102 protein-coding genes and 8 pseudogenes (2 of these 110 running past the window's edge) are annotated in these 115,343 nt (G+C 45.1%); 40 read left to right on the top strand and 70 right to left on the bottom strand.

What is annotated here, in order from left to right; genetic code table 11:
• Together skT53_RS03635 and skT53_RS03630 are read right to left on the bottom strand one after the other, a co-directional pair.
• Window positions 1-905, bottom strand: the 5' portion of a protein-coding gene (locus tag skT53_RS03635; RefSeq protein WP_200759812.1) for a C40 family peptidase. It extends 184 nt beyond the left edge of the window; only the first 905 of its 1,089 coding nucleotides appear in the window; its start codon is at window positions 903-905; its stop codon lies off the left edge, out of view.
• Window positions 906-1,147: 242 nt separating this feature from the next.
• A complete protein-coding gene (locus skT53_RS03630) occupies window positions 1,148-1,360 on the bottom strand; it encodes a hypothetical protein (protein WP_200759811.1) in 213 nt (70 codons plus the stop codon).
• A 212-nt stretch (window positions 1,361-1,572) separates the two neighbouring features.
• Between skT53_RS03630 and miaB the strand changes: the two genes are divergently transcribed.
• The 15 genes and pseudogenes from miaB (at window position 1,573) to glnA (skT53_RS03555) (ending at window position 18,664) form a co-directional block, all read left to right on the top strand.
• Complete coding sequence (miaB, locus tag skT53_RS03625; RefSeq protein ID WP_200759810.1) at window positions 1,573-3,036, top strand: tRNA (N6-isopentenyl adenosine(37)-C2)-methylthiotransferase MiaB; 1,464 nt, start codon at window positions 1,573-1,575, stop codon at window positions 3,034-3,036.
• A 95-nt stretch (window positions 3,037-3,131) separates the two neighbouring features.
• Window positions 3,132-5,735 carry a DNA mismatch repair protein MutS gene (mutS, locus tag skT53_RS03620; protein ID WP_200759809.1) on the top strand — a complete coding sequence of 868 codons (2,604 nt, stop codon included), beginning with the start codon at window positions 3,132-3,134 and terminating at the stop codon, window positions 5,733-5,735.
• Between the two features lie 6 nt (window positions 5,736-5,741).
• Complete coding sequence (mutL, locus tag skT53_RS03615; RefSeq protein ID WP_200759808.1) at window positions 5,742-7,709, top strand: DNA mismatch repair endonuclease MutL; 1,968 nt, start codon at window positions 5,742-5,744, stop codon at window positions 7,707-7,709.
• 1 nt (window position 7,710) lies between these two features.
• Entirely contained in the window at window positions 7,711-8,502 is a 792-nt protein-coding gene (locus tag skT53_RS03610) for a class I SAM-dependent methyltransferase (protein WP_200759807.1), read from the top strand.
• Window positions 8,502-9,488 carry a tRNA (adenosine(37)-N6)-dimethylallyltransferase MiaA gene (gene miaA / locus skT53_RS03605; RefSeq protein ID WP_200759806.1) on the top strand — a complete coding sequence of 329 codons (987 nt, stop codon included), beginning with the start codon at window positions 8,502-8,504 and terminating at the stop codon, window positions 9,486-9,488. Before skT53_RS03610 ends, miaA begins: the two co-directional genes overlap by 1 nt.
• Entirely contained in the window at window positions 9,485-9,715 is a 231-nt protein-coding gene (gene hfq / locus skT53_RS03600; protein ID WP_200759805.1) for an RNA chaperone Hfq, read from the top strand. The genes miaA and hfq overlap by 4 nt, the downstream gene beginning before the upstream one ends.
• A gap of 149 nt (window positions 9,716-9,864) precedes the next feature.
• The gene (locus tag skT53_RS03595; protein WP_200759804.1) at window positions 9,865-10,080 is read left to right on the top strand and encodes a ferredoxin; all 216 of its coding nucleotides are present in this window, start codon (window positions 9,865-9,867) and stop codon (window positions 10,078-10,080) included.
• 136 nt (window positions 10,081-10,216) lie between these two features.
• Window positions 10,217-11,209, top strand: coding sequence for a stage V sporulation protein K (gene spoVK, locus skT53_RS03590; protein WP_404828934.1), 993 nt, complete (start codon window positions 10,217-10,219; stop codon window positions 11,207-11,209).
• A complete protein-coding gene (locus tag skT53_RS03585; RefSeq protein WP_200759803.1) occupies window positions 11,206-11,814 on the top strand; it encodes a GTPase in 609 nt (202 codons plus the stop codon). The genes spoVK and skT53_RS03585 overlap by 4 nt, the downstream gene beginning before the upstream one ends.
• On the top strand, window positions 11,795-12,376 hold the full coding sequence (locus tag skT53_RS03580; RefSeq protein ID WP_200759802.1) for a hypothetical protein: 582 nt from the start codon (window positions 11,795-11,797) through the stop codon (window positions 12,374-12,376). The genes skT53_RS03585 and skT53_RS03580 overlap by 20 nt, the downstream gene beginning before the upstream one ends.
• A gap of 326 nt (window positions 12,377-12,702) precedes the next feature.
• Window positions 12,703-14,013 (top strand): GTPase HflX, encoded by a 1,311-nt coding sequence (hflX, locus tag skT53_RS03575; protein ID WP_200759801.1) that lies wholly within the window; start codon window positions 12,703-12,705, stop codon window positions 14,011-14,013.
• The gene (locus tag skT53_RS03570) at window positions 14,013-15,272 is read left to right on the top strand and encodes a methionine gamma-lyase family protein (RefSeq protein WP_200760856.1); all 1,260 of its coding nucleotides are present in this window, start codon (window positions 14,013-14,015) and stop codon (window positions 15,270-15,272) included. Before hflX ends, skT53_RS03570 begins: the two co-directional genes overlap by 1 nt.
• 110 nt (window positions 15,273-15,382) lie before the next feature.
• Window positions 15,383-16,693, top strand: coding sequence for a type I glutamate--ammonia ligase (gene glnA, locus skT53_RS03565; RefSeq protein ID WP_200759800.1), 1,311 nt, complete (start codon window positions 15,383-15,385; stop codon window positions 16,691-16,693).
• 129 nt (window positions 16,694-16,822) lie between these two features.
• On the top strand, window positions 16,823-17,233 hold the full coding sequence (locus skT53_RS03560; protein WP_200759799.1) for a MerR family transcriptional regulator: 411 nt from the start codon (window positions 16,823-16,825) through the stop codon (window positions 17,231-17,233).
• A 92-nt stretch (window positions 17,234-17,325) separates the two neighbouring features.
• A pseudogene (gene glnA, locus skT53_RS03555) lies at window positions 17,326-18,664 on the top strand (type I glutamate--ammonia ligase).
• A 79-nt stretch (window positions 18,665-18,743) separates the two neighbouring features.
• Here glnA (skT53_RS03555) and lexA read toward each other — a convergent pair.
• Entirely contained in the window at window positions 18,744-19,388 is a 645-nt protein-coding gene (lexA, locus tag skT53_RS03550; protein WP_200759798.1) for a transcriptional repressor LexA, read from the bottom strand.
• A gap of 176 nt (window positions 19,389-19,564) precedes the next feature.
• Between lexA and skT53_RS03545 the strand changes: the two genes are divergently transcribed.
• On the top strand, window positions 19,565-19,906 hold the full coding sequence (locus skT53_RS03545; RefSeq protein ID WP_200759797.1) for a LysM peptidoglycan-binding domain-containing protein: 342 nt from the start codon (window positions 19,565-19,567) through the stop codon (window positions 19,904-19,906).
• A gap of 12 nt (window positions 19,907-19,918) precedes the next feature.
• Here skT53_RS03545 and skT53_RS03540 read toward each other — a convergent pair whose 3' ends face one another.
• On the bottom strand, window positions 19,919-20,386 hold the full coding sequence (locus skT53_RS03540; protein WP_200759796.1) for a DUF456 domain-containing protein: 468 nt from the start codon (window positions 20,384-20,386) through the stop codon (window positions 19,919-19,921).
• A gap of 467 nt (window positions 20,387-20,853) precedes the next feature.
• Between skT53_RS03540 and skT53_RS03535 the strand changes: the two genes are divergently transcribed.
• The 5 genes from skT53_RS03535 to efeB all read left to right on the top strand — a co-directional run bounded on the left by skT53_RS03535 (window position 20,854) and on the right by efeB (window position 25,286).
• The gene (locus tag skT53_RS03535) at window positions 20,854-21,369 is read left to right on the top strand and encodes a MogA/MoaB family molybdenum cofactor biosynthesis protein (RefSeq protein WP_200759795.1); all 516 of its coding nucleotides are present in this window, start codon (window positions 20,854-20,856) and stop codon (window positions 21,367-21,369) included.
• Between the two features lie 94 nt (window positions 21,370-21,463).
• A complete protein-coding gene (locus skT53_RS03530; protein WP_200759794.1) occupies window positions 21,464-21,736 on the top strand; it encodes an HU family DNA-binding protein in 273 nt (90 codons plus the stop codon).
• Window positions 21,737-21,955: 219 nt separating this feature from the next.
• Window positions 21,956-22,570: a LysE/ArgO family amino acid transporter gene (locus skT53_RS03525; protein WP_200759793.1), complete on the top strand. Its 615-nt coding sequence runs from the start codon at window positions 21,956-21,958 to the stop codon at window positions 22,568-22,570.
• 172 nt (window positions 22,571-22,742) lie between these two features.
• Complete coding sequence (gene efeO / locus skT53_RS03520) at window positions 22,743-23,969, top strand: iron uptake system protein EfeO (protein WP_200759792.1); 1,227 nt, start codon at window positions 22,743-22,745, stop codon at window positions 23,967-23,969.
• 63 nt (window positions 23,970-24,032) lie between these two features.
• The gene (efeB, locus tag skT53_RS03515; RefSeq protein WP_200759791.1) at window positions 24,033-25,286 is read left to right on the top strand and encodes an iron uptake transporter deferrochelatase/peroxidase subunit; all 1,254 of its coding nucleotides are present in this window, start codon (window positions 24,033-24,035) and stop codon (window positions 25,284-25,286) included.
• Between the two features lie 204 nt (window positions 25,287-25,490).
• On the opposite strand, the pseudogene skT53_RS19095 reads toward efeB, so the two are convergent.
• From skT53_RS19095 to skT53_RS03500, 3 genes and pseudogenes are all read right to left on the bottom strand, one after another.
• Window positions 25,491-25,637, bottom strand: a pseudogene (locus skT53_RS19095) (CocE/NonD family hydrolase C-terminal non-catalytic domain-containing protein); the annotation flags it as partial.
• A 350-nt stretch (window positions 25,638-25,987) separates the two neighbouring features.
• Window positions 25,988-26,191: a universal stress protein gene (locus skT53_RS03505; protein ID WP_226375323.1), complete on the bottom strand. Its 204-nt coding sequence runs from the start codon at window positions 26,189-26,191 to the stop codon at window positions 25,988-25,990.
• A 111-nt stretch (window positions 26,192-26,302) separates the two neighbouring features.
• Window positions 26,303-27,370 carry a YeiH family protein gene (locus skT53_RS03500; protein WP_200759789.1) on the bottom strand — a complete coding sequence of 356 codons (1,068 nt, stop codon included), beginning with the start codon at window positions 27,368-27,370 and terminating at the stop codon, window positions 26,303-26,305.
• Between the two features lie 139 nt (window positions 27,371-27,509).
• On the opposite strand from skT53_RS03500, the gene skT53_RS03495 reads away from it, so the two are divergent.
• The 3 genes and pseudogenes from skT53_RS03495 to skT53_RS03490 form a co-directional block, all read left to right on the top strand.
• The gene (locus skT53_RS03495; protein ID WP_200759788.1) at window positions 27,510-28,421 is read left to right on the top strand and encodes a LysR family transcriptional regulator; all 912 of its coding nucleotides are present in this window, start codon (window positions 27,510-27,512) and stop codon (window positions 28,419-28,421) included.
• A 164-nt stretch (window positions 28,422-28,585) separates the two neighbouring features.
• Window positions 28,586-28,711: a hypothetical protein gene (locus skT53_RS18800; protein ID WP_264175997.1), complete on the top strand. Its 126-nt coding sequence runs from the start codon at window positions 28,586-28,588 to the stop codon at window positions 28,709-28,711.
• A gap of 302 nt (window positions 28,712-29,013) precedes the next feature.
• Window positions 29,014-30,183, top strand: a pseudogene (locus skT53_RS03490) (transposase); the annotation flags it as partial.
• Window positions 30,184-30,280: 97 nt separating this feature from the next.
• Here skT53_RS03490 and skT53_RS03485 read toward each other — a convergent pair.
• The 7 genes from skT53_RS03485 to skT53_RS03455 form a co-directional block, all read right to left on the bottom strand.
• Window positions 30,281-31,684, bottom strand: a complete 1,404-nt coding sequence (locus tag skT53_RS03485; protein WP_226375322.1) for a phenylacetate--CoA ligase family protein — start codon at window positions 31,682-31,684, stop codon at window positions 30,281-30,283.
• Between the two features lie 14 nt (window positions 31,685-31,698).
• Complete coding sequence (locus tag skT53_RS03480; protein WP_200759787.1) at window positions 31,699-31,815, bottom strand: SDR family oxidoreductase; 117 nt, start codon at window positions 31,813-31,815, stop codon at window positions 31,699-31,701.
• Window positions 31,816-31,842: 27 nt separating this feature from the next.
• On the bottom strand, window positions 31,843-32,247 hold the full coding sequence (locus skT53_RS03475) for a cobalamin B12-binding domain-containing protein (RefSeq protein ID WP_200759786.1): 405 nt from the start codon (window positions 32,245-32,247) through the stop codon (window positions 31,843-31,845).
• A 21-nt stretch (window positions 32,248-32,268) separates the two neighbouring features.
• Window positions 32,269-33,975 carry an acyl-CoA mutase large subunit family protein gene (locus tag skT53_RS03470; protein WP_200759785.1) on the bottom strand — a complete coding sequence of 569 codons (1,707 nt, stop codon included), beginning with the start codon at window positions 33,973-33,975 and terminating at the stop codon, window positions 32,269-32,271.
• 19 nt (window positions 33,976-33,994) lie between these two features.
• The gene (gene meaB / locus skT53_RS03465; RefSeq protein WP_200759784.1) at window positions 33,995-34,939 is read right to left on the bottom strand and encodes a methylmalonyl Co-A mutase-associated GTPase MeaB; all 945 of its coding nucleotides are present in this window, start codon (window positions 34,937-34,939) and stop codon (window positions 33,995-33,997) included.
• Complete coding sequence (locus skT53_RS03460) at window positions 34,932-35,657, bottom strand: FadR/GntR family transcriptional regulator (protein ID WP_200759783.1); 726 nt, start codon at window positions 35,655-35,657, stop codon at window positions 34,932-34,934. Before skT53_RS03460 ends, meaB begins: the two co-directional genes overlap by 8 nt.
• A 301-nt stretch (window positions 35,658-35,958) precedes the next feature.
• The gene (locus skT53_RS03455) at window positions 35,959-37,254 is read right to left on the bottom strand and encodes an MFS transporter (RefSeq protein WP_200759782.1); all 1,296 of its coding nucleotides are present in this window, start codon (window positions 37,252-37,254) and stop codon (window positions 35,959-35,961) included.
• A 589-nt stretch (window positions 37,255-37,843) separates the two neighbouring features.
• Here skT53_RS03455 and skT53_RS03450 point away from each other — a divergent pair.
• Entirely contained in the window at window positions 37,844-38,260 is a 417-nt protein-coding gene (locus tag skT53_RS03450; protein WP_200759781.1) for a GlcG/HbpS family heme-binding protein, read from the top strand.
• Between the two features lie 323 nt (window positions 38,261-38,583).
• On the opposite strand, the pseudogene skT53_RS03445 reads toward skT53_RS03450, so the two are convergent.
• From skT53_RS03445 to skT53_RS03410, 8 genes and pseudogenes are all read right to left on the bottom strand, one after another.
• A pseudogene (locus tag skT53_RS03445) lies at window positions 38,584-40,165 on the bottom strand (SagB family peptide dehydrogenase).
• 22 nt (window positions 40,166-40,187) lie between these two features.
• Window positions 40,188-42,131, bottom strand: coding sequence for a TOMM precursor leader peptide-binding protein (locus tag skT53_RS03440; RefSeq protein WP_200759780.1), 1,944 nt, complete (start codon window positions 42,129-42,131; stop codon window positions 40,188-40,190).
• Window positions 42,128-44,065, bottom strand: coding sequence for a putative thiazole-containing bacteriocin maturation protein (locus tag skT53_RS03435; protein ID WP_200759779.1), 1,938 nt, complete (start codon window positions 44,063-44,065; stop codon window positions 42,128-42,130). Before skT53_RS03435 ends, skT53_RS03440 begins: the two co-directional genes overlap by 4 nt.
• 173 nt (window positions 44,066-44,238) lie before the next feature.
• Window positions 44,239-44,478, bottom strand: coding sequence for a heterocycloanthracin/sonorensin family bacteriocin (locus skT53_RS19090; RefSeq protein WP_200759778.1), 240 nt, complete (start codon window positions 44,476-44,478; stop codon window positions 44,239-44,241).
• 580 nt (window positions 44,479-45,058) lie between these two features.
• Window positions 45,059-46,333 (bottom strand): IS1380 family transposase, encoded by a 1,275-nt coding sequence (locus tag skT53_RS03425; RefSeq protein ID WP_200759777.1) that lies wholly within the window; start codon window positions 46,331-46,333, stop codon window positions 45,059-45,061.
• 149 nt (window positions 46,334-46,482) lie between these two features.
• Window positions 46,483-47,292 carry a methyl-accepting chemotaxis protein gene (locus tag skT53_RS03420; RefSeq protein ID WP_200759776.1) on the bottom strand — a complete coding sequence of 270 codons (810 nt, stop codon included), beginning with the start codon at window positions 47,290-47,292 and terminating at the stop codon, window positions 46,483-46,485.
• A gap of 24 nt (window positions 47,293-47,316) precedes the next feature.
• A complete protein-coding gene (locus skT53_RS03415; RefSeq protein WP_200759775.1) occupies window positions 47,317-48,543 on the bottom strand; it encodes an MFS transporter in 1,227 nt (408 codons plus the stop codon).
• 60 nt (window positions 48,544-48,603) lie between these two features.
• Entirely contained in the window at window positions 48,604-49,866 is a 1,263-nt protein-coding gene (locus tag skT53_RS03410; RefSeq protein ID WP_200759774.1) for an FAD-dependent oxidoreductase, read from the bottom strand.
• A 134-nt stretch (window positions 49,867-50,000) separates the two neighbouring features.
• Between skT53_RS03410 and skT53_RS03405 the strand changes: the two genes are divergently transcribed.
• A complete protein-coding gene (locus skT53_RS03405) occupies window positions 50,001-50,921 on the top strand; it encodes a LysR family transcriptional regulator (protein ID WP_200759773.1) in 921 nt (306 codons plus the stop codon).
• Window positions 50,922-51,147: 226 nt separating this feature from the next.
• Here skT53_RS03405 and skT53_RS03400 read toward each other — a convergent pair whose 3' ends face one another.
• The 4 genes from skT53_RS03400 to skT53_RS03385 all read right to left on the bottom strand — a co-directional run bounded on the left by skT53_RS03400 (window position 51,148) and on the right by skT53_RS03385 (window position 54,642).
• The gene (locus skT53_RS03400) at window positions 51,148-51,822 is read right to left on the bottom strand and encodes a L,D-transpeptidase family protein (protein ID WP_200759772.1); all 675 of its coding nucleotides are present in this window, start codon (window positions 51,820-51,822) and stop codon (window positions 51,148-51,150) included.
• 290 nt (window positions 51,823-52,112) lie between these two features.
• Window positions 52,113-52,832, bottom strand: a complete 720-nt coding sequence (locus tag skT53_RS03395) for a YebC/PmpR family DNA-binding transcriptional regulator (protein WP_200760853.1) — start codon at window positions 52,830-52,832, stop codon at window positions 52,113-52,115.
• A gap of 126 nt (window positions 52,833-52,958) precedes the next feature.
• On the bottom strand, window positions 52,959-53,753 hold the full coding sequence (locus skT53_RS03390) for an arginase family protein (RefSeq protein ID WP_200759771.1): 795 nt from the start codon (window positions 53,751-53,753) through the stop codon (window positions 52,959-52,961).
• 22 nt (window positions 53,754-53,775) lie between these two features.
• Entirely contained in the window at window positions 53,776-54,642 is an 867-nt protein-coding gene (locus skT53_RS03385; protein ID WP_200759770.1) for an ROK family protein, read from the bottom strand.
• Window positions 54,643-54,724: 82 nt separating this feature from the next.
• Here skT53_RS03385 and skT53_RS18395 point away from each other — a divergent pair, with 82 nt between their 5' ends.
• Both skT53_RS18395 and skT53_RS18790 read left to right on the top strand, forming a co-directional pair.
• A complete protein-coding gene (locus tag skT53_RS18395) occupies window positions 54,725-55,036 on the top strand; it encodes a glycoside hydrolase family protein (protein WP_226375321.1) in 312 nt (103 codons plus the stop codon).
• Window positions 55,037-55,089: 53 nt separating this feature from the next.
• Complete coding sequence (locus tag skT53_RS18790; RefSeq protein WP_264175995.1) at window positions 55,090-55,191, top strand: hypothetical protein; 102 nt, start codon at window positions 55,090-55,092, stop codon at window positions 55,189-55,191.
• 50 nt (window positions 55,192-55,241) lie between these two features.
• Here the strand turns inward: skT53_RS18790 and manA are convergent, their stop codons facing one another.
• The 7 genes from manA to skT53_RS03345 form a co-directional block, all read right to left on the bottom strand.
• A complete protein-coding gene (gene manA / locus skT53_RS03375) occupies window positions 55,242-56,213 on the bottom strand; it encodes a mannose-6-phosphate isomerase, class I (protein WP_200759769.1) in 972 nt (323 codons plus the stop codon).
• Between the two features lie 71 nt (window positions 56,214-56,284).
• The gene (locus skT53_RS03370) at window positions 56,285-57,706 is read right to left on the bottom strand and encodes a phosphomannomutase/phosphoglucomutase (protein ID WP_200759768.1); all 1,422 of its coding nucleotides are present in this window, start codon (window positions 57,704-57,706) and stop codon (window positions 56,285-56,287) included.
• A complete protein-coding gene (locus tag skT53_RS03365; protein ID WP_200759767.1) occupies window positions 57,648-58,811 on the bottom strand; it encodes a glycosyl transferase in 1,164 nt (387 codons plus the stop codon). The genes skT53_RS03370 and skT53_RS03365 overlap by 59 nt, the downstream gene beginning before the upstream one ends.
• Window positions 58,792-59,991, bottom strand: coding sequence for a glycosyltransferase family 4 protein (locus tag skT53_RS03360; RefSeq protein ID WP_200759766.1), 1,200 nt, complete (start codon window positions 59,989-59,991; stop codon window positions 58,792-58,794). Before skT53_RS03360 ends, skT53_RS03365 begins: the two co-directional genes overlap by 20 nt.
• Entirely contained in the window at window positions 59,988-61,031 is a 1,044-nt protein-coding gene (locus skT53_RS03355; RefSeq protein WP_200759765.1) for a nucleotidyltransferase family protein, read from the bottom strand. The genes skT53_RS03360 and skT53_RS03355 overlap by 4 nt, the downstream gene beginning before the upstream one ends.
• A gap of 1,030 nt (window positions 61,032-62,061) precedes the next feature.
• The gene (locus skT53_RS03350) at window positions 62,062-62,817 is read right to left on the bottom strand and encodes a hypothetical protein (protein WP_200759764.1); all 756 of its coding nucleotides are present in this window, start codon (window positions 62,815-62,817) and stop codon (window positions 62,062-62,064) included.
• Window positions 62,818-63,001: 184 nt separating this feature from the next.
• Window positions 63,002-63,256, bottom strand: a complete 255-nt coding sequence (locus skT53_RS03345; protein WP_200759763.1) for a DUF6429 family protein — start codon at window positions 63,254-63,256, stop codon at window positions 63,002-63,004.
• 277 nt (window positions 63,257-63,533) lie between these two features.
• Here skT53_RS03345 and skT53_RS03340 point away from each other — a divergent pair, with 277 nt between their 5' ends.
• Window positions 63,534-63,929, top strand: coding sequence for a nucleotidyltransferase substrate binding protein (locus skT53_RS03340; protein WP_226375320.1), 396 nt, complete (start codon window positions 63,534-63,536; stop codon window positions 63,927-63,929).
• Window positions 63,926-64,234: a nucleotidyltransferase family protein gene (locus tag skT53_RS03335; protein ID WP_200759761.1), complete on the top strand. Its 309-nt coding sequence runs from the start codon at window positions 63,926-63,928 to the stop codon at window positions 64,232-64,234. The genes skT53_RS03340 and skT53_RS03335 overlap by 4 nt, the downstream gene beginning before the upstream one ends.
• A 44-nt stretch (window positions 64,235-64,278) precedes the next feature.
• On the opposite strand, the gene skT53_RS03330 is transcribed toward skT53_RS03335, so the two are convergent.
• The 3 genes from skT53_RS03330 to skT53_RS03320 form a co-directional block, all read right to left on the bottom strand.
• Window positions 64,279-64,572 carry a hypothetical protein gene (locus tag skT53_RS03330; RefSeq protein WP_200759760.1) on the bottom strand — a complete coding sequence of 98 codons (294 nt, stop codon included), beginning with the start codon at window positions 64,570-64,572 and terminating at the stop codon, window positions 64,279-64,281.
• 95 nt (window positions 64,573-64,667) lie between these two features.
• Window positions 64,668-65,186: a hypothetical protein gene (locus tag skT53_RS03325; protein WP_200759759.1), complete on the bottom strand. Its 519-nt coding sequence runs from the start codon at window positions 65,184-65,186 to the stop codon at window positions 64,668-64,670.
• Window positions 65,187-65,646: 460 nt separating this feature from the next.
• Entirely contained in the window at window positions 65,647-65,802 is a 156-nt protein-coding gene (locus skT53_RS03320; protein WP_200759758.1) for a hypothetical protein, read from the bottom strand.
• Window positions 65,803-65,928: 126 nt separating this feature from the next.
• Here skT53_RS03320 and skT53_RS03315 point away from each other — a divergent pair, with 126 nt between their 5' ends.
• Window positions 65,929-66,225, top strand: a complete 297-nt coding sequence (locus tag skT53_RS03315) for a PadR family transcriptional regulator (protein WP_226375319.1) — start codon at window positions 65,929-65,931, stop codon at window positions 66,223-66,225.
• Between the two features lie 33 nt (window positions 66,226-66,258).
• Complete coding sequence (gene chrA, locus skT53_RS03310) at window positions 66,259-67,494, top strand: chromate efflux transporter (protein ID WP_200759756.1); 1,236 nt, start codon at window positions 66,259-66,261, stop codon at window positions 67,492-67,494.
• Window positions 67,495-68,447: 953 nt separating this feature from the next.
• Here the strand turns inward: chrA and skT53_RS03305 are convergent.
• From skT53_RS03305 to skT53_RS03285, 5 genes and pseudogenes are all read right to left on the bottom strand, one after another.
• Window positions 68,448-68,795, bottom strand: a pseudogene (locus skT53_RS03305) (DUF1259 domain-containing protein); the annotation flags it as partial.
• 487 nt (window positions 68,796-69,282) lie between these two features.
• Complete coding sequence (istB, locus tag skT53_RS03300; protein ID WP_200759755.1) at window positions 69,283-70,056, bottom strand: IS21-like element helper ATPase IstB; 774 nt, start codon at window positions 70,054-70,056, stop codon at window positions 69,283-69,285.
• On the bottom strand, window positions 70,053-71,276 hold the full coding sequence (istA, locus tag skT53_RS03295) for an IS21 family transposase (protein WP_200759754.1): 1,224 nt from the start codon (window positions 71,274-71,276) through the stop codon (window positions 70,053-70,055). The genes istB and istA overlap by 4 nt, the downstream gene beginning before the upstream one ends.
• Before the next feature lie 134 nt (window positions 71,277-71,410).
• A complete protein-coding gene (locus skT53_RS03290) occupies window positions 71,411-73,147 on the bottom strand; it encodes a recombinase family protein (protein ID WP_226375318.1) in 1,737 nt (578 codons plus the stop codon).
• Window positions 73,148-73,218: 71 nt separating this feature from the next.
• Window positions 73,219-73,365, bottom strand: a complete 147-nt coding sequence (locus skT53_RS03285; RefSeq protein ID WP_200759752.1) for a conjugal transfer protein — start codon at window positions 73,363-73,365, stop codon at window positions 73,219-73,221.
• A gap of 732 nt (window positions 73,366-74,097) precedes the next feature.
• On the opposite strand from skT53_RS03285, the gene skT53_RS03280 reads away from it, so the two are divergent.
• The 4 genes from skT53_RS03280 to skT53_RS03265 are packed head-to-tail and all read left to right on the top strand — an operon-like array spanning window position 74,098 to window position 80,376.
• Window positions 74,098-75,342, top strand: a complete 1,245-nt coding sequence (locus skT53_RS03280; RefSeq protein ID WP_200759751.1) for an ABC-three component system protein — start codon at window positions 74,098-74,100, stop codon at window positions 75,340-75,342.
• A complete protein-coding gene (locus skT53_RS03275) occupies window positions 75,326-75,823 on the top strand; it encodes a three component ABC system middle component (protein ID WP_085170976.1) in 498 nt (165 codons plus the stop codon). The genes skT53_RS03280 and skT53_RS03275 overlap by 17 nt, the downstream gene beginning before the upstream one ends.
• Window positions 75,824-75,825: 2 nt before the next feature.
• Window positions 75,826-77,799, top strand: a complete 1,974-nt coding sequence (locus skT53_RS03270; protein ID WP_200759750.1) for a DUF3732 domain-containing protein — start codon at window positions 75,826-75,828, stop codon at window positions 77,797-77,799.
• A 30-nt stretch (window positions 77,800-77,829) separates the two neighbouring features.
• Entirely contained in the window at window positions 77,830-80,376 is a 2,547-nt protein-coding gene (locus skT53_RS03265; RefSeq protein ID WP_200759749.1) for a tetratricopeptide repeat protein, read from the top strand.
• A gap of 231 nt (window positions 80,377-80,607) precedes the next feature.
• Here the strand turns inward: skT53_RS03265 and skT53_RS03260 are convergent, their stop codons facing one another.
• Window positions 80,608-81,684 (bottom strand): C40 family peptidase, encoded by a 1,077-nt coding sequence (locus tag skT53_RS03260; RefSeq protein ID WP_200759748.1) that lies wholly within the window; start codon window positions 81,682-81,684, stop codon window positions 80,608-80,610.
• Between the two features lie 5 nt (window positions 81,685-81,689).
• Window positions 81,690-81,776, bottom strand: a pseudogene (locus tag skT53_RS03255) (ParA family protein); the annotation flags it as partial.
• Between the two features lie 184 nt (window positions 81,777-81,960).
• Between skT53_RS03255 and skT53_RS03250 the strand changes: the two are divergent.
• The gene (locus skT53_RS03250; RefSeq protein WP_200759747.1) at window positions 81,961-82,896 is read left to right on the top strand and encodes a transposase; all 936 of its coding nucleotides are present in this window, start codon (window positions 81,961-81,963) and stop codon (window positions 82,894-82,896) included.
• A gap of 229 nt (window positions 82,897-83,125) precedes the next feature.
• Here the strand turns inward: skT53_RS03250 and skT53_RS03245 are convergent, their stop codons facing one another.
• The 6 genes and pseudogenes from skT53_RS03245 to skT53_RS18385 all read right to left on the bottom strand — a co-directional run bounded on the left by skT53_RS03245 (window position 83,126) and on the right by skT53_RS18385 (window position 88,317).
• Complete coding sequence (locus tag skT53_RS03245) at window positions 83,126-83,590, bottom strand: putative iron-sulfur cluster-binding metallochaperone (RefSeq protein ID WP_079913975.1); 465 nt, start codon at window positions 83,588-83,590, stop codon at window positions 83,126-83,128.
• 266 nt (window positions 83,591-83,856) lie between these two features.
• On the bottom strand, window positions 83,857-85,209 hold the full coding sequence (gene rlmD, locus skT53_RS03240) for a 23S rRNA (uracil(1939)-C(5))-methyltransferase RlmD (protein ID WP_318978590.1): 1,353 nt from the start codon (window positions 85,207-85,209) through the stop codon (window positions 83,857-83,859).
• A gap of 325 nt (window positions 85,210-85,534) precedes the next feature.
• The gene (locus skT53_RS03235) at window positions 85,535-86,392 is read right to left on the bottom strand and encodes a fumarylacetoacetate hydrolase family protein (RefSeq protein WP_200759745.1); all 858 of its coding nucleotides are present in this window, start codon (window positions 86,390-86,392) and stop codon (window positions 85,535-85,537) included.
• A 639-nt stretch (window positions 86,393-87,031) separates the two neighbouring features.
• Window positions 87,032-87,679: pseudogene (locus skT53_RS03230) on the bottom strand (zinc-binding dehydrogenase); the annotation flags it as partial.
• 274 nt (window positions 87,680-87,953) lie between these two features.
• Window positions 87,954-88,043 carry a hypothetical protein gene (locus tag skT53_RS19085; RefSeq protein WP_404828950.1) on the bottom strand — a complete coding sequence of 30 codons (90 nt, stop codon included), beginning with the start codon at window positions 88,041-88,043 and terminating at the stop codon, window positions 87,954-87,956.
• A gap of 31 nt (window positions 88,044-88,074) precedes the next feature.
• Entirely contained in the window at window positions 88,075-88,317 is a 243-nt protein-coding gene (locus skT53_RS18385; protein ID WP_264176010.1) for a YitT family protein, read from the bottom strand.
• A gap of 157 nt (window positions 88,318-88,474) precedes the next feature.
• On the opposite strand from skT53_RS18385, the gene skT53_RS03215 reads away from it, so the two are divergent.
• Both skT53_RS03215 and skT53_RS03210 read left to right on the top strand, forming a co-directional pair.
• A complete protein-coding gene (locus skT53_RS03215) occupies window positions 88,475-90,757 on the top strand; it encodes a DEAD/DEAH box helicase (protein WP_318978589.1) in 2,283 nt (760 codons plus the stop codon).
• Window positions 90,747-91,997 (top strand): ribonuclease H-like domain-containing protein, encoded by a 1,251-nt coding sequence (locus tag skT53_RS03210; protein ID WP_200759743.1) that lies wholly within the window; start codon window positions 90,747-90,749, stop codon window positions 91,995-91,997. Before skT53_RS03215 ends, skT53_RS03210 begins: the two co-directional genes overlap by 11 nt.
• A gap of 73 nt (window positions 91,998-92,070) precedes the next feature.
• Here skT53_RS03210 and skT53_RS03205 read toward each other — a convergent pair.
• From skT53_RS03205 to skT53_RS03150, 12 genes and pseudogenes are all read right to left on the bottom strand, one after another.
• Window positions 92,071-92,731 (bottom strand): annotated as a pseudogene (locus tag skT53_RS03205) (NAD(P)H-dependent flavin oxidoreductase); the annotation flags it as partial.
• Between the two features lie 87 nt (window positions 92,732-92,818).
• Window positions 92,819-93,310 carry a flavin reductase family protein gene (locus tag skT53_RS03200; protein WP_200759742.1) on the bottom strand — a complete coding sequence of 164 codons (492 nt, stop codon included), beginning with the start codon at window positions 93,308-93,310 and terminating at the stop codon, window positions 92,819-92,821.
• A gap of 27 nt (window positions 93,311-93,337) precedes the next feature.
• The gene (locus skT53_RS03195; RefSeq protein ID WP_200759741.1) at window positions 93,338-93,898 is read right to left on the bottom strand and encodes an NADPH-dependent FMN reductase; all 561 of its coding nucleotides are present in this window, start codon (window positions 93,896-93,898) and stop codon (window positions 93,338-93,340) included.
• A gap of 31 nt (window positions 93,899-93,929) precedes the next feature.
• Window positions 93,930-95,084: an LLM class flavin-dependent oxidoreductase gene (locus skT53_RS03190; protein ID WP_200759740.1), complete on the bottom strand. Its 1,155-nt coding sequence runs from the start codon at window positions 95,082-95,084 to the stop codon at window positions 93,930-93,932.
• Window positions 95,085-95,110: 26 nt separating this feature from the next.
• Window positions 95,111-96,634, bottom strand: a complete 1,524-nt coding sequence (locus skT53_RS03185) for an aldehyde dehydrogenase (protein ID WP_200759739.1) — start codon at window positions 96,632-96,634, stop codon at window positions 95,111-95,113.
• A gap of 258 nt (window positions 96,635-96,892) precedes the next feature.
• Window positions 96,893-97,555: a GntR family transcriptional regulator gene (locus skT53_RS03180; protein WP_200759738.1), complete on the bottom strand. Its 663-nt coding sequence runs from the start codon at window positions 97,553-97,555 to the stop codon at window positions 96,893-96,895.
• Window positions 97,556-97,757: 202 nt separating this feature from the next.
• Window positions 97,758-99,152: a hypothetical protein gene (locus skT53_RS03175; RefSeq protein ID WP_200759737.1), complete on the bottom strand. Its 1,395-nt coding sequence runs from the start codon at window positions 99,150-99,152 to the stop codon at window positions 97,758-97,760.
• Between the two features lie 50 nt (window positions 99,153-99,202).
• Window positions 99,203-100,360 (bottom strand): rod shape-determining protein RodA, encoded by a 1,158-nt coding sequence (gene rodA / locus skT53_RS03170; RefSeq protein ID WP_200759736.1) that lies wholly within the window; start codon window positions 100,358-100,360, stop codon window positions 99,203-99,205.
• 118 nt (window positions 100,361-100,478) lie between these two features.
• Entirely contained in the window at window positions 100,479-101,828 is a 1,350-nt protein-coding gene (locus tag skT53_RS03165) for an LCP family protein (RefSeq protein ID WP_200759735.1), read from the bottom strand.
• 9 nt (window positions 101,829-101,837) lie between these two features.
• Window positions 101,838-102,569, bottom strand: coding sequence for a YkvA family protein (locus tag skT53_RS03160; RefSeq protein ID WP_200759734.1), 732 nt, complete (start codon window positions 102,567-102,569; stop codon window positions 101,838-101,840).
• 204 nt (window positions 102,570-102,773) lie between these two features.
• A complete protein-coding gene (locus tag skT53_RS03155; protein ID WP_200759733.1) occupies window positions 102,774-104,687 on the bottom strand; it encodes a DUF2334 domain-containing protein in 1,914 nt (637 codons plus the stop codon).
• Between the two features lie 131 nt (window positions 104,688-104,818).
• The gene (locus skT53_RS03150; RefSeq protein WP_200759732.1) at window positions 104,819-105,367 is read right to left on the bottom strand and encodes a DUF1003 domain-containing protein; all 549 of its coding nucleotides are present in this window, start codon (window positions 105,365-105,367) and stop codon (window positions 104,819-104,821) included.
• 350 nt (window positions 105,368-105,717) lie between these two features.
• On the opposite strand from skT53_RS03150, the gene skT53_RS03145 reads away from it, so the two are divergent.
• Window positions 105,718-106,323 (top strand): manganese efflux pump, encoded by a 606-nt coding sequence (locus tag skT53_RS03145; protein WP_200759731.1) that lies wholly within the window; start codon window positions 105,718-105,720, stop codon window positions 106,321-106,323.
• On the opposite strand, the gene tatC is transcribed toward skT53_RS03145, so the two are convergent.
• The 9 genes from tatC to skT53_RS03100 all read right to left on the bottom strand — a co-directional run.
• A complete protein-coding gene (gene tatC, locus skT53_RS03140) occupies window positions 106,285-107,040 on the bottom strand; it encodes a twin-arginine translocase subunit TatC (protein WP_200759730.1) in 756 nt (251 codons plus the stop codon). The two genes, skT53_RS03145 and tatC, sit on opposite strands and share 39 nt — an antisense overlap.
• Window positions 107,041-107,126: 86 nt before the next feature.
• Entirely contained in the window at window positions 107,127-107,828 is a 702-nt protein-coding gene (locus skT53_RS03135; protein ID WP_200759729.1) for an N-acetylmuramoyl-L-alanine amidase family protein, read from the bottom strand.
• Between the two features lie 195 nt (window positions 107,829-108,023).
• On the bottom strand, window positions 108,024-108,668 hold the full coding sequence (locus skT53_RS03130; RefSeq protein ID WP_200759728.1) for a GntR family transcriptional regulator: 645 nt from the start codon (window positions 108,666-108,668) through the stop codon (window positions 108,024-108,026).
• Between the two features lie 204 nt (window positions 108,669-108,872).
• Window positions 108,873-109,643, bottom strand: a complete 771-nt coding sequence (locus skT53_RS03125) for an enoyl-CoA hydratase/isomerase family protein (RefSeq protein WP_200759727.1) — start codon at window positions 109,641-109,643, stop codon at window positions 108,873-108,875.
• 5 nt (window positions 109,644-109,648) lie between these two features.
• Complete coding sequence (locus skT53_RS03120) at window positions 109,649-111,388, bottom strand: FAD-binding protein (RefSeq protein WP_200759726.1); 1,740 nt, start codon at window positions 111,386-111,388, stop codon at window positions 109,649-109,651.
• A gap of 42 nt (window positions 111,389-111,430) precedes the next feature.
• Complete coding sequence (locus skT53_RS03115; protein ID WP_200759725.1) at window positions 111,431-112,990, bottom strand: acyl CoA:acetate/3-ketoacid CoA transferase; 1,560 nt, start codon at window positions 112,988-112,990, stop codon at window positions 111,431-111,433.
• A gap of 17 nt (window positions 112,991-113,007) precedes the next feature.
• The gene (locus tag skT53_RS03110; RefSeq protein WP_200759724.1) at window positions 113,008-113,649 is read right to left on the bottom strand and encodes a 4-carboxy-4-hydroxy-2-oxoadipate aldolase/oxaloacetate decarboxylase; all 642 of its coding nucleotides are present in this window, start codon (window positions 113,647-113,649) and stop codon (window positions 113,008-113,010) included.
• A gap of 33 nt (window positions 113,650-113,682) precedes the next feature.
• Window positions 113,683-114,828, bottom strand: coding sequence for an acyl-CoA dehydrogenase family protein (locus skT53_RS03105; RefSeq protein WP_200759723.1), 1,146 nt, complete (start codon window positions 114,826-114,828; stop codon window positions 113,683-113,685).
• Between the two features lie 47 nt (window positions 114,829-114,875).
• Window positions 114,876-115,343 carry the end of an aldehyde dehydrogenase family protein gene (locus skT53_RS03100; RefSeq protein ID WP_200759722.1) on the bottom strand. 996 nt of this gene lie beyond the right edge of the window, so 468 of the gene's 1,464 nt are visible here — the last part of the coding sequence; its start codon lies beyond the right edge, outside the window; the stop codon is at window positions 114,876-114,878.

Here is a 115,343-nt window from a genome sequence, read left to right as displayed (position 1 = left end):
ATAATATTTCGCAGATAAACATTCTTTAGAATTATTAGTTTCGTTTCTGCATCCGTATTTGTCCAGACGGAATTTCCGTTGTTCGTTGGAGATTGAGCAGGTGCAGGTGAGGTCGGTGCCGACGGTGTCGGCATCGTGATCGGTTTTTGCGGCGGCAATACGTATGACTGCGGGATCACCGGTGGCTGCGCCGTATGACCAGCTATATTTGCGCCAGGCGTCCAAGCATTATCCGGCAATACCCGTCTAGCCATAAAGAAATTTGAGCCCCACCAATAGCGGAAGTCGTTCACAATGCCTATGGCAGTCGGGTTACCGTCGCCTCGCGTGCCAATTACGGCTGGTTGTCCATTCATCATTCCCATATAAATGGCAACATGACTAATATATTTATTACCGTTCGAATCCTTTGCCCACCAAGTCAAAATGTCTCCTGGACGCAGGTTTTCCGTTCCCTGCAAGCTCCATTTCCCATTTGTCTGAACTGGTTTTACCCCGTTAATTTGGGTGCCTACTGTGTTGTAGTTTCTGGCCGCTCCCGTTATATTAAAACCGAAGTCTCCGAATACCAGTCTCGTGAAAGCCGAACAATCAACAATCCCTTTTTGCTGATAGGAATTGGTGCCATGACCATACACCATATAGCCGTTGTTCATGTACCAGATCGCGCGTTCCACAATTTGATCAGCCAAACTGCCTTTTATGTTTTGATTTAAATTTTCGTATTGTTGTACCTTTACCAATTCATTATTCACATAGTCGTTGTAATACGTATTGTACTTCGTAATTGCCTGCTGGGTGGTTAAAACTGTGTCGGTGGACGCGAAGGCCGAATTTGAAGTTAGTACAATGCCTCCAAGCATCATGGAACCAAGTAAGAAGATAGGCATTTTACGGTTTTTCATGCAGTTACCCGCCCGTAATCTTTCCCATATGTAGTTACCATAAGAATGTTATTGTCTACCAGTGTTTTGGCATATACCTACCATAGCATTGGAAAATTCCCATTTCATTACTAAAATATTGGTAATTCCCATTAAAGGAAGATTGCCAAATTGGCATCCAGCTTTTTGTAACATGAAAAACTCTAGGCCATTCACCTCGAGTTGTCAAAAAGTGCGTATTCATTTGTGCACAAAATGGTGTATTAATCGGCATCGGTTGGTTCAATCTCATGATCGGCAAGTTCATCGTTAGCAAGAGCCCCGTCTTGATTGGATTCGGTTTGCCGATTTTCAAGCTGCCATGCTTCTTTGTTGCCAAAATAAGCGTTTGTTAGTTCTTCCGACAGTTCTGTCTCTTGCGTTTCTCCTCCGGCTATCCGGTTCCATATTCCTTTTAACGGATTGTTTTCACGCATAGGACATTCCCCCGCAGATGGATTTTGATTTAGGTTAGTATGAACATTTCGATTCCGGATTATTGAAAGAGGAATAAAGTATTTGATTCCGCGCTTTTTTGTGTGTTATAATTCATCTTAAATCCCCGTGTATACGGGGCTTTTTTCTGCTAAGAACGATCGGGAATCTTGATATAAACTACAATCGAAAATCGATGGAAAGGAGTGCCACAATGAGCGATCTTTTACAAATCGAAGATTTGACGCAAGAGTCAGGGGATACGCACCGTCCGACCCTTGTTGAACGGGAAAGTGTCGATTACCGTGCGATTGCCAAACATGTAGGTCGAATCGGAGAAGGAAAAAAATATTTGATTAAAACGTATGGCTGCCAAATGAACGAACATGATTCGGAAATCATGGCAGGCATGTTGGAAGAAATGGGCTATCAGCCGACTTCCGTGAATGAAGAGGCCGATTTTATCCTGTTTAATACATGTGCCGTACGGGAGAATGCGGAGGATAAAGTATTTGGGGAAATCGGACGTCTGAAACCGTTAAAAAACCGTAATCCGGAATTGATCTTGGGCCTTTGTGGCTGCATGGCGCAGGAAGAACCGGTTCAGCAGCTGGTGGCCAAAACGTATCCTCATATCGATATCGTGTTCGGCACCCATAATATTCACCAATTGCCGGAATTGGTGGAGCAAGCCCGCAATTCGCAGGAAACGATATTTGAAGTATGGGAAAAAGCGGGGGATGTGGTCGAAAATCTGCCCAAGCTTAGAAAAGATGGGATTCGTGCCTGGGTAAACATCCAGTATGGATGTAACAAGTATTGTACCTATTGCATCGTTCCTTATACGCGTGGACGCGAACGCAGCCGTCTAATGGAAGATGTTGTTGAGGAAGTCAAACAGTTGGCGGCGGACGGGTATAAAGAAATTACGCTTTTGGGGCAAAACGTTAACGATTACGGACTCGATCTGAAAGCGTATGATTTTGCCGATCTGTTGGCGGCTGTAAATAAGGTGGAGGGCATTGAACGGATCCGTTTTACCACTTCAAATCCATGGAATTTCAGTGATAAACTGATACAGACAATTGCCTCCTGCGAAAAAGTGGTCAACCATATTCACCTGCCGGTTCAGTCGGGCGACAATACGATTTTGCGCCGTATGAACAGAGGATATACTCGCGAGTATTATCTCGATCTGGTTGCCAGAATTCGCCGTGCAATACCGGACGTGTCCTTGACAACTGACATTATTGTCGGATTTCCAGGAGAAACGGAAGAACAGTTTCGCGAAACTTTATCGCTGGTTGAACAAGTCCGCTTTGACGGTGCGTATACGTTTATTTATTCACCGCGCAAAGGAACTCCGGCCATTCGTTTCCGCGAACAGGTTTCGGAGGAAGATAAGAAGCGTCGTTTGCAGGAATTGATCGAATTGCAAAACGGTATTACCAGAGAATTCAGCGAATCGATGAAAAATCAAACGTTTGATGTGCTGGTAGAAGGGGAATCGAAAACAAACTCGGATGTTTTGCAAGGCCGTACGACCACGAACAAGATCGTGCTGTTCCGTGGGCCCAAAGAGTTGATCGGTCGAATCGTCAAGATTCACGTTACGGAAGCGCAAACCTGGTATCTGCGCGGTGAACTTGTTTCCACACAGCACGAATTGGCTGTCTGATCCAATTTTAGTAAGAGTGAAGAGCATGAGCGATCATGCTCTTTTCTACTTTTTTCATGCTATAATAGGGTCAAGTTGCTGGTTTGGAGGATACGATGGCACGCTATACACCGATGATTGAACAATATCTCGCCGTTAAACAGCAGGCGAAAGACGCTTTGCTGTTTTTCCGGTTGGGAGATTTTTATGAAATGTTTTTTGAAGATGCAATCACAGCGGCGAAAGAACTGGAAATTACGTTGACAGGGCGTGATGGAGGCGCAGAGGAGAGAATTCCAATGTGCGGTGTCCCTCACCATTCTTCTGAGATGTATATCCAACGCCTGATCGAAAAAGGGTATAAAGTAGCCATATGTGAGCAGGTGGAGGATCCCAGTCAGGCGAAAGGAATCGTCAGACGTGAAATTGTCCGAATTGTGACTCCTGGCACCATCATGGACAGCAAGAACGTCCAGGATAAACTTAATAATTATATTGCTGCATTGGTCTTGCGAGAAGAGCAAATCGGTCTTGCCTTCTGCGATATTACCACCGGAGAACTGTTTGTTAACCATTGTCAGGTCGAATCGGTTTGGGATGAATTACAGCAATTTCAGCCAGTTGAACTTGTTGTTCCGGATGGGGAGGAGTATGCCGAACTGGTTGAGTCAATTCAAAACCAAACCCGTTGTCTGGTCACACGGAATGAATCTGTCTATTCAGACACAAAAGCGGCTGAATTTTTGCTGAAACGCTTTGAGTTGATATCTTTGGAATCGATCGGTCTGTCGGAAAAGAAAGCGCCTGTAACGGCAGCAGTCTTTTTGATCTCTTATTTGGAAGCGACACAGAAACGCAGCCTTTCGCATCTAAAGAAACCGGTTTTATTGTCGGGAGAAACACATTTGGTGATCGATTCGTTTTCCCGCCGAAACCTGGAATTGACAGAAACGATCCGCGAAAAAAGCAGGCACGGATCACTCTTGTGGCTGTTGGATCGGACGGTTACCGCAATGGGTGGTCGCCTCTTGAAAAAATGGATTGAACGTCCTCTGGCAGTCCGCACGCAAATCGAAGAAAGGCTGCAGGCGGTAGAGGAATTGGTTAACGAATTGCTTGTTCGTGAAGATATTCGGCAGATGCTGCAAAACGTTTACGATTTGGAACGTTTGATGGGACGGGTAGCGTATGGATCGGCGAACGGACGGGATCTTTTGGCGATCTCCGATTCTTTGGCCATTTTACCTGAACTGCGCCGCCGACTTCTGGGGTGCCAAAGCGAACTGCTGCAAAGGATTGGGGAACAGATTCGGGAAATGAATGAGACGGTCGATTTGGTCCGGTCTGCTATCGTTGATGAACCGCCTGTTGGACTTCGTGACGGAGGCTTAATTCGTGAAGGATTCGATGAATATCTGGATCGCCTGAAATCAGCCAGCCGGGAAGGCAAACAATGGATTGCCCAACTGGAACAGCAGGAGAGGGAAAAAACGGGAATCAAATCTCTGAAGGTCGGTTTCAACAAAGTATTCGGGTACTATTTGGAAGTAACAAAAGCGAATACGCATCTGGTGCCCGACTATTTTGAACGGAAACAGACTCTGGCCAACGGGGAACGTTACGTAACGCCCGATTTGAAGGAAAAAGAAGCCCTCATTCTGGAAGCGGAAGACAAAATGACCGAATTGGAATACGAGCTGTTCATTCAACTGCGCGATCGAGTCGCGGCAGAACTCCCCGATATCCAACTGGCGGCAGAAGCGATTGCGCAGATTGACTCGCTGCAATCTTTGGCGACAGTAGCAGTCGAACGACGATTTACGAAACCGGTGATTACCGAATCGGACCGCCTTGTCATTGTAGAAGGCAGACACCCTGTCGTAGAAGCGGTTTTAAAACGGGATACGTTCGTACCAAACGACACCGAACTGGATTGTAAAAACAACCAGATTGCTCTTATTACCGGTCCTAATATGGCCGGTAAAAGCACATACATGCGACAGGTTGCCCTACTCGTCATCATGGCCCAGATAGGTTCTTTCGTATCTGCCGCTCGGGCGGAGGTAGGGATTGTTGACCGCGTTTTTACAAGAATTGGGGCATCGGACGATTTAGCAGGCGGACACAGCACATTTATGGTGGAAATGGTGGAACTGGCGAATATTTTGCATTATGCTACCCGCAAAAGTCTTATTATTTTGGATGAAATCGGACGTGGGACAAGCACATTTGACGGAATTTCGATTGCACAAGCGGTAGTTGAATTTTTGCACCAATCACCGACTGCTGGTGCGAAAACGCTGTTTGCCACTCACTATCATGAACTGACAGAACTGGCTGATCGTCTGCCAGGCGTCAACAACTATTCGACTTTAGTGGAGGAAAAAGGGGATTCGATCATTTTCCTGCACAAAATTGTCAGTCAGCCGGCCGACCGCAGTTATGGCATACAAGTGGCCAAACTGGCAGGGCTCCCGCCTCAAGTATTGCAAAGAGCAAATGAAATTTTACACGTTCTGGAAAACCTGTCTGATGCAAAGCAGCAGGTTGCAATAGAACCGGAACTATCATCGGAATCGGCAACGTCACAATTGTCGCTGTTTGATGAACAATCCCATCCGCTTGTTGAGGAAATTAAATCGATTGACTTGATGAACCTGACACCGATTGAAGCGTTAACGACCTTACATCGACTGCAGAAAATGGTCGGGAAGGGATGACTGTAAATGGCTAAAATTCAGGTGATGAGCGATTTGCTGGCGAACAAAATTGCAGCCGGTGAAGTTGTCGAGCGGCCAGCGTCTGTCGTCAAAGAGCTGCTGGAAAATTCACTGGATGCGGGCGCCACTGAGATATTGATCGAATTGCAGCAGGCAGGACTGGAAATGATCCGGGTCGCCGACAATGGTTCCGGTATCGATTCTTCTGATGTGCCGCTTGCATTTGAACGCCACGCTACTTCCAAAATCTTGGACGACAAAGATTTATTTCGCATTCAGACATTAGGGTTTCGCGGTGAAGCACTGCCGTCCATTGCGGCCGTTTCCCGCCTGCAAATCAAGACAAGAACCTCCACGGAGCAGGCTGGCACATGTTTGCATGTGGAGGCGGGGCGCATCACCGATTCAACAGTTTCGGCTGCCAAGCAGGGAACCGAAATCTCCGTACAGGATTTGTTTTTTAACACGCCTGCCCGATTGAAATATCTTAAATCGATGCAGACCGAACTGGGGCACGTGGTCGATTTTGTAGAAAAAATGGCATTGGCCCGACCCGAGGTGGCGTTTCGTTTGTATCACAATGACCGCTTGCTGCTGCAAACACCGGGGGATGGAGTGATTTTACATGCGGCGGCTGCCGTTTACGGACGGGAACTTGTCAAACAGATGGCATCTGTCGCCTGGGAGAATTACGACTATCGGATCACAGGACTGGCCGGATTTCCTGAGTTAAATCGAGCAAACCGGAACCACTGTACGTTTTTTGTGAATGGACGTTACATCAAAAGTTACCTCCTGTTTCAGGCGGTAGTCAATGCGTATCATACACTGTTACCGATCAACCGGTATCCGGTCTGCATCTTGCATATACAGTTGGACCCTTCACTGGTCGATGTAAACGTACATCCGACAAAACTGGAAGTCCGATTTTCAGAAGAAAAGGATCTGTCGATATCTGTTCAACAGGCAATTCGATCCGCTTTAGAACAACATTCTTTAGTTCCAAAGGCGGTTGCCAAACAGATTGCTTCAGAACGGCAACCACAGACGCAACAAACACCGCTGCCACAAACATCGCTGCCTCAAACACAGCCGGAGCAGCCTGCGTTCGGTTCGAAACAACGGATGCGTCAACCAAGTCTCAAGTTTGATTATCCGGCCCGTGTGAACGGTGGTTCCAGCGATCCGAAGGCAGCTAGAGAAGCGGCAATCCATTTGTATCAGACAACACATACCGATCAACAGACTGCCAAGAATCAGATACACGGTGAAAATCAGTCAACAGTCGAACCGTCTGCACCATTCTCGGCGGAAGCAACTGCCGCGGCAAAACATCTGCCGGACGGAACGGATGAAAGCGTTATGGAAGAAGCAGCCGAAGCGAAGGAAGCTCCCGCAATCCGTTTTCGACCGATTGCACAGGCGCTTGGCATGTATGTGATTGCGGAAAGTGTGGAAGGACTTTATATAATTGACCAGCATGCGGCACATGAAAAAGTGTTGTATGAGAAATTTCGAAACAGGTTGCGGGAGAAACAGATTCACCCGCTCCCTTTGCTCGTTCCTTTAACATTGGAACTGTCTTCGTCAGAAAGTGAAAAGCTGGTCAGTCAAATGAGCATACTGTCCGAACTTTGCATAGAGGTGGAACAGTTCGGCCGCGGGTCGTTCCTGATCCGGTCTGTTCCCGATATATGGGATGGTTTGGACACACAGCGATTGACTGCCGAACTGATTGACGAATTATTGATGGAGCAAGTCAAAGATCCTCGCGCCCTGATTGAAGACAAAATCATTATGAAAGCATGCAAATCGGCGATTAAAGCAAACAGATGGCTTTCCATGCAGGAAATGAATGCGCTCTGTGAGCAGCTTGCCAAATTGGAAAATCCGTATACGTGTCCGCATGGCCGTCCGATCATCATCCATATGAGCACATACGACTTGGAAAAACAGTTTAAGCGAGTGATGTGACTTGACCGACTCCCTTTTGGTGACAACGGCACCTAACCCGTCTGAAATGTTTGTGCAAACGGCTGTCCGCTTGGCTGATGAACTGAAGGCGCCATTCGTACCGAGGAAAGGCACGGTGCGCCGGATGGCGCAAACACAAGGAGTCTCTTTGGTGCTGGTGGTCAGTCATCGGTTGACCCTGCATATCGGTGATCAGGAACTGTTTTTTCACCCTTCGATGGCAAATGTTCGGGTAAAACGGATGCTGGCTGGAGAAACCGATTATTTGATCGAAAAATCGGGTTTGCAACCAGGCGATACAGTCATTGATTGCACATTGGGGATGGGGGCGGATGCGATCGTTTTTTCCCACGCGGCGGGTGAAAACGGCCGGGTGATTGGTCTCGAAAAAAGTAAAATATTGGCTATCCTGGTACGAGAAGGGCTTCATGACTGGATACCCGATTTTCCGGAAATGAAGGAAGCCATGCAGCGAATTGAAGTGGTCCAGACGGATCATTTATCCTTTTTACGTAAGATGCCCGATCGGTCTGCAGATGTGGTATACTTCGATCCGATGTTTCGGTCCACGGTTGAGAAATCGACCGCATTTGATACGGTCAGAATGCTGTCAGACGCCGCCCCCCTGTCCATCGAAACGATTCAGGAAGCGAAGCGGGTGGCCAGCAAATCAGTGGTTCTGAAAGAAAGAGCTGGTGGCGGTGAATTCTTACGTTTAGGGTTCCCTGCTGCAACTCGTCGTTCCAGCACATTTACCTATTCGGTTATACGGATCGAAGAGGAGGAATCCTGATGAATGACAACTGTGGACTGGTTGTGATTGCCGGTCCCACCGCCGTTGGAAAAAGTAAATTGAGTGTCGAATTGGCGATTGCGTTTGATGGTGAAATCGTTTCGGCCGATTCGATGCAAATCTACCGGGGGATGGACATTGGCACGGCCAAGATCACGCCTGAGGAAAAGAAAGGGATCCCGCACTGGGGGATCGATATCATTGACCCGGATACCCCGTTTTCCGTTTCCGATTACCGCGATTTGGCTGACGGTTGGCTGAGAGGCATTTGGCAACGCGGCCGTCTTCCTTTTCTGGTGGGCGGAACCGGTTTATACATAAGAGCTGTTACGGAAGAATATGATTTCAGTACATTTTCAGGGGATGCTGCTTTTCGGGAAAAAATGGAGCAAATGGCTCGCCGTGAAGGACCGGAAGCGCTCCACAGACAACTGGCTTTTGTCGATCCGGCAACTGCCAGTCGGCTGCATCCGAATGATATCCGCCGTGTGATTCGTGCCTTGGAAATTTACGAATTTACCGGGAAACGATTGTCGGAGTCGAAACAAAGCCACGGGGATACAAGATTTCCTGTTCTAAAAATCGGACTGACTTCTGAAAACCGGGAATTGCTCTACGACCGGATTAATCGGCGTGTCGACCTCATGATCGAACAAGGGCTCTTGGAAGAAGTAAGCGGTTTATTGAGGAGGGGAGCCCACAAGGATTTGATTTCCATGCAGGGAATCGGTTATAAAGAAATTATAGAGTACTTGGAACAGCGTCTTACGCTGCAGGAAGCGGTCGAACGAATCAAGCAAGGTTCCCGGCGATACGCCAAACGGCAGTTATCATGGTTTCGGCGCGATCCGGAAATCCACTGGTTTGCGATTGATACGATTCCCTGGGATCAGTTGTACAACGCTTGTTTCAAACTGGTGAAGGAATTTCGGCAGCAAGTCTCGAATACAGTTGTAATAAAAGAGGATGGGGGAACCGCAAAGTGAACAAACCGCAAATCAATATTCAAGATACGTTTTTGAACCAGATTCGTAAAGAAAACATTCCGGTTACCATTTATTTAGTGAATGGGTTTCAAATCCGCGGCTCCGTAAAAGCGTTCGACAATTTTACAGTGATTGTAGAGTCGGAGGGGAAGCAGCAGTTGGTATACAAACATGCGATTTCCACGTTCACACCAATGCGAAACGTCAACTTTAACATGGAAGCGTAATGTGAGTATAGACAGATTGTGTTTCGTCAATTCTAAGGCAGTACATATCTGTTCCAAATCTTTTAAAATATGAAATCAAAACGGTTGATTGTTTATGACAAATGGATTATACTTTCAGGCATAAAGGGTCGAAGGAGTGAATTTTTTTTATGGCTAAAACGTATGTCGATAAAGACACTTGTATCGCATGTGGCGCCTGCTACTCTACTGCTCCGGACGTGTATGATTCGGATGATGAAGGTTACGCATTTGTGAAATTGCCGGGTGGCACAGAGGGATTTGTTGACATCCCAGAAGAATTTTTGCAAGATGCGATGGACGCTCGGGACGGTTGCCCGACCGAATCTGTCAAGTGGGAAGACTGATTTGAATTTATTATTTAAAATTTGCATCGAAACCCTGCAGGATCTATTCTTGCAGGGTTTTTATTTTTTGGGGCGTTCACCTATTGTGCAATCGCTGCGTATGATAAAGCAATCTTTCAAAGCGAGGTGACAGATTTTGAACAGGAGCGGTGCCACACCGCCCGCCTACCGCGACCTAGATGAGATTCTCGAGCAATTTCGAGCAGGGCAAATTGCACTGAATGACGCATTGCGACGCCTCTACTCTGGTGAGAAACCAACGATAGCACGCCAACTGACTCGATCCAATGTTCAGCAGGATATGGCCAGGTTTCAAACGGTCTTACAAGAATTGGAAAATATGATCGGTTTGCGTCAGGTAAAAGATCTCGTTAAAGAGATTTTTGCATTGATACAAATCCAGCAACGACGGCAGGTTGCCAAATTAGCGGCTGAGCCGGTTGTACTCCATATGATTTTTAAAGGAAATCCGGGAACGGGCAAAACGACAGTGGCTCGCATACTGGCCCGTCTGCTTCGCGAACTTGGGTTTTTATCAAAAGGCCATTTAATTGAAGTAGAACGTGCGGATTTGGTGGGAGAATACATCGGTCATACAGCCCAAAAAACGAGAGAACAGGTAAAAAAAGCGTTAGGCGGGGTTCTCTTCATCGACGAAGCTTATAGTTTGGCACGCGGTGGAGAAAAGGATTTTGGCAAAGAAGCGATTGATACGCTGGTAAAGGCGATGGAGGATCACAAAAACGATTTTGTGCTGATCCTGGCTGGGTACGAGTATGAAATGGATCTGTTTTTGCGAACCAACCCGGGGTTGCCATCTCGTTTTCCCATCACTGTTACATTTGATGATTACGAAGAAGCGGAATTGATTCAAATCGCTCGCCAGATGCTTCGCAAGCGGGAGTATCGGTTATCCCCGGATGCCGAGCATAAACTCCGGAATTATTTGCGAAGGTTTCTCAGCCAATCAGGCGGGAATTTTGCAAACGCCAGATTTGTCCGCAATACCATTGAGCGAGCGATTCGTTTGCAGGCTGTCAGGCTGTTGGATGTGAAAAACCCGACAAGAGAGGATTTAATGCTGATTCTGGCAGAAGATCTTCTGTTTGAAGAGGGGGGACAGCTATGAAAAATTGCCTGGTGTTAGGACGAACCAACGTGGGGAAGACAATGTTCTGTGTAAATTTCGCAGAATTTCTGGGTTTGCACCGTTTGGAAGTCTATTTTCAATTGCCGGACGGCACAACCCGTCAACGCAAGTACGATTTGATGTCTGCCCGTCATGAGTTATCCGGTTTGGGTCAGCATAAAACCAAATCATTACAATCGATTCAATTGGACTTGCCAAAAGGAAAAGGAACGCGAAAATTTACACTGACCGACTCAACCGGTCTGTCGGATGGAATTCATCCAGATCCGGAACTGCGCAATGCAATGGCACAAACGTTGGCGGAACTGCACTCGGCTGATTGCGTATTGCACCTCGTGGATCCCAATGAAATTGCAAAAGCAGGCAGCTTTCATCGCTTAGGGGAATTGGACTTGCAAATTGCAGAATTGGGCGGTTTTAAAGAAGGGTATGTGATGATAGCCAACAAAATGGATCTGCCAGAGGCGGAAAAAGGACTCTCGATCCTTCGGAAAGAGTTGGGCAACAAAAAAATCATTCCGGTTTCCGCTCTTTACCGGAAAGGGTTTTCCGAGGTGAAGGAATATGTATGGCGACTGGTCTGAGTGGACGATTGAGTTGGTTGGGATCGTGCTGACCGGTATCGCGATCAAATTTATGGATGATTACCTCGATTTAGAATATGACCAATGTATTGGTCGAAAAACGGCAGCGAGCAAGCTGGGAAGAGCAGTCCTCCCATACGGATTGCTGATGTTGGCAATTGGCGTTTTCATTGCAAGGGAAGTTGGCCTTGTGCTCTTTCTGGCTAGTTATGCAATCGGAATGGGACATGATCTGTTGGAGAAAATGCCGACTAAATTGCCAGGCTGGGCAGAAGGCCTGATTGCGTTGGCGATCGGACTTGTGTTGGCCGGTCCGCTGTTGACTCTGTGGGGGATTTTGATTATTGCAACGATTCAATTTTTGGATGATTTGATGGACATCTATAAAGATATGCAAACCGGCCAGCGCAATACGGCAGTTCGTTTTGGCGGTGTGGAAACGACACTGTTGACTCTGATCTGTTTGATTTTTGCCTTGCTGCTTAGTGCCGAACATTCCATTCTGGTCCTGGTGGCAACTCCTGTCGTTCATATGATACATGACATAATTGGGGGAGATTAAAACGAACTCGTTTGCCTGGATATTGATATCCGTGTTGCTTTGTATATTAATCGGTTACGGGATTGGCAGACGGCAGGGAATGGTCTCCGGATTTCTCCGCGGCCAAGCGGCTTCCCGCATTCAATTACGACGTGACAGTCTACAGGCCGGCAAATGCATAATCTGTGACCGTCAAGACCACTCCGTTTAATTTTTGTGATCAGTGACGATAGGTTCCTTTTTAAGAGGATTCCCTCCAACCCGGCTGCGGTCAATGGGGGGATCCTGACATTACAGTGCTCATCCTTACCGGATATGCTACAATAATGCGAGATGGAGGCGAACGGATGATAGATCTTGGCCGTGACCGTGAAAAAGCAATATTGGTCGGACTGCATACAGATCGGACAGATACCCGCATTTGGAAGTTGGCATTTGAGGAATTGACCGGATTGGTCGAAACTGCAGGAGCACGCGTGGTTGCCTCGCTTGTGCAGAACCGTTCCGAAGCTGACCCGGCTACTTACATAGGGAAAGGTAAACTGCAAGAATTAACCGCATTAGCGGAAGAATTGGAAGCGGACATAATCGTATTTGACAGTGAACTGACGCCTGTACACGTTCGTAATCTGGAAAACTGTCTCCCCTGCAAAGTATTGGATCGGACCCAAATTATTCTTGATATTTTTGCCGAACGGGCGAAGACAAAAGAAGGAAAACTGCAAGTTGAACTGGCGCAATTAAGCTATCTGATGCCTCGTTTAAGCGGAAAAGGGAAAGCGATGTCAAGATTGGGAGGAGGCATCGGCACGCGCGGGCCCGGCGAAACAAAATTGGAAATCGATCGTCGCAGAATACGTGGCAAAATAGCGGATTTAAAAACAGAACTGCGGGAGGTACGTCTGCACCGCAGTACGCAGCGGCAAAGAAGAAAAAAACAACAGGTACCTGTTATTGCGTTAGTTGGATATACAAATGCAGGAAAAAGCACGATCCTGCATGCACTGACCGAACGTTTCGGTGCAGGCTCGCAAACGACGGCGGAAGGTCAAAATCGATTATTTGACACATTGGACCCGACTGCCAGAAAAATCGGTCTGCCGCAGGGAGGGACTGTAATTGTCACCGATACGGTGGGCTTTATTCAACAATTGCCGCATCATCTGATCGATTCGTTTCGGGCCACGTTAGAGGAGACGAACGAAGCGGATGTGCTTCTTCATATTGTAGATGCCAGCCATCCTGCACATGACATACAAATGGACACTGTATATCAAGTTTTAAATGAATTGCATGTGTTGGACAAGCCCATCATCACCGTTTTTAATAAAATGGACTATTTGAACGGAGAATTTCTGCCGGATGATCCCAAAGCATTGTATACAGTCAAAATGTCCGCTTTAAACGGCAATGGACTGCCACAGTTGATGCAAGCGATAGACAGCTGCATCAACACAAAGTCGCAGCACATGTCTGTGATTTTGCCATATGATGAAGGTTCGCTCACATCTGCTTTGCACGAACGGTGCAAAGTGTATCAGCAGCGTTTTTTGGAAAACGGCATTTATTTGGATTTGGACGCAGTTCCTGAATTGGCTAAACAGTTGGAGCGTTTTCAAGTGAATCCGGAGATTTTGGAAAAGGAGAACAAGGTGTGATGAAACGGTTTGCAACAGATCAGGAATTATTGGATTTGGCAGATGAAGTGAAACAACAACTGCGGCCTGTGATTGATCGAATTGAAAAAGTGGTATTGCAAAATCAAGCCAAAGTGCTGGCTGCTTTTCAATCGTCTCAGGTGAGTGATTTTCATTTTGCTTCTTCCTCCGGCTACGGTTATAACGATCGAGGCCGCGAGATCATTGAGCAGGTTTATGCAGACGCATTTGGCGGAGAAGCGGCGCTGGTACGTCCGCATATCGTCTCTGGAACCCATGCGCTGGCCACTGTTCTGTTTGGCTTGCTGCGTCCCGGTGACGAATTGCTTTACATAACAGGTTCTCCCTACGATACCCTGCAGGAAGTGATTGGGCTGGCAGGTGATGCAGGAAACGGGTCTTTACGTGACTTCGGCATCACATTCGATTCTGTCCCGTTACGGGAAAATCGGGTTGACTGGCAGCAAGTAGCTGCCAAAATAAAACCTGAGACCAAATTGATCGGCATTCAACGTTCATCCGGATACGCCTGGCGGTCTTCTTTCTCTGTCGATGAGATTGCGGAAATGGTGCGTTATGTTAAAAATATCAAGCCCGATGTAATTGTAATGGTCGATAACTGTTACGGGGAATTTGCCGAACAGAAAGAACCGACAGAGGTTGGAGCCGATATCATTGTAGGCTCCTTAATCAAAAATCCGGGCGGCGGATTAGCACCTTCCGGCGGCTATATTGTCGGACGAAAATCATACGTCGATTTGGCAGCTGCCCGCTTAACAGCTCCAGGAATTGGGGCCGAACAAGGAGCCATGCTGGGGACAAATCGTTCCATTTTGCAGGGCTTCTTTCTTGCTCCGCATGTTGTGGGGGAATCACTGAAAGGAGCTGCATTCGCGGCAGCCTGTTTCGAAAAAGTCGGACTCCTCACATCCCCTGCATGGCATGAGCGGCGAACAGACATTATACAGGCGATTCAATTCGGGTCAAAAGAACGATTGATTGCTTTTTGCGAAGCGATACAGGCTGCGGCGCCGGTCGATTCACATGTGAAACCGGAACCTTGGGATATGCCTGGCTATCAGGACCAGGTGATTATGGCGGCTGGAGCTTTTATACAAGGTTCATCCATCGAATTGTCGGCTGACGGGCCAATTCGAGAACCTTATATCGCTTTTATGCAAGGGGGACTTACGTTCGAGCATGTACAGCTCGCCGTTCTGAATGTATTACAAAACTTACGTTTGCAAAAGTTAATTTGAAATTTTAAGTGTAAACTTCTCTCACATTCGTTGACAACAATAATACCGTTAAATATAATAAAAACAGTTTACACTTACTTAGATAGAGCAATGGGGAGGAACCGGGATTTATGGACCAATCAACAATCAAAAAGCTGGTAGCTGAAAACGGTGTTGAATTTATTATTCTCCAATTTGTCGACGTAATAGGTAACCTGAAGCATTTGGAACTTCCGATCAGCCAATTGGAGAAGGTTTTGGAAGGCGAAGTCATGTTCGATGGATCTTCCATTACAGGTTTTACTTCGATCGAAAACTCCGATATGTATTTGAAGCCTGACATTTCTACGTTTGCAGTACTGCCCTGGAGCGAAGGTAAAGAAGCTCGTTTCATTTGTGACGTTTACACAGGAGATCACAAACCGTTTGAAGGAGATCCTCGTTCCTGCTTAAAGCGTGCTCTGGAGAAAGCAGAGGCGCTTGGATACAGCGGTTTAAATGTAGGTCCCGAACCGGAATTTTTCTTGTTCCCGTTAGATGAAAACGGCAATCCGGTTTTTACCCCGCATGATGAAATTGGGTATTTTGATGTCAGCGCCAAAGACCGAGGTCAAAAAGCTCGCCAAGACATCACGCGTACGTTGAACGCAATGGGATACGAAGTAGAGGCGCTTCACCACGAAGTGGCGATTGGACAGCATGAAGTCGATTTTAAATATGGCGACGCACTCGTAACAGCTGACCGAATTGTAACTTTTAAATGGGTTGTAAAAGAAGTGGCAGCCAAACACGGTTTTTATGCATCCTTTATGGCGAAGCCGGTTGCCCGTATTAACGGTTCCGGAATGCACGTGAATCAATCGTTGTTCACTGCAAGCGGAAATGCGTTCTACGATGCAAATGATGAATTGGGCCTTTCCAGTGATGCTCGTCATTATATTGCAGGTATTCTCAAGCACGCAAGAGCGTTTGCTGCTGTAACCAATCCGACGGTCAACTCTTATAAGCGTCTCGTACCCGGTTATGAAGCGCCTTGCTATATCGCTTGGTCTTGTTCGAACCGTTCGGCGTTGATTCGGATTCCGGCTGCAAGAAAGGCGGCAACCCGAATCGAAGTTCGTTGCCCGGATCCGACGACAAATCCGTACCTCGCTCTGGCACTCATGCTTGTATCCGGTTTGGATGGTATCGAAAACAAACTTCCGCTTGTAGCTGAAACGAAAGAAAATATCTATCATATGTCAGACAGCATTCGTGCGGAAAAAGGAATTGACGCACTGCCGGCCGATCTGAATGAGGCGCTCAACTGTTTGGAACAGGATGAAGTTCTCAAGAGTGCATTGGGAAGACACCTGTATGACGCCTATGTTTCAACAAAAAGAGAAGAATGGGATGAGTACCGTTTGGAAGTGCATCCTTGGGAAGTAAAACGGTATAACTAATAAAAACGTCGATTCCCTGACTCCAAATGTCAGGGAATTTTTTTGTGTAATCTACTTTCACATAATTTGACAACTTTTTCTTGTTGCGAATATAATAAAATTATCAATAGGGTAGAGGAGGGGTATCAGATGAGCGATGAACTGCGCCGCAATTTGGCTCTTTTTCCGATTGGGATTGTTCAAAAGCTGACCGAATTGACCCCGCGCCAAATCCGCTATTATGAACAGCACGAATTGATAAAACCGACACGGACGGAAGGGAACCAACGGTTGTTTTCCTTTAACGACGTAGAACGTCTATTGGAGATTAAAAAATTGATCGACCAGGGGATCAACATGGCCGGTGTCAAGAAAATGTTGGGTGAAACAGAGAAATTTTCCGAGTTGCCCGTAACCGAAGAAGCGAAACAGGAAGCACAAAAAGTTAAGGAGCTAACGGACCAGGAACTGCACGATCTGTTAAAACAGGAATTAATGTTAGGCAGGCATGGTATGTCCAGTTCCTTAATCCGGGGAGAGTTATCTAGATTTTTCCACTGAATATTTCCTAAACAACATTTATACTGTAAATGTAATACGCGGCATCCAGGTGCCGCGAGTACATAAAAAATTAACTGAAGGGGGATTTGGCAATGAGTCGCCAGTACACTCAAGCTGACATTATCCGTATGGCGAAGGAGGAAAACGTTCGTTACATACGTTTGCAATTCACCGATTTGCTGGGCGTTATTAAGAATGTCGAAGTGCCAGTTTCTCAATTGGAGAAAGTGCTTGACAACAAAATGATGTTTGATGGTTCATCTATTGAAGGTTTTGTCCGAATTGAAGAATCGGATATGTATTTGTATCCCGATCTTGGCACATGGTTGATTTTTCCATGGGAGACGGAGCACGGGAAAGTAGCGCGTCTGATTTGCGACATTTATATGCCAGATGGCACACCGTTTGAAGGAGATCCCCGGGGTACTCTGAAAAAAGTGTTGGCAGAGGCGAAAGAAATGGGATTTACCTCAATGAACGTGGGTCCTGAACCGGAGTTTTTCTTGTTCAAGCTGGATGAGCAAGGCGAACCCTTAATGGAAGTGAACGATAAGGGCGGTTATTTTGATTTGGCTCCTCTCGATTTGGGAGAAAACTGCCGTCGGGAAATTGTATTGACACTCGAAGCAATGGGATTTGAAATCGAAGCGTCGCACCATGAAGTGGCAATCGGGCAGCACGAAATCGATTTTAAATATGCGGATGCCGTTACAGCAGCAGACAATATTATGACGTTCAAACTTGTCGTGAAGACAATCGCTCGTAAATATGGACTGCATGCGACATTTATGCCGAAGCCTATTTTTGGTATTAACGGCTCCGGCATGCACTGTCATCAATCGTTGTTCAAGGGAAAAGAGAATGCGTTTTATGATGAGAGCGATGAACTGGGTCTGTCGAAAGTGGCAAAAAAACTATTTGGCAGGCATCCTGGCTCATGCTCGTGGATTTGCAGCTATCACCAATCCGACAGTAAACTCATACAAACGGTTGGTGCCTGGCTATGAAGCGCCTTGTTATGTTGCCTGGTCAGCCAAAAACCGTTCTCCGCTGGTTCGAATTCCTGCATCTCGGGGATTGTCAACCCGAATCGAATTGCGTAACCCTGACCCAGCCTGCAATCCGTATCTGGCACTTGCGGTCATGTTAAAAGCGGGACTGGATGGAATTAAGAATAATCTTCCATTATCGGAACCGGTGAATCGCAACATTTACATTATGAATGAAGCAGAAAGGGAAAAGGTCGGCATTCGTTCGCTGCCCGCATCTCTCAAGGAAGCCCTAGATGAATTGCTGGCTGATGAAGTGATTCGTTCGGCCTTGGGGGAACACACGGTTACGCATTTTGTGGAAGCAAAATTAATCGAATGGGATATGTTCCGAACAACTGTACATGATTGGGAACGGGATCAATATTTGACGACTTATTAATAAGCAGACTTATTAATAAGTTGTAGAAAAGCGATTTGACTATGAGAAAAGCCACTCCTGCAATGGAGTGGCTTTTGACTTAAAATACATATCGGAAAACGCCAATCACTTTTCCGAGAATGGTTACATGCTTATACAGAAGCGGCTGCATAGAGGAATTTTCAGGCTGCAGTCGTATATGATCTGCTTCCTTAAAGAAACGTTTTACGGTTGCTTCGTCATCCTCCGTCATCGCCACGATAATTTCACCATTTCTTGCTGTTTGTTGCTTGCGGACAATGACAAGATCTCCGTCATGAATACCTGCTTCAATCATCGATTCTCCGTCAATTCTTAACACATACACATCAGCATCTCCAACAAATGAAGCAGGCAGCGGAAAGTAATCTTCCACATTCTCAATAGCGGTAATCGGGCTGCCGGCGGTCACTTTGCCGATAATAGGCGCCATCACTGTATTGGTGTTAATAGGAACAACATTTGCTTGCGGGGAACCAGCTGTTTCAACCGTTTCGGAATCCAGAATTTCAATCGCTCGCGGCTTGACCGGGTCTCTGCGGATTAAACCTTTCTGTTCCAATCTTGCCAAATGCCCATGTACCGTTGAACTGGAAGCCAGTCCGACCGCATCGCCGATTTCCCGAACAGAAGGGGGGTACCCTTTCTTCTTGACTTCCCCCTTAATGAATTCCAGGATTTGTTTTTGGCGTTTGGATATTTTCATTTCGAAAACTCTCCTTATGTGTACTAGAAATCAAATCGAATCATAGACTATTCCTAAAAGAAGTATATCATAAGCTGGTAAAAAATACAAACATTAGTTCGATTTTTGTCTTGACAGGAACATTAGTTCGTATTATGATTCAAACAGGAACAAACGTTCGTAAAGGAGAGTCGGAAATGTTTGCAACTTATAATTATTCCGCATGGCGCAGGGAACAATCGCAGAGTGGAGAAGTGAAAACAAATCGATTCAGCAAGAATGTCATGATGTTGTTTATAACGTCTTGTGTAGTTTTGTTTGCTGCCATTGGCTTAAATCTTGTCTGGGACAAGCAGGCTTATGGGAGCCAGTTCGATTCGGTGGTGGTTGTGCAACCGGGCGACACGCTTTGGTCGATTGCAAAAACTTATTATCCCGATCAAGATGTTCAGGAAGTTGTGTTTCAAATTCGAAAACATAACGGGTTACAGAACACTCAACTCCCGGTTGGTTTAACATTGCGTTTACCTCAGATGTAACGTGCCAAATCATCAGAATTTAACAGCGAAAACGATCATTTGAATCATTATGATCATTAATTTAGTAAAAGTTCCAATTATGAATCCCAGGAAAACGGCAATTCCAACTCGGGTAATTTCCCTTGCTTTTCTGGCAGCGACAAGTTGGCCAATCATCGCCCCTGCTACAGGTCCAATCAAAATTCCAAACGGGCCTGCTACAAGGGGGCCTACGAGGGTACCGATTATGGATCCCCAAACAGCCCATTTTGAGCCGCCTGCCCGTTTGATTCCAAGCACACTGGACAGCCAATCAACAGTAAAATTCAGAGCGGTTAAAATCACCTGAACAACCCAAAACCATAGCGGAAAATGTGACCATCCCTCCATCAGTCCATAAATGACCATCCCAGCAAGAACGAATAGTGCGCCCGGCAATATTGGGTAAATTGTAAACAAAACACCGGCCAGAAAGAATATAATGGCGATAGCTAAACCCACACGGATTCCTCCTCGTTTACGTGTATACCTAAAATAAACGTGGTATATGTAGTATAATGAATGTACCATACATCACGATTACTTTCGTTAGTCGCGTGAGTGGGGAATTGTTTGTAAAACGGTTTCGCGGTTCTCGCTTGTTATTTTCTGTTATTTTCCCCATCGTCTGTTTATCGTTGTACAAGTCTATTCCTTTTTTCAAAAATACGACACTCGGTCCAGTTTGTATGCACAGATCCATATGAATCGAAAGGTCTGACCTTTACTTTGGAAGATCAGGTCATAAGTCAAACTAACCAGTATACGCTCCCTTATAGTCAAGGCATTACCCTCAATTTTGCAACAGCCATCCAGCTTGGTTGATTTTAATGGTTATGCCAAAAAAGAATATGGAACTGTAGATACAGTTCTGTCATTCCAAGATTTTCACTAAATTAACATCCTAAGAAGACAAGGGGGAAGTATAGATGTCAACAGAACAGCATAGGAAAGAGGCTCCAAAAATAGTTTCCTGTATGGTAATTACGGTGAGCGATACGCGCACAAAGGAAACTGACACCAGCGGTCAACTGATCATGCAATTGTTACAAGAAAATGGGTATCGGGTAGAAGACTACCGCATTGTGAAAGATGAATACGAGATGATCCGGAAATTGATTGCGGAAGGAGCAGAATCTCCGAACATAGAAGCGATTCTGTTGAACGGAGGGACAGGAATTACCGATCGGGATACGACATATAAAGCTGTTGACTCCATGCTCGAAAAAAAGATGCCTGGTTTCGGAGAGATTTTCCGCTACCTAAGTTTTACTGAAGACATTGGACCAGCAGCCATTCTCAGTCGAGCAATTGCAGGCGTCTGTAAAGGTACTGCTGTTTTTTCCATGCCAGGTTCCAGCGGTGCCGTTAAACTGGCAATGACTCGCATCATTGTGCCTGAACTGGGGCATGTCATGAGAGAGATCTATAAAGACAAGAAGTAAGATTTTTTTCCTCAATCCCCCTGTCAGTAAAAGGATTTTGTCAGGTTGTATCGAATAAGATCAATGAATGGATCATACAAAGGGGGAATATCAGATGAACAAAGGAGATTTGATTGCTACTGTTGCGGAAAATACATCCTTGAAGAAAGCGGATGCGGAGAAAGCGGTCAATGCAATTCTGGATTCAATCAGCGAAGCCATGCAAAACGGCGAGAAAGTGCAATTGATCGGATTTGGCACGTTTGAAACAAGACAGCGGGCGGCCCGATCAGGACGTAACCCACAGACAGGAAAGGAAATTTCAATTCCTGCGTCACAAGTACCGACTTTCAAGCCGGGAGCAGGTCTGAAAGATCTGGTTAAATAACGGATAAATCTTGGTACATAACGGCACCTCCGGCAATGGGAAACAACCATGACGGAGGTGCTTTTTTTACGGCATTTATTTTACATAATGTAATTATGGTAAATAATATGATGGTATACTTACTTTCTATGATCTTCCGTATCTTACTTTTTGATATGGTATCCTATTTTCTATTCTTGTTATATGTGAATGATTTCAATGATCTAATGGAGGATGGCGATGTTTCAAGCAGTAGTGCATGGTTTCATACTAGCGTTCGGCCTGATTTTACCACTGGGTGTGCAAAATGTGTTTATCTTTAATCAGGGCGCGTTGCAGAAACGGTTTGTACACGCTTTGCCTGCAGTAATTACCGCGTCAGTTTGTGACACTTTGTTAATCAGTTTGGCGGTATTAGGTGTATCCGCTCTAGTGCTGGGCAACTTTTGGGTGAAAACGGTGTTGCTGATTAGTGGGATCCTATTTTTGTCATACATGGGGTGGACGACATGGAACAGCAAAGCACCGCAGGATCTATCAAACAGCAAAACGATTTTTAAGCCGAAAAAACAGATTGCATTTGCGGCTTCTGTGTCTCTTTTAAACCCGCACGCGATTTTGGATACGATCGGGGTAATCGGAACCAGTTCTTTAGCTTACTCCGGTTCGCAGAAAATTATATTTGCTGTATCCTGTTCGGTGGTCTCTTGGATGTGGTTTGCGGGGTTAGCTGCTATCGGCAGGATCGTCGGGCAGGTTGATCGAAGCGGTCGATTCATTTTGATTTTGAACAAAGTTTCCGCCCTGGTTATTTGGGGAGCGGCCATTTATATGTTCCTGTTCTTGATTTCGTAACAACAACCGGCTACCCGATAAGGGTGGCCGGTTTGTTGTTTAATAGGGAGAACTGTGATCCTATGTTCATACAGTCTGAAAGAATCAGATTTAGGTACTATGGAAACTTTTTTCCGGAAAACGCTTGACGATTCGTAGGTAATCAAATAATATTTCTTCGTATATAGTGATAATGATTATCAATATCATATTAATCAAGTGGTATAGGGAGGAATATATAGTGCGAAAATTAACCACGATGGTAGCGTTGACTATCATTACAAGTTCCGCCTTAACAGGGTGTGGTACGACATCCAATCCAGAAGAAAAGAGCGTCAAAAGTGTGGCATCTTCATCGAGCGAAACGGCAGCATCATCTCAGGTCAAAGAGGGCGCGGAGAAATTGTTGTCTCTTACATCGGAATTTCGGAAAAACCTGGATGCCGGGGATGCTGGCAAAATAAAAGATTTGGGCTCAAAACTGAAAGAGACCTGGTCTGCGTTTGAAGAACAAGTCAGACCGGATTATCCGGCCCAATATACTTCAGTGGAACAATACCTGGAACCGTTAATCGCCGGTTCATCGAAAAGTCCATACGATAAAGAGGTGCTGTCTAAACTGAATGACAGCCTGATATTAGCAATAAATGATTTGTTAAATGCGGTTACTAATCATGAGATTGCGAAAAAAGCGGATAATCCGCAACTCCAAGCGGCCATTGATGAATATCGAAAATATGTAGTTCAGCAAAGCCAATCTCTTGTTGATGAAACAACATCGTTTGTAAAGGCGATACATGAGGGGGACATGGAGCAGGCAAAACGTCTTTATGGTTCGTCGCGGGTATTTTATGAGCGGATTGAACCGATAGCGGAAAGCTTTGGAGATCTAGATGCGAAGATTGATGCAAGAGAAAACGACGTAGAAAAAGAAGAATGGACCGGATTTCACGAAATTGAAAAGGCTCTATGGATGGATCATTCATTAAAAGGACAGGACAAATATGCCAATCAACTATTGGAGGATGTCAAAGCACTTCATCAGAAACTGGAAACCGTTTCGTTAAAACCGGCGCAAGTCATCTCAGGTGCCGTAGAACTGCTCAATGAAGCCGGAACGTCTAAAGTAACTGGTGAAGAAGAACGGTATTCCCATATAGATCTCGTTGATTTGTATGCCAATGTAGAAGGCTCCAAAGCTGCCTACAACACTTTTAAAACGATTATAGAACAAAAGGATCCGGAATTGGTGAAAAAAATTGACGAACGATTTGCGGTTTTGGATAAAACTCTGATTTCGTTCCGTCAAGGAGATAGCTTTGTCTCCTACACGAATTTGAAACAGGAAGACACGAAGAACATTGGTCAAGAGATTGACAGTACAGCGGAATCCCTTTCTCAAGCAGCTAAGATTCTTTAACAAGCAGAGAAGATTCTTTAATAAGTTTTTTAAAGAAAACTTGTCAAACAGGAGGGCATTATCATGGGGAAACTTGATCAGCCCATTTCACGAAGAGAGATGTTCAAAATGGCGGCTGCAACAGGTTTCGGGGCTGCGTTGGGGCTCAGCGGTATGAGGTTGTTCTCCTCGCTGGAAACGGCAAGCATGACGCGATCAGAGAATCAATTTGGCAGAACAAACAAAGTGTATTCTTTTTACGGTTCACACCAAGCCGGCATTGACACACCGGCACAGGGTCATATGGTGTTTGCCGCTTTTGATGTCACGGCGGAGAGTCGAAAGGAATTACAGGATCTGTTGCGTACGTGGTCCGAAGCAGCTGCGCGAATGTGCGCCGGGAAGCAAGTAGGAGATCACTTAACAAATCGCAAATTACCTCCAGAGGACACGGGAGAATCTGTAGGACTGTTCCCATCGGGTCTGTCTATTACGATCGGATTCGGTCCTACCTTATTTAATCGAGACGGTATGGATCGGTTTGGTTTAGCGGAACGGTATCCGACTGGGTTGGCAGAGATTCCGGCTATGCCAGGAGACGCCCTTCAACCAGAACGCTCCGGTGGTGATATATGCATCCAAGCCTGCGCTGATGACCCGCAGATTGCTTTTTACGCCGTTCGTAATTTGGTACGTGTTTCGCGAGGAGTTGCTGCGGTGCGTTGGCTGCAGCAGGGGTTTCTCAGTACACCGCAGAATCAAAAAGGAGTAGCGGAAACACCGCGAAATCTATTTGGCTTTAAGGATGGAACAGCGAATATCGACACGGGTAACTCGCAGTTGATGAATCAGTTTGTTTGGGTAAACGGATCGGATCAACCAGCATGGATGCAGGGCGGCACATATTTAGTGGCACGTCGAATCCGGATGCTGATTGAAGTATGGGACCGCTCTTCTCTTGATGAGCAGGAAAGTACATTCGGCCGAACAAAGTTGAGTGGCGCCGGATTTGGAATGAAAAATGAATTCGATCCGGTTAACCCCAATTTTCTGCCCGAAAACTCTCACGTTCGACTGGCCCATGTCGAAGGAACGAAAATTTTGCGTCGGGGATATTCATACGTCGATGGAATTGATCCGAAAACTGGCCAACTTGATGCAGGACTTTTCTTTATCAGCTTTCAACGGAATATTTCTGAACAATTTATCCCTTTATTGCGTCGTTTGGCTGCACATGATGCTCTAAACGAGTATACACTTCACACAAGCAGCGCAGTTTTTGCATGTCCGCCTGGAGTAAGAGAGGATGGCTATATAGGAGAAACCTTATTTGTTTAATTGAAGATGGTTTGAGCTGGGGGCTTTCGTTTCTCACGCCCCCTTCTTAACAAAGCAAGGCCAAATCCGGTGACTTTGTAACAAGAGGTGTTTTTACTCTGCGGTTGTGAGGAAAGGCCATTTAGATCGAAACTTTTGTTACAAATTGGCAATAGGTTCTTTTTTGAGTTGTATATTGAGTCCGATAATATATATTATGTTAACTTAAATTGTTCGAGCGAACAGGTTTATAGCTCTTCCGTCTGGATAAACATCTACTAACTTCACCGTGAAGTCGGTATCGTCAGATGTAGAAGATGCGTAGATAACCGCTTCAACAGGCCCTGTCACTTCCACATCTTGTTCTAATGTTTTGGTTGAATAAAATCAGAACCATGTTCGCCAACAATGGTGTGAACGTCTCTCAGAAAGTACAAAAAGACGCCGGTTCCGAAAAGATCCTATTGCCTACCTACAAAAGCTTGAAGATAAAGTTTGTACGTTAATTGGTCTGTTGTAGTTTTTTTTACTTAAAGATTCGACAGGAACTGATTCCTGCATATCGTGTGCTTTACCTTGAGGAATGCCCTCGGCAATATCAATAAGTACAACATCGCCTATTTTTTTAATAAAGTTAAGTGTGCAAGTGTAGGCCCAACATTCCCAGCACCAACGATAGTGATTTTTGGGCGTTTCATAAATCACATCTCCCTTTTTACATTTTATTTCCTGACAACAAGGACGTGAATATGAGAACGGTGCAAAACACCGTGTGCAACGCTGCCTAATAAGGCACGATCTACAATGCCTCTCTCATGACTCCTCACGATGATCAAATCTGCCTGCTCTTCTTTGGCAACCTCACAGATTGAAATGCTCGGATGACCCGTTCGATGCAAGAATTGAACACGATTGCTTCCGGCCAAGCATCTAAAAATTCCCTGTCATCCGCACCGTTCGGAGTATTCCGAACCGTCAGTGGCAAATAAAATTCTTTTCATTTATAACCACACTCTCATTCGTTGTACAAAATCCAATTACATGGCAACAAACGTTAAGAGGGAAAGAATGATTGACGTAATCGACATTGCAATAAGCGGTCGCAATGCCTTCGTACGAAGATCTTTCAAGCTTACATTCAACCCGAGTCCCACCATCGCCATGGTTAAAACAAATGTTGTAAAATTCGCTACATCGTCCATCACAGTCTTCGAAACGTACAGATGCTTGCCAAGAACATAGCTTCCAAAGAAACTCATTACAATAAACCCAATCAAGAACCAAGGGAACTCGATTTTTGTGTCAGATTGAACCTTCCCGCTTCGTTTCATCCAATACATAAGGATAAAGCTGAGTGGAACAAGCAGGAAGACCCGCCCTAATTTGGCCAATAAGCCAATTGCCAGAGCGTCTTGACCAGCAGGAGCCGCCGCTAATGCAACGTGCGCTATCTCATGTAAGCTTACACCCGACCAGATGCCGTATTGAATGCCCGTTAAGTCTATGAAAGGTCTTAAAATGGTATATGCGATGGCGAATACAGTACCTACCAAAGCAATAATCCCGGCTCCAATTGCTGTGTCCTCATCTTTAGCCTTTAGAATGGGAGATACCGCCGCGATGGCAGCCGCCCCGCAAACCCCTGTACCGATTCCAAGAAGAAGGGATAAGGAAGAATCAGCTTTTAACCATTTAGCCAATAAAACCGTTAGGAAAATGGAGAAAACAATCGTTCCGACATCATGTACAAGCAAACCCAGTCCCTGATGAAAAACAATGTCAATATTGAGCTTCAACCCAAACAAGATAATGGCAAGCCGCAATAATTTTTTTGCTGAAAATTGAATCCCGGGACGTATGGGTTCTGGATATCCCCATATTTGACGATACACAACCGCAATGATGATCGCGGAGGCGAGTTGACCGATATGGTCAAAACCTGGTACCTTTGCTAATCCATAACCCATTAAAGCAATGACAAACGTAAAAGCAATTCCGCCCATCCATAACCCAAAAGACGAAGCTTTGTTGAACTTGTTTATTTCATCCTTTGAAATTCTGGCTTCATCTGTCAACGGCACGTTTTTTTTTACTTGAGTCGCCATTTCGCCACCCCCGTTATTGTTTACAGTTCCCATCATAATGCGGATCTATTAATAAGTAAAATAAATCATTATAATAATAATAATAAGTAAATAGGTATAATAAATATACGAATTATCTGTAATTACGGAGGGAGTCATATTGGATCAATCGTTGCTTGTTTTTGTTACCGTAGCAGAAAAGGAAAACTTCACACGTGCCGCAGAAGAATTGCACATGACCCAACCTGCAGTCAGCCAATACATTCAAACACTTGAACGAATGGTTGGGGCGAAACTTTTGGAACGAAGCAATAAATATGTACGATTAAACAAAGCAGGAGAAATCGTTTACCATCACGCAAAAGAAATATTGGGACTCTATACCCGAATGCAATGCCTGGTGGATGATTTATTGCACACGGCTAGTGGTAATTTGTCGATTGGGGCGAGTTATACATATGGTGAATATGTACTTCCCCATATCATTGCACACCTGCGCGAGCAGTATCCATTGATAAAGCCTACGATTACCATTGGCAATACAAGAGAAATTGCGAAACTGGTCGCCAGCCATCAATTGGATATTGGAATTGTTGAAGGCGACTTTAAACATGAGAAGCTGTATATTGAATCATTTGCAGAGGATCATATGTTTGTCATTATCTCCGCCAATCATCGATATGCGAATCGAAAGGAATTACGAATATCCGAATTATGTGAAGAAACATGGATTGTCCGTGAAGAAGGTTCGGGGACACGAGAGGCAACTGAAAAAATGTTTGCCAAATTCCAGTTTCAGCCGCATAGCATCATGGAATTTGGCAGTACTCAGATCATTAAAGAATCTGTAGAAGCGGGGTTAGGTATAACTCTGCTTTCACACTGGGCTGTTCGAAAAGAAATCTCACTAGGCACATTGAAAGCCCTAAAAATAAATGGAATTCCCGTTTCCCGCAAATTTTCGTTAATCATGCAAGCAACGCAATTTCATACGAAAGCCACGGAGGTGTTTTTGGATATATTGCGCAAGAATGAAGCCTTACCTGATTTGATACGACTATCACGAGAATAAGGTTGGATCGTTAGTTCCATTATCCTTCCGACAACAGATCCTATCATTTCCAGCTTCAAGGAGCATGCTGAAAACGATGTTGATTCGCCGGTTTATACTCCCCCCATAAGACCCCAGACAAACTCTAAACTATACATAGAGGCGGATTAAAAGGGGGTTTTATTATGCCAAGAAGAAAACGGTCTGCTGAAGAAAAGATGGCGATTGTAGTGAAAGGAATGACTCCGGACGCCAACATCTCGGAAATCTGTCGCGGTCATGGGATTACACAAACTCTCTGTTACCGTTGAGAGAAGCATTTCTACAAGGCGGTTTCTCAGTATTAGCAACAGGCCCTTCCAATCGTGAGCAACAGCCGGAAAAGGGGCTTGAGGAAGCAAAGATACTACTTGGAGAAAAGGAAATGCAAATTGAGATTCTCAGAAAAAAGAGGAATTGGGGCCGAAAGTAAGCACCCGAGAACTCATTCAGGTTCTTGATCTAGAAGTCCGGTGAAAAAGTCTCATAAACCAATAGGTAACTGCATCGTACACATCAAGACCATATTCTTCGCCAACTAAACGAAGTCGTCGACCGAGTCCGAACCGTCCCTCCCTCCCTTCCGGATCGAACGACCTTGGTAAAAACCCGTAAGCTGTGGCGAAAGCATGGGATTTTCGAGTGAATGATGATCCATGTTGTCGATCAGTGCATTGCGGCTGGCTTGGTAAAACCGGACGTCCACGCAGGGGTGGACGGATCGCAGGTACGAGCCAACGCATCCGTTCACAGCCTGCAGGAAATCACATTGGCCCCGGTGCATTCCATTGAGGAGTACTTGTCAGAATTAGCTCGTCAGGATCAAGACGAAATGCCTGTGGACCCGAAAAAGGAGGATTCCGATCCCCCTCCGTCGTCCTCCGTAAGGTCCGCTTCAGAGACGACACGCTTACAAGAAGAGGCTGTCCATGAAGACTTTCACGGCAAGAAGTTTTCCAATGCGACACACCGAAGCGTAACCGATCCGGACGCCCGGTTATACAAGAAGAGCAAAGGGCAGGAAGCCTATTTGCGTTATTTGGTACACAACGTCACCGATGTGACTTCCGGCGTCATTTTGTCAACGCAGGCAAGTCTTGCGGCGGGCACGGCGGAACGGGAGATCAGCCTTCAGCAGCTTGCAGCCCTTCGTTTTCAACACCCGACAATTCGGATTCGCACCGTATCCGCCGACAAAGCATACGGAACTCCGGAATACCTTGGCACATTATTTTCACAGGGTCTGGTTCCGCTCGTTTCGCTTCGGAATCTGGAACTGGAACCGATCCCAACCTGGAAGAGACAAACCCATGAGGCGGAAAAACAGCGAAAGAGAGCGGCCAAAGTACAAGAAGTTCTGGTCAAAAACAAAGCCAAACGAATCCAACTCGAGGGCAAGTATCGGCAGATCCAGAAAAGGCGTACTCGTTGTGAACATGCCTTTGCGGAAGCGAAAACCGTACACAGGCTGGATCGAGCACGGAGCAGAGGTCTGGAAAGTATGCAAGAACAGACGCTGCTGACCGCAATTGTTCAAAATCTGAAAAGGTTATGCCGGTTTAAGAAAAAACGACCTCGGACCCGGATTTTGGCATGCCAAAATCCGGAATCCGTGACCAGGGAAGAAACTCTAACCTCTGCAATTTCCAGGTTTTTTTCGACTATTTTTTCGTTCATAAGGCCATGCCACATGGTAAACCGGCCCAACTGGCCGATTTTGCCAGTTGATGAGCACGGCGGGTAAAGAGGATCGGTTCCTTGGTTTCAATATCAGAGCGGCAAAAATCCCCACATTTTTCAGTTCATTACGGAGTAGATCAATTCGTTGATTATGATTACCGCTAACTTCTGAAATCACGGTTATCGATCACTCTCTTTGCTTTGAATTGTGTTCTTTCCAGCGTTCCTAACGGAAGAAGTTTTATTTTAAAGTTAACGCCCGTTTCCCGCTTCAAATCTCGGCTAATTTGAACCTCCAGTTCCCCATCTGCTCTTGTACCAAGAGTTTCACATTGAACGGTAACTTCATCCATGATGTTCTCGCGGGTTACTACCAGCCTGAACTCTTCACCAAGCCCATCAATACTTCTCACTATATTCTCTACCAGACTCGCGTAAACGTTGACCCCTCGAACTGTGATCATATCGTCAATCCGTCCATAGATTCCCTTGGGAAGACGGGGATATACCCGTCCACACGGGCACGGTTCATCGGTCCAAGTCGTAAGATCGCCGGACCAGAAACGGATTACCGGTTGTGATGTTCTTTCAAGCGGCGTATACACCGGTACCCCTTCACCGCCATAGGGAACCCGCTGTTTAGTATCTTTGTCCACCACTTCCGTGTAGACCACATCCAGCCATAAATGCACCCCCGTGCGATGCTCGCATTCGGTGTTGCTCATCCATGGCGTTGCTTCAGCCATTGTTCCGGAGTCGATACAGATGCAACCATAGGTTTTTTCAATCCTCCTTTTGGTTGACCGGACTCCTGCACCAGGTTCACCGGAAAAGAACATTATCCTAAAGCCGAATTCTTTCGGATCCACACCTTGTTCTTTCGCTTTTTCAGCTAAATACAAAGAATATGACGGGGTTCCGTAAAAAACCGTAGGTTTCACTTCTTTTAACCAAGACACCGCTTTCTCCGTTTGCCCGGTCTGGCCGGCCCCGAACGGAAACGTTTTCGCTCCCAATCTTTCCGCGCCAATCAGTGCCCCCCAACTTCCAATATACAGACTGAGGGGGGAAGCTATAAACACAAGATCGCTTGGTCTCATGCCAAAGCTCCACATGATTCTTGCGTGCTGATGAGCAATCCGCTCCCAATCGTCTTTCCCGAATGAAAATACGGTTGGTTTTCCTGTTGTTCCCGATGTTCCATGAATACGATGCACTTCTGAATATGGAACACACACATTGGAGCCAAACGGCGGATTTTCTTCAAGATCCTGACGAATATCCGCTTTCGTAGTGATAGGCACTTGCTCAAAGTCTTTCAGACTTTTAATATCGTGAGGATGAAGACCAATCTTATTCCATTTTCTTTGATAGAAAGGGGAATGATTGTAGGCATGTTCCATGACCTTTTGAACTTTGAACAATATGATTTCATCCAGTTCTTCCCTTGAAGCTGTTTCAATGTCCTTATACCAATACTTTTCATTCAAGTCTGGAATATACTCTTTATCATATTTGGGCGGCCATTGATGCAGTAACTTATTTTTAACTGATGTTTCAATCACACGTATTCCCTCCCTTAATTAACGAGTCCGCTGTCTATACTAGGGACTGTTCCATTGATATAACTCGCTTCATCGGAAGCAAGGAACAGGTAAGCAGCGGCCATATCTTCCGATTTACCCAATTTTGGCAACGGTGTTTTGGTCTTTCAGAGGTTGAGTCAAGCAATGATTTTTCCTACTTCTTTTCTTATAAAATTAGCAATATCCCCTATTCTCGTTTCAGGCCCGAAGATTTCAGCTATACCGGCCGCTTTAAGAGCCGGAAAATCCTCTTCCGGTATAACTCCGCCCATCAGAACCAGCACATCATCCATTCCTTTTTCCCTCAGAAGCTGAACCACCTTGGGGCCCAGTGTTAAGTGATTGCCTCCGAGCGTACTCAAGCCTACAACATCGGCACCTTCCTGAATCGCTGCATTCACAATTTGTTCCGGAAACTGATTTCCCAGAAATACGACTTCCATTCCTTCATCCCGCAGCATTCTTGATACCACAAGAGCTCCGCGCCAATGAATATCCAATCCCAATTTTGTCATAATCACTTTAATCTTTTTATCTCCCATATTGGCTCCTCCTCGAATGAATCAAGCTAATGGAAACTGCCACAAGCCAAATTCCTGACGAAATACTTCTTCAATTTCACCCAAAGTAGCGTATGCTGCTACAGCTTCTTTGATATATGGCATCAGGTTTATGTCCTCATGGCACTTCTGTCGAATCATGTTCAACGTCTGCTCCACTTTCGTGTTATCTCTTCTTTCACGCAGTTTTCTCAGCTTTTCTTTTTGCTTTCTTTCTGCATCCTCCGGATAGCGAAATACATTGACTTGGGTTTTGTTCCCTTCAGTTGGGAAATAGTTGAGGCCAACGATTTTGCGCTGACCGCTCTCGATATCCTGCTGCGTTTGATATGCAAAGTCAGCAATTTCGCGGTGCAGCCAACCGCTTTCCACACATGACACCAATCCTCCTTTGGATTCAATAAGCGCAATATATTCACGGATTCTATTGGCTATTTCCTTCGTCAAGCTTTCTATATAATAAGATCCGGCGAGGGGATCTACAGTATTAGTCACATTCGTTTCAACCTGCAGGATTTGTTGTGTTCTGATGGAAATTAGGGCGGATTCTTCCGTTGGAGCCGAATAGGCCTCATCATACGAGTCTATATGCAAAGACTGTGCCCCACCAAGCACTGCGGCAAGTCCCTGGATCGCCGAACGGGCGATGTTATTCAGAGGTTCCACTTTAGTAAGCGTGATACCCGCTGTCTGAACGTGAAAGCGCATTAGCTGTGACTTAGCATGTTTCGCATGGAACCGGTCTCGCATGATCTCCTGGTAAACCAGACGAGACGCCCGGCATTTCGCGATTTCTTCAAAAAAATCATTAAACAAGTTCCAGAAGAATGATAACCTCTTGGCAAAATCATCAATTTTGTTGCCTCTTCTGATCAGTTCTTCCGATGTCGCAATGGCATTGGCCAATGCGACCGCCACTTCCTGCACGGCAGTAGTTCCTGCTTCACGCAAGTTATAACCGTTGTAACTGACAGGATTCCATCTCGGCAGGTTTTTACTTGCGTACTCGATCGCGTCGCACTGCAAACGGAAACAAGCTCTGGGGGGAAGCACTTCCAAGGAGCTCCCGATCGTCGTTTCCATCAAAAAATCGTTCTGATTGGTACCGGACAATTTTTCTAGAGGAATACCCCGTTTTTCCGCCATGACAACAAACATGGCCATAATCACTACGGTGGTACTGGGCAAATGGGTAACAATGTTGGAAGAGACTTCGTCAACAGGGATACCATCATACAAAGCTTCCACATCTTCCAAAGAATCGATCGCTACACCTGCGGCTCCCACGTGCCCTTCTGCTTCCGGATCATCGGAATCATAACCGCGGATGGTGGGAAGATCCAATACGACACTTGTTCCCGTAGCACCGTTTTTCAGTAGAAATTTAAAGCGGTCATTGGTATCTTCCGGTGTACCATAACCCGCGATTTGCCGAACAGTGAACAATCGTCCTCGATACATATTAGGATAAATGCCGCGTACATACGGCGATTCACCTGAAAAGCCCAGATCGCTTAAGTAATCCAAGTCCTTTATATCATCCGGGGTATACAGCAATTTAATCGGAATTCCCGAGTCGGAGTAATATTCTTTTTCCGCTTCATTGTTTTTTACCGTCTCTTGCTCCCAACGTTTCTTTTCTGATTCGATTTGACGAATAGCTTCCGAATCAAACATTTGTGTTCGCGGTTTCGTATTATTGCTGGACATACTTTCTCCTCCCCATCTCCTAGTTGGCGCTTATAATTCCGTCCACAATTTCCTGTGCCACGGTAAAAGGGTCTAATTGTCCGTCACGGACAAAAGCAATTCGTTGTCCGATGTCTTTTTTCGATTCGACATACTGTTTCACTTTGGACGAAAATAACTCTTCAATCATGCTGTACAATCGTTTCGTATTCCGTTCTTGTCGTTTTTTATCCCATAATTCTGAATAATGAAGATATGCTTTGTGATGGTCAATTTCTTCCATCAATTCTTTGATTCCCACCTTTTGTGTGGCAATGGTTTGCAGCACAGGCGGTTGCCACCCAACCTTTTCCAGTTCTCGAATCATCATCTTCAGATCCCTTACGCTTTCATCAGCTCCGGGGCGATCCGCCTGGTTGATCACATAGAGATCGGCAACTTCCATAATTCCAGCCTTCATTGTTTGCAACGTATCACCTAAACCCGGTACATTTACGAGAACCACCGTATCGGAGATGTCCAATATGTCGTGCTCCACTTGACCTACACCGACCGTTTCCACAACAATGATGTCTTTTCCGAAAGCATCCATCAACAGCACAATGTCGGCGGTGGATGCTGCAATTCCACCTAAACTTCCTCTTGTAGCTAGGCTTTTAATAAAAACATTGGGTAATTTGGATAATTCCTGCATTCTGATCCGGTCTCCAAGCAGCGCTCCTCCACTGAAGGGACTGGAGGGATCCACACAAATCACCCCTATCTTCAATCCCTGATCAGCCCAACCACTGCACAAGTTCCCCACCAGAGTACTCTTCCCTGCACCGGGAGGTCCCGTAATCCCTACAACGTGTGTGTTTCCCTTCTTTACTGCACTGTGTTTCAATACCTCATAGCCGATAGCAGTCCCATTTTCGACTTCTTTTAGCAGCCTGCCTAACGCAACCGGATCTCCTTGATTAAATAACTCAATCAGTTTATTCATGCTTCCCTCCTACAAATTTGGGCTGCAATCCCAATTCATGTTGGGCATAATTCAAATGATCCAGCACAGCTTTTTCCGCCCGAACCGGTTGTTTCTGCTCGATGGCTTGGAATATTTCCCAATGCTGATTCTGAAAACGCTTTAATGTTTCGTTAGAAGCAGACAGCAGGCTTCTGGTTTCCCTGATCTGTTCCTCCAATAAACCGGAAATCATCTCCATGAGCATAACCAAAATCTTATTTTTGGAAGCCTCCACAATCCAACGGTGGAAATAAAAATCCGATTCAATCTCCATTTCCTGATTTACATAAAGGTCGTCTAACTTGATTAAATAACGTTTCAAAACGGACAAATCGTGGTCTGTTCTGTTCAATGCTGCCAAACGAACGGAATACATTTCGATCACCGTCCGCACTTCAAATAACTCAATCGTATCGATTCCCCTGGATAAAGCAACCAAAGACATAATGTTCTTCAAGTTTTCGGGATCCGCTTGTTTGATGATGGTGCCTTCTCCGGTTTTTGCTTCAATGATACCAAGAACATCCAAAACCCTGAGCGCCTCCCTAACGGAGGAACGGCTGATTCCCCAAGATTCAGATAATTCAAGTTCGGGTGGTATTTTTTGCCCAACTTTCAGCTTCTTTGTAATCAATAACTCTTTGATTTGATCAAGGATTTCTTCAAATATTTTTTTATGCCGAATCGCTTTAAACATATCCAATCTCCTTCGTCTGACAATGCAGTTAAGGTAAAATGAACGCGTCCCCTTTTCTGATTCTTTGAAAAGCTCCGGACATAGATTTGGCGACCACCGAATTCGAACAGACTATCACCCTGAATATCTCCGATTTATTCACCCCTATGAAAATCATCCCACACTCTCTCCCAATCCGGATATTCCTCCTGCACTAAGAGTCGTTTCGAGAGAACCCGGCGGAAAAATTTACCCATCCCACTACTTTACAATGTGGAAACGATCATTTTCCGTGGATCCTCCCGGCTGTTATGTGCAACTTTTAATCAAGTACACGGTTGGCAGAAATCATAAAGCGGGTGAGAACCGCACCGACCAGCGCAAGTGCAGCTCCAAGAAACAGAACGTACTGCCAGGATCCCAGCGTTACAATTAAAAATCCTGTCAGTGCCGGGGCGATAATTCCAGCAATGGTTCCGGAAGTGTTCATTACTCCGGATAATGTACCTGCACTCTTTGGCCCGATATCAATCGGCAAAGTCCAGAACATTGCGAAATTAACTCCGAGGAATGTAACCGATAAAGTAATATAAGTCAGAGCAGCCCATTCATTGGGTGTATATGCTCCCAGCGCCATAAATACCGCAGTGCCAAGAAAAGAAACGTAAATCGGAATTCTTCTCGCCTGGGTAAGACTGTATCGCTTGGTAAGATAGTCTGATGCCGTGCCGGCTACATTCATCGCAATAAACGCTCCCAGCCAGGGCAACATGCCGAAATATCCTACTTTAAGTAAGGTGAATCCGCGTGCTTTCATTAAATAGGCTGGCAGCCAGGTAAGATAAAGATACCAATTGTAGTTTTGAAAAAAGTAAATTAACGTAAGTCCCCATATTTCCTTTACACGAAGCAGCGCACCCCAGGAAATTCTGGTTTGATTCTCGCTATGGAGTTGATTGATATCCTTCATCTCGTTTAATTCATCTTTAGTGATAAACCGGTTGTCTTTCGGATCATCTGTGGCGATTTTCAACCACAAAACAGCCCAAATAATCCCGATAATCCCAAAGAAGTAAAAGGATGCGTGCCAACTGAAATTTTGCGTCAACCAAGTAGTAATGGGTGCCGCAATCATGACGCCAATAGCCATTCCCGACATATTCAGACCCTGCCAGCGTCCTCGTACATGCAAAGGGGACCATCTGGACACAATCGAAGTATGAGATGGGAAGTTAACTGCCTCTCCGACCCCCAGTAGGAATCGAATTAACAACATCGCGCCAAATCCCCAAGCCAGCGGAGTAATTGCTGTGAAGACCGACCACAAAATTACTCCCAATGCAAGAAACTTGACCCCTCCCCACTTGTCGGACAACCAGCCGGCAGGAATCCCAAGCAGCAAATACCCAGCAAAAAAAGCGGAAGCAAGCATCCCATACTGCTGTTCATTCCAACCGAATTGTTTCATCATGGTTACCGCTACGACAGAAATATTCGAACGGTCGGTATAAGCGAGGATGGTACTTAAAAAGATGAAAAACATGACCCACCAACGGGCTTTGATTCCTCTTCGAACACTTACCTGTCTTTCAGCTGCCCTCACTGTTTCCCTTTCCACCCTGGAATAACCTCCCCTGTTAAGGTTTTGGTTACTCTCCACACCCGGGTTCCACGCAAGCGGAACCTTATCTGTAATTGGAATGAGAACGCTTTCATACCCCCTTTGGCAGTAATAATGTTGTACGAGACAATTCCTGAAGATAGCAGTCCAATTGATTACGACAAAACAGAAACTACATTACTTGGAGTTAAAACTTAGAAGAATGAAGAGAGGACTAAACATAATGTCTGGAGGAGTGGATCTAGTTAGGTTAATACGATTGTCTGACAATCGTATTAAAAGCTTAATAACATGTTACCAAAAACACAAAAGTCGGTCAATATAGAGTATTCAAAATATGATGTATGCGAGACGGGTTACGAATCACTCTCAAGGGAAAATAAGGTCTAACCAGAAAATTGAAGGATGTCCCGTTTCTATCCCAATCTGAAAACAACACACAGACCTATAATCGAAAAGAATCATTGAAAAACTGTCACAAAAAATAGTAGAATTAAAGAGATTCCCATCTATCGCATAATATCAAGAATGAAGGCGCTTACTGCGTGGGAGCATGACTAATATGGAATAAGGGGAAAACACTGATATGGAACTTACATTGGATCTTGCCAGGAAACTAATTGAAATTGGAAAGGAAAAAGCCATCAAAGACTTTGGCAGACCTATCTGTATTGCCATCGGTGATGATTCGGGGGCACTGCTAACCTTTGATCGGATGGAAGGCGCACCTTTGCGAAGTATTCGCATATCTCAACAAAAGGCCTATACAGCAATTCGGATGGGTGTTTCAACGGATGTCTTTCTTTCCAGGCTGCAGCAAGACAACCTTGAAATAAGCTATTACTGTGATCCAGGATTAACGGCTTTACCTGGTGGAAATTTGCTCAAGAATAAGGCTGGTAAAATAATCGGTTGCGTTGGTGTAAGCGGTCTTGCAGTAAGCGAGGACCAGAGTATTACTGAATATATTGCTAAAATTGTTAATGAGGAAAACATAGATTGAACAGTAACGAATCTGATACCCATCATAGAGCAGAAGAAAAAAAAACCGACCTTGAATTGGTCAAAACCCCATTTAGTGGAAATTGAAAAAAGCCCTGGCTACAAGCTGGCATCGGTATTCAACCGGTGTCAGCTTGTTTGAGCTCTTTCTTCGTTGTAAAATCCTCGATTTTTTTTGTGATTCCCAGGGACGTTTCCCATAACTTAAAGGGACGGACCATAACTACCGGACCATCCCCATGGTTGCATTTATCCTATTCACTATTTACCTGTGTAGAGAACCACTTTCTCCTTATTCGCCCTAGCATGTGTCAACTTCCTCCTCTAGCCATGCAAACTTCCCTGCAACCAGGGGCGAACACGCTGGGGGCCGACCGGGATTTGGATCAAGCTGGTTTCCTGCTTAGTAACCATCCTATATATCTCATCACAAGTGCTCACATCAAATCCGAGGAGTGGGCGACCTCCTATCCCGATGGCAGACGCTGTCAGCAGTAAACGCTGTACAAGCATACCCGCTTCCATTTGTTGGATGCGATATCCTCTGTATCCCAATACTGTTTTCAAGTGGTTCTGGTCTCCTGCCACATGCAAACACAGCGGTACTTGGAACAGATTTACATTTCCCAGAGACATTGCCTGTTGAAGCTGGAGACGATGATCCCCGAGACGTACCTGTCGCAGAGCATGATTAGCGCTGTCATAGTGGTATGCACCATTGGGAATGCCTTCGGCGTTATACAAACAGCCATACAATGAAACACGAGGTTCGGGCTTTGCATAAGGTCTATCCAAATCATTTCGGTATGAGAAAGAACTCGTTGCTTCTTGCAACAGAGCTGACAGTTGTTCTTGGCTTACTTCGTTCATAAAGAATTCCGTATCTGGTGAGTACCGCTTTCGTGTGATTGACGCTAAATCATACGACAGGCGTTTCACGCTGGGCAGAGCTATCACCTCACCTTCACAGTAATCTCTTTTTTCTTCCTTGATCTGCCGAAACGACCGCTGTGATTCCAGCAAAGACGCTTCATTCATTCTGATCAGCATCGGATACTGAAAAACCCTACGGGATCGGACATATTGATCATGGCGAACAGGAGTTAACTCACGGCACAATTCGGTAGCGAAGACAATCCCGTTTCTGTCACTCTCCTCTGTAAACCAAGTGGTTGCTGGCTCTACCGAGAGCGGAATAACTGCGTAAACGCTCTCTTCTTGCTCGGATAGCCCGAGCAGATGGTTTACGGCCCGATCAAGAAACTGAAAATATACCCCCGATTCGAACCGAAACCTTTTCGAGACTTCCAGCAACTGTCCAATCAGAGCTCCAGCATCCAGTCCTTGCAGGCGGTAGGCAAAGTTATGATATTTAAAAAAATTCTTCCAAAACATTGTCGACACAAAGACAGTGCCAAAACACTCCGACATTTCGCAGCGATTACCAAGCGCCCGGGCAAGATATGAATCGAAATTGCCTTCACGTAATAACACCAAGCGATGGTGTGCCACATCATAATGGTACACTCCGGAAGGCAAATCCTGTATCTTCAGATACACGTATAATTCGCTTGGATACACCCCCCCTCCTGAGGGAACAAATCGCCGGTACGATTGCATTAGACCGGTCCCTTGTTCCGCAGATTCAAGGTCAAAGACCGACTGGCAGAGTTGAGCGAGTCCAAATACGTACCAGAGAAAACCACCGATTACGTGTAGATCGGGCTTGGTGCTTGATTGCTGTCCTTCCAGTGTCAGTGGCACTTCAGGGGAGAGCGGAAAAAACAGGCAATCCGCGGTAGAGCTTATACGTAAGCGGTGCGTCTTCCCAATCCACTTCCCAATCCCGTGGTCGGATGTTGTCAGGGTCAAAATGCAGTTTTTGCAAAAATGCCTCCAGACTCATCTTTCCTCCTCCTAGAATCGGTTTATGGAAACGGATGTGGGTGTGGATTGAGCTGTTCAAGCGTTAAGGGTTGTTCAGCATACCCGAGGTCCACTGGCACCCTAAACACTCTCTCCAGACCTGTCAAACGGGTAAGGTGATGTCCGAACGTCATTGGCATCATCCCCGGAATCAGAACTTTTACACAGTACAATCCGTTTCTACTGATTTCCGGTGTTGTCTGGTTCACTACTATCACGTCGAGATGTAATCGGCGAAACGTCTGGATAATGTCCCTCAAATCATCGGTCAGATCCGTATGCCGCGCCTTCGGCTTGAATTGCTCGTCAAATGTTCGCATAGGTCGATTTTCATTCAGCAAAAATTGCAGTCGCTCCTCCGCTTCCGGCAAACTGTACAGCATGGAATGGTCCTCCATCTTCTGCACCAGGGACGGGTCATGAAGCATTCTAAGACACTCTGCTCGGTTCGATTCAAATTTCTCGTCAAGAGTGAGCAGCATCCCGGCTACCTCATGTATCGCACTTTTCACTGCATGAACGGGGTCCAGATGAGCACCGGCCGCACAGATGAGATTCACTCCCTTTTGTTTCCTGTTTTTCGCCAAAGTCCAAACACTTGGAATCCCGTTCTCCATCGTGGAGTCAAATAAATACAGATCATAACCCGCTACCGCTTGTAGGCGATCGATCATCAACCGCAATTCCAGATCCATAACGGAATCAGGGTCAAGACGTGGGAGAGGAAGTTGCGCGTACCAGGTCATAAGGAATGAATCACGTTCCACCACTTCCATAATGCCGTAGAAAATAGCCTCCTCCAGACTTCCACCTATCGCGCATCCGTTGGAAGTTTCATAAACGAAGCCATCCCCGCAACCTAAGCTGTAATAGGCAAGCAATTCCGGAACCAGAATCGAACGTTCTTGCAAAAACGAATATCCCCATACCCAATCGATGGGACGATCCGGATCAAACGGTTTGAACGGAAAACCAGGCTGCGAATACTGTTCCTTTGCGTGTACGCCTACTTTAACAGGGCTAAGCGCTTGATTCGCCAGATTGTGAAAACTATCGTGGATTACCGTCCGCTTTCCACGGGGTGTCAGGCCGCAATATCTCTCCAAGCCCTCCAAGATAGCAGTCAACTCGCTGTCCGCATATGAATGAGTCCGGCCAGCTGTGGCCTCGTCCCCCATAAGCAACGGCAGATTCACACTTACACCGGCAAACGGTGACACAAGGTCATGCATTTTCCCATTCAAAAAGCCAGTCCGGTAATCCAGATAATCTTTGACCAAAACATCCTTCAGATCATCCATCGAACGGCAACGGTAACTGTTTGCGTGGATTTTCGGACTTGGTTGCAGTGAAATTCGAGCCGCTATCGGTGAATCGTCGGGTAATCGACTACAAACGGGACACAGTGGATCGGGCAGAAAAAAGTGACGTGAACTCTTTAACGTATTCAGGTTGATTAAAATCACCTGCCCTTCCAAGTAGGCCCTGTTGTTTTGCAACACCTTCTGTACCTCAGCCACAACCAGGTGTGCCATGTACAAAAGCCCCGTGCGCGACGCCCACTGGTCACGCCGTATTCCCCCATGGGTCGTTACTTTCTTTTGCAACTCCCACATCTCCTTGCGGTCGTGTCCCGCCATGAGCTGCCGCATGTCCGCACATTGGGAGCACCCCGACATACCTGGGCGAACCAGTGGTCCGATCACGCCCTCTCCAAATAAAACAAAACCGCGAAGCCACGGGATCCCAATGGGCTGCAGCATATCTTCCGCCTGCTTATGAAAGGAGGGGTTCCAGGCATCATGCAATACCAGAACCAAATCCGTTCTATTCAATCTTCCTGCCTTGAAATCCGTCCGACGAATGACCCGGTATTCATCAGAAAGTTGTGCGTACACGAAGTCAGCCAAAAGCCCTTCTCCAACAATAGTCACAGCAGAACTCAACAGGATTCCTCCTCTCGTACAATAACTCCGAAAACTCCTGCAAGTTCCTGTTTAAAAAACGGTTCCACCGCCATATCAAAGACTAAAAGTCGCTTCTTGTTATTTTTCAACGTTTGCAGGGCAGACTGTAAAACCTCCGAGTGTTCCCCCTCTTTATACGAGGGGATCATAAGAGTTTGTGAACCCCTTTCTTCCAAATGCACGGACGAAGTCACCAACGATTGCGGCATAAGGTACGCCTCTTGATTTTGTTCCTTCAGCAAAGCCTGTTGCAATGCGTTCCGCAACGCCTTCGTCACATTCAAGCCAACACTGCCATACCAGCGGCCATTCGTACCTACCCACACCACCGGGAACCCATATAATTCTTCTCCCAACCCAATGATCGGTTCCCCCTGCATCTCGGTCAATGCCTGTAAATAGAAACGACAACCATTATCTCTTACGTTACTTAATTGCACCTGAAAGACAATAGGGTTCTGAACCACTAGTTGCTTCCCCAGTTCCTCAACCAAACATTTTTGCAACCCACGGCAAACCCCTTCTGCAACTGTTTCCCCTGCTCCCACACCGACAAATTCTTCCTGATGGGGCCGAAGCTTCGATATGAGCAGATCGACCATTCGTGACGCATACACTTCAATTCCGGTTAACCCCGCTTCCCGCCGTGCCTCTTCATGTGTTAAACCCGTACAGACAATCTCCGGTAACAGTTCTGCCGGTCCCTCTGACAGCGGGTCGGATGATTGTACGCGGCACTGAGCCAAAGGAAGTTGCTTCAAATCCCCCTCCTCCCAGACATGGAAAATCCCTGTTTCCGCCGATGTTAATTGGTTGAAGTAGGGAAGCAATCCGTTCGATCCACGATTGATCAAATTCAGTTCGAACCGGAAATCGAGATCCTCCATCCTTTCGACAGCCGCATGTCCGGTTACCAGGGGATGGGGGTTGAACGAATGCCAGTTTCCTTCCAATGTCTCCAAATCTAGCAGGAACAGTTTATTCATCAATTCCGATTTGGCAATTTTCGTAACCGTTTTTAGCAATTCAAACACGATCACATTTGCCAACAACGCTCCCGCAGTGGAGGAGAAGCTGTGCAGTTGCGGGTCTTTACAGACCGCAGGTTTGTGTATGCGTCGCCATGCCGACTCCCAACATCCGTCAGACTCCGGATGGACCAGTGGACCTGCCAGCCCTGCCTGATACAGACATATGGCAGGGAGTAACACCTTACCCTCCTCCCTGCAAATCGCATGAAGATCACGCAGTTCTTCGAAATCGCCCACCTGCGATACATACAAAATGAAATCAAACGGCTGCACAGCCTCCCGCCAACCACACGCCGTCCACTCGTGCAGGATGACCTCCTCTACCGCCACATCAAGGTCCGTTTGGCGGGCATGTTCCTCCAGCTCCACCAACCGCAGCCGATTAGTGGGCACCGAGTCTGTGACCAGCATGTGAAACTTAGGCAATCCGGATTCGAATAACGCCGCAACCAAAGAAACAAAAATTGGACCAGAGCCGACGGCCAACACTTTCGATTGACGATAGCACTGAAAACGGTATGCGCCTGAATCAGCAAAACAATCTAAAAATTCAATTTGAGAAGCATACTTTTTGAGAACTTCATCCGTCAATTGATGGGGACGGTCTTGGCTTACATCCCGAACAATGCCATTTTGGTACAACACTTCCGCGATTTCATATACCTGTTCCCGGTATTTGTCAGGCAATCCGTCTGTCAAATCCTCCAACGTATGCTCCCCGTTGAGCACCGGAATCAGTTTTTCAATCCATTGATCGATCGTTTTGCCTTCCATATGAAACGAGCCTATGTTATTCAGAAAATACACACCTTGGTTTGGATCAGGGAGAAAAAACGTGTCCCCTTTTATTTTTAGACGCATAGAGGGGTTGAAATTTGTCATTACACTCCTCCTGATTGTGATCTGTTCTGTTGTCTGTGCCATCACTTGCACTCTAATCTTATGTATTGCTACTGTCCTAAGTTCCTGATCTTGTAAAGAACAACCCCTGCCAGCGTTAACACCATGCAGGGGTGACCCCTTTTTCTTAGTAAGTCACGGTTTCTGTTAGAAAACTAAAAACAACGGGCACAGCCGCCGCATCTAAAACAACCACCGCATCTGAAACAACCACCGCATCTGAAACAACCACCACATCCGAAACAACCGCCGCATCTGAAACAACCGCCACACCCGAAACATCCAAAAAATGCCGGAACAGCATCGTGCTGGCCCTCTTTCTCAGAAGGCCTCACCTCGCCCACCTTGAACTCATCAACTTTTAATTTTTGGAGTTCTTGTTTGAAACTATCCATTTTGACAGCCTCCGTTTATGAAATTAATAGGTTCCGCCAGCTCCATAATCAGGAATTGGTAAAAAGAACAGTACGAAGATGATCAAGAAAACAACTGCCCAACGGGTGAATCCGCCAAATACACCGTCGATCGAACGCCTCCTCTCCGCAAAAGTTACTTTATATTAATGGAACTCTAGTGTTACTGTTACCGCTCCAGACACCTATTTTTATTGGTTCTTCGTCAAACCGTTGAAGAGAGCTTGGACATATCCAAGAACGCATCCCATAACAAAAGGGACGGCCCAATAATTATCGGACCATCCCTTAAGTCTCATTTCTCTATAATTGAAAACACATTATGTTAAATAATGGAAATTAAAATCCGTTGTTAAGTTAAAGCATTTATTTCCCTACCACATTTTAACCCAAATTTCGAAAGCCAATTATAGAGAGCCTCGATTCGAATGGGAGTTTGTGAGTTGGTCTGCAAACTGGAAGCGTTTTTACATGATATGGTAATTGTTTCTCGTTTTTGGGCACACTTTCCCCCTCCCCACCGATACGGGCTCTCGTAGTTTCCATTAAGTTTTTTCCCCATTCACTCCAATTGGGCTACCCTTACTATCATCTGCTCCAAGATCCAACGATTGCTGAAACAATCGGCGATTTTGAGGATCGCGGTTCTGCTGTGACTCACCAATATCCCTGCCACTTGTAGAAAGTCCTGACGGAACCGTTGTATCGTAAACCCTTGGTGGATGGGATCACAACAGTCTTTCTTGAAGCGTTGAAACAAGTGATAGGTGAAAAGCTTGATGAGCATGTCGACTTCATTGGCTTCAAAATCGGAACTTGCAATCGCATGTATGGAGAACCCGTTCTTGGCTTCTTTGATCGAATTCTCTACACTTGCCCATTGGTTGTAGAACCGCCAGATGTCAATCGGTGACCCATCCAGGTTGGTGACGATCGCTTCATACTCCCAAAGAAAATCGTACAGTTGTAATTGATCCAAATCAAAACGTTCGGCTTTCCGGATTATTACGACACGCCGGGGTTTCTTCCATGTCGTAGCTTGGTAGATCAGTGTGATGCCTTCAATCACGATATCCTCGTCTACGTACCGCTTCCAATGGTTGCAAGAAGAAATCGCATCTTGAAGGCGTTTTGTCCATTTCAGTTTTCCTACATAACCGATTCGTTTCTGCTCCCAAAACCGGTAAAACTCTTCTCCCCCAAACCCTTTGTCAAATCGAGCAAATTTGACATTGGAACCGGAAGGAAGCAACTCGAGTGTGGTTTTCGCAAACTCAATCGCATGGGTAGAGGAATGCGTATTACCTGGACGAAGAACCCCATTTAAGCAAAAACGGGATTGCCCTTCAAACACGAGAAGGGGATGATAGCTCTTTCGACCGGGTTTGTTTGAATTCACTCCTATTTCTGCTCCTTCCTGGTTTCCATAGACCGTCTCAACGGTTGAATCAAAATCCAGAATAAGAGATTCCGGTAAATGAGGGGCAATGACGTAGTGAGTAAGCTGCCGAAGTTGCCACTTCAAAGAAGGGCTCTTTGCAGCAAATCGCCCCAGTTCCTTGTAAAGCAGGGAATGGTGAGGACACCGTCCACCTAAGAATCGCTTGATGAGAGAGTCGTTCTGAAGGGGGCGAAAGTGGAACAATCGTTGACAACCAAACAGCCAGCCGACTACAAGATAGAGGAGGATCTTCCAAAACGGGAAGATCGAATTCCCCTCTTTGGTACAGTCGAGTTGTTGAAAAGCACCTTCCCGCTTTATTTTCTCAAGGAAATCCAAGACAACCTTGCCACCGGCGTGAGAAGTAGCGTTCTTTAACGTAAATTCCGTTTTCATTTGGGAGGTATTTGTGGTAGACTCCTCCTAAAAGGTGCTCCTTTTCTTTGGGTGATGTTGGTCTCGCAAACACCATTCTACCAAAGATCAGGGCACTTTTTTAGTAATTTAAAGCTATGTTACTTTCGAAATTCGGGATGAATTAATATTTATTGAAACCTCGATAGGTCTTTCAATTGAATAGCCATTGTCTGAAGTTGTTGAATGGCAGCATTAATTTGCTGAATACCCGACGCCATTTCTCGAGTTGAAACTAACTCCTCTTCTACTTCTTCCATAACACTGTTTACTCTTGTTTTCATTTCAGTCATGCTTTTTAATATATTCTCCGACGATTCTCGGGATCTCTCCGCCAATGTCCGAATTTCATTGGCCACAACTCCAAAGGACCGGCCATATTCGCCTGCATGAGCCGCCTGAATCGCGGCATTTATCCCCAGCATGTTGCTTTGATTGGCAATAGACTTTACGACATCGACAATTTTTGAATTGTCATCGACCGATTCCACGACTTTCTGACAATTTATTGATATTTCGTTAATCGAATCCGATAACTGCGTTGCGTTATTTGCAATGTGCTGAGCCCAATCATTCATTTGGATCACCGATGCAGCCAACTCTTCAGCAGCAATGGAGATCCGTTCTTCTTTATCACGTGATAAAATTACAGTTAACGCACCCTCGATTTTACCTTTCTCATCATAAATAGGGACACTTATTACATTGAAAGCGAGACCAAATCTGGATTGTTCTTTAGCCACGGATTGACGGATCGTTTTGCCCGCTTCCAGCGTCTTGGCGGTGACAGATCCTTTGTTGACCGGATTGCCAACAATCAAATCAAGTTTGACATCACCTTCATGATAATAGAGTATATTCGTCTTGTCAGAGAGTACCAATGTTGCCATGGGGAAAAGTGAATTCAAAACTGGCATGGTCGCTAGTACATGTGCAATCACCAATGATCTCTCCCTAAAAAGTTTTTAGGCTTCATAGCCAGATGGAACATTCTGTTGGGGTGTTGCTTTCTCTTTTACCAATAAAATAATGAAAGCTGCCAACACGGGTCCGATCGCGAGCGTGACAAAAGCATAAAAATAGTTATGGGTTGCGTCAATAACAGCACCTACAGCAAGCGGAGAAATTAGAGAACCCAGTTGCCAGATTGTATTGACAAATCCTGTTGCGGTACCGACAAGCCGTTGATCCACCAACTCGCCAATATAGTTATTCATGATCGGGCTATACACAAAAGCGGCGATCCCGAGAATCGGAGCAATTAAATACAATAGACTGATGCTTGTTGTTGATCCAAACCATAGCAAAACAGGCCCAAAACAGATGAGAACAACAAACAACAGCACTCTGCGCTGTACTTTAAGAATATCGGAAAGTATTCCTATAATAGGCTTACATAAAAGTGCCGCCATCCCATATATAGACATTATAAAACCTGCTTGTACAAGGGACATGTGCAGTCCTTTATTCATATAGGTATTTGCCCATGTTGCTGTCCCCCAGGTTGCCCACATCGCACAAAAACCGGACATACCTGCCATCATGAGGTTACGGTTTTTGAACATGCCCGCTACATCTTTCCAGAAACCAACCGAAGATTGGGCATTCTGCCGTTGTTCGGCTGCGGAAGTTCTTTCTTTCAGGAAAAAGTAGCCCAGTACAAGTCCCAAGATCGGTAGAAAACCTGCTACCAAAAAAGCAGTTTGCCAGCCATATGATTTTGTTACTGTTGGAACAAACAGATTTACCACAGATACTCCAAGTGAGGACGCAGTCATGAAAAATCCCATGGCAGTGCCGCGGCCTTTTGCCGGAAACCAATCGAATATCGCACGGACACATGCGGAGAACACTGCACCAGAGCCCAATCCGGCGAGGATGCGTAAAACCAATCCCTGTTCAAAGCTTTGAATCATTCCCATAAGAGCCGTGAAAATCCCCATGATGAAAAAGGATCCCAATAAGACCTTCCTGTAACCAAAACGGTCTGTTAATAAGCCGCCCGGCAATTGAGTAATTACATATCCAACATAAAAAGCAGTCATATAGCTGCCGGCCTGTGCGGCGGTCATTCCAAGTTCTTTGGAAGCGATTGGTATAATAGGAGGCCAAGACAAACGGTCAACGAATGAAAACAAGAACGCCAACCAAACAATGATAAGTGCTCCAATCTGCATTACGCGCGAATTCATAATATCCACCCTTTCATTGTTTATTGATCATCTCAAGTTGTTGCTGTTAAGTGAAGGGAATCAAATGATGGCGTCTTGCCGACGCAATTCGGATTGAACAGCTTTTACGCTTACTTCTCCGTTATTCAATTCAACAGATGCGGCAACACCCGCTGCATGGCCAGTCGCAAAGGCTGTTCCCATCACTCGAACGGAAGCAAAAGCTATCGGATCGCATGAAATTATTCTTCCGGCTGCCCAGAGATTACGAACTCCTTGGACTTTAAGAGAGCGCAACGGAATATCATAATAAGAATTGTCTTTAATAGAATGCCACTCATTCGGCTCTCCCGGTACCGGATGTAACTCGACCGGCCAACCGCCACGTGCAACACTGTCTTCCTGCCGCTTGGCTTGCAAGACATCATCGCCGCTCAGTGTATATTCCCCCCGGATATGCCTTGTTTCACGGATTCCAATCTGCGGGCCCGTCTGCACTAAATATGAATTTTCGAAACCGGGTAAGAAACGGCGAAACGACTCCAGATAAGCCCAGGCTTGTTTCCGTGCTGATATCTCGGCAGAGGTCAAACTGGTTGATTCTAAACCATTAACTTCCTCATCAGCAAGAATCGCCAATACATCGTGTGATCCTGGCATTCGGACGATCGTCCCTAACTCTTTAGTAAGATTAGGTATTCCGGCTTTTTTTGCCTTTACAACCGCCTCTTGAATCGTTATCGGGTGTGCATTGGCCTCCGGCGGAACACCGCCGATTCGGATCATCAAAGTAGCGGACTGAAGATGTCCCTTGTCATCGCCAAATACGAAATCTCCGCCGGACAAAGCCGTAAGATTGGCTTCACCGCTTGCATCTACAAACGCGGATGCCTCTATGGTGAATCTTCCACTGTGATCAACGCATTCAATTGCTTCAATCTTGCCGTTCGTTACTTCCGCACCAATCACTTGCGCGTGCAATAAAGGTTCTACTTTTGCTTCTGTTACACACCGATCAAGAGCTATTTTTGTCACTTCAGGGTCCAGCAGCACAATTACGGTGCCTGTCCGGGCAGTTCTTCGTGGTCCATCGTACATGCCGAGTTTCGATAAGTGAGTTAACACCTGCTGTCCAACACCGCCAACAATTTGCTCAGTTGGGTCCGCTTGTGTAAAGAATCCGCAATATGTCAGGACAGAACCATGTGTAGCAATACCCCCAAAGTACGGATTTTTTTCTACTAAAACGGTTCGTGCCCCTGTTTGGGCAGCTCCAACGGCAGCACCCACTCCGGCAGCGCCACCCCCTACAACTGCTACATCGTAAGAATACTTTCTTTTCATATCATCTCCCCTTTCATTATTAGCAGCAAGGTGAACTTATTTTAAATTTAAACCATTATTAATTATCGAAACAATCTATATTTCCGATATAATTAATTAACAAAACTAATTAATTGAAATAAGGGTGATAGAAAATGGAACTCCATCAATTGCAGTATGTATTGTCAGTTGAAAAATTTAAAAGTTTTAGCCAAGCAGCCGATGAGATCAATATGTCCCAATCCACACTCTCTCAACAAATAAAAAAATTGGAAGATGAACTGGGAACCAAAATATTCGAACGCACCACACGATCGGTTCTGCTCACTCCGGCTGGATTGGAGTTTATTGTTTATGCAAAGAGAATTTTGGGGGAGGTCGAACGGGCCCGTCTGGCAATGTTGGAATATAACTCTTTAAAGCGCGGAAGTATCGTAATAGGTACAATCCCTATTATCGGCTATTTGGGACTAACGTCTTTAATTGCTTCTTTCCAGAAAATGTACCCAGGAATTCAAATACAGTTTCGTGAAGCCGGCAGTGATGTTTTAATAAAACTGTTGCTATCTTCAGAAATTGATGTTGCCGTATTGACTTACCCACACAGTCAGAATTACGAGAGCGCAATCGATTTTTACCCGTTATTCGACGACGAAGTTGTTTTGATTACAAATGTTTCTCATCCTCTTGCCAAAAGGAAACAAATCGATCTTGCGGAGGCTTCAAAAGAAAATTTCATATTCATCAAATCCAGTTACGGAATGAGGCAAATTTGTCTACAAGCATGCCGGGAAGCGGGATTTGAACCCAATATTACCTACGAAAGCAGTCACGTAGAAACGATCTGCGGTTTAGTGGAAGACGGTCTCGGAGTTGCTCTATTAACATCTCGGGTTGTGGAGTATGTTTCGAGACCCTACTTAGCACGTATAAGGCTTAAAAAGAGCAATAAAAGAACAACCGCAATTGCTATACACAGAGATCCGCATCCATCGATAACTGTAGTTGCTTTCCGCGATTTCACACTAAAGTGGATAAGAGAAAAATTTGAGAGGGAATCTAATAAAAAGAAATAGTTAGTTCCCCCCTGAAAAAGTCTAGGTTTTTGAAGCAAAACAAAAAGGAATTCAATACCTCAACATGGAAATTGTTACTGTCCACATAACATTCCGTTCCGAGGGGCAAGAATTCCTTTTGAATTAGAGAATTCCATGTTGCCCCTCAAAAATCCTTTTTAAAGAGTCATTAAGGAAAAGACTATCTGTTGAATCACGTTGGCTAGATGAAACAAATCGGTAGACATTATTCAAGCAAGCCCAACGCACGAAAGTCATGCAGACTGACAACACCATCGATAGGCAGACCGTTAGCTTTTTCGAATTCCTTCATCGCTTGTTCTGTTGAACGTCCAAACTTTCCGTTACATTTCCCTTTATAGAATCCTGCGCTTCGCAATCGACTCTGAACCAACTGAACATCAGAACCGCTGTGGCCGGCCGCCAGTCGACGAGGATCTAATGAAGACTCCCTCAGGGGATGGCCAATAAAAGAAACCGGCGTACCAATTCTAACCCATTCGTACAGTTCTTCAACATGACGGTTGAACATGCGGACACATCCATGGCTGGCATCATGTCCGATTGAATGGGGGTTATTTGTGCCATGGATTCCATAAATCCCCCAAGGCACATTCAGACCAATCCAACGAGTTCCAAAACCTGATCCCCAGTTCTTGTATTTGTTAACGACCTTCCACTCTCCCACCGGCGAGGGAGTTTCAGGCTTCCCTAGCGCAATCGGATATTTTTTGTATACAACTCCGTCGATCAGAACGGTCAATTGATTGCGCAACGGATCAATTTGCAGAGAAATTTCGCCTGTAGGTACAGCGGATTGACTCAAAACATCTTTCTGAGGAACCGTTAAACTAATAAAACAGAATAGACATCCGGCAATAATTCGTTTCTTCCATTTCATGTTTTCACCTGCGTAGTCAAGGATTCCCTTTGGAGTTTCCCCAACAGTAAAGGCGAATATGTCTTATGGTTTTAGGTGATAGTAATGTTTTAGGCCCCAATATTCCAAAATCGGTAACCGGAATGGGGTATCCGGTTAACCATAATTATGTTATGAAAAAAACAATACGCTACCAACTCCATAAAAGGACGCATCTTGTAGCAAAAAGGGATGGCCCGATAATTATTGGACCATCCCCAGAAGTTGGATTTCCCCATCTTGAATGTAATGATGTTATCTGATTGCGTTTATTATTCACCTAAATCTACATTGTGGTACACTTGTTGAACATCTTCCAACTCTTCTAATGCGGCAATCAGTTTTTCAAACTGTGCTTGTGCGTCCTCTGGAAGTGTTATGTCATTTTGCGCAAGCATTGTTAGTTCTGCAACTGTAAACTCGGTTATACCTGCATTCTTCAATGCTTCCTGTACCGAATGGAACTGGTCAGGTTCGGCGTAAACGATCACCGCATTCTCTTCTTCTAAAATATCGCGCACGTCTACATCTGCTTCCATTAATATTTCAAGCGCTTCATCTGCTGTTTTACCTTCAAAACCGATGACAGCCGTTTCATCAAACATATAGGCTACAGATCCTGTAACTCCCATGTTTCCGCCGTTTTTACGAAATGCAGCACGCACCGCTTGTGCGGTACGATTCACGTTATTTGTAAGCGCATCTACGATTACCATCGATCCATTTGGTCCGAAGCCTTCATAACGAAGTTCGTCGTAGTTTTCTTCTGAACCGCCTTTCGCTTTCTCAATCGCACGGTCAATAATCGCTTTCGGTACATTGTACGTTTTTGCGCGCTCCAGTACGACTTTTAAAGCCTGATTTGCTTCCGGATCCGGTTCACCTTGTTTTGCTGCCGCATAAATCTCAATTCCAAACTTTCCATATATCCGAGCTGTATTGACATCTTTTGACGCTTTTTTTTCTTTAATATTGTTCCACTTGCGACCCAAATTGTTCCACTCGCTTTCAATTGTGTATTGCCGTTGATTCACTAGATTGTATTATACCTCAATTGCAAATTTGTGACGAGTTTTAATCGATAATAGACAATTCGATGGAACGAATGCAGGAAACCTTTAACCCGTACTTGCTGAAGGACGGTTGTGATTTTTAATCAGCCGCAATATTTGCTTGTTGGCCTGTTCATTTTTTGCCAACACCTTTAAACAGCCCGGATGAAAGAGTTCGATGGGCGTGATGGGATATTCTCCGCAAATGTCCACACCATAAATTCTTTTTCGCGAGATGACAAGCCGCAGCAGATCCAAAAGCACCGGAAGCTTGAGGCTTCCATGATCCCAGTTTGTTTCCGCATAGGCGGGATCCAGTACATCTTTATCAATACTTATATACACGGCATGCGTTTCAATCGCGGACACAACACAGTTGCTGAAATCAGTCGATTCCATAAAAGACGACTCCGGGAATACCGTAACTTTGGGTGACCAATGTTTGGGCAGCAGGGAAAGCAAATCCGGGCGAGCCCCAATGACAATGACTTTTTGTAAAAGAGGCAGGCTGGTGATCGCTCTGGTTGCCCAGGAACCACAAGAGATCACAGAGGAGGATAAATCACTCAGCATGTCAGTGTGATGGTCAAACAAAAGCAATGAAAAGGGTTCTTGGATCTCGGAAAGCAGCAGATACGAAACATAATGATAATTTCCGCTTCCAATAAAGGTAATTCCGTGGTTGGACCGGTTTTTTAAGCGGTGATGGATTCTCGAAAGAGCATCTGCGTCACAATATAGATTGGTATGGGAAACATCTTGCAGGTCAATCCATTCATACGGAAATTCAAGAAGTTGTGGTTGTGCGGTATAAGTTCTGTCAAAGTTCAGAAACGTTACATCCTTGTGCAGCAATGCCAAGCGATCCACTTCCTTTCATGATTTATGAGCATACAAATTTACGCCCGAAAGCGGTTGGCATAATTCTGTACGGCAGAAAAAGAGGATCCCCCACTTCCGAAACCCCGCCGCCGATTACAATCTCTCCGGACCAAACAGATTGATGGGTGTGACACATCCAACTCCTATATATGTAAACACTTGTTCCACAAATGGCACAATCCTGGCATCTCCTGCACTGTACAAAGCAAAGACTTGTTTGGTTGTAAGGGGGGGGGCCCCTTAACTCGGATGCTCGCCGTGCAATAGCTGTACCGGATGCAATCCATTCGAAACAGCCTTTTGGGCCGCACGTGCAGGTTCCATATGACGGATCAATCACGGTATGGCCTATATCGCTGGCATTCCCCCGCGATCCGGAAACAAGTTTTCCGTCTAAATAAAGACCGGCACCAATCCCCGTACTGATTGTCAGATAGACAAAGCTTTCATTCTCCTGCGCCTCCCCGTACCGTTTTTCAGCAAGCGCAGCAGCGTTCGCATCATTATCCAACACGATCGGCACGGAAAATTTTCTCTTGAACGCTTCCACCACTGGCACATCTACCCATGACGGCAGATTTGGCGGGCAGGAAATCACCCCTGTTTTGACATCTAAGGGACCGGGCGCGCCAATACCGATTCCGGCCAGTTGTTCGACCGAAACACGTGCAGTATCAAGCAGTTTTTGTATCGATTGTGCCATATACCCGATCATTTTGTTCGGATCTTTCTCCTTATTTGTCTGCAGAATCATTTGTTCCTTGACGGAACCGCTGTCATTGACTATCCCAATCGCAATTTTGGTGCCGCCGACATCAACTCCAACGGCATAGCTCCTGTTACTTTCCATCTCTCCCCGACTAGTCATTGAATCCCCCCCTTTACAACGGCGAAAAATTGGTTACAAAATAATAGCAGATACCATACATTTTTTGCTTAAAGGGTGGTTTGTGCATGAAAAACCCCTCATTTCAATTTCCATGGGCCCGTTTGAAAAATATGTACGAAATCCGATTTTGGGCCCACAAGGGGATGCCTGGGAAGCGAAGGATCTGTTCAATCCCACTGCCATCGTGGAAAACGGAAAAGTGTATCTCGGACAAACCGCACGCTTATGTTTGGCTACCTCAAAAGATCTTTTGTTGTGGGAAAAACACGGGGCGCTTTTCCCAGGGTGGAATCAGGAACCCAATTACGAGTGGTCAAAATCGGGCGCGATTGTGCCGCAAAGAATTAATGGTCAAGCAGAAGCACGGATCTGACACCCATTTTTATACCTGAAACAGCTGACGAAATAAGAGGGCAGGTCGATCATGTGGTATTTGTGGAAGGCCTGGTCAATTTCAACGATACCTGGTTTTTGTATTACGGCATGGCCGATTCAAAAATCGGCGTGGCTTTCTTGCCCTCGAGTTAATCTCAGCTATGGCAGTACGACCACCGGAATGATCGGTGGTCGTGTTTCGTTTAGGCTGCTATTTTTTGTTCAGGCAGCCAGGAGGCTATCGCCTCCCACTCCCCACATAACTGGTACCGGCCAAGTGTTCTCGGCAGCAGCAGATGATCGCCTTTTTGCAGCGGAATTTCCCCGTCCGTCCAGACGAGGCGTCCGGATCCGGAGAGAACGGATACCAGGATAAAACTCTCCCTTGTTTTTCCTGAGTGAGTCCCTCGCACGGTCCATTTTTCCACCGTAAAATAGGGTCCCTGCAAGTAGTTGGTTGCCTTTAATGCGCCATACTCTTTCACTCGAGCGGTGATTAAGGGTGTTGCAAACGGCACTTTGGTGACTTGCAGGACTTTGTCGATGTGCAACTCCCTTTTGCGGCCTGATGCATCGATTCGATCGTAATCGTAGGCCCGATACGTTGTATCAGAATTTTGTTGTGTCTCCAGAACCACGATGCCCTTACCAAGCGCATGAATAGTGCCATTTGGAATGTAGAAAAAATCGCCTGTACGGACCGGGACCCTCACTAATAAATCCTTCCACCTGCCGCTCTTGATCTTGCTGACCAATTCTTCCTGGGATTCTGCTGTATGGCCATAGACGATTTCAGCACCCGGTTCGGCATGCACGATGTACCAGCATTCGCTCTTCCCCATCTCGCCGTTCTCATGAATCGCTGCAAAGTCATCATCCGGATGCACCTGTACCGACAAATCGTCTTGCGCATCCAAAAGCTTCACCAGAATCGGGAAGCGCTGCATTCTGTGCATAGAAAACCAGTCCGGATGTTTCAGCAACAAATCCTGAATCGTTTTTCCCTGGTAAACGCCGTTTGCAATTGTACTTCGGCCGTTCGGATGATCCGATATCACCCAGGCTTCACCCGTATTGTGACTGGGAATCGGATACCCAAAAAAGTCTTTCAGTCGTGTACCTCCCCAAATTCGTTCGTGATAGGAAGGAGTAAAAAGCAACGGATACGCTTGCATCCTTTGTTTCACCCCCAACGGTTTTCATTCAAGCCGCCTTCTCAACAAACTCATTGCGGTTATCCGATTGGTCACCACTTCACCGACAGTGCAGGATCGGCCAATTTCAAAGCCTGTTCGATGCGATCCTGAATCCGTTTTAAACCGCTTTCCGAGTCGGCCTCCGCCCGCAACACCAGAACGGGCTGCGTGTTGGAAGCGCGAACCAATCCCCACCCTTCTGGCGAAAGGACTCTCACTCCATCCACGTCAATCAGTTCAAAGCGATCGGCAAAATGCTGCCTGACTTTTTGCAATACCGATTTTTTCTTGGATTCTTCACAATACACTCTGGTTTCCGGAGTGGAGGGATACTGGGGCACGTCGGCGAACAGGCCTGACAACGGCAGATCCGTGTTCGACAGGATCCGAAGCAGCCTGCCTGCCGCATACAAAGCGTCATCATAGCCAAAATATTCGTCATTGAAAAATAAATGACCTGACATTTCTCCCGTAAATGGAGTATTCAGTTTCTTTAGCGTCGCCTTGATATGAGAGTGGCCCGTTCTATGGAAGAATGGTTTGCCACCCAGTTTTTCAATTTCCTCGACCAACGCTTTCGAACATTTCACCTCGACGGGCGACTCACAGCCCGGATATTTCGGCAGGATTTCCCGCCAGAACAAGATCATTAACTGATCTCCCCACAAAATGCGGCCTTGTTCGTCGACAACCCCCAACCTGTCCCCGTCTCCATCAAACGCAATGCCTGCGTCTGCCTTTGTCTCTTTCACCTTCGCGATCAGATCGTGCAGGTTTTTCGGATCGACCGGGTCCGGATGATGATTGGGAAAGCTGGGGTCTGATTCGCAATATAGCGGTATCACTTCACATCCCCAAGCCGCCAGCGCTTTGGGGACAAACGGCGACGGCGTACCGTTTCCGCAATCGGCCACCACTTTCAGTTTTCTCGGACCCAATACGATTTTTTGCCGCAGCATGTTCAGATAAGGGGTTTCAATATCTACTTGTTCCAGTAAGTTGGCATGGCTGGAGATCGTATCCGGCACACCTTCCAATTCAAGGATTCTATGTATGACGTCTTTTAATTGCTGAATCTCTTCGCCAAAAATTGTGGTTTTGTGCATTGCGATTTTAAACCCGTTCTCGTCTCCCGGATTATGGCTGGCCGTAATCATAATCCCGCATGGAATATTGAGGTATTCCAAACTGTAATAAAACATAGGCGTGGTTACTTCCCCAACATCCACAACCCGGCAAAGGGCTTCATTCAACCCTGCGATCAAAGAACGGCGCAGCTCCGGAGAGGACTCGCGGTTGTCTCTTGCAACTACTGCCTTGTGAAAACCTTCCGCCTTCAGCTTCTCTCCGAAAGCTTTGCCAAGCAGATACGCGAAATTTGCGTCGAGCTCTTCGCGAGCCTTGCCCCTGATGTCATATTCTCTGAACACATGTGAAGGAATCCTGATTTTGCTGTCGGTTTCTACAGTCATGAACATCATCCTCCCATTCGATCGTTTGCCAAATCGCTTCCGTCAGTAAATAGGACAGGGTCGACTCCGCACCTCGATTTCGATTTGCCCCATTTTCTCTTAATCCGTCACAGCAACTTCCGTCCGCGGTTTCTGCCAACGGAATGCTTAAATCGTTGTCTCCGTAAAACCATGCATGGCATTTTTTCACGATTTCCCAATATTCAGATTGCTTAAGTGTAATGTATGCCTGCGCCGAGGCAAGAGCCAATTTCATCACATCAAGCGGCTGTTGGTCCCAATTGCTTCTCTGTTCCCGAGTACACCACCCCTGATTGCCAATGGGGCTGATTCTCCCTTGGTTGCCGGTCATCTTTTCGATCAGAAAATCGAGGCTTTCTTTTGCTATGTCGAGTGTATCCTGCCGGTGTGTAACCGAATATGCGTAAAACAAACCCCAAGGCAGCACGCCGTTTCCGTAGGTTATGGCCGGTTCGAACCAGTGCCAACCTTCTCCCGCTTGTTGTCGATAAAGATCCACCAACTGTTCTTCCAGCATGCCAACGCGTTCCGGTAAATCGAAAACGACCCATTGGGAAAACCGGTCCTGGGCGTGGGAAGGAGACTTTTGTGCATGTTGCAAAAGCAAGCTGCAGGCGGCGAGTGCATATGCCCATCCCCGAGGAAACATCATCTGTTTAGTTGCCGGGATAGCTTTCCGCAACATCTCCTGTACCGCAATTTGCAGATCAGGATCCGTTAATTTGGCATATGCCACCGCACAGGACCAAATCGTTCGGCCCAGACAGTCATCGGAAGGCTGCTCTGGCTCCGGAGTTCGGTCAAACCTGATATTGTTGTGAAATGTTCCATCATCACGCTGAACCCACAGCAGGAACGAAAGATAGCGTTCGATCAGCTCCAGCAGCTTGTCCTGTAATTCTTTTTTTGCGCCTTCCGATTCCAGTAACGACCACCATTCGACACACGCCCAAAGAGCCCGTGCATTGTCGTCTGTGGTATACCCCTCTGCACGGCGGGGGATTTTTCCCAGACAATGTTCCAGCAGCCCGGTATCATCGGTCATCCGCTGCAGGTGGCGAAAACTAACCGGTGATCGATACAACTTGGTTTCCTCCTATACCCGCAAATTTTTCTTTCGCCATCTGTATGGTCCGTAAAAACAGGAGCGCATGTTTTTTTCCAACAAGCGGCCAATGCAGTAACTTGCCAATTCGTTCCATTCTTTTTTCCCATTGTTGCAATTCGATGGGATCTGCCAGCATGGCTGCGATGGTTTCCGACCATTTCGTACGATTGTCGAACGGAATCAGCAACTGGTCGCCATACATTGCAAGCACGTCCTGTGCATAGCTGTAGGGAGTACTTAAAACAGGCCGCCCAAGACCGATTGCATAGGCCAGAGTACCGCTTGTGATTTGCTGCAATCCCGGATAAGGAGTGATGTAAAGGTCGCATGCGGTGATATACGTGATCAATTCTTCCTCACTGACGTACCGGTCCACCATCATTACGTTGTTCTCCAATTGTTTCTGCCGTATCAATTCCTGCAACTGGTGCCTGTAGTACTCACCCTCACGTTTTTTCACTTCGGGGTGGGTTTGTCCCACAATGACGTATAGAACTTCCGGAACAGACCTGACCACATCCGGCAGGACATCCAAAATCATTTCAATTCCTTTTCCGGGACTCAGAAGGCCGAACGTCATGATTACTTTTCGATTGGTCCATTGCAGGCTTCTGCGGAAATCATCCCTTTTTTGCCGATTCGGCACCGGTGTTCCATGAGGAAGGTAGACGATTTTATCCTCAGGTAGATCAAAAGAACTGCATAAGTAACTTATGGCTTTACGATTCATAACGATGATTCGATCACTTCTGTCGGCAATTTCCTGTTGAATGGAACGGTAAGGTTCCTCGGGATTCTTGAAAACCGTATGAAAAGTGGTGATGAGCGGTTTATTCAATTCACGCACAAAATCCAGAATAAAGGACCCGGCTTGTCCCCCGAAAATGCCAAATTCATGCTGCAGTGATACCAAAGAAATATGGCTGCGATTTATTTTTTGAGCCATTTTGGAATATGCGCTCCGTTGTTCCTTCAACAGGGGCCAGATGGCATTGCTGTCAAAATCGGCTCTTTCACTTTCGTCTGTCAGCGCGATTACGGGGTCAATCCCCTTCCACATTTTTGCATCCTTCACACTCTGTCTAAGGTGATGCGTATAAGTTGCCAAACCACATTTTTTCGGTATATACGTACTGACATAAGCTATCTGTGTCATCCCTGAAGCACCCCCGCCGTCCGGTTCATTACCGCTTGGTATAAAATGTGACTGGCTCCCAGTTCGAGATCGTATCCAAAAATACAATTGCTCAGTTGAGCGGAATCATGCACTTTGCAGTCGTCCCATAAAATGGTTTCTGAACAGCGTACATGTTTGCCAATCGTGCAGCCGTCCCCAATCACCGCGTATGGGCCGATTACGCTGCGCTCTCCAATATGTACCTGATCGCCAATCAGGACAGGGGGAAGAAACAGCACACCTGACCCTATTTGCACATCTTTTCCTACCCAGATTCCGTTTCCCTGTTCCTTTTCTTTTAAAGGAAACGAACATTTGCGATCCAACAAATCCCAATGGACTTTCCGGTACCTTTCATTGGTCCCCATATCCATCCAATAGCCGTTAATTATTTTGCCGAAGACTCCCACGTTCTTTTCGATTAATAACGGGAAAGTTTCTTTCTCGATCGAGACAGCCTTATTTTTGGGAATCCATTGCAGTGCTTCTTTCTCCATCACGTAAATTCCCGCGTTGATTCGTCTTGACGGTGCTTCGTCCTGTTTTGGCTTTTCAACGAAACGTACGATCTCACCATTGTCGGTTTGCTGCACAACGCCGTAATGAGAAGGATCCTCCACCTCTGTCAAGCCGATCGTGACAAGTCCTTTATGCTGAATGTGATATTCCACAAGGGGTAAAATCGACACTTCATGGATAATATCAGCGTTCACAACGAGAAAACGATCGGATAGCAACGATTCGGCATTTTTGATTGCGCCGGCTGTACCAAGAAGAGACTGCTCAATCGCATACTCGATCTGAACCCCAAAACGGCTTCCATCCCCGAGGTGATTCTGGATGATCTCCGGGTAATGTTTGACTGCGATCACAAACTCATCGATGCCCTCCCGTTTCAGATGCAACAGGAGATGTTCCAGCCATGGGCGGTTGCCCACCGGGGCCATAGGCTTCGGCAAATTTTCGGTCAAGGGTCGTAACCGTGTCCCCAAGCCACCAGCCAATAACAGAGCTTTCATTCATCATCAACCTCCATTCCAAGATTAGATTTATGATTTTGGAAAGATATGAAAAAAGAAGCTATGGCATATGTGAAATTTTTTATGCCATGAATCCATGAGCCATAAAAAGCTTCAAATATGAACACGCTTCTTTTCGCATAGAGGAAAATATGATTTTATGATTTTAAGAGATAAATGTCGTTGTTAGCAGTCTATCTAGGTGAGTGCTAAATTTACTACTAAATATAGTCAATTTCGCCGGATGACTCAACACAGAATATCGCCGAATAGAACGGCTAATTTCATGTTTTGTGCATATTTTTCCTTTTTTCTCGCTCTAGTGAATGAGATCGTGGAAGCGAGAACACTTGTTCCAAATGCTATCATCACAACTGTAGCAGTAGGCTTTGATATAGGCACAAAGAATAATGAAAGGCCAAAGATGCAAGAAGCCCATCATTTGATGACTGGTAATAAAATAAAGATCAGGCAAAAACCCTGATCTTCTCACACCAACTGTCCCTTAGATTTTTCGAAACCATTGACGATATGCATTCCACATGAGTAATATGTTCAATATGACAAACGGGATGTGGCAGTGGCTGTTATCTAATCATTGAAATCTCAGCTTTATCAATTCTTCTCTGAGAGCGGACTTCCGAGGATATTTTGCAAGAAGCATCCGTACAGATTGTTGAGCTTCCGTTTCCCCGCCCGCTCGTTGTAGCATTCGGATGATCCTGCACACATCCTGGTAATGTTTTCGCGTACTCGACCGGTTCGCCGTGTTTTCAATGTGTGCTTGAAACAGTTCCTTGGTTTCCTCAGGAAATCGCTCCAATAGGTAGGTATGAAAATCTTCAACCCTTGCAGGATGCTTTTTTACAAATTCCAAGAGTCTTGCAGTTTCCTGCTCTTCTACCAGAATCCTTGTGTAAATTTCTTTGTGCCAACCGTCTTTTTCCAGCTTATGCAGCATGGGCCGATAAACAGTCGACCATTCGGAAGACGGGGTTGCAGTTCCAACTGTCCGGAACGTCGATACGCTTCAAATCGAAACTGCTTCCACTTCCAGAGCTAGATTGATTGCTTCCTCGAAACGATCGTTATCCAGCGTCTGCTGTATGGCGAATTTACGAAATTCAGGAAATTGGAGATTTTGGTTCAAATACTCTTTTGCCCGTTCCCTACTCTCATTCTCTTGAATAAAGCGGTAACGCAACACGGCTATGCGCTCGGCAAAATACCTTCCACTCCATGTCTCTTCTGCTTGTGTGGAAATCATTCGGGAAACGTATTCTTCCCATTCCCTCAATAAATCACTGGTTTTCGCCAACCGGGAGGCGCTTTCCAACAAAGCAAGCTGCCAGTCCGGCCATCCTTCAAGAAGGGAGTGTTCGGATTCCTTGAGAAGCAAGCGGAATAATTCCTCAACCTCTGTTCGAGAAAACCGATCACCTGACTGAGTTACCTCTTGAATGCGTTCAAAACTCTCCTCAATGATGCCTCCGATTATTCCTCCCGAATCGTCCGCCGACTGAAGCAAATTCAGCATTTCCTCCATGATGCACAGGCTCATCCGTACGGTTAGAACCCCATCTTCATCCTCCATTGCTTCATGAGCCCTTTTGGCCACGATTTCCGTGCCTTCCACCGCACGGTCGACATTTCTCCAGATTACAAAACCATAATCGTATGGACAATCACATTCCAACGTTATAATTCTGCCGTCTCCGTCAAGCTCCACATACACACTATACAATTCATTACCTTCCACTACCGCCTGAAAAATCAATTCTTTCACTTTATCTAACTCTATGATGTGGCCGTCTAATAAATAATCTCGCCCTCTATCCAAAATAACCAGGGGATATAACTGGTAATTTCACTTAATTTCAAGCTTTTGCACTTCCTTCCGCCATCCTTCCTTTCTCAGCCCTAAGTCGAGAATTTATCCACCATGGTTTTTATGTAACATCAGCATGTAATCATTCCATTAAATATTTTTTCATTAATTCCTTAGCTTTTTTCTCACCCGCTTCTGTGATGCCGACTGATTTAGAACGACGACTGTCCGTGATCACCCCTTCTTCAGCTAATTCGTTCAACGCGCCGAAATCATATCCTTTCCAACTGCGTCGATATTCGAAGCCCCATTCCTTTTCCATCCATGAATTAAGATAAAGAAGCAGGAGCGTCAATTCTTTTATGTGTTGCTTTAGATGCACATCTTCGTCCTTCATATAATCCCCTCCCTTGTAGTTATACCTGTTAAACACAACTATATTATAGCCTCGTACGTAATTTGACAGTAGTTGTACCGTGAATAGCTTGAGAAACTGCAACCTTCCCATTTACGAGGATAATCAATCCGTTTCGGTTTGACTTGACCAAAAGCAGGACCAACTCCCGATCAAGGAGGGACAAACCGGTTAGTAAGTTTGGTTTTGTGGTATAATTGAACTGTTGTCACTGATCAATTTTTTCCAAAAACATACGGAAAAAAGTGAGGTACGAATGATGAGCGCCGATACAAGATGGAAACAACGCTTTCATAACTTTGAAAAAGCGTTCAAAAATTTAGAAGAGGCCCTGGCTAAAACGGAACTTTCCAAGTTAGAAAAAGCCGGAGTCATTCAGATTTACCAGTTTACCTTCGAGTTGGCATGGAAGACGACCAAAAATTACCTGGAAGAAAAAGGGGTTTCGGTAAAATTCCCCAGAGACACCATCAAGGAAGCATTTAAATATGAAATAATAGAAGATGGTGAACTATGGCTGGATATGCTGCAAAAGAGAAATCTCATGGCACACACTTACGATGAAGCCTTGGCAGAACTCGCTTATAGTTTAATTGCTGATCATTACTATGCCGCTTTGAGACAAGTCTTGTTGAAGCTGGGAGCAGAACAATGAATCAATTTGGTATATCAGATAAATCGTTTCAGTTATTATTGGATACTTTTATTCATTATACTCAAGTGGAAGAAGTGATCCTCTTCGGCAGCAGAGCAAAAGGCAATTACAAAAAAGGAAGCGACATTGATTTAGCAATTAAGGGAAAAGAATGTTCAGCGAGTCTGGCTCTGACATTACAATCCTATATTAATGAGGAATTGCCCATCCCTTATACGGTGGATGTAATAGACTATAATTCTTTGAATCATAAGGAATTAAAAGAACATATTGATAGAGTTGGAATAAAATTTTATAAACGATGATTCTCAATACGCCTGCCCGGCTTATGGCCGCACATTACGTTTCATCATCCATTTCCTGTTTTACGTGCCTTATTTGGCCGAGCATAATGTGTTGCGTACATTTCTTCCACGTGGGGGCTGCCGTATTTGGAGAAGCGCAATCTTTGCTTCGGAACCTTTCCCCACGACATATAGACCGTAACAGACGGCTTCAACTCCATGGACTTGGCAAACTCCCTTAGCGACACCAGGATTGTATTCATTTTGACCAGCAAGTCTACCGGACTGACATACCCCTTCTCCGCAAACAACTGCCCAGCACATTTGCAAACTCTTTTGCGAATATCTTGCCGACTCATGTTATCCCTCTGACAAGCGGTTCATCATCCACGATTAGTATGCGATATTGGGAAAAAATAAGATTTTCCATTGATTTCACCTGCTTTTATCCGGACTATGCCGTCGCAATATGAACCAGAATAAGAATGAACGTTGCAACCGCCAAACGAAGATGGATCTTTCTTAGAAGCGGTTTCTTCATTTTAAAAGTAATAGATCCCATCGCCCCGACCCCTGCCATCAGTCCAAGGGCGATAATGCCCGTCCACGAATGAAAATCATTCTTCCACTGATAGCGCAAAAACAATAATCCGTGTAACGTGGACGATGCAAAGACGACCAACGCGAGAGGAATATGAATCGCTCTTAAAAAAGGCATCAATGGTTTGGTCAACGCTTTAAAATGGTCACTTCGCTTAAATCCCCATCGCAGAAATAACGTGCCCAATAACAAATAAATGCCGAATTCAGCTGGTTTCGATAAATATTGCAGCGCCCCTTTCCAAACAATGCTGCTAATATTCCATTGTCCTACCCAATAGCCGTAATAAATGGCACCAACCACAAAGGCAAATCCGCCGATAAGAATGCCCCACTGCATATTTCGCCGGTGCTGATGAATCCAATCCGTCATAGGACACCCGACCTTTCCTGTATGTTATTATTTTTTACTGGTGAGTAAAGAATAACTCGGTCGTATGTCAAAACGATGTCAAAGCAGACGAATTCCAATCATAAAAAAATAAGGCGGCAACCAGCCACCCGGATTATTGAATCTATAGGATTTCCTTCTTCTTCTATTCCCCCAAGTTAAGAACCTGGGAACATTCTCCGTAAATCCTCTTTTAATAAGGGATGAACATTTATTTCAGCCCGAATACGCTGTATGAAGCTTTCTGCGTCCTCTATCGTATTCACTATGCCTAAAGCTAATAAAATTCCGATGGCCACGCTGCCAGCGCGGCTTTTGCCTCCCTCTCAATGAAAAGCCACGATTTTCCCGGATTGGTAGTTACGAACCGCCTCGTTTATCGCTTTTTGGAGGATTTCCTCCTGTCCCTCCTTGGCATCAACCATTGGCATGTGAATACAGGCTAAACGTGGATCATTAACCGAACATCCGCCGCCTCCGCCCTTAAATCAATGACAACATTGGCCTTGCCTTCCGATACCATCGAATCTGCATCAGAGGCTGCCCCGATCAACATCCGTTCAAGTATAGCCTGATACGATTTATGACGTTGTTCCATGGTAATTCTCCCTTCAAATCTTTTTCCAAAATTCATTGACATGTATATGGAATTCTTTCTATTGAAAGCATTGAAATGAGAGATTGATTCGTTTAAAATCAGAATATGATAACGGGAGATGATATCATGATGATTCGAGACTTTTTTCTTGGCTTTATTAAAATCCATATCCTTCATCATGCCAGCAAAGAGCCAATTTACGGCGCCTTTTTGATTGAAGAACTGGCGCATCATGGGTATGAGATTAGCCCGGGAACGATTTACCCCACCCTCCATTCCATGGAGAAAAGCGGTTATCTTCATAAGGAGGAAAGGCTAGTCCATGGGAAAATCCGCAAATATTATGTTATCACGGATCAGGGACGGGTTGCGTTAAAAGAAGCCCGCGAGAAAATGAAAGAACTCGTGCGCGAAGTATTGTAAGTTCATACTACATACGGGAGGGATTTGCTTCTAATGAGTGATCAAGAAGTCAAACAAAATCAGAACCTGTCCTCAATCGGTAGCCATAACAGCAGCACCAAAGGATCTTGGTTTCAAATTTTGGGTGTAGCCACTCGATTGGGTCTAACCTCTTTCGGAGGGCCCATTGCCCATTTGGGCTACTTTCGCGAGGAGTATGTCAACCGACGGAAATGGTTGGATGAAAAAAGCTACGCCGATTTAGTCGCCCTTTGTCAGTTTCTTCCCGGCCCAGCCAGCAGCCAGGTGGGAATTGCCATCGGGATGATGCGCGGGGGATTGCTGGGCGGGATTGCCTCTTGGATCGGGTTCACGCTGCCTTCCGCGATCGCCCTGATGATTTTTGCCCTTGTCCTTCAAGGATTTGACGTAACGAATGCGGGTTGGCTGCATGGGCTAATGATTGTCGCCGTCGCGATTGTAGCCCAAGCGGTGTGGGGGATGTCGCGCACCTTGACGCCTGATCGAAATCGAGCCAGCATTGCCATCATTACCGCGATCATTACGCTTGTTTGGCCCACCGCCTTTGGGCAGGTTGCACTCATTGCTGCAGCCGGTATATTCGGATGGCTCTTTTTCCCGAAGGGCAAGGTGCCTGATTCGCCACGTCTACACTTTCCCATTAGCAGAAGAACGGCGATCGTTTCGTGGGTTCTTTTTTTGGGATTATTGGCCGGCCTTCCGCTTTTACGGCAAATGAACGCATCCCATGTTTTGGCCATGTTTGATAGTTTCTTTCGCGTCGGTTCCCTCGTATTTGGTGGCGGGCATGTCGTCCTGCCGATGCTCCAAGCGGAAGTCGTTCCTACTGGTTGGCTGACAGACACGCAATTTCTTGCCGGCTACGGCGCCGCCCAAGCGGTACCGGGACCCCTGTTTACGTTCGCAGCCTATCTTGGCGGGGCAATGAATGGTTTATCAGGGGCGGTGATTGCTTTAGTCGCTATCTTTTTGCCGTCTTTCCTGCTAATTGCAGGCGCCCTGCCGTTCTGGGATTCGGTACGGAGCCATCCAGGCTTTCAGTCTGCATTAAGCGGCATAAACGCTGCCGTAGTGGGTATCCTGCTGGCCGCCCTTTATAACCCAGTATGGACGAAAGCGATTAATTCTCCAATTGACTTTGGTTTGGCGATTGCCGCTTTCGGGTTACTCATGCTGTGGAAACTGCCGCCATGGGTAGTCGTCGTTTTCTCCGCTTTTGGCGGGGCTATCATTGCTGCGCTAACTTAAAAGTTCCATCTAGCCTCGAGGCAAAAACTGAAATTGGCGGAGGGTGTACGATGAAACGGAGGATGCTATTACTGTTTGGCCACAATGGATGCCACGGGATATGCGGCTCATGATAACAGCACGATTGAAAATGAGTACAGCCCGTGCCCTAGCGGGTACCATTGCGCCTATCTATCTGAGTTTGATCCACTTTTCTGCAACAGAGCTGGGTCTGCTGTTCGCGTTCATTTCTATGGGTATCGCGATTTTTACAAGGAGTAATCGGTATTTTATCTGACCGTGTCGGTCGCAAACCATTTTTAATAGGTGTCCCGCTTGTAACAGCTTTGGCGAGCGTTGGTTTTGCATTCTCCGACAATATTGTTCTGATTTCATTTTTGCGATATTGGGAGCTATTGGACGCGGCACTGGAGCGGCGGTCCGTTTCTCACCTATTGGTTTTATCATCATTTTGGAGTAAGCGCAGGAACGATAGGAACCCTGTATTTGATCGCTAACATCGTTTCGATGTTTTCCATTATGGGTGCAGTTCATATTTCACGTCGTATTGGCCTGGTTCGGGCCATTGTCATTAGTCGGACATTGCAGTTTATTGCCATGGGAGCCATGGCGATTGTCCCTACGTTCTGGGCCATGGGTGTATTGTACATATTGCGCGCGTTACTATCTCGATTCGCCAATTCACTCCGCCAGTCTTATATTATGGCAGTCATCAAACCCGAGGACGCGGCAGTGTTTCATCGCTTTCCCAGTTGCCTTCGCAAGGAACGGGGGCAGTAAGTCAGGCTACTGCCGGCTATCTGATGGATCAGGTTAGTGTGATTTTCCCTTTTATAGGCGGTGCTGTCTTGCAAATTTTCAATACCATTTCTCTTTTTGGGCTTTTTTAACAAGTTGCGTCCACCAGAGGAAACCAGTTCTGAAACAAAACCATCGGACTAAAGATTATTTTATTATTTTGTTGTCTTAATTGCCGTTTCGACTGTTTGTGCGAGTTGATCCAATTTTCCGGTTCCTTGAAAATGGACATAATGGATGCGCGGATTTTCGCCGAGCATATGGTTGTGCAAAGTTGAAACCTCAATTTTTCCTTTACGTAATTCGGATATGACTGGATTTACTTCGTCCTCAAGTAACGCGAATTCCCCCATGACTATTGTTTGATTACCGACCTTTTCAAAGTTTGCCATAAAAGCAAGTTCCATCATTTCAGGAGATAATTTCATCCCTTTATGAGTGACAGATAATTTCCGTGGAATTTCAATTTTGCAAATCCCATTTTCATCTTTGACAGTTACATGAAATACCGTCTGAAGATATTGACAAGCATTTTTTGCCGATGCCTAGGCATTCGCCAACCCAACACCTGAGGACAATCCAATACACAAAGCCAAAATAATAGAAATTTTCTTCATCCATTCCAACTCCTTTCAATTCATACCAAGTAGTTTCCCCTTTTGGGTTAGAATATGTATTTGTGATTACTGTGAATTTTATAAGTATGGGAAGGTGAAGCGCTTTGATATTTTTCTTGGCATGAACTGTATTGCCAAGAAACACCCTAAGGCAACTGAATGGTACTTATTTTCAAATATTACGACATCGATTGTCGCTGATTCCATCACGATTGCCTTATTAGGAATGTCAGGTCAGGGAGAAAGTACGACTTTGCGGATACTCTGCCTTAGAGAAATAAAGAAGAGACCAGAACAATCCCCGATCTCTACTGTCAAGGCCGGAATATAAATGACCCATCTTAGCCGGTTTAGAATTGACCCAGCCCGGCGTTTAATTTGTTCCTTGGTTTGGTGTGCCGTATACACCTGTTCTCATCTTTTCTCGCAAGCGGTAGCTGTTTCCACGGATGTTAATGACATGGGAGTGGTGGAGGAGACGGTCGAGAATCGCCGTTGCCAACACCGAGTCCCCAACAAGTTCTCCCCATTCTCCAAAGCTTTTATTGCTCGTCATCAAGATACTTCCTCGCTCATAACGTGCACTCACCACCTGGAAAAAGAGATTCGCAGCTACAGGGTCCAAAGGTAGATAGCCTACTTCATCCACTACAAGGATCTTGGGCCGTACATACACTCGTAACCGTTTCTCTAAGCGGTTTTCTTCGTAGGCCTTTCGTAAATCTTCCATCATGTACGCCAAGCTTACAAAATAAACAGATACGCCAAGGCGTATGACTTCCACAGCCAACGCAACTGACAAGTGACTTTTCCCTACACCCGGTGGACCTAAGAACAACACATTCTCATTTCGGTTTACAAATGTCATGGTGGCCAGCTCTCGGATCAGGCGTTCATCAATACTCGGCTGGAAAGCACAATCAAACTCTTCAAGTGTTTTGCGGTAAGGTAAATGAGCGAGTTTCGTACGGACTTCGAGGTTCCGTCGTTGCCTTTCAAATAACTCTGCATCCAGCAAGCTGTTTAGAAATGACAAGTAGGTGCTTTGGCTGTGGCTGGCAGCCTCCAACTGTGCATCCAGAAGAAGGGCTGCTTGCCCAAGTCCTAGTTCTTCAAGTCTCATTCGCGCCTGTTCCAGCTCGATCATACTCCCACCTCCGCCAACTGTTCATAGTAGTCGAGAGAACGCACTTCGACATCATAGGACGGAATTTGTCTGGCTTGGGGGCGTGGATGAGCATGTCCACTTGCTGCCACCAATCCCGTATATTGACCGGGTAAGGGAACAACGGCTCTTGAGCGGTGGACCTTTTCGTGGATTGCAATTGGGCTTCCATCCAGCAAGATCTCAACCCTACCATGAATTTCTCGTACGGTAACGTCTCGGCCGCTGTAGCGCCAAGGAACTCCATAACGAACCCCATCATAACTGACAAAACCATCCCGGCTGACACGGCGGGGTTCTTGCAGGTACTTCATCCATCGTTCCTTGTCAGGAAGGGGTTGTAATCCCTCTTGTAGCAGGCGGTCACACGGGCGTTCTCCCGTGGTTCCATGAATCCGTTGGTTTTTCTCGTCACACCAGTGAATGGCTTGCTGGTTTAAATCCCCTAAGTCAACAAACCGTCGTCCGGGAATGAAGTTTTCCTTCACAAATCGGATCCCACGCTCGACCTTGCCCTTGGTCTGAGGACGTCTGACACGACAGACTTTAGGAATTAACCCAATGGCAGCTGCAAAATCCGCAAACAATGGGTGCCACCGTGGTTTCCGGTCATCCTCCATGCCGAGAATGACCGTCTTCATCTGGTCAGTCAGCATAATCTTGGGGATACCTCCAAAATATTTAAAGGCATGGATGAGGCATCGAAGAAAACTGTGGATATCGCAGCGCTTGGTAAACTCGACATACATCGCTCGGGAATAACCCAGAACCATCACAAACACCGGAACTTTTCGTACGTGACCGTCGAGATCTATGTATTCGCAGATCCCCCAATCCACTTGTGCATGCTCGCCAGGCTTTGTTTCATATCTTTGGATCGCCGGGGCCTGTCGTGGAGGACGAAAGTCCTTCACATAGTTTTTGAGGATGGTACGTCCACCTTGATACCCTTGATCTTGCAACAATCTCAGAAGTACTTCACAGTTAAAAATTCCTTGTCTTATGAGATCCTGCAACTGTGGCTTAAATGGATCGAGTTTGGAAGGTCGTGACGGACGAGGTTTCGCTTCGGGGATGCCGTCTGACCTCAGGTACCGCCGAACGGTGTTTCGTGAGTGACCGGAAATTCTTGCAATCTCACGAATGCTCTTGCCTTCTGCCTTTAGTTCGTGCAATGATATCATTGTCCCACTCCTTAGCATGAATCTCTCTCCCTTCGACGTCTTGGCAGACTTCTCGAAAGGAGATATTCGTCAGGGAGTGGGTCAATTCTTATCCGGCGATCCTGGGTCAATTATAGTCCGGCGTTAACATCTACACCAACTACCCCCTAGATTTATCCAAAACCATTGACGATACGCACTCCACATGTGTTGTTCTCGGAATAGGAAGGCACTCTCCCCCTTTCACTTCGCAAGGACTTTTTTTGCTTATGCATCTTGCTTTGGATGCTGTTATGAAAACCGGTCTTATAGACGAAGGTCAGTTTGTACGGCTCGGGACTTTCCTGATTAGAATTCTCCCCAATAATCACTTTATCAACGATGCTTTCGAATACGTTCCGGTCGAATGTGGTCAGAACCTCATTTGTTTGAAGCACTTTGCGGAAATGTTCAAGCCGCTTTCCCAAATCAATTTCATCTTGTGCGGATTGCTCCAGCTGTTCCTTTTCTTCGAGCAATTTAGTAAGCGAAGTATCAAGTTCCTCATACTTCTGTTCGTAAGTAGCCCTGTCTATTTTCTCATCCAGGCACAAATCAATCAGCCTGCAACGTTTTTGCTCCGTGGCCTGAATGTCGCTGTTAATTTTGTTCAGTCGCTTTTGATTATTCTGGTCACTAAACACTGATTCCATTCTTTTCATAAGCTCGTCCAGTACGTCCGAATTATTGCGGCACACCAATTTGTACGATTCGACAAAAGCACCCTCAATCAGCTTTTCCTCCAAGGCTTTACTGTGAGAGCAGTATTTCTTCCCTTTTTTCGTAGCCGTTACGCACTGCCAAATCACCTTCTCATGCGGGGTTCCGCTGTGCCAGTTCCGCCGCGAGAGATTGCTTCCGCAGAAAGCACATTCCAACTTGCTGCTGAAAGCAAATTTTCTACTGTACTTGTCCCGCTTGCCTTTTGCGCCGCGGCGGCGATTCTCGCCTCTTCGATGCAATATATCCTGCGCCTTCTCAAATACTTCCTCACTGACAATCGGCTCATGATGATTTTTGACATAAAACTGATCTTCCTCGCCGTAATTGTCCAGTCTTCTCTTGGAAATGGGATCGACGGTAAAAGTCTTTCCTTGCAGCAAATCGCCTTTGTACTTCTCATTCTTTATGATACCAAGAACGGTTGTGTCCTGCCATTCGACTCTTCCGTACTTGGTCTTATGTCCCGCCTCAGTCAGTTCCTTGGCAATAACGTAAGCGCCGATCCCCGATGTATATCGTTCAAAAATATAGCGGACGATTTCGGCTTCTTCTTGATTAACTGTGATCTGTTTCGTATTCACATCGTAATCATATCCCAAACAATTTTGGAAACCCACCAGTTCGCCGCGCTTCATTTTCATTTTCAAACCTTTTTTTACGTTGGCAGAGATGTTCTCCACTTCCTGCTGCGCTACGGAGCTTAGAATGACGAGCAACAATTCGCCGTCCATCGTCAGTGTATTGATATTCTCATCTTCAAAAAATACAGCGATGTTCTTTTCCTTCAACATTCGGACGTATTTCAACGTGTCCAGCGTATTTCTTGCAAACCTGGAGATAGACTTCGTAATGATCATATCAATTTTCCCATCCATACAATCGTTAATCATGCGCTGAAAATCCTCGCGCTTCGTTACCTGAGTACCGGTTATAGCTTCATCTGCATAAATATCAACCAGCACCCAGTCGCTTCGTTTGCTAACGAGATCAGTGTAATAGGCGACTTGCGACTTGTAGCTGCTCAATTGCTCCTCGGTGTCGGTACTTACGCGGGCATAAGGGGCGACGCGAAGAACATCCGATAACTTTCCGGCGTTGCGATCGGATATTTTCCTACTTGCTTTAATTACTTCTACTTCGAGAGCCACGGTATTGTCCTCCATTCTTATTTACTTGCCATCAGTTTAATAAGAGATGGGCGGACCGACAAATGTGCGAATCAAGAAGTAAGGTCCGAAATGATGCCGTAATCCCGCATCGTTTTGTTCTTTATCAAATGAAATTCGCTTTCGGTAATCAAAGATAATGCCAGCAATTGTTTTATCATAGCGATTTGCATACTGTACCGGATGAGTTTATGGTTCATAAAAAACCTCCCAATAATCCATAAAAAAGCTAAAAAACTGAGATGCGCGGCAAACATTACCGCGTGTGCGCATCTCTGTTTCCGACTCTGTTTTGGTTGCTTCTCTTCCATTAACCCTATCCGGCGGACAGTGGTTAGCCGTCCTCATAGGCTTCAAACCTCTCCCAGGATCGCTGCAAGCCGCCCCCATTGCGCTGAACTGTGGCTGGACGGAAGTATCATTATCCCTCCGCATGGGTCTTCGCCTTAAATGGAACCACCATTTATGGATTGCATGGGCAAAATCGCTCGCTTTCTGACGGTTCCGCTAACAAGACATGCAAAAACAAGAACCGGCAAAATGGTCGTGGCGCGCCTGCAATTTGGCTATCCTTCTAGGCCATGCGGGGAACGTACCGGATAAGATTGTATTCGGTTGTCAAAGTTCACTGAGAGGAACGGAACATGTCCCTCTATTATTCATTTCATTTTTGATGCAAAATCGGACCTTGCGAGTTGCTGTTGCCGATGGCTTATGGATCGCTCCTCCCAGAATGGATGCAAAAAAGCCGCCAAAACTGCGATGGAGGTAATAGGTAGTGAATGAAGAGGTTGGTTGAGGATACAAGAGTTTAATGCTACCATAATATTGATGCGTAAACGCAAGGTACTTCAGAATTATATTAACATGACTAAACTAGCTAACCTTGCTGCTGATAGCTCTTTTATCTTTAGAAGCAGGAGTTGAAGTCAGTGGGCAAAACTAAAAGAGATACACTAAAAGAAGAAGTTAAATTAGCTAACACACATGTTCCCGATAAAGTCTACGCCTATTCGTTACAAGTACGACACGCATTATACGAACTTCAGAGTTGTTCATCTAACGATATAGTAAGTGTAGAGGTTCTTGAAGATGTGGCTGTTGAAAAATCTGATGGAACTGTAGACGCAATACAGCTAAAAAGTGTTCTTTCAAACAACAATCCCATTTCGAATCGCGCGAAAGATCTATGGAAAACCCTTTATAATTGGTTATTATCTGTAACAAATCATGAACTTGATGTTCACAACACAAAATTCATCCTCTTTGTAACAGCAGATAGAGAAGGATCAATTGCGAGTTCCTTTCAAGATGCAGATACATTAGAGAAAGCACAAGCAGCTTGGGAATCTGCAAAACAAGAGTTTTATAAAGATACAGGGGAAGAAAAAGAATTTTCTGACGAGTATGCACTGTATATAAGAAGTTTTTTTAAACCTGAGAATAAGTTATTTGCAAGTCAAATCATTCAAAAATTTTGTTTGAAAACTATACAAACAAACCATACAGCTCTTCTTTACGAAACATTCTGTGAAAGGGCTATGCTAGAAGAAGATTTAGGAGACATTTTATTTACGTACATGTTGGGATGGATTGATAAAAGATTATCGGAATTAGTTGAAAATAAACAACCGATGTGCATATCGTATCAAGAATACAGAACAGAACTTATTGCGATCAGACGTGAATATAACCAAAAACAAAGTCTAAAAGAATTAGCTCCAAGACCGACCGAACAAGAAGTTCAGGAAGAGATGAATGCATTAAGAAGATATGTAGAACAATTAGACGTTGTGGAATGCGACTATACGGAAAAAATCGAAGCCATAAATGACTATCTCCGGGCCTCTACTAACCGAACAATTTGGGCTAAGCGCGGGGACATCAGTGATGGAAATCTGACAAGCTATCAAGAAACACTAGTAAAAAAATGGGATACTAAAAGAAAGATTCTCTCTCTTCAAAATAAGCATCTGAACCTTTCACCTGAAGAATTGGGGAAGCTATTGTATCTTGAATGTAAGAATGATCCAGTTAATATTGATCATCTTTATGTGCCAGACTTTTTTACTGCCGGATGTTATCACGCCTTATCTGATGATGTGGAAATTGGCTGGCATCCAAATTATAAAGATATTTTCATGCCAGGGAGTGGATTAAGTGTCCAACTTAAATAAGGAAATTCAAAACGTTCAGAACCCTGCATTCGGTGCATTTATTATATGGAACTTTGTAAGAGGCTATTATAGTAACAATAAATCCTTAGTCCCATTCCCTCTATTATTTATTGTTTTACCAGTAATATTTCGTGAAGATATTTCTGAATTGTTGTCTTCCACTAACAAGCCCTCGGGCCTACGAACATTTGCTAATAAATTTCTTTCAACAAAAGTGCTTAAAAATGATCTTGTATCCAATATTCATATAAGTGCATCAAACATGAAAGAACTATCACTTCGGTCGATCCAAATAGCTCTCTACTCTTCCCTCATCGCATTAGATTATGAGGAAGCCCTAGCTTTTCCTTTTACAACAACTGAACGAAAACAAGAACCTAAATCTATAGTTAAACTTGGAAAGGCTTCAGAAAAGTTGGGATTTTGGTGTTCCCAACTGACTCTTCATGAAATATCTCAAATACTAAAAGTGAGGTTTTAACAATGGATTTCCAAATAAAAAAACTTATCCTCTGGTCAAAAGAACCTCAATTCAAACCAAAAGAGATTGAGTTTAAGACTAATTCTGTAAATATAATAACTGGTGCATCTCGAACTGGGAAATCCGCAATTATTCCGATCATTGATTATTGCTTAGCCTCGGATTCTTGTTACATACCCGTTAAAACAATCAGAAATGCTTGTAGTTGGTTTGGAATCGTCATTGAAGTCAATCAAAAACAAGTCCTTCTAGCAAGACAAGAACCTGGGCTGCAGAAGTCTACTGATAATATGTACATCGCATCCGGCATTGAAGTAGAAATCCCTGATATCCCTATAAAAAATACGAATAGAGATTCAGTAAAAAAGTTTTTAGATGAATTGTCATCTTTAACTTTCTTAGACATCGACGATGAGAATTCAAGCAACTACCTAGGTAGACCATCTTTTAGAGATTTAATGGCATTCTGCTTTCAACCTCAGAATATTGTAGCAAATGCAAACACATTGTTTTATAAAGCGGATACTACAGAACATAGAACAAAGCTTATAAATATATTCCCATATATACTTGGTGCAGTTACCCCTGATATTCTTGCAAAACGACAAGAAATTAATAATCTAACTAGAGTACTTAAGCGCAAAGAAAAAGAATTATTAAAGCTCAAAGAGGTATCCGAGAAATGGAAAACCGAAGTAAATGGCTGGCTTGCTATAGCACAAGAGTTTGGCCTTATTAAATTGGATGCATTGAATGACCTTTCGTTTGAGGAACAAATTGAGATGCTGACATTAATATCAGAGAAACGAGCATCGGATTCGAGCATTCTTAATAACAATATTGAAGCTTCCTCTCAAGAAATTGTCGCATTAAGAAAGGAAGAAAGCGAGCTCTCTCTAAAGCTCTCATCCTTAAAAAATCGTTATACAGAAATGCGTCAATTGATGAATAGTCTAGACGGATATCGGGAATCTTTGACCATTCAAATTGAACGCTTAAATATATCTAAATGGTTAAAAAGCCTGACAGAAGACAATGAAACCTGTCCGATATTCGGAACTAAGAATCATCCAAAAGAACAAATTGATAAATTTTACACCAATTTAATTAAACTTGAAGATGAAACGGGATTTACAAATAAAATCCCAGCAGCGTTCGAGCGTGAATTTGATAATGTTAAATCAGAAATCAGTATACTATCTGAGCAGATTACGGCTGTACAAAAAAGAATCAAATTGCAAAGTCAAATAAGAAATTCTGCCGAGCATGAAAAATATACTGTTGAAAATATCTCCAGATTTATAGGCCAAGTTCAATATGCAAACGAAACATTTAAATCATTAGGTACAGATAGTGAATTAATTCATGAGATAGAAACTATCAATAATACACTATCAAACTTAAGGGCACAGGTAAATGAAAGTGCAGTAATACAAAGGGTCAATTCAGCAATAAATAAAATTGGGGGCTATGCTATAAGACTCTTGCCGTTGCTAGATTCAGAACGCCCAAATGATCCCATTCGGATTGATTATCAAAATTTAACTGTTGTTGTCAGTGGACAAGATGGGCGTGACGATTACCTTTGGGAAATAGGCAGCGGTTCGAATTGGCTTGCTTATCACATCTCAGTGACACTCGCATTCCAATTATTTTTCAATCAACAAAGTCATTCACCAGTACCGGGATTTATTGTTTATGACCAACCTAGCCAAGTATATTTTCCTAAAAAAATAGCAGCCAGACAAAATGAACAAGAATTAGATCCAAAGCTTGAAAATGACGAGGATAGGATTGCAGTCAAAAAAATCTTTGAAACAATGTCAGAAGCATTAAAAATATCTCAATCAAAATTCCAAATTATCGTATTAGAACATGCTGACAGTAGTATTTGGGGCGACATTCATAACGTTAATGAAGTTTGCGAATGGCGCGGCGACAATAATAAACTCATTCCTGAAGAATGGATTAAATAAAAAAACCTTGTAACAGAACGGGGTGGAGATATGTCTTTTGACTTTAGCCAATTTTTTAACAAAACAACTGGTCCTAGGGAACAACACCCGATAAAAATATATGATAACTTACCAAAAGGAAAGGTTAATGACCTCTGGCGAGGGCAGTACTTAGCACTTGAGGAAATACATCATGTATTAGATCAAGGAAAAAAGCATGTTGTTGTAATTCTTAATACTGGAGGCGGAAAAACGGTAATTGGACTTTTAGAAGGGCAATCAATTACTAATCGTTCTTTAGATAGAGTTTTTTACCTGTGTGGATCAAATCAACTTATTGTTCAAACGGCTCAGGCTGCAGAAAGACTGGGACTATCCGTAGCCACATATTTTAATAGAAATATGGTCAATGAGCTTGAATTTAATACTGGCGAAATTCAATGTTTAACCAACTATCAAACCTTATTTAATGGGAAGAACACTCGTTTTAGGACAGATATTGAAGGGATAATTTTTGATGATGCCCATGTTGCCTCCCACATTGTTAGGGAAAATTTCACTCTTCATCTTCCTGAATCAGAATTCCCTACAACCTACTCCACGTTGGTTGGACAAGTCAGACAATATTTTGAGTCCATTCACCGGGGACCTGAATTCGATCAAGTAGTTACTTTTAAAGATGACCCAAGTGTTCTTTTTATTCCTCTTTTTGTTTGGAGGCAAGTAGTAAGTCGCGTTATTGAGTCACTTACAAATGAGGGTGTTACAACTAACAGGATCTCTATGTTTGCTTGGGAACACTTACGAAATAATTTAGATCTATGTGTAGCATTTCTAAGTTCAGATGGAATTGAGATATCGCCTTTCTTACCACCAGTTAATACTTTACCTTTTATGTCTTCATCAGTAACTAAAGTGTTCTTATCCGCTACTATGCAAAACAAACCTGAATTTGTTCGTACTTTTGGCTTCTTGCCTGATGCGTATATCGAGCCTAAAACAAGTGCAGGAGAATCTGAGCGTCTTATAGTGACTCCATATGTTAATCCTGGACTGAAAAATGGGATGTTTGATTACATCATTTTCTTATCACAATACATCAAGATACTTATTATTCCTAAAAGCGAGCCCAGGGCTAAACGTTGGCGTGAGCATGAAATGACTTTTTCGTCAGATGATTTTACGTTGAAAGTGGAAGAATTCAAAAATGCACAAACAGGTATATTAGTTGCCCCTGCTAGATTTGAAGGAATGGATTTCCCTGGAGACACATGTAGATTTCTCGTTATTGATGGCCTCCCTTCTGGTACTGGTAATATGGAAAAGTTCTTATGGAACAATTTGGGGGAAAACAAATTTCTTCAAGGAACAGTTGCTTCTAGGTTAATTCAAGCAATGGGTAGGATTTCAAGAGGAAATGATGATTTTGGTGTCGTTTTTCTACTTGGAGATGACATAGGCGATTGGATCACAAGAGGAAGCAATCGCAAAGTGATACCTCCATATACACGTGCTCAATTAGAACTGGGCGAGCAACTCACAAAGAGTATCTCCGACTTCCAGAGTTTGCACAAATTAGTTATGTCCGTTGTAGCCGTACCACGTGATCCCGGATGGACTTCTGTACACAGAGCAAGAATACAACCTCATTCTGTTGCAAACGAAAAGGCATCAGAAGATTCTGTGAGAGAACTTGAAGAACACAGTATACAAGTTGCATTTGCTGAACGAAAATTTATAGAACATTTATGGGATCGTGAATATCAACAAGCAGCACGCGCCTTGGAACAACATTTAGATTCTATTTTTAATCAAGACAAAGCACTTGCGGCTTGGCATGCACACTGGATAGGTTATGCTTACTTATTAGGTGGCAATACCTCCGCAGCCGAGAGATATTTTAATAGGTCTTCTAATGCTTATCGAGTCCTGGGCCGAATTAATCCTGAATCAGTCACTACTTACGCCCCTCCCGTAATATTTGGCGATTCGCAAGGAGAAAGAATCGCGAGTGTTCTCAGTGCGCGCGGTGACTTCAATTACGGTTCTTTTAGTGAAATGCAGGATCGTCTCTCTCCTCTTTTCACTGAAAAAAATACGACTAATCAATACGAAGAAGCTTTATCATGGTTGGGGAGATATTTGGGCTTTGCATCAAACAGACCTGATTCAGAAACAGGGGGACGTGGCCCTGATATATTTTGGACTTCCCCAGAGGTTGATATATTAATTGAAAGTAAAGAGGAGAAGAAAGATACTTCTTTTTACTCAAAAAGAGATGTTGGTCAAGCTCTAAATCATAGTGAATGGTATAAAGAAGAATTCCCGAACTCTGCCCGAAATATTAAATTAATGATTGTCGGTCCCATAATACCGGCTCACCCAACAGCGAGTCCTGGAGAACAAATGCATATTTGGACACCGTCAGAAATTTCTTCATTAGCCCATCGCATTTCATCTTTAGTGTTTGATGCTTATACAACAAGTGACAGTGCCACTTACACAGCTACATTAAATAAACTGTTAGATGAAGCGGGAATGACATATGTGAAATTATATGAATCTCTTCCTACTCGTCCTATTCAGAGGGGGCAATAAAAAGACCGAGCAATAACATAAATTGCTACAAACAGGCAATCCTCAGGGAATGCCTGTTTGTTTCAACAACAATGGAAAATTTAATTTACTCTTTGTCGTGTTGTCTACTATTGAAATTTATTTGTGTTCAATTATAATCCCTCTTCGCCCAGAATATATTCTTGATTGTTCAAACAATCGAGTTGAATCTCTCAACCTAATGTTTTGTGTCTTTTCACTCTCTCGTTACCACTAATTGAAGGTATCGAAGGCAGCCTCAATGTCCAAAATTTCAGGTCTGCCAAACAACACTTGCTTATCCGAATCAAACAAGTCCCGATACACCACCTGCCCGCGACTTGAGGAAGCGTCCACTACTTTACCATCACCAGCATAAATCCCAACGTGAGTAATATTCATAAATCTGCCATTACTCTCGTAGCTCCAAAACACGAGATCGCCAGGAACCAAATCCGCCGCGCTTACGGTCAGTCCATTTTCCACGCAAAATTTGGCCTGTTCCGCTGCGGTTCGCGGCAAGCTGATGCCTAGCTGTCGATAAACCCATTGGACGAGATAGCTGCAATCCGTAAAGTGGTCCTGACCGGCCTTCGGTTGGCTGTACGGATCGCCTAGACGAGTCAGCGCCAACTTAACGGCTTCACTGCCCAGTTCGCCTTCGGGCAACTGCTGTTGAACCAAATCAAGCTGCTCCGGCGTCAAACCAATATCCGCATCTTTACCAAGTATCGCAAACATAAGCGGGCGAAACTCCTCGGACAGCATTTCCTTCATTAATTCCATCTGTTCATTTGTAAAGCGGTATATATCTGCCTGTTGCTCCGCAGTTTGGCTAATGACGGTAATATGCAAAATGCGCTCATATCGGGTAATCGTCTCTTCGCTGGTGCTCCCGTCCTCCTGTTCAACCGTAACCGTTTCCTTATGTTCTATCGTCTCAACACGAGTTTCCAGCGAATTCATATCCCAAAACACCGATCGGATGATACCGATTCTTGTTGCATCAAGCGTGGCCACATCCATTCCGTTTTCCACATCCGTGACGGTCTTCACGGCAAAGACGGAAATAATGTCCATCCAGTTATCGATTCGCGTATTGTCCGCGCTACCGGGATAATGATATTCCACCCGGTCTACATTGCCAGCGGATTGCTGTATCTCTACCAGTCTGGCGGCAAATTCAGCGTCCAACTCTTGAACGATTTGGGAAAGCGGCTTGACATCGGCATCCGTATTTTCACCGGACACAAAGATACCGAACGGAGAGGAAATGACAGCGGCTACCGCCATAACAATGCATAGAACCACAATTACCGAACCAAACCGATTCCCAAATTGACCGCCGTTGTGGTCTTGCCCACGCCGCCTTTCTGATTGGCGAGGGCAATCACTTTGGTCATCCGACATTTCTCCTTTCACGCAAAAAGCCGGTTGCGCTGAATATTTCAGGGCAACCGGCTTTTTGAAAAATATCTATATAGAGCTTGTTGAATAAATCCTTGTCTTGAAATGAACAACAAAAATCCGCCATTTGTTGGTAAGATGTAAGTGCGACCAAACATCACCAAGAAAGGCGGATCTAGTTTGATTCTAGCACTGAACATCACCAAAGAAAATCCTTTGTTACAGTTATTTTCCCGAATTGATCATTTGCTCGAACAATTTCAGGAGGAAGTCAGCCCCCGAAGGGGTCGTCCCAAGCTTTATTCGGATGTACAAATCCTAAAATGTTTTGTTTATCAAGCGTTTCAGCGAATTCATGGTTTCCGAGAACTTGAATGGCGTTTGCAACATGATCCAATTGCCCAGGCTCTAATTGGATTGACATCTGTGCCTGACTACTCCACACTGTGTATTCGGGCACAAGAACTGGAAGACACCCTATATGAAGACATTTATCAAGTTGCTCTGATTGTCTTGCAACCAAAAACCCGTATCTGTTTTTGGGACAGTACCTCTTTGCGTGCTTCCCGCTTTGATTCAGAAGCTCGTAAAGGGAAGGGAACCCGATTAGGTTGGTACATTGGCTACAAACTCCATGCCATTATTTCGGAAGACAGGATTCCGTTGGCATGGGATCTAACCACTGCCAATGTCTACGACAATCAACTCCCGCACCTACTTAAAAAAGTTGTGCAACTCGATATCTTCATGATTTTGGCCGATGGAGCATACGACGACAAACGTTTGTTCCAGGCTGCCAATGAAACGGGTGTTCATCTGGCGACAGAGGTGAACCCCCGAAGAGCGAAGTCACTGGAGAATATCAAAGATCCATATCGACAACAAAATATCCGATATGTGAAGACTGGGCTTGGCAAACGGATGTTGCGCAAGAGATCGGCAGCAGAAAGGTTCTTTTCGACCCTAGAGGTACAATATCACCTCGAAAACCCACGACTATTTGGACAAAAGCGGTATCGACGGCATGTCATGTGGGTGCTTTTTGCTTACCTTTGTGATCGGCTGGTAGACAAGTCTACCGGAACAACCAGTGCGAAAGCTCCTTGGAACCGATAATAAACTCGAATCAGGAAAAATATCGAATGAAACGTGCCAATTAATTATTCAACAAGCTCTATATAAAAAGAGAACACCGCAAGGGCGTCCTCTTGGACATTCAAGTATAAGGCATCTATATCGACGCTTTAATGAATTTTTCGGTAAGTCACTAACTTTTTAAATGCTTCTCTGTTAATCAAATATGATTATAGGTTCTTGCTAGTTAGTTCATACCGCAATGTAATCATCAAGGTTTTTTAATCTCTTTGAAACCCCGTATAAAATCGTTCACATTACCTAAGCAACAAGCCCCTTGGGGGTTGTTTACCTCACACCCACATCGCCCCGCCTGAACATGAGCTTTAATTTGGCTAGCAGGTTTTTGATTGGTATTAACGGTTTGAAGAAGCCGCTCTCTCGTCCATTCAAAGCAGTAACACACGGGAACATCTACACTCTGGTTTTTTTGGTATACTGGCACCTTCAGGTCGTTCTCCACAAACGTTTGCGAATGGTTCCTGCTGAAGTAGACAATAGAGCAAGCAGGATTAGAGCAAAAGAGGTAAGAGTTCTCCGGTTCAATGGTTTCTAATGGCGACGCTCGAAGCAGGGACTTTAGCGTAATGAGTTGCACATTCTTGCCCTTTTCGCCGCAGGAAGGACACTCCGTTCTTACAGCTTCAATTAAATTAGACGGTGCACAACAATCCATTAGAAATCACTCCAAAAGTAAATGAATTGATATTTCTTACTTCCTCGGACGTCCATTTCGCTAATTGCCTGTCATTTGGTCTAATTCCTAATTGGCAGTGTAGTGATCTCAAACAAAAGAATTCAACATGTCTACACACACGACGTCCAAATCCATGTCCAAAACAACGGAAACCCCAATTTTATCTTTCAATACCTTATTTTTGAAATCACTGCCGTCTGCCGTGAAAGTCATAAAACGCGCAAAGTGTTGAAAATAAAGGATTTCTACGTATCGATTCGTTGCATTCCTATTACGCACTCCACATGAGACGTATGCGGGAACATATCTACCGGCTGCACCCAGTCAAGGTGAAATCCGCTCTTGAGCAGCACCTGACAATCCTTGGCCAGGGTGGCCGGGTTGCATGACACGTACACCAACCTTGCCGGACGGGCTTGTACGAGAGCTTGCAGCAGAGGGCGTTCGCAACCAGTCCGTGGCGGGTCGACGACGACTACGTCAGGTCTGATGCCGCGCTCGACCCACTCGGGCAGCAACTGCTCGGCGCGGCCCTCGAAAAAGTGTGCATTTTCGATACCGCTCGAGCGCGCATTGTCCCGAGCGTCCTGCACTGCCTCAGGGATGATCTCGATGCCCCGCACCTCCCGGGCATGGGGCGCCAGCCAGAGGCCGATCGTGCCTGTACCGCAATAAGCATCGACGACCAGCTCCGAGCCGTTGAGTGAGGCCGCCTCCCTCACGGTATTATACAGTTTCACCGTCTGTTCCGGGTTGAGCTGGAAAAAAGCGCGTGGGGATAAGGAGAAGCGCACGTCGCCAAGCGTTTCTTCCAGCCTGTCCTGACCCCATAGCACGACGGTCTTCTCTCCGAATACAAGCGGTGACTTGCCCTTATGGATATTCAGGGCAATAGTGGTGACCATCGGGAGAGTCTCACGGATGCGCTGCACAAGCCGCTTGGAATCAGGCAGACGGTCGGTAGCTGTGATAAGCGTCAGCTGTACGTTCCCGGAAGCTTGGCCGACTCTGGCGACGACGGTTCGGACCGCCCCCTCGCGAGTACGCTCATTGTAGATCGGGATCCGGAGCTCCGATAGGATCGCCTTCACCTGATCGACAACGCGATTAACGATCGGGTGCTGCACGGCACACCCGCTGATGTCAACCAAGCGATGCGACCCTGCCGCATAGAGACCGGTGATAATCTTTTCACCTTCACGTCCAACCTGCAATTGCGCTTTGTTACGGTAGTCCCATGGATCAGTCATCCCAAGAATCGGACGTATCGGCAGTTCGTGAAGACCGGCATACCGCTGAAACGATTCCCGTACAAGTTCTTCCTTTGCCTTCAGCTGCGCCTGATAGGTCATATGCTGCAGTTGGCAGCCGCCGCAGGATTCATAGACAGGACAGGGCGGCTTCTGGCGGTTGGGGGACCGTTTCTCCAGCTCGATGATGTCCGCGTTCAGGTAACTGGGCTCCACTCTCGTAATTTTCGCCTTGACGACTTCATCAGGCAGAGCGCCCTTGATAAAAACGGCCTTGCGTCTGTAGTAACCGACTCCCTCACCGTTTATTCCAATTCGTTTGATCGTTACGATAATTCGGTCTCCCACTTGTACCGCCTCGGCTGAGGAGGGTGCTCTGGCGGGACTGGGTGGCTTCCGCTTTGTCTTCTTCGGCTGATGGACCGCTTGCGATTTGTTCGGCGACTTATTCACATTTTGCACCATGCTGTACCCGCTCCGTTTCCGCTGTAGTTTCTTCCACTATACCAAAGTCGCATGCTTTTCCCAATGATAAAGCGAAAGCTGACGGCATCACATATAGTTCACATACAAGAGATGGGGAGATCATATACCTTGATCTCCCCGGGAGCTCCCTCAGTCTTTAGAATTGTCAGTCTTTAGAATCCACTTCGCATGGCTACCGCCGGTCTCCTTATGCCTGGTTGACTAACCGGTTCGTTAAACGACCCAGCTTATCGATTTCGATGGTCACTTCATCTCCATCTTTCAACCAAACCTGCTGTTCCTTCGGATAACCCATAATTACGCCCGAAGGAGTCCCCGTAAGGATCACATCGCCCGGTTCCAGTGTCATATGTTCCGAGATATAGCTGACGATTTCGTCACAATGGAAGATCATATCCGCCGTATTGGAATTCTGCCGAATCTCACCGTTGACATAGGCGCGGATACCCAAATCATTCGGATTGCCTACTTCATCCGCCGTCACCAGGTAGGGACCCAACGGACAGAAACCGTCGCAGCTTTTGCCAAGCAACCATTGATTGGTGCGGAATTGCAAATCACGGGCAGACAGATCATTGCCCGCGCAGTAACCATACACGTAATTCAAGGCTTCTTCTTTCGTTACCCGTTTTGCAGTTTTTCCTATCACGATTACCAATTCCGCCTCATAGTCCACTTGCTTAGAAGTATGAGGAAGAGGAACCGCATCCCCATGACCGCTTACACTGTTGTTAAACTTGTTAAAGAGAATTGGATATTCGGGGATCGGCATGTTTGATTCTTCCGCATGCTTGCGGTAATTGAGTCCGACGCAAATGATTTTTCCCGGATTTGGCACACAAGGAGCCAGGTCAAGAGTTTCCTCATCCAAAAATAGGTTGTCAGCTCCCCCGGAAATTTTGCTGTTTACAAAGTCAGTCAATTTTCCACGAGCATCTTCACTCGCAAGCAGTTCGTCTACGCTGTACGGAACGGGCAATACACCTTTATCTGTCTTTACTCCGGTTTTTAATTCTTTCCCTGAACGAAAAGTAAGCAGTTTCAACGCATGTTTCCTCCCTGATTTTATTTGTGGATGCAAAAGACGGGTCAAAATGAATGCGTTTGATCCCCTCGTTTACCTCGGCAAGTTTATTGATTGTCTCTTGGCTAATCTTGTAAGTTGATTTTCCTATTTTCTCACAATTTTCATCTTATTTCAATTTGATGAAGGTGCCAAAGACCATAAATAGGGGTAGTACCAGTTGGTACTACCCCAAGTACAGGTTTTTTATAGTAGGCTGCCATTGGTATCCTCTCCCGACTAGCTCTCTATACCAAGGATACCGTATTTTGGCATAAACTGATAGTATTTTCAAAACGTTATACCAGATCGTTACCGGTATTCCAATCAACTGCAAAAAGGCCCATTACTCATCAATGACCCCAACAGGGGTCTTTGTGATTTGTAACGAACCGAGTGAGAAAGGAAAAGAGGTTGAAACTATCTTCCATATTGTGCGAAATGGGAGAGGGGAATTGGCCTCTGTTACAGTATATGCGACAAGCAACTTTTAGAACGTTGGGTCAGTTAACAACAGGAGAAGCGAGGATCGTATTTCGTCGGCGAGAATTCGATAATATCGTATTCTGCAATGGCATGCATATGGAACGGGTCTTCCTTCCATGCCGCTTTCGATTGATTTTGGTAACAACGATCTAAATTGTCTCCGCCAACCGTATCAAAGACTACATCAAAGCCATTTCCGTTCGTGTATTTTTTAACATATTCTTCCACCGTTTCTTCTCGATATTTAATTCCGAAATCCGCTCCCAGTTCCTTCCCTGTCTGCAGCTTATCTTTGGAAGAGCCCGTAGTATAAACGGTTGCTCCCGCCCATTTGGCCAGCTGGATCCCGATATGGCCTACACCTCCAGTGGCCGCATGAATCAGCACGTTTTGTCCGGGACGGACGTTGTCCCTATCGATCAGCGCCTGCCAAGCGGTAATGGAGACCAGAGGAAATGCTGCCGCCTCTCTCATTGTCAGAGAACGAGGTTTACGAGCGACTAGCGCGGCATCTGCCAGCATATAATCGGCACGGGCACCCCCTGTACCCTTAAAACCGCCGGCGCAAGCATAAACTTCGTCTCCTGGCCGGAAAGTTGTCACTCCTTCTCCCACTTCTTCTACTACTCCGGCAACATCCCCGTGCAGAATAGCGGGAAAATCCGGGGCTACTCCCTTTACGAAACCTTGCCGGATTTTTATATCGATTGGATTGACACTTGATGCGGCTACACGTATAAGAACATGACCAGGTATCACTTCAGGTTTGGGAACTTCTGTCAATTAGAATACGGATGTATCCCCGAATTCATGAATCACTTGTGCTTTCATTTCCAATCCCCCAGTTTTGTATATGAAGTATAAGATTACCACACATGGGTGAAATTCCCCACTACATTTTGTGTTGGCAATACGGTGATAAATGCTTCCGCTCGCATCCCATTTTGTTACTCCCCGGTTCATGGAGCGGGTAATCGCTTTCGATACCGCCTCCCCCTCACCTGTTACAATCAAGACAGTGATACGGTCTACGTGATTTAATAGGGCTTGATAGGTTTTAGCCCCCCGTATAAATTGAAATTAATGTATAGAGTGCCGTTTGTACTTCAAACAGGTAAGCAGAACCGATCACAATGAATCCATTCACCAAAAGGGTAAATCTGCCAATCGGAATGTTCCTATACTTGGCGACAATTCTGCCTACAACCAATTCCTCCGTTACTGCCGCCGGCCCGCAAGATGATCGCGCCGCCAACGCCTGTCACGATACCGCCAAAAATGGCGGACAGAAGGACATCTTCTGTAAACAGTTTCGTAATATGGATCAAATTCAGAAACGCAGAAAAAGAAATGATGGAGATAATGGTATAGATCATGAATTTGCTTCCGAGCAGCTTGAAGCCTATAAGCAGGAGAGGAATATTTATTTCGATCCTTCACATTGAACCATTGTCAATTATTCGACAGGTTTTACCTGATTCCCTACACTGGCCTTCTCTCTCATTCTTGTAAAATTCGACGTAAACATTTACATCACGAACATATATTCGTAGAATAGTAAGAAGAAGGTGATAAACCATGATTCAGAAACTAAACATGGACCAGCTCTTAAAACAGTTCCGGGAAGATGAGCGATTCAAGAAAAATATTGTCCACTGGGAAACCATCCCGTCCCGCGATGCCCATACGGTCCCCTTCCCTGCCGACTTGGATGAACGAATTCGTTATACGTTGTGCAAGCGAGGAATCAATTCGTTGTACACTCACCAAGAGACATCCTTTCGCTTTGTCCGGGAAGGAAAAAACGTTGTGGCAGTTACGCCCACAGCTTCCGGCAAAAGCATGTGCTACCATTTGCCGATTTTACAAAAGTTGTCGGAAGACCCACAAGCACGCGCACTGTATCTTTTCCCTGCCAAAGCGCTGGCTCAAGACCAGAAAAGTGAATTGAATGAACTCATTAACGAAATGGGATTATCTATAAAATCGGAAACCTATGACGGTGACACACCGGCCAATATTCGTCAGATGATACGTAAAGCCGGCAATATCGTGATCACAAATCCGGATATGCTTCATTCGGCCATCCTGCCACATCACACCAAATGGGTTTCTTTCTTTGAACACCTGCGATACGTAGTGATAGACGAACTCCATATCTATCGAGGGGTATTCGGCAGCCATGTGGCGAACGTCATTCGCCGTTTAAAACGAATCTGCACGTTTTACGGAAGCCAACCGCAATTTATTTGCACTTCTGCTACCATTGCGAATCCTAAGGAATTGGCCGAACAAGTAACGGAAGAAAAAATGGAGCTGGTTACCAACAATGGGGCTCCCTCTGGGAAAAAACATTTTATTTTCTATAATCCGCCTGTTGTAAATCATCAATTGAACATCCGGCGAAGCGCCACACTTGAAGCCCGTGATATCACTGAGAAATTCCTGTCGAACGGTATTCAAACGATTCTTTTCGCCCGCAGTCGGGTTCGTGTTGAAATTCTCTTGAAATATCTGCAGGAATTGATCAAAAAGAAGCTGGGTCCAAAGTCCATCCAGAGCTACCGGGGAGGTTATCTCCCCAGTCAACGTCGGGAAATTGAACGCGGATTGCGTCAGGGTGACATTATGGGTGTAGTGAGTACAAATGCACTCGAACTTGGTGTGGACATCGGGCAGCTCCAAGCGTGTGTAATCACTGGGTATCCCGGCTCTGTTGCGAGCACGTGGCAGCAAGCAGGCCGGGCTGGAAGGCGTCAAGGGGAATCTGCCGTGGTCCTTGTCGGGAGCTCTTCTCCATTAGATCAATACATTCTCCAACATCCTGATTATTTCTTTGAACGAAATCCGGAATCGGCGCGCATCAACCCGGATAATCTGATCATTTTGGTTGATCATCTGAAATGTGCTGCCTACGAACTGCCTTTTAAAGAAGGGGACCGCTTCGGAAATGCTGAAATTTTGGAGATTTTGGAGTTTCTTACGGAAGAACAAATTTTACATTATTCAAGAGGAAAATGGTTCTGGATGAACGAGTCATTCCCTGCTCACAACATCAGCCTCCGGTCTGCTTCCCAGGAAAACGTCGTGATTATTGATATTACTTCACGTGGAAACGAGAGAGTGATTGGGGAAATGGATCGATTCAGTTCACTCACCCTGCTTCATGAAGAAGCGATTTATCTGCATCAAGGCATTGAATATCAGGTGGAGAAACTGGATTACAAAGAAAAGAAAGCCTATGTCCGGGAAGTACAGGTCGATTATTACACCGACGCCAATTTGGCAGTCCAGTTGAAAGTGCTGACGGAAGATGAATCCCGGCATCAGCAGCAGACAGAGTTTGCGTATGGCGAAGTGTCGGTGCACGCCATGGCTACGATTTTCAAAAAAATCAAATTCGAAACACATGAAAATATCGGTTCCGGTCCCATTACGCTTCCTGAAGAAGAGCTGCATACAAACGCGGCATGGATCAGTTTCTCTGAAACCCTGTTTGAGACGATTGGAAAAGAAGAATTGGAACGGGGTCTCGTAGGTCTCGCTCATGTCCTGCAGCACGTCTCTCCTTTCTTCGTAATGTGCGATCCGCTGGATCTTCGTGTGATTCCCCAGCGGAAAGCCGTCCATTCCGGACAACCCACAATCTTCTTATATGATCGCTATCCCGGCGGAATCGGTCTAAGTGAACAGGTCTACAAGGAAATGGAAACCATTCTGACACAAGCAGAAGAACTGATTGGTTCTTGTCCGTGTGAATCCGGATGCCCTTCATGTATCGGGATATCTGAACAGGATGGGAAAGAATTGGCCCTTGCTCTGGTCCGGGTTGCCCGAGGAGGAAGTCCTTATGTCTCTTAAGGATAAATTGAACCGGTTAAAAGTTCATATGACCCAAGAGGAACCGCAACCGGCAATCGCGCACTCGGCAAAAATTCCTTTTTTGGAAAAATGGGCTGGGCTGCAGGCGAAACCGTATGTATATAATGACGATTATGTCATGGTTCGGGAGGTCCGCTACCCTGTCACGCAACAACATGGAAAGTATACATTTGATCAACTTCATGAAGTAATCGAAGCGTGGGAAAAAACAGTTCATCAACACCCCCTGTCTTCCATGGGTAGAACTGCAGCGGATCTTCTGTTCTTTGATACGGAGACAACCGGGTTGCACGGAGGAGCGGGAAACACCATTTTTCTCTTGGGGTATAGCCGTATGGAAGGAGATGCCGTGGTAGTTCGCCAGCATTTTTTGGCTGCTCCTCATGCGGAAGTATCCCTGTACCAATCTTTTCTTGCAGATATAAACGAGTCAAAACATCTTGTCACATACAACGGGAAAGCTTTTGACTGGCCTCAGGTGAAGACAAGACATACTTTGATTCGGGATTTGGTTCCCCGTCTGCCATCGTTTGGACACTGCGATTTGTTGCATGGGGCAAGAAGATTATGGAGAAATGAATTGGAGTCCTGTCGGTTGTCAATCATTGAGCAAGAGAAATTGGGCGTCTTTCGAAAGGATGATGTGCCTGGATATTTGGCGCCGATGTTATATTTCGACTATCTCAGGCATCGAGACCCTGAAACGATTCAAGGGGTTTTGTACCACAACGAAATCGACGTCCTTTCCCTTATCACTTTATACATCCATATCTCAAAACTTTTGCTCGAATACGGGAGAGACGTTGTTTCCCACAATGAGCGTTTTGAAATCGCCCGTTGGTATGAAGCATTAGGTGAAGATACACACGCCGTGGAAGGATATAAGAAAATTGCAGAGAGCGATCATGCTCTCAGAGGGAAAGCAAAAATTGCCTTGGGACACCATTACAAAAAACAGAAGAAGTGGAAGCCGGCTTTGGAAATCTGGGAAGAATGCATTCATGAATTTACCTATGTACCGGAAAATGTGTATGTAGAAGCAGCCAAAATATATGAACATCAAGTGAAAGATTACGAAAAAGCGCTGCATTATACTCTTCTGGCATTCGATGAATGGAAGAAAAAAAAGAATCTGCTTCGTCGAGGGTCTAAAGCCGAGCAAGAAACGTATTGGAAAAGAATTGAACGGTTGGAACAAAGGATTCACCAGCGAGCGTAGCTGGTGAATCCGACGAATCCGTTTGCGAATCTATTTCGAACGGTTTGTAATATCTTTAACGTTGCCCCGTCACACCGACTCCTTGTCCTGCAGACCAGATGTCTCTCCATGCCTTTGAGTCAGAATGATTCATTTCCGAGAAATCGACAGACCCTTTTTTCTGGAGCTGATCTGGATCAAGTCCAGCTCTCTTTATACTGGGAATGAGGTAGTTTGCATTGACTCCGCTAAACGCATCTGTATAAACGAGGTCTTCAAGAGTGGATTCGATCAGCATTTCATGATATTCTTTGCTGGCAAAACTTTCGGAAGTCGCAATAAAACGGGTACCCATATAGGCGAGATCTGCGCCAAGGATCTCTGCGGCAAGAATATCGTTTCCGCTGGATATACTTCCAGCCAGAATCGTAATACCATCCCAGAATTCCTTTACAGCCGCAATGAAGGCGAACGGATTAAGAGTTCCCGCATGCCCACCAGCCCCGTTGCAAACCAGGATTAGTCCATCAACTCCCTTTTTGTACAGCCTTTCGTGCATGAAATAAGCTGATCACATCTGAGAAAACAAGTCCGCCATATTCATGCACGATACGAACAACCGGACTTGGGGCGCCTAGCGATGTAATAACAATCGGTGGTTTGTGTTTCTTTATAAGCTCCAAATCCGCCTCATACCGTTTATTGGTCGAGTGTACGATGAGATTGACCGCCCATGGCGCAATACGACGATTCGGTTCGTCTTCCTTTCAAAAGCGAGTCTATTATGAAAACAATACGACATCTCGAATGAGATGTCGATAAGAAAGGTCTTAAAATTCAAGTTATGCAGGCCAATTCTCTGGAATGGATCCTACATTTCTACGAAAATACAGCATCGGCTCCTTATCCGTTTTCTTTAGTTCGACGACTTCACCAATTAAAAGCGTATGATCGCCAGCATCTATCCTTTGTACAACTGTGCACTCCATAACGCCATAAGAGCCCTGGATAATCGGCAAATTACGCTCCGATAAACTCCATTCTGCTTTCGAGAATCGATCGGGCTCCTTTCCGGCAAACGCCCAACAAAGCTCCTTCTGATCGGATGCCAGTGTATGGATGGCAAATCCGCTGCACTGCTGAAAAGCCTCAAAAGAAGATGCTCTCTTATCAATACACCAAAGAACCAACAAAGGATTTATCGAAACGGAAGTAAATGAATTAACCGTCAGCCCCAATGGATTACCCTCTGAATCTGTTGTTGTGACTATCGTTACACCCGTTGGATAACTGCCCATAATTTCCTTAAACAGCTTTTCTTTCTCTACAGTCATATTTTTACTCACCTCACCCATCATTTTTTAATACAAAGACGGCCCGAGTATTTTCCCGTTGGTAAGCGTGACTAATTCCACAAGCTCTCTGCCAAATTTCTCAGCTTGTTCTCTTACGATGTCCTCTGCTATAGTCCCGCCTTCAACCGTGAAACGTGAGTGGTATAAGATCCCGGGTATGGTAAACACTTGGAAAAACGCCATGGCAGATCTGAATCCCAGATCAAGTCCAAGATAATGATGGTCACTCCCCCCGGTTGCCACGAGGCCTGCTGCTTTACCTTTAATGTATTCGTGAGGAATTAAATCTATGAGATTTTTAAGAGCTCCCGTCATCGTTCCTCTGTACATAGGGGATCCAAATAAATAGCCGTCCGCTTTTTTAATTTTGTCCAATACACGTTGCGTGTCGGGACTATATTCTTCGAGAGGCCTTCCATCACAAAAATCCAATCTTACATCGGAAAGATCCACTATATCCGTTTGTACATTTTCCATATAATTGGAGGCTGCCTTCAGGGAATGATCGAGTAACGCCCGGGTGCGTCGGCTGTGGGCCGAGCTTCCGCAAATGCCCAGTATATGCATGAACCTAGTCCCCTCCATTCATAATCTTCAATCAAGTATTCTGACAAACAGGCAGATCCTGATTTACAGGATTCCGTATACCTGCCTGTTCCAAAAGAGGGAGAACCGTTTCATTAAAATAAGGCATTTCCTCAACGTAGTCGAGAAAAGAAACAAGTGTACCGGAAACACCGGTTTTTGAAAGATTCACCATTTCTTCCGCAATTTGTTCCGGCGTACCGACCAGTGCCCAACCACCCCAGCCCGCAATAAAGTTCTCGCGTGCTCTCGTCAAGAACTCCTGCGAATTGGATGCTGACTGAATTCCAAACATATCACAAATAATATTGGCGACTTCCCAATCCCCTTGCTCCCTCACATAATAATCATAAAACTCTCTAGCTTCCTTTTCGGTCGGGCGACAAACAACGAAACTTGTTGTAAACATGTTAATTTCGCGGTGGTATTCTTCCCATGCAAGTTTTTTCATGTGAAGGGTCCATTCTCTGCCTTGTTCATACGTTTCCAGAAAAGAAAAATGGAAATCTGCAAATCGGGCGGCAAAATTCATCCCGGCAGTGGAAGAACCTGCGTTAATCAAGACGGGGCGAGGATTTTGAACAGGTTTTGGCTCTTGCCATCCGTCCTTAATTTCAAAAAACTCTCCTTTGTGATCGAAATACTGTTCCGACCACATTTTCAAAACGATTTCAATCCATTCAGTCGAATACCGATAGCCTTTATCATGTTCCATCTTTTTTCCGCCAAACATTTCCAACTCTTTTGGAAACCAGCCGTTTACGATATTTAAGCCGATTCTTCCTTGCGAGATGTCGTCTATCGTCGCAATCATTTTCGATGCCACAATCGGGTGCATCGTAGGAACGTGAGAGGTACAAAAAAGATAGATTTTTTCTGTGACGGCCGCGATCGCTGCTGCCCATGTATACGTTTCCATGCAGCGTCCGTTAAAATTACTGGGGCCGCCAAAACCGCGCCAACGCGCAACCGGAATAATACATTCGTATCCTGCATTTTCCATCATTTTTGCAATTTTTACATTTGTACGAAAGTCTGGAGTAAACGAGGTATCTGCCAAAGTCATGGCACAAGAATTATTTACGTTCGGTCCAAAAATCCCTAATTTTAGTTTGTTGTCATTAAACATCGGGTTGCCGGCTCCACGATATAGGTCAAATCTGTTCATCGTTTCCCCCCTGGTTTCGCTATGCCTTATAAAATTTTAAAAGGATCTGTAATAATATTGCCGGTATCGACCCAAACGCTCTTGATCTGTGTATATTCCTGCATGACGTACAAACCGTTCTCCCTGCCGATGCCACTCGCTTTATACCCACCAAATGGTGAACTGAAACCGACTTTACGGTAATTGTTGATCCATACGGTGCCTGCTTTAATTTTTGACGCAATCCGGTGCGCACGTTGAACGTCTTTCGTCCAAACCGCAGAGGCGAGCCCGAATTGTATATCATTGGCAATGCGAATGGCGTCTTCTTCTGTTTCAAATCGAATCAGGCACACAACGGGCCCAAAAATTTCTTCCTGCGCGATGCGCATATCATTACTTACATCGCCAAAAATAGTCGGCTCAACGAATAAACCGTTCTTAAGATCTTCTCTGGTTGGACGCTTTCCTCCATACAGCAGCCTTGCTCCTTCCTGCTGACCAATCTCGATGTAGTTCATTACCTTTTGGTGCTGGCCGGCAAAGGCTACCGTCCCCATTTCCGTCGCCATATCCAAAGGATTGCCCAACTTGATCTCGCTGGTACGGCTTACAAGAGCTTCCACGAATTGATCATAAATCGAATTTTGAATCAGCACCCGGGATCCGGCCATACAAGTTTGGCCTGTTGCGGCAAATATTCCGGCAAGCACTCCATTAACCGCATTCGAAAGATCCGCATCCTCAAAAATAATGTTGGGGGATTTCCCGCCAAGCTCGAGTGATACTCTCGCAAAATGATCGGCAGAACTTTTGACAATCAATTTTCCTGTTTCTGCAGAACCGGTGAAAGCGATTTTACGCACATCCGGGTGGCTGGCCAGCGCCGCTCCAGCCGTTTCACCGAACCCGGTTACCACGTTTACCACACCCGGCGGGAATCCGGCTTTCTCAATTAATTTGGACAACTCCAAAATCGAGCCGGACGCCACTTCCGAAGGCTTAATGACAATCGTGTTACCTGCTGCCAATGCGGGGCACAGCTTCCAAAGGGTCAACAGCAAAGGAGAATTCCAGGGAACAATCGCTCCGACCACTCCCAGCGGTTCACGAACCGTGTAATTAATCATATTAGGCACTTCAACAGGAATCGTTTCCCCGTGGATCTTGTCAGCAAAACCAGCAAAGTAGTAACACCAGCCCGGTAAAGATTTCACCTGCCCAAGCATTTCCCGGATTAATTTTCCATTATCCACCACTTCACTCACAGCGAGCATCTCCGCATTTTCTGCAATTAAGTCTCCGAAACGGCGGAGTAATGCACCACGCTGACTGCCGTGAAGCTTTGGCCATTCCCCTGTTTCAAAAGCCGTTTTAGCAGCTTGCACGGCGCGATCAACATCTTCTTTTTCCCCGGCAGGAATTTCTGCCCAGACTTCACCGGTAAACGGATTAACAGAAGGAAATGTTTTTTGCGAAACGCTTTGAACCCATTCGTTGTTAATAAACATTTCGTACTTTTTGATATTCTCATAAAGCGGCTGATAAATCGTTTTGGTTTCTGTGCTCATTTAAATACCTCCCATGAGATAAATTTGTATTTTGGTACAAGAATAAAAAGCGCTTTCCCACCTCCTTGTGGCCTCGTTTTCTATAGCAGGCAATGCCTTTGCTAATAACCTTGGTAGTTGTGCACGTAATTGCGGATTTTCCGGGAAGAGTATTTGCGTAAAATGATGGCGTTTAAATTGAGGGTAATCTCGTATTAAGTGCGAAATACTGGAAGATGGTAGAAACATAGGAACGAAAAGGGGGATTCTTCTTTTTACTCAATAGCGAAATTCAGCTACATATAACTTTTTGAAAATATTCATGTCATTCATCGTATGTTCGGACATTTTTTTGGCTGCCATCTTTGGGTTACGTTCGCGAATGGCATCCACTACGGCTTGATGCTCCGGAACAAAATCATCGCCACGGTTGTATTGTTTGAATAATGTATTCCGGTACAGTAAAACACGGGAACGAATGTTGCTCATCATCTTTTGCAATTGAGAGTTTTTACTCCACATCACAACAAACTCGTGAAAGAAAGTGTTTAAGTCCACGACTTCATTGATCTTGTTATTTTTAATCGCATGTTCTGCTTCATATATAGAGTTTTGCAGTTTTTCCAGTTCCGCATCAGGCATATACTGGGTTGCCAAATAGGCGGCCACCGCCTCCAGCCCTACCCGAACTTGATAAAGGTCTATCACATCTTGTAATGACGGCTCATAAACAAAGATTAATCCATCCTTGTTTTTCAACAATTCATCATGTTCCAGCTTTCGGAAAGCTTCCCGAACGGGGCTCCGGCTGACTCCCATTTCTTCCGCGATACGACTGTCTATCAGCCGTTCACCTGGCCGTAATTCACCGGAAAAAATCGACGTGCGCAAAGAATTATAAATAAGTTCATACAATGGGTTTTCTTTATTGGCAGCTTTCACGATTAAACTCCTTTCCCGCAGAAGATGAAGTTGTCGACTAACTGTCGACCTCTCATCTACTGGGATTATATGTTTGAGTGGGAAAAGTATTCGCGGGTGAGACGATGATTAAATTGGCTGCATGTTGTTGCCAACGCGAAAAAACCCTGAACTGTAAGGGTTCAAGGTTAAAGAGTAACAGAGTATGTAACTGTAATGCCAATCAAGGCGCGTTTTTTGTATAATCTGTATAATCAGCTGCAAACCATCTTATACTGATACTTTTTTTACCGCTGCTGTCCGCTTTGTTTCTTTGTACTTCCGACGATGGAATCGGGGTAAGATTTAGAAGCAGAATTGTATTCTCGGGATCATCCGTATAAAACGTAAGCCCACGAACTTGTTCAATGGATGGTTCTTCTACTCCAAAAATAGGGTCTTTAATGCTTTTGATATTGATCCACATCTTCCCCTCTTCATGTGCCACAGTGTAATCAACAAACTGCTGGGCTGCAGAGTAATCAAGCAATCGCGAAGTACGGGCCACTAAAATTTTCCCTTGTTCTTGATAGGAAGCCAATTCCCGCAAACTCTTTATATCCTCTTCCCCCAAAGGAAATCCTAGGTTATACCCTCCAAAATGCTGGGCCAAAATCGAGTATTGATGTTTTTTGATGAGTTCATCCAAATGCTGATTCGTAAGTTGTAGATGTAAATCACGGGGCGACCAATTCCAATTATACTGCGATCCTTTGAGTTCATGGGTGTACCGATGAAATCCCCATACTTTTTGACCGTCGCGAAGTTTGATCTCAAATATGGGACTGTCATGTCCAAATTCGGATTCAGCTATGGAGTTCCATATATAATGGATTCCATTTTTTAGTGTAAGATCTGCATTATAGTATGGAGATTTGGGCACGTCTCCTTCTTGATATTTTGTGACACGGTTTGGACTGTAGCCTCCAAAGTTCCCTACATTCGCCTCATCACCGTGATTAATCAGAACTTTAGGATGTATACCTGATTGATTTAACGCTTGCCACGCCTTCTCCACCAAGGATCGATTAAACGATATATCATGAGTGTTTTTGCGGGAAAAGTCCCCATAGCCATGTAAAGAATCGATCCAACCGGCTTTAAAGAAATAGTCAATTTGTGCGGCATTATGTATTTGGTTCGGATTCAGTCCATCGAAGTACGTCATGACAAAATTCATCCCATGACCCTCTTTATCCACTTTAACTTGCTGGTCGTTTCCCATATACATGAACATGGAATCGGAAATATCAAGTCCTACTCCTTGTCCGTATGGAGTTGTTTCTTTTGTGTTGAGGAACCGATGATATTGTTTAAATTCCTCTACCGTTGTATCGTCAATATCTGATGCAATCGATAACATTGCCTCATACGGGTAAGGGAACTTTCGTATATCGTTTCTTTGTGCGTTACCGGGCTCTGCCAATTTTTGTTTCACAGCCTCAGGAACCACAATGGCAGGTTCTTCTTTTTGCACGCTAACGTTTGGATTTACAGATACTGGCTGTGAAAAGTTTGTACATCCCGTAAGACTCAGAAACATTAATGTTCCTAGTATAGACCGCGAAATTTTTGCCACAAATAACTCTCCTCACACTTAAAAACAAAAACTTGTACAAACGATACTAATTAAAACGCCAATTTTCTGCGGCGGATACCGATTGACAATGAAATTCCAATAACCACAAAATTGGTTAATAATGAACTTCCTCCATAAGATATGAAAGGAAGCGTAATACCGGCCACAGGCATAATGGCAAGATTCATACCAATATTCTCAAATACTTGAAAGCCAAACATCCCTATGGCACCGGCCATAAACAGAACGGCAAAATAATCTTCTGTCGAGACAGCAATCCGCACCATCCTGTAAATCAGTAAAAAGAATAGGAGAATTACCCCGCTGCTTCCTACATAGCCAAACTCTTCCCCAATCGCTGAAAAAATGAAGTCGGTCCACTGTTCCGGTACCCAATTTCCCTGTGTCTGGGACCCTTTAAGGAAACCTTGCCCCAACAATCCCCCTGATCCGATTGCAATCTCTGCTTCATGCACCTGAAAACCGGCGCCGGTAGGATCCGCCTCCGGATTTAGAAAGGTGACAAATCTCTCTTTTTGGTGTTGCGCCAAAGGAAGGCTGTTCAGGAAATGCATGGATCGGTCAGGAAACACGTCCATAGCTAAAACAACGGCCAAAACAAATACAAAACTGGCAGCAAGCAACACGTAAAACTGCTTTTTTTCCAGCATGACAACCAACATGCAAAAAAAGATCGCCAGCATCACTAACGCCTGGCCTAGTGCAGGCTGTTTCAATATCAGAAGGGCGGGGACAAGGACGGCTGCTAACATTACGCCGAACTGTCTCCAACCGAAACGGTTGCCTAATTCTTTCTGTTTCGCCCCGTAATCAGCAATAAAAAGAATCATAAAAATCTTAGTGAACTCAGAAGGTTGCAACTGTAATCCGGGCAATGTAATCCAACTATGAGCTCCGTGACTGGCAGGGAAAACAAACACGATAACCAGTGACAATAGCCCAATATAATAAGATATACGGGCAATCCGGTTTTTTAAAATGGAGTAATCAAGCGCAACAAACACAAACATAAGGCCATACGATGCAATTTGCCAGATTATCTCCCGAATGTACCAGTCTTCCATGCCTTGCCTGTTTCTTGTAATGGAGTATATCGCCAGTGTGCTGATGACAGAAATGATAACCAATACGGGAATTATATAATAGTCAAAATCCCTCCCCCGTCGTTTCACCCAATTCAGATTCATTGCATTCCGTCTCCTTTTTTGATCAAAACCATGTTGTCGGAATCTATAAATGCCAGCTTCTATCTGCCAGGAATCGAACTCGTTTACAGACAATACGTGTCGTACGTTTCGGATAAACTCACTTCGTAGTAGGCGCGACTGTTCCTCCAGAATTACCCGCCTGGTTCGTGTTCAAGTTTTGTCCGGATTTATTGTTTGTACCACCGGTTACGGAAGTCGGGGTGTCATGACCCGTCGTAGTACCACTATCACCGGTTCCCGTCTTCGAATTGATGGCCGTAGATGTTTTTCCGGATGGCGTATTGCCAACGGTCGAATTCCCGTCAGAGCTATTTCTTACATTAAGTGGGTCGGTTTTCGATTTTTGATTGTTGTTTTTGTTATTAGCGTTCACATTTGAAGCATCAGGTTTTTTCTGGGCTTCTACGTTACCATTTGTACTGTTGGATGTAACCTGCCCGCCGTTCAAGGCTGCAGGAACACGACCATAGTATTGATTCCAATAATATTCTTCTGCCGCAGTTGACACTACATTGTCGTTCATTCCAAGCGCTTGATGGACGAACTGTCTTGTCGCAAGTACGTGCGGAATCAAAACATCTCCGCCGTCCGGTAAATATTGCTCTAATAAATCGTTCGTGCGCGGCACTTGCTCAGTTTGAATATCAGCTAAATTTATACCATATAAAAGTTGGCCAATCTTCAGCATATCGCTTGTAGACATATTGGTTTCTACGGAGGTAGACATCTCATCCAGAATTTGTGGCAGTTTGAAAAGTGCAATCGAAGATTTGCCTTTCGCTGCTAAAGCCTGTAAAAAGGTTCTCTGTCTGGCTGTTCTATTGTAATCCCCTAAAGCGTCATGCCGAAAACGAACAAAATTTAAAGCCTGTGCACCGTCTAAATGCTGCATTCCCTTTCGCAAATGAATGTGTGTGCCATCTGTCGGATCATCGTATTCCATGTTCTGATCGACATTTATGTCAACTCCACCCAAGGTATCCACAATTTTTGTAAAGCCGACAAAATTCGTTTCCACATAATAATGGATCGGAATATCAAGAAAATTACTTACTGCCTGTGCTGCTTTTTGAGGACCACCCAGTGCATTGGCCGCATTGATTTTGTCATAACCACTTCCTGGAATTTTCCACCAGGTATCACGCATCACCGAAAATAGACTGCCTTTATGAGTGGTGGGATCCATACTGAGCAAGATCATGCTGTCAGATCGCGTATGCCCTTCCCCAGGTCTCGCATCTTCACCTAAAAGTAAGATATTGACTCTGCCGCCCGTCCATTCTTCTGTAGACCCCTCAGTGGGAATCGACTGGATTTTGTTGGCAAAACTATATAGGTGATAACCGTAATAACCCAAAATGCTTAATAAAATGATTGCCAAAAGTAAGAGGAATCTTCTTTTTCTCTTCTTCCCTGGTTTCTTTTTTGTCTCTGTTCCCGTTGCCATCTTTGTTCGTCACCTGCTTAAGTCATAAACGGTTTCGTTAGAATGAGTTTGCAATGAATCTACTTCGGTATATTTCTTAAGCAGCGTAAACAGTTTGTAAAAAACAAACCCAACTACGATCGAATCATCGATATAACCGTAAGGAATGGAGTAATCGGGTACCAGGTCAATGGGAGAAATAAAATATAATAACGTAGTTGCGAGCCAGGCGCGTTCCTTTATGGATAGTTGCTTCTCGTAAAGGAAACATTTATACATTGTTCGGAGACGTCGAAGCATGCTGCTAAAGCCACTTACCTCAGCTACTTTTCCCTGGAAGCCTTCCTTTATATGAATAGTCACATCATCCACTGTACAATGGTGATACAAATTCTGTATCATCTTAAAAAGCAAAGCATAATCAATCGATGATTCCTTTAGGCTGCTGTTCCCTTCGTTTTCATCCAACACCGAATCGAGCGTTTCATAAAACGAAAGAACGATGCCCGCATCCTTCTTGCATAAGTATTCACTTAACAACAAATAAGCCTCATAGATTTGAGGTGCTTCTAACACATCCGCCATGCCAAGCGCCTCTTGCTCCGTTGGCATTCTTTTCCCTGTGAGAATACGAGAAATAGCGGACTTATTCGTGTTTACATTTCTGCGAGAATTCAACAAGGATATAAGATATTCAGACTTTATTTTCCTCTGTTGCAATAAATTGCGTATACAAAGACCATAGGCTTGTAATTCTTTCATAGGATTATCACCGTTTGTACTATAACATGAAATAATTTCATCATCAACGAAAAAATTTCATCTCTGCCTTCACATCGCCTTTACATGACCATCAGCACTTTAACTATCGAAAAAAGAGTCGGCGATCGGTTGCAAAAACCTAGATAACAACCCAGCCGACTCTTCTTTTCAATTTATGGCACGAAACGAACCGATGCTCTATGATCACTTTGAACTGCCTCGGAAAGACAGTGCGAGATCCAGTGTATGTTGTTCTTCAGAATAGGATGCGATATCCCCTTTTCCATTCCCATCAAAATCAGCCGTATAACCAACTCGTGTGGTCCCGCGCGACCACGGACCAAACATATTGTCGGCTGGCTGCACATGAAAGTTGGCGCTTCCTTGTAAAATCTGCCAGAGTCCTTCTTCCGGATAATAAATGACCAGATCGCTTTTCCCGTTACCTCTTGTATCGGACACAAGAACCTGCGCTTTTTTATCAGGAAACGGCATTTTTATGCTGATAGGTTCCAGAATCTTGCCAGTACCGGAATTTGGGTAAATTCGAATCGTCTTTTCATTCGGTGAATAATAGATAATGTCATCAAGCCTTTGACCGCTCACATCTCCTACTAACAACGCTGCGTCAGAAGGTATAGGCAGGTGTAAGTTTGTAATTTCAAACTTCCCCCCCTGATTGACGGCTATGTTCAACTCTTTTTGCTGTCGGCCAATCAAATCTACGTTTCCGCCGCCATTCATATGGAAGGGTTGGAGTGAATCAAGTCCAGCAGGTAATTCACCAAACGAAACGGGAGGACCAAATGATTTTCCGTTTGAGTAGAATGCACTGACTTCACCTGTTTTCCGGTTATAGACAACCAGATCCTGTTTCTGGTCACCATTCATGTCGGCTAGTAACAATTGCTCCTCTGGTAAAAATTTTCGTTTTAACCACACCTGGGATGGCTCTTGGGCCCGATTGCGAGGCCATTTATAGGTGCCTTGGATGACTTGGATCTGATTTTCTGCTCGAACTACAACGTCAGCATGCCCATAGCCGCACACATCCCCCAGCAACAAATCGGATGCTTTTGTTCCCGATGGCAGGTCAATACGATGCGCAGGAGAGAACGGTACTGCATCGTGTATGGAAACCCAGCGAAAGCCCTGTTGCTTCACCCCGTTGATCAGCCGCTGCAGATTCGATTGTACTCCCGCTTTGTATGTGTAAACAGGTAGACCGTCACGGATGAGAGGCTTGCCAGTTGAATCTTTTTCCGGTTCTAAATAAGGGTATTCCAAGAAAGGATGATAGTACAGCGACGCCAAACCTTGATAGGTCGGCAGTTCCGCCAAAACTTTTTCCACGTTATCCTTGTCATGTATGTATTTGAGGGGCGCCGGAATGTAGACGGAACCGAGTGTATTCCTACTATAGTGATTTTCACTTTCGTAGACATTCAAGTCTTTTAAAGAACGAAGCGAGTAGAAATCCGGCTGATAGAGAATACCCATAAACGACCGGAAGACCTGTTCCTGTTCCCGTGTATCATTGTAGTGCGGTGATTCCCAAAAACCGGGCTGCAGTCCTGCCTTATCAAACGCGGCCAAGCTCTTCGTAATTCGATCTGCCGCATATGCAACCTGATCGGTCTGTGGAGCGCCTTTAACATGAAATTCGGCTCCTATGCCGGTATCTTGATTATTATTATCCATTTTATGGTCCCCGTATTGGTGTGTATATCCGTGCATGCCAAGAACGGCGCCGTGTGTTTCAGCGTCTTGCAGCAACTCAATAAACTTCTTTACCTGCAAATCCGGGTTCTGATCATCAATTCCTTTTTCATACCATGTTCCGTTTGGTTGAAGGTATTTCCAACGTGGAATGACCGCTACATGAAACGGTACCTGTTCTTTCTCCAGATATTCAAAAATGGCACGCAATCGTCCCAAATCGTCTAATGTACTATAATTGCCGCCAGGCCCCACATCTTCGAGTCGAAGCATGGCATGTCGTTTATTTGCATCCGGAAGCGCATTAATACCCGTATTCGCTTGAACATAAACCGTTATGCCCGCTACCAAAACAAACGTGAGCAATCCGAGTATCACTTTTTTCATAACTTTTTTCATAGAAATCCTCTTCCGTTCCGATTCTAATTGTAACTGTCAGTGATAAATTTTATCACAAAAACGGGTGCATTAGGGGACAGAAAGCCCCGTCTTGCTTAAGTAAAAAGCCCTTTTTAGGGGCTTTTTAGCAATTATTTACTATTCTCTGTTTTTTGAATAGAGAGCAACATTTTTTTAATTTCGTGTAATTCTCCCTCTATTCTGTGTAAATGACTCTGCATATCATCGATTTCCTGTTCCGCTTTATAGTTTATTGCAAAGTCAATTATGGATTCATGTTTATCACGCGCCGCTTGTCTGTTTTGACTCATCATAATGACGGGCGCCTGAAATGCTGCGATAAAAGAAAGAATTAAATTCAATAAAATAAAGGGCGGCTCATCAAAATGTTTTGTAAAACTTACGGTGTTCCATATCATCCATACAGCAAGAAATAAGCCAAACCAAATGATGAATGTCCAACTGCCTCCAAAACCTGCAATTCGATCCGCAACGCGATCTGACCATTTTGTTTTACGCAGGTATTCCTCGTCCAAATGGGTCAAAATAAGATTTTCGTAGTCATTTACTAAACGGTCTATTCTTTTTACGTGATCCTCATTAATCGCAATGTCAAAACCTTCAATTACAGAACCTTCCTTATGGTCCACTGGTTTTACATAGAAATTTCTTTTTCCCATCGTTATTCACTCCTCTTTTATTTAGAGGGGGCCGATAGGATACCTTTCTGAAAAAGTTGATGATCTGTAAGACAGCCAGTTCTTTTCGAATGGTATGACTATGGACCCCCTCCATCTAGGGCTAGGGTCTGTCTTGGAATTCCAGCTAGAACACTGACTACCCACTCAAAACTCAACTCCTTCAACTATAAATTCTTTATTATAATACTCTTTACGTATTTATTGGTAAACAACAAATATCATGGTTTTTCACAGGAAGCTCCCGATATTGACGACACATTTTTTGCTTCTTCCTCATATCTTGTGGGTATCTGACTAAAAAAGATACAGGAAGGGTACAGGTGGGCTTCATGCATTGGCTTTCGATTGTGCTGATTGGATTGGCTTCCAACCTTGACAATTTGGGAATTGGTGTTTCGTTCGGCATGCGAACCACAAAGATCCCGTTTATTTCAAATCTTATCATTGCCATTATATCCATGATTGCAACCAGTTTATCGCTCCTGCTGGGTGAATATTTTTCAGGATTTGTATCGTCCATGGTGGCCAATTTTGTTGGCGGCATTTTGATTGTTATGGTCGGAGTTTGGAGCATTTGGTCGGACATACACAAGAGTCGGGCGGGAACGGCTTCGCCCGAAGAAGGACCTATCATTCATATAATTCGTAAACCGTCTGATGCAGACATCAATCAGGACCATGTCATTTCCTGCAAAGAGTCGGTCACACTGGGACTTGCGCTAGGATTAAACTGTATGACCAGCGGATTTGGCGCTGGCATCAGCGGAGTATCCCCTGTGTGGGCAACCATTTCGGTGGGATTGTTTTCCCTGCTGACCATCGCTCTCGGCGTACGAATGGGCGACCGAATTGCACATACATGGTTCGGGCGTTATTCAAACCTATGCGCGGGACTCTTATTGATCGGTATCGGTTTTTACGAGATTGCTGTCTGACAAGCGCTCACCCCGATTGCGATAAGCCCATTTTGAAATCCAGATCGAAATTTCATAAAGCAGTATCAATGGGACTGCAACAGACAGATGCGAGATAAATTCAGGCGGCGAAATCATCGATGCAATCACTACCAGAACCAGGTAGGCGTATTTGCGGAATCTGGTTAATTGCTGTGGTGTGATAATTCCAATTCGCGTCAAGAAAAGCACCACCACTGGCATATCAAAGAAAAATCCGAGCGGCAAGACAATGTTTGTCATCAGCCCAAAATAGCTGGAGGCGGTCATTAAAACGGTGAACTGTTGACTGCCGAGCCGGATTAAAAAGGACAACAGCATGGGGAAAATCACATACCAGGCAAACAACACTCCCAGTACAAACATCAAGATGACGCCCGGAATATAAGTGATGGCCCACCTCTGCTCTTTCCGGCTCAAAGCGGGCTTGATAAACAACCAAGCCTGTACCAGCGCAAACGGCAGGGTAAGGGCCAACGCAGCCAGCGACCCGACCAATACATACACGTGCAGCACATCGCCGGGACCCAGTGCGGTTAACTTCATTCCCGCCGGGAGATTGCCTTTCAAAATGCCAAAAATACGATCTACATAAAAGAACGAGAGAATGAGAAACACGAGAAAAACCACCACTGTATAAATCAGGCGTTTGCGCAGCTCAGCTAAATGCTCCACCAAGGTTGACTTGTCCACTGACATGCCATTTCCCCACTTTCCGAATCACAATATTTCTCCTCTCTCAGTTATACCTCCCGCAAATGAATAAGAAAAGCCTGTTAAATTTTTTACGATTCCCATTTTTGTACGATTAGAAAATGTTCAATCCCTTCCGCTAATGAATCAACCATTTTTGTTTGGTACCTCGGTTCAAGAAGACTGGCTAATTCATTAGGGTTCGACAAGTATCCATACTCGACGAGGACACTCGGAATATCCAGATTTCTGAGAATATAGAAGTCCCCTGGATGAGGCATATGAAACGTCTGCGTCAACGCATTTAATCGGATCTGTAATTCGTTAGCCAAAAGGTAACTGTGCAAGGATGATTTTTTATAAAAAACAACTCCCCCTCTCCTTGTAGATTTGCCATGATTGCCATGAATGCTGATAAATAAAGTTGCATTTGTTTGCCGTGCCACTTCAACACGGCCAAACAGGTCGCGCCTATACCGTCCCCATATTCGATTTTTAGGAGCAAATTTCGTTACATCTTCATCGGTATTGCGGGTCATTTCGACTTGTATGCCATCTTTCTTTAGCCTTGCCGCAAGTTGAGTTGCAATCAGTAAATTTAAATCCTTCTCCAAAATCGCCCCGTCTGCACTTTGAGTGCCTCCATCTATCCCCCCATGGCCGGGATCAATTACAATCACGGGGGGGTTGGAACCTTCAGCTCTTGCCGTATGTACCCCCAAAAATAACAGTATAAAAAGCCCTAATATAAGTCTCAAATTTTCACCCATTTCTAAGATAATGTGCAGGCACACTTTTCATCCACCTGGAATGTAGGGTTACACTCCTTTCCAGCTTTATGCATCTGCCGATCTGCATGGATCACTTACGCATCGCATAACAAAAAAGGACGTCCCGATTATATCGGTCCATCCCCTAACACGCGTTATTTCACGCACCATCATATACATTCTGACAACTTAGCAGTATATGGAAATTTACGAAAACACTTACTGGTTTTTGGAGCCCAAAAGCTGATGTCTGACATAGTTCAAATGTGAAACAAAGGCTGTACGAGCTTCTTCTTTGTTCTTCTGCTTGAATGCGTCGAGAATCGGCTTGTGCATCTCTGCCAGTTCAAGCAAATCCCGGAAGTAAAACTGATTTGTAAAATACCAAATACGGTTCATCTTATTGGTGATATCTTCCCATACCTGGTACATGAACGAATGCTCCGCAATCTGGTATATAATACTGTGAAAAGCGACATCGTTGATTCTCATTTTTTCAATATCGTCTGTTTTACCGGCCTCAACCATTTTATTATAAACTTCTTCTAAGGAAGCGATTCCTTCGTCAGTAATCCTTTCAATTGCCCTGTTCATTGCAAATACTTCAATCACTTCACGGAAACTGTAAATTTCCTCAATATCTTTTTTAGAAAAATTCGAAACGTACGTTCCTTTATTCGTGTGAGTAATGACTAACTCATCCTTACGAAGCAGAGACAATGCTTCACGAATGGTGCTTTGACTCACACCATAAGTTCTGGCAAGATCCATCTCAATGATACGATCCCCTGACTTCAATTCGGATTTAATAATAGCTTCTTTTATAGCCTCATACACTTGTTCGGCAAGAGATTTGTAAACCACTTTCTTGTTAATGATCCCACTTCCTTTTTACATAATGATTCTCAATTTGTTCGAAAAGTTGCTATGAGCATACAGCTTCAGGAGATCGCATCGATTCTTCCACTATCAATAATATATCAAATTCTCTATATTCCACTCCATAGTGTGTGGAGCTCCCTCGACTCCCTCTTCCCCTCACTGTCTTCTTTTTTGCAGTGCTTACAATTAGCGGTGCTTAAATACAGGCTTCCGCTTTTCAATGAACGCCTGAACGCCTTCTCTTACATCTTCAGTTTCATGAACCTGGTAAAAAAGCTCTCGTCCTATCGAATTGAAATCATTCTTCGCAACAAGATACTGATGTACAGCCCTTTTCGCCGTTTGCACCGCAACCGCCGGAAGGGAAGCGATCTGTTTTGCCAGTTCTGCCGCCTTTTCATACAGATGCTCTGCCGCTACTACTTCTGTCGCAATGCCCATTTCTTTCGCTTCGACGGCTTCGATTACGCTGCCCGTCAAAAGCAACTTCATCGCGTAGCCTGCTCCGGCAATGTCAATCCATCTTTCCAGTCCTCCATTTCCCGGAATGACGCCTCTTGTTACCTCCGGAAGCCCGATTTTTGCCTGATCCGCAAAAATCCGAAAATCGAAAGCCGCCGCCAGCTCGGCCCCACCACCCAGGGCATTTCCCTGGATACATGCAATGGTCGGCTGCGGAGTGTTTAAAATTGCCTGCAGCATGGCGTGCCCTTCATCCCATACCTGTCTGGCCGCTTTCTTCTCAATACGTTCCGGAAACTCTTTCAAATCGGCGCCGCAACAGAAATGTGAGCCTTCCGCAGCAAAAATCACAACCCGAACGTCCGAAGCCTGGGAAATTTGCGAAAAAACATCATGAATCTCTCTCTTTACCTGATTGGACAACAGATTCATATTTGGATTGGAAAGCGAAATTTTAGCAATTCCATCCCTATTCGATTCGATCTTTACGTACATGGTCATCACCCTAGCCGTTTTCTTACGGTTGGCCAACAATAAAGTTCCGTTCTCATTTCACCGTTGACACATCTAACCCGGATGCTTTTCTTCCATTCGTTATCGTTTTTCTCAGGGTAATCTTCCCTGTAATGGCAGCTTCTGCTTTCCTTTCGTTCCAGTGCGGAACGGACAATTATTTTGGCAGCAATAATCATGTGATTCAATTCCACAGCTTGATAGAACTGACCCTCATCGACATAGAATTCACCACTCTGCAGCTCCGACTCCAGGCTGCACAAAAAATTCCAGGCTTCTGAAAGTCTTTGCTCACTTCGTATGACCAGACAATTCTTGTGCATTATTGCTCGAACCGAATCTGCCGCTTCCTGTACACTCTTAGTCCCATTCGCGCACTTCTGCAGCCAGGAATTGTAGCTGTCCAGCGTGATCGAAGCGCCCAGCTGCGGCTGCGGTTTCGCGCCTAGCTGCTTGGCGTACCGCGCCGAGGCGATACCCGCTCTATGTCCAAATACCTGCCCCTCAGCAAGGGAATTACCGCCCGGCCGGTCCGGTCCACGCAGGCCACCTGCCGTTTCTCCGGCAACATACAAGCCTGAAATATCGGTCTCACAATCCATATTGAGAATCTGTACGCCACCGTTATTACACTGGGAAATCAGCCCAATTTCAAATTTATCGTCGTCCAGCTCAATCCCTTTGCTTTTCAGCACACGCTTGGTTTTTGGCATTTTCGACTCGATCAGTTCGTCGGTTCCAGGCCTTTTTTGATACCAAACCCCGCCTCTTGGCGTTGGATTGGTTTCCATTTCTCGTTGAATCGAGGTATCCAAATAAAATGAGACGTTGGAGACAGAAAACGGAAACACTTTGTGCTGATAGACCTCTTCTACCGATACGCCTTCCGGAAGAATGTTTGCAAAAATACTCTCCCCTTTCCCATTCATCAAAATCGGGTTGGTTTTCCACACCGGTCCTGATAGAAGAGTGACTGAGGGAAACAACGCCGCCGGTCCGATCTGCACAAACTCCATATTGACCAGCGGCAAACCCAATTTATAAGCCATCGCATAACCGTCGCCTGTCATTTCCGAAGTGCCGACACCATATTTGTAAACGCTGTGAGAACCGCCACAAGCAAAGATCACAGCCGGGGTTCGGTACAGCACCAATTCTTTTGCTGCATGGTCCCAGCCTAACGCACCGATCACCTTTTGACTTTCGTCAGTCATAATGTCAAAAATCATCATGTCTTGATCGACTGGCACATTCAATTCTTTCAATCTTTTTGCCAAAATATTGAGTATGTGTCTCGCTGTGACACCATTCACCCGACAGGTTCTGGGATATGTGGCAAAATCGCTCATTCCCTGAACGAGTTTTCCGTTTTGCTGTTTATCAAAATCCAGCCCCAACTCGATCAAGTCAAAAATTCTGTCAGGCGCTTCATGCGCCAACCCCCAAACCAGGTCAGGATCAATGAATCCTTCACCTGATTTCATCGTATCGGAGAAATGAATTTCCGGATGGTCTCTTTCGTCTCCGTGACCGATTGCCGCTGCAATGGAAAGCAGTTCGGAAAACGCGGTTGCCGTGGATCCGCTTTTTAACCATTTTGATTTGACCGCCATCCGCACGTCGGCCCCTTCTTGCTTTGCGGAAAGTGCCGCACGAGTGGCTGCTCCACCGCCTCCCACAACCAGCACATCCGCGTCAATTTCTCTAGCGATCTTTAAATTGGACATGGTAGTATCCCCTTTGTAAAGCTGCCTTTGCACTTACATTTCCTACGCAAAAATATCGGAAGACATTGGCTTTATTGCCGGGTCGATTTCGACCTCGAAATCGATAAATGGAAGAATGTCTTTTTGAATATCGATTCCCGGCGCATATTCGGTAAGCACCAGACCGTTCGAACCCAATCGGAAAACTGCCCTCTCCGTAATATAGAGAGGTTCCTGCCCCTTTTCCCTGGCGGCATCAGCGTTGAAAGTAAGATGCTCGACCTTCGGAATAAACTTTTTAAGCTTTCCTTCTTTGAGAATGGTGAGCTTGCCGCCACGAATCTGGGTTTCTAATCCCCCGCCGGTTAGGGTGCCGCAAAACAACACTCGTTTCGTACGGTGAGTGATGTCGATAAAACCGCCTGACCCCCGAAAAATACCGTTAAATTTGCTGACATTGACATTCCCTGCCCCGTCAATCTGCGCAAAGCCGAGCAGAGTAGCCGACAGGCTTCCATTATGGTAATAATCAAAAACCTGTGGAGAACCGAGAATGGCACGCGGATTGATATGCGCTCCGAAAACCTCTTCCCCCATCGGGATCCCGCCGACTGCTCCATGCTCCAAACAGAAAGTGACCTGATCGAATACATTTTCTTCCATCAATAACTGCGGCAGGGAAACCGGTATTCCCACCCCCAGATTGACGACCGAGTCAGGACCCAGTTCCTGTGCAGCCCTACGCAAGATAATCTTCTTCGTGTTGAGCGGCAATGGTTGGGCGCATTCATCGATCGGAGCTTTTACTTCACCTGTCCAACTCGGGTTATAATCCAACAGACTTTGCTTCTGCTCCGGGTCAATCACGACCGCATCCACCAAAATGCCTGGAATGGCTACGGAACGCGGATGCAGGGAGCCTTTTGCCGTAAGTCTTTTGGCCTGTGCGATCACATATCCCCCATTGGCTTTGGCTGCCATCGCCATCTCCAATCCGGCAAGTGTAACCGGTTCCTGTTCCAGAGAAAGGTTCCCGTCCTCATCGACAGTCGTACCGCGAATAATCGCAACGTTGATGGGCAGTGGACGATAGTAGAGATATTCTTCTCCTGCCGCTTGAACCACTTCATTAATGTTTTCTGTGGTTTTTTCGTTCAGTTTGCCCCCTTCAATCCGGGGGTCGACATACGTTTGCAGTCCGACTTTCGTGAACATTCCGTTTTTTTCACCGGCCATGTTCCGTATCAAATGGAATAACGTTCCCATCGAAAAACTGTACGCTTCAATTTCGTTATTTCGGATCATGTCCGTGATTTTCGGACTTTCTTTTACATTAAAACTGCCGCTGATCAGTCTTTTCAACATTCCAGGCTTTGCAAAATGGTCCAAGCCCGTTGTTTTTCCTTTATCCCACCCAACTCGTACGGGTGTAACGACCGTAAGATTTTTCGGACTGCCGCTTGTATCAAAACGGTTTCCCAAGGCGGAGATCACTTTTTCCGGACACAGAATCGAAATGAGGCCCCCGATCACAATCGTCGATCCGTCTTGGATATTGGCTACTGCCTCTTCCGCCGTCATTACTTTGGAACGAGCGGCTGTACTCCCTTTTTGCATCGGCATGCTAGCATCTCCATTCCTTACTGAATCTCATATTTTCGCAGATCGAACAAATCGGCTGTCAGTTGTCCTTGCTTCAATTTGGCGATGACGTTTTTTTCAAACTCGACCTTCTCTTCCGCGGCGCGTACAATCTCTTTCAACCGATTCGCAGGAACCACAACTACACCGCTCGCATCGGCAAGAATAATATCTCCTGGATTGACTGTGACGCCGCCAACAATGATCGGAGCCTGCAGCTTACCGACAGTTTTCTTTTCCGCTTTTTTGATCGATACCGAGTGAGTAAATACGGGGAATTCAAGGTCTATGATTTGCTCAATATCCCGGACGCTGCCATCGATCACAAATCCGCTGATCCCGCGTTCCTTGGCTGCAATTGTTAAAATCTCGCCCCAGTAGCCCGCTTCATAATGTTGATTGGTTGTGGCAACCAATACATCTCCCGGTTTGGCCTGTGCAACTGCCAGATGCAGCATCAGGTTATCCCCGGGTTGGCACTTGACTGTCAAAGCCGGCCCGCAAATCTTAAAATTACGAACAAGCGGTTTGATCGCAGCCGACATTGCCTGTTCATTCCCTGCCAAACAATCCGATACGATTGCCGCGTCGAATTGAGCCAATTGATCAATTAAACTTGTAATCGTTTCCTGTTCTGCCATACGTTTCACTCCCGTCATTTATAGACGTGTTGCTTACTTTCGCTGATCGAATTTTCTCCCGAGTACAGAAGAGGCAAGCATCGTTTTATGAACCTGGATCGTTCCACCCGCGATCGATGCTGCCCGAACACAGCGATAGTACCACTCGAGCGGATATTCTTTTGAAAATCCATATCCGCCATGCAGTTGCAAGCAGTCATCTGTTATCTTCTTGGCAGCTTCCGCAACATAGACTTTAGCAACGCTTACAGACGTTTTATCGGTCTTATTGTCGACCACTTCCGCAGCCGCTTTGTACAGCAGTGCTCTCGCGGATTCGAGTTGCAGGTACATATCGGCAATCATCCACTGCACACCCTGGAATTCGCAAATCTGTTTGCCAAACTGTTTCCGTTCTTTCACATACTGACAGGTCCGATCAAATGCCGCTTGTGTAATACCCAGAGTTTGTGCCGCATATCCCAAACGAACGCCGTTATAAACTCCCATCAATGCTTTAAAGGCGTTTCTTGTAACCAATACATTCTCTTTCGGAACAAGCGCATCATCAAAATAAAGAGCCGTCTGAAATTCACCGCTCATATTTTCCTCGGCTACTCCCACAGAAAAGCCGGGTGTGCCTCGTTCCACAAGTATGGCGCCGATATCTGACGGGCTGCCTGTATTGCCAAATCTGGCGTAGACGACAAATGCATGAGCAAAATGACCCTCACTTACAAAAATTTTGGAGCCGTTCAGTTTATAGAAATTTCCTTCTTCAACAGCGGTTGTTGCTAAATCAGTAGCCGCGCTTCCTGCATCCGGTTCACTCATGCCCAACGCGACGTAGTATTTACCCGCAGTGATTTGCGGCAGATATTTCTTCTTCTGTTCCGGAGTCCCCAGATGATTGATAAAGTTCGTGATTCCAGGGCCCGTATGATACACCAGGCGACCACTGGTAGGACACACTTTGCACAACTCTTCAATGATCAACATGGCACTGAACAGATCCAGGTTCATACCGCCATATTCTTCCGGCAGGGTCACTCCGAGAAATCCATGTTCCGCCAGCATCTCTGCATTTTTCCAGAATTCTTCGCCTTCCAGCCAGTGTTTGGCCGGCGTCAATTTCCGCTCAGCAAAATCCCGCGCAACGGACTGCCACTGCAGTTGCTCTGCTGTCAATTGATAAGCCATAAGTCAACTCTCCCCAAAAAAGCGATTTCAAATAACTGCGCTTGCCGTTACTTCGAACTGGCATACACCACTTTTAGTGCGGTTAAGAAGTCTTTGCCGGTCGAACCGATCGAGTATGAACCAACGGCTGAATTTTTAAGGCCGCCAAATGGAACGTGTGATTCGCTGATTGTGCCGTTATTGATATGGATCATACCCGTCTCGATTTCTTCCACGGCTTTCTCCGCATAGAACATATTGTGAGTAAAGCAGGAAACAGCCAGCCCGTATTCGCTGTGATTAGCCACTTGAATCGCTTCCTCAAAGCTGTCTACCGGAATCACAACAAGCACAGGACCAAAAATTTCTTCCTGGGCAATTCGCATATCCGACTTGACATTTGTGAATACCGTTGGTTCATAATAGTAGCCTCCGGCAATTCCATCCGGTTTTTTGCCTCCCACCAGTAAAGTGGCGCCTTCCTCAAGCCCGATTTTGACATATTTCTCGACAGTTTCCAGTTGATCTTGACTGAC

The organism is Effusibacillus dendaii (assembly GCF_015097055.1).
Classification (GTDB): Bacteria; Bacillota; Bacilli; order Tumebacillales; family Effusibacillaceae; genus Effusibacillus; species Effusibacillus dendaii.
Note: the sequence above shows the minus strand (reverse complement) of the source record. Positions and strands in the feature narration are given on the sequence as shown.

Excerpts from the sequence above, each read along its gene's own strand:
- skT53_RS03630 (WP_200759811.1), bottom strand. The coding sequence starts at position 1,360 with ATGCGTGAAAACAATCCGTTAAAAGGAATATGGAACCGGATAGCCGGA.
- miaB (WP_200759810.1), top strand. The coding sequence starts at position 1,573 with ATGAGCGATCTTTTACAAATCGAAGATTTGACGCAAGAGTCAGGGGAT.
- mutS (WP_200759809.1), top strand. The coding sequence starts at position 3,132 with ATGGCACGCTATACACCGATGATTGAACAATATCTCGCCGTTAAACAG.
- mutL (WP_200759808.1), top strand. The coding sequence starts at position 5,742 with ATGGCTAAAATTCAGGTGATGAGCGATTTGCTGGCGAACAAAATTGCA.
- miaA (WP_200759806.1), top strand. The coding sequence starts at position 8,502 with ATGAATGACAACTGTGGACTGGTTGTGATTGCCGGTCCCACCGCCGTT.
- skT53_RS03595 (WP_200759804.1), top strand. The coding sequence starts at position 9,865 with ATGGCTAAAACGTATGTCGATAAAGACACTTGTATCGCATGTGGCGCC.
- skT53_RS03585 (WP_200759803.1), top strand. The coding sequence starts at position 11,206 with ATGAAAAATTGCCTGGTGTTAGGACGAACCAACGTGGGGAAGACAATG.
- skT53_RS03580 (WP_200759802.1), top strand. The coding sequence starts at position 11,795 with ATGTATGGCGACTGGTCTGAGTGGACGATTGAGTTGGTTGGGATCGTG.
- hflX (WP_200759801.1), top strand. The coding sequence starts at position 12,703 with ATGATAGATCTTGGCCGTGACCGTGAAAAAGCAATATTGGTCGGACTG.
- skT53_RS03570 (WP_200760856.1), top strand. The coding sequence starts at position 14,013 with ATGAAACGGTTTGCAACAGATCAGGAATTATTGGATTTGGCAGATGAA.
- glnA (WP_200759800.1), top strand. The coding sequence starts at position 15,383 with ATGGACCAATCAACAATCAAAAAGCTGGTAGCTGAAAACGGTGTTGAA.
- skT53_RS03560 (WP_200759799.1), top strand. The coding sequence starts at position 16,823 with ATGAGCGATGAACTGCGCCGCAATTTGGCTCTTTTTCCGATTGGGATT.
- lexA (WP_200759798.1), bottom strand. The coding sequence starts at position 19,388 with ATGAAAATATCCAAACGCCAAAAACAAATCCTGGAATTCATTAAGGGG.
- skT53_RS03545 (WP_200759797.1), top strand. The coding sequence starts at position 19,565 with ATGTTTGCAACTTATAATTATTCCGCATGGCGCAGGGAACAATCGCAG.
- skT53_RS03535 (WP_200759795.1), top strand. The coding sequence starts at position 20,854 with ATGTCAACAGAACAGCATAGGAAAGAGGCTCCAAAAATAGTTTCCTGT.
- skT53_RS03530 (WP_200759794.1), top strand. The coding sequence starts at position 21,464 with ATGAACAAAGGAGATTTGATTGCTACTGTTGCGGAAAATACATCCTTG.
- skT53_RS03525 (WP_200759793.1), top strand. The coding sequence starts at position 21,956 with ATGTTTCAAGCAGTAGTGCATGGTTTCATACTAGCGTTCGGCCTGATT.
- efeO (WP_200759792.1), top strand. The coding sequence starts at position 22,743 with ATGATTATCAATATCATATTAATCAAGTGGTATAGGGAGGAATATATA.
- efeB (WP_200759791.1), top strand. The coding sequence starts at position 24,033 with ATGGGGAAACTTGATCAGCCCATTTCACGAAGAGAGATGTTCAAAATG.
- skT53_RS03500 (WP_200759789.1), bottom strand. The coding sequence starts at position 27,370 with ATGGCGACTCAAGTAAAAAAAAACGTGCCGTTGACAGATGAAGCCAGA.
- skT53_RS18800 (WP_264175997.1), top strand. The coding sequence starts at position 28,586 with ATGCCAAGAAGAAAACGGTCTGCTGAAGAAAAGATGGCGATTGTAGTG.
- skT53_RS03475 (WP_200759786.1), bottom strand. The coding sequence starts at position 32,247 with ATGGGAGATAAAAAGATTAAAGTGATTATGACAAAATTGGGATTGGAT.
- skT53_RS03470 (WP_200759785.1), bottom strand. The coding sequence starts at position 33,975 with ATGTCCAGCAATAATACGAAACCGCGAACACAAATGTTTGATTCGGAA.
- meaB (WP_200759784.1), bottom strand. The coding sequence starts at position 34,939 with ATGAATAAACTGATTGAGTTATTTAATCAAGGAGATCCGGTTGCGTTA.
- skT53_RS03460 (WP_200759783.1), bottom strand. The coding sequence starts at position 35,657 with ATGTTTAAAGCGATTCGGCATAAAAAAATATTTGAAGAAATCCTTGAT.
- skT53_RS03450 (WP_200759781.1), top strand. The coding sequence starts at position 37,844 with ATGGAACTTACATTGGATCTTGCCAGGAAACTAATTGAAATTGGAAAG.
- skT53_RS03435 (WP_200759779.1), bottom strand. The coding sequence starts at position 44,065 with ATGACAAATTTCAACCCCTCTATGCGTCTAAAAATAAAAGGGGACACG.
- skT53_RS19090 (WP_200759778.1), bottom strand. The coding sequence starts at position 44,478 with ATGGATAGTTTCAAACAAGAACTCCAAAAATTAAAAGTTGATGAGTTC.
- skT53_RS03425 (WP_200759777.1), bottom strand. The coding sequence starts at position 46,333 with ATGAAAACGGAATTTACGTTAAAGAACGCTACTTCTCACGCCGGTGGC.
- skT53_RS03415 (WP_200759775.1), bottom strand. The coding sequence starts at position 48,543 with ATGAATTCGCGCGTAATGCAGATTGGAGCACTTATCATTGTTTGGTTG.
- skT53_RS03410 (WP_200759774.1), bottom strand. The coding sequence starts at position 49,866 with ATGAAAAGAAAGTATTCTTACGATGTAGCAGTTGTAGGGGGTGGCGCT.
- skT53_RS03405 (WP_200759773.1), top strand. The coding sequence starts at position 50,001 with ATGGAACTCCATCAATTGCAGTATGTATTGTCAGTTGAAAAATTTAAA.
- skT53_RS03400 (WP_200759772.1), bottom strand. The coding sequence starts at position 51,822 with ATGAAATGGAAGAAACGAATTATTGCCGGATGTCTATTCTGTTTTATT.
- skT53_RS03385 (WP_200759770.1), bottom strand. The coding sequence starts at position 54,642 with ATGACTAGTCGGGGAGAGATGGAAAGTAACAGGAGCTATGCCGTTGGA.
- manA (WP_200759769.1), bottom strand. The coding sequence starts at position 56,213 with ATGCAAGCGTATCCGTTGCTTTTTACTCCTTCCTATCACGAACGAATT.
- skT53_RS03370 (WP_200759768.1), bottom strand. The coding sequence starts at position 57,706 with ATGACTGTAGAAACCGACAGCAAAATCAGGATTCCTTCACATGTGTTC.
- skT53_RS03360 (WP_200759766.1), bottom strand. The coding sequence starts at position 59,991 with ATGACACAGATAGCTTATGTCAGTACGTATATACCGAAAAAATGTGGT.
- skT53_RS03355 (WP_200759765.1), bottom strand. The coding sequence starts at position 61,031 with ATGAAAGCTCTGTTATTGGCTGGTGGCTTGGGGACACGGTTACGACCC.
- skT53_RS03345 (WP_200759763.1), bottom strand. The coding sequence starts at position 63,256 with ATGAAGGACGAAGATGTGCATCTAAAGCAACACATAAAAGAATTGACG.
- skT53_RS03340 (WP_226375320.1), top strand. The coding sequence starts at position 63,534 with ATGAGCGCCGATACAAGATGGAAACAACGCTTTCATAACTTTGAAAAA.
- skT53_RS03335 (WP_200759761.1), top strand. The coding sequence starts at position 63,926 with ATGAATCAATTTGGTATATCAGATAAATCGTTTCAGTTATTATTGGAT.
- skT53_RS03330 (WP_200759760.1), bottom strand. The coding sequence starts at position 64,572 with ATGAGTCGGCAAGATATTCGCAAAAGAGTTTGCAAATGTGCTGGGCAG.
- skT53_RS03325 (WP_200759759.1), bottom strand. The coding sequence starts at position 65,186 with ATGACGGATTGGATTCATCAGCACCGGCGAAATATGCAGTGGGGCATT.
- skT53_RS03320 (WP_200759758.1), bottom strand. The coding sequence starts at position 65,802 with ATGGAACAACGTCATAAATCGTATCAGGCTATACTTGAACGGATGTTG.
- skT53_RS03315 (WP_226375319.1), top strand. The coding sequence starts at position 65,929 with ATGATGATTCGAGACTTTTTTCTTGGCTTTATTAAAATCCATATCCTT.
- chrA (WP_200759756.1), top strand. The coding sequence starts at position 66,259 with ATGAGTGATCAAGAAGTCAAACAAAATCAGAACCTGTCCTCAATCGGT.
- istB (WP_200759755.1), bottom strand. The coding sequence starts at position 70,056 with ATGATCGAGCTGGAACAGGCGCGAATGAGACTTGAAGAACTAGGACTT.
- istA (WP_200759754.1), bottom strand. The coding sequence starts at position 71,276 with ATGCTAAGGAGTGGGACAATGATATCATTGCACGAACTAAAGGCAGAA.
- skT53_RS03285 (WP_200759752.1), bottom strand. The coding sequence starts at position 73,365 with ATGAACCATAAACTCATCCGGTACAGTATGCAAATCGCTATGATAAAA.
- skT53_RS03270 (WP_200759750.1), top strand. The coding sequence starts at position 75,826 with ATGGATTTCCAAATAAAAAAACTTATCCTCTGGTCAAAAGAACCTCAA.
- skT53_RS03265 (WP_200759749.1), top strand. The coding sequence starts at position 77,830 with ATGTCTTTTGACTTTAGCCAATTTTTTAACAAAACAACTGGTCCTAGG.
- skT53_RS03245 (WP_079913975.1), bottom strand. The coding sequence starts at position 83,590 with ATGGATTGTTGTGCACCGTCTAATTTAATTGAAGCTGTAAGAACGGAG.
- skT53_RS03215 (WP_318978589.1), top strand. The coding sequence starts at position 88,475 with ATGATTCAGAAACTAAACATGGACCAGCTCTTAAAACAGTTCCGGGAA.
- skT53_RS03210 (WP_200759743.1), top strand. The coding sequence starts at position 90,747 with ATGTCTCTTAAGGATAAATTGAACCGGTTAAAAGTTCATATGACCCAA.
- skT53_RS03200 (WP_200759742.1), bottom strand. The coding sequence starts at position 93,310 with ATGACTGTAGAGAAAGAAAAGCTGTTTAAGGAAATTATGGGCAGTTAT.
- skT53_RS03195 (WP_200759741.1), bottom strand. The coding sequence starts at position 93,898 with ATGCATATACTGGGCATTTGCGGAAGCTCGGCCCACAGCCGACGCACC.
- skT53_RS03190 (WP_200759740.1), bottom strand. The coding sequence starts at position 95,084 with ATGAACAGATTTGACCTATATCGTGGAGCCGGCAACCCGATGTTTAAT.
- skT53_RS03185 (WP_200759739.1), bottom strand. The coding sequence starts at position 96,634 with ATGAGCACAGAAACCAAAACGATTTATCAGCCGCTTTATGAGAATATC.
- rodA (WP_200759736.1), bottom strand. The coding sequence starts at position 100,360 with ATGAATCTGAATTGGGTGAAACGACGGGGGAGGGATTTTGACTATTAT.
- skT53_RS03165 (WP_200759735.1), bottom strand. The coding sequence starts at position 101,828 with ATGGCAACGGGAACAGAGACAAAAAAGAAACCAGGGAAGAAGAGAAAA.
- skT53_RS03160 (WP_200759734.1), bottom strand. The coding sequence starts at position 102,569 with ATGAAAGAATTACAAGCCTATGGTCTTTGTATACGCAATTTATTGCAA.
- skT53_RS03155 (WP_200759733.1), bottom strand. The coding sequence starts at position 104,687 with ATGAAAAAAGTTATGAAAAAAGTGATACTCGGATTGCTCACGTTTGTT.
- skT53_RS03150 (WP_200759732.1), bottom strand. The coding sequence starts at position 105,367 with ATGGGAAAAAGAAATTTCTATGTAAAACCAGTGGACCATAAGGAAGGT.
- skT53_RS03145 (WP_200759731.1), top strand. The coding sequence starts at position 105,718 with ATGCATTGGCTTTCGATTGTGCTGATTGGATTGGCTTCCAACCTTGAC.
- tatC (WP_200759730.1), bottom strand. The coding sequence starts at position 107,040 with ATGTCAGTGGACAAGTCAACCTTGGTGGAGCATTTAGCTGAGCTGCGC.
- skT53_RS03125 (WP_200759727.1), bottom strand. The coding sequence starts at position 109,643 with ATGTACGTAAAGATCGAATCGAATAGGGATGGAATTGCTAAAATTTCG.
- skT53_RS03120 (WP_200759726.1), bottom strand. The coding sequence starts at position 111,388 with ATGTCCAATTTAAAGATCGCTAGAGAAATTGACGCGGATGTGCTGGTT.
- skT53_RS03115 (WP_200759725.1), bottom strand. The coding sequence starts at position 112,990 with ATGCCGATGCAAAAAGGGAGTACAGCCGCTCGTTCCAAAGTAATGACG.
- skT53_RS03110 (WP_200759724.1), bottom strand. The coding sequence starts at position 113,649 with ATGGCAGAACAGGAAACGATTACAAGTTTAATTGATCAATTGGCTCAA.
- skT53_RS03105 (WP_200759723.1), bottom strand. The coding sequence starts at position 114,828 with ATGGCTTATCAATTGACAGCAGAGCAACTGCAGTGGCAGTCCGTTGCG.